This is a genomic window from uncultured Roseobacter sp., from assembly GCF_947495275.1.
GTDB lineage: Bacteria > Pseudomonadota > Alphaproteobacteria > Rhodobacterales > Rhodobacteraceae > Roseobacter.
The window spans coordinates 1-110,073 of record NZ_CANLYL010000016.1 but is presented as its reverse complement, the minus strand read 5'-3'; the positions used below and the strand labels follow the sequence as shown (position 1 = coordinate 110,073).

At 58.1% G+C, this 110,073-nt stretch carries 107 protein-coding genes; 42 read left to right on the top strand and 65 right to left on the bottom strand.

Annotation, left to right across the window (positions count from 1 at the left end; genetic code table 11):
* Window positions 1-95: 95 nt before the first annotated feature.
* The 4 genes from Q0802_RS21795 to Q0802_RS21780 all read right to left on the bottom strand — a co-directional run bounded on the left by Q0802_RS21795 (window position 96) and on the right by Q0802_RS21780 (window position 3,358).
* Window positions 96-1,115 (bottom strand): LacI family DNA-binding transcriptional regulator, encoded by a 1,020-nt coding sequence (locus Q0802_RS21795; protein WP_298921990.1) that lies wholly within the window; start codon window positions 1,113-1,115, stop codon window positions 96-98.
* 97 nt (window positions 1,116-1,212) lie between these two features.
* Window positions 1,213-2,100 carry an NAD(P)-dependent oxidoreductase gene (locus tag Q0802_RS21790; RefSeq protein WP_298921989.1) on the bottom strand — a complete coding sequence of 296 codons (888 nt, stop codon included), beginning with the start codon at window positions 2,098-2,100 and terminating at the stop codon, window positions 1,213-1,215.
* Entirely contained in the window at window positions 2,097-2,603 is a 507-nt protein-coding gene (locus Q0802_RS21785; RefSeq protein WP_298921988.1) for a gluconokinase, read from the bottom strand. The genes Q0802_RS21790 and Q0802_RS21785 overlap by 4 nt, the downstream gene beginning before the upstream one ends.
* Window positions 2,600-3,358 (bottom strand): SDR family oxidoreductase, encoded by a 759-nt coding sequence (locus tag Q0802_RS21780; protein ID WP_298921987.1) that lies wholly within the window; start codon window positions 3,356-3,358, stop codon window positions 2,600-2,602. Before Q0802_RS21780 ends, Q0802_RS21785 begins: the two co-directional genes overlap by 4 nt.
* A 139-nt stretch (window positions 3,359-3,497) precedes the next feature.
* Between Q0802_RS21780 and Q0802_RS21775 the strand changes: the two genes are divergently transcribed.
* Window positions 3,498-4,529, top strand: a complete 1,032-nt coding sequence (locus Q0802_RS21775) for an L-idonate 5-dehydrogenase (RefSeq protein WP_298921986.1) — start codon at window positions 3,498-3,500, stop codon at window positions 4,527-4,529.
* Between the two features lie 9 nt (window positions 4,530-4,538).
* Here Q0802_RS21775 and Q0802_RS21770 read toward each other — a convergent pair whose 3' ends face one another.
* Window positions 4,539-4,961, bottom strand: coding sequence for a heme-binding protein (locus Q0802_RS21770; RefSeq protein ID WP_298921985.1), 423 nt, complete (start codon window positions 4,959-4,961; stop codon window positions 4,539-4,541).
* A 73-nt stretch (window positions 4,962-5,034) separates the two neighbouring features.
* On the opposite strand from Q0802_RS21770, the gene Q0802_RS21765 reads away from it, so the two are divergent.
* The 9 genes from Q0802_RS21765 (at window position 5,035) to Q0802_RS21725 (ending at window position 15,194) form a co-directional block, all read left to right on the top strand.
* On the top strand, window positions 5,035-5,931 hold the full coding sequence (locus tag Q0802_RS21765) for an SMP-30/gluconolactonase/LRE family protein (RefSeq protein ID WP_298921984.1): 897 nt from the start codon (window positions 5,035-5,037) through the stop codon (window positions 5,929-5,931).
* Window positions 5,928-7,325, top strand: a complete 1,398-nt coding sequence (gene gndA / locus Q0802_RS21760; RefSeq protein WP_298921983.1) for an NADP-dependent phosphogluconate dehydrogenase — start codon at window positions 5,928-5,930, stop codon at window positions 7,323-7,325. The genes Q0802_RS21765 and gndA overlap by 4 nt, the downstream gene beginning before the upstream one ends.
* Window positions 7,326-7,511: 186 nt before the next feature.
* Window positions 7,512-9,020: a sugar ABC transporter ATP-binding protein gene (locus Q0802_RS21755; protein WP_298921982.1), complete on the top strand. Its 1,509-nt coding sequence runs from the start codon at window positions 7,512-7,514 to the stop codon at window positions 9,018-9,020.
* Between the two features lie 13 nt (window positions 9,021-9,033).
* Window positions 9,034-10,056 (top strand): ABC transporter permease, encoded by a 1,023-nt coding sequence (locus tag Q0802_RS21750; RefSeq protein WP_298921981.1) that lies wholly within the window; start codon window positions 9,034-9,036, stop codon window positions 10,054-10,056.
* Between the two features lie 29 nt (window positions 10,057-10,085).
* Window positions 10,086-11,174 carry a substrate-binding domain-containing protein gene (locus Q0802_RS21745; RefSeq protein ID WP_298921980.1) on the top strand — a complete coding sequence of 363 codons (1,089 nt, stop codon included), beginning with the start codon at window positions 10,086-10,088 and terminating at the stop codon, window positions 11,172-11,174.
* A gap of 121 nt (window positions 11,175-11,295) precedes the next feature.
* Window positions 11,296-11,931, top strand: coding sequence for a paraquat-inducible protein A (locus tag Q0802_RS21740; protein WP_298921979.1), 636 nt, complete (start codon window positions 11,296-11,298; stop codon window positions 11,929-11,931).
* Window positions 11,898-12,548, top strand: a complete 651-nt coding sequence (locus Q0802_RS21735) for a paraquat-inducible protein A (RefSeq protein WP_298921978.1) — start codon at window positions 11,898-11,900, stop codon at window positions 12,546-12,548. Before Q0802_RS21740 ends, Q0802_RS21735 begins: the two co-directional genes overlap by 34 nt.
* Window positions 12,541-14,625: an MlaD family protein gene (locus Q0802_RS21730; protein WP_298921974.1), complete on the top strand. Its 2,085-nt coding sequence runs from the start codon at window positions 12,541-12,543 to the stop codon at window positions 14,623-14,625. The genes Q0802_RS21735 and Q0802_RS21730 overlap by 8 nt, the downstream gene beginning before the upstream one ends.
* A 2-nt stretch (window positions 14,626-14,627) precedes the next feature.
* Window positions 14,628-15,194, top strand: coding sequence for an ABC-type transport auxiliary lipoprotein family protein (locus Q0802_RS21725; RefSeq protein ID WP_298921973.1), 567 nt, complete (start codon window positions 14,628-14,630; stop codon window positions 15,192-15,194).
* Here the strand turns inward: Q0802_RS21725 and Q0802_RS21720 are convergent.
* Window positions 15,191-16,324, bottom strand: coding sequence for a pyridoxal phosphate-dependent aminotransferase (locus tag Q0802_RS21720; RefSeq protein WP_298921972.1), 1,134 nt, complete (start codon window positions 16,322-16,324; stop codon window positions 15,191-15,193). The two genes, Q0802_RS21725 and Q0802_RS21720, sit on opposite strands and share 4 nt — an antisense overlap.
* A gap of 51 nt (window positions 16,325-16,375) precedes the next feature.
* On the opposite strand from Q0802_RS21720, the gene Q0802_RS21715 reads away from it, so the two are divergent.
* Window positions 16,376-17,128: an MBL fold metallo-hydrolase gene (locus Q0802_RS21715; protein WP_298921971.1), complete on the top strand. Its 753-nt coding sequence runs from the start codon at window positions 16,376-16,378 to the stop codon at window positions 17,126-17,128.
* Here Q0802_RS21715 and Q0802_RS21710 read toward each other — a convergent pair.
* The 14 genes from Q0802_RS21710 to Q0802_RS21645 all read right to left on the bottom strand — a co-directional run bounded on the left by Q0802_RS21710 (window position 17,125) and on the right by Q0802_RS21645 (window position 34,434).
* Entirely contained in the window at window positions 17,125-17,850 is a 726-nt protein-coding gene (locus Q0802_RS21710; protein WP_298921970.1) for an SDR family oxidoreductase, read from the bottom strand. The two genes, Q0802_RS21715 and Q0802_RS21710, sit on opposite strands and share 4 nt — an antisense overlap.
* Window positions 17,851-17,890: 40 nt before the next feature.
* Complete coding sequence (locus Q0802_RS21705) at window positions 17,891-19,144, bottom strand: flavin-dependent oxidoreductase (RefSeq protein WP_298921969.1); 1,254 nt, start codon at window positions 19,142-19,144, stop codon at window positions 17,891-17,893.
* Entirely contained in the window at window positions 19,141-20,259 is a 1,119-nt protein-coding gene (locus tag Q0802_RS21700) for a CaiB/BaiF CoA-transferase family protein (RefSeq protein WP_298921967.1), read from the bottom strand. The genes Q0802_RS21705 and Q0802_RS21700 overlap by 4 nt, the downstream gene beginning before the upstream one ends.
* Window positions 20,256-21,218, bottom strand: a complete 963-nt coding sequence (locus Q0802_RS21695) for an oligopeptide/dipeptide ABC transporter ATP-binding protein (protein WP_298921966.1) — start codon at window positions 21,216-21,218, stop codon at window positions 20,256-20,258. Before Q0802_RS21695 ends, Q0802_RS21700 begins: the two co-directional genes overlap by 4 nt.
* A complete protein-coding gene (locus tag Q0802_RS21690) occupies window positions 21,218-22,198 on the bottom strand; it encodes an ABC transporter ATP-binding protein (protein WP_298921964.1) in 981 nt (326 codons plus the stop codon). The genes Q0802_RS21695 and Q0802_RS21690 overlap by 1 nt, the downstream gene beginning before the upstream one ends.
* A gap of 3 nt (window positions 22,199-22,201) precedes the next feature.
* Window positions 22,202-22,657, bottom strand: coding sequence for a DUF2059 domain-containing protein (locus Q0802_RS21685; protein ID WP_298921963.1), 456 nt, complete (start codon window positions 22,655-22,657; stop codon window positions 22,202-22,204).
* An 11-nt stretch (window positions 22,658-22,668) separates the two neighbouring features.
* Complete coding sequence (locus Q0802_RS21680; protein WP_298921962.1) at window positions 22,669-23,619, bottom strand: ABC transporter permease; 951 nt, start codon at window positions 23,617-23,619, stop codon at window positions 22,669-22,671.
* Complete coding sequence (locus tag Q0802_RS21675; RefSeq protein WP_298921961.1) at window positions 23,619-24,599, bottom strand: ABC transporter permease; 981 nt, start codon at window positions 24,597-24,599, stop codon at window positions 23,619-23,621. The genes Q0802_RS21680 and Q0802_RS21675 overlap by 1 nt, the downstream gene beginning before the upstream one ends.
* Window positions 24,600-24,695: 96 nt before the next feature.
* The gene (locus Q0802_RS21670; RefSeq protein ID WP_298921960.1) at window positions 24,696-26,261 is read right to left on the bottom strand and encodes an ABC transporter substrate-binding protein; all 1,566 of its coding nucleotides are present in this window, start codon (window positions 26,259-26,261) and stop codon (window positions 24,696-24,698) included.
* A 114-nt stretch (window positions 26,262-26,375) separates the two neighbouring features.
* On the bottom strand, window positions 26,376-27,956 hold the full coding sequence (locus tag Q0802_RS21665) for an ABC transporter substrate-binding protein (RefSeq protein ID WP_298921959.1): 1,581 nt from the start codon (window positions 27,954-27,956) through the stop codon (window positions 26,376-26,378).
* Between the two features lie 125 nt (window positions 27,957-28,081).
* Window positions 28,082-29,053, bottom strand: coding sequence for a C45 family peptidase (locus Q0802_RS21660; RefSeq protein WP_298921958.1), 972 nt, complete (start codon window positions 29,051-29,053; stop codon window positions 28,082-28,084).
* Window positions 29,054-29,074: 21 nt separating this feature from the next.
* A complete protein-coding gene (locus tag Q0802_RS21655) occupies window positions 29,075-30,526 on the bottom strand; it encodes a biotin carboxylase (protein WP_298921957.1) in 1,452 nt (483 codons plus the stop codon).
* 22 nt (window positions 30,527-30,548) lie between these two features.
* A complete protein-coding gene (locus tag Q0802_RS21650) occupies window positions 30,549-33,299 on the bottom strand; it encodes an aminotransferase class I/II-fold pyridoxal phosphate-dependent enzyme (protein WP_298921955.1) in 2,751 nt (916 codons plus the stop codon).
* A 76-nt stretch (window positions 33,300-33,375) separates the two neighbouring features.
* Window positions 33,376-34,434, bottom strand: coding sequence for a carbon-nitrogen hydrolase family protein (locus Q0802_RS21645; protein ID WP_298921954.1), 1,059 nt, complete (start codon window positions 34,432-34,434; stop codon window positions 33,376-33,378).
* Window positions 34,435-35,045: 611 nt separating this feature from the next.
* Here Q0802_RS21645 and Q0802_RS21640 point away from each other — a divergent pair.
* Window positions 35,046-36,644: an FMN-binding glutamate synthase family protein gene (locus Q0802_RS21640; protein WP_298921996.1), complete on the top strand. Its 1,599-nt coding sequence runs from the start codon at window positions 35,046-35,048 to the stop codon at window positions 36,642-36,644.
* Between the two features lie 53 nt (window positions 36,645-36,697).
* On the opposite strand, the gene gabT is transcribed toward Q0802_RS21640, so the two are convergent.
* Window positions 36,698-38,104 (bottom strand): 4-aminobutyrate--2-oxoglutarate transaminase, encoded by a 1,407-nt coding sequence (gene gabT, locus Q0802_RS21635; protein WP_298921952.1) that lies wholly within the window; start codon window positions 38,102-38,104, stop codon window positions 36,698-36,700.
* Between the two features lie 198 nt (window positions 38,105-38,302).
* On the opposite strand from gabT, the gene Q0802_RS21630 reads away from it, so the two are divergent.
* Entirely contained in the window at window positions 38,303-38,869 is a 567-nt protein-coding gene (locus tag Q0802_RS21630; RefSeq protein ID WP_298921951.1) for a cupin domain-containing protein, read from the top strand.
* Window positions 38,870-39,180: 311 nt separating this feature from the next.
* Here the strand turns inward: Q0802_RS21630 and Q0802_RS21625 are convergent, their stop codons facing one another.
* Genes Q0802_RS21625 through Q0802_RS21615 form a run of 3 tightly spaced genes read right to left on the bottom strand, consistent with a single transcriptional unit; the run spans window position 39,181 to window position 41,623 of the window.
* Window positions 39,181-40,908 carry a histidine kinase dimerization/phosphoacceptor domain -containing protein gene (locus Q0802_RS21625; RefSeq protein WP_298921950.1) on the bottom strand — a complete coding sequence of 576 codons (1,728 nt, stop codon included), beginning with the start codon at window positions 40,906-40,908 and terminating at the stop codon, window positions 39,181-39,183.
* 2 nt (window positions 40,909-40,910) lie between these two features.
* Window positions 40,911-41,468 carry an RNA polymerase sigma factor gene (locus Q0802_RS21620; protein WP_298921949.1) on the bottom strand — a complete coding sequence of 186 codons (558 nt, stop codon included), beginning with the start codon at window positions 41,466-41,468 and terminating at the stop codon, window positions 40,911-40,913.
* Window positions 41,465-41,623, bottom strand: coding sequence for a NepR family anti-sigma factor (locus Q0802_RS21615; protein WP_298921948.1), 159 nt, complete (start codon window positions 41,621-41,623; stop codon window positions 41,465-41,467). Before Q0802_RS21615 ends, Q0802_RS21620 begins: the two co-directional genes overlap by 4 nt.
* Window positions 41,624-41,731: 108 nt before the next feature.
* Here Q0802_RS21615 and Q0802_RS21610 point away from each other — a divergent pair, with 108 nt between their 5' ends.
* Window positions 41,732-42,541: a response regulator gene (locus Q0802_RS21610; RefSeq protein ID WP_298921947.1), complete on the top strand. Its 810-nt coding sequence runs from the start codon at window positions 41,732-41,734 to the stop codon at window positions 42,539-42,541.
* A gap of 45 nt (window positions 42,542-42,586) precedes the next feature.
* Here the strand turns inward: Q0802_RS21610 and Q0802_RS21605 are convergent, their stop codons facing one another.
* From Q0802_RS21605 to Q0802_RS21590, 4 genes are all read right to left on the bottom strand, one after another.
* Window positions 42,587-43,084, bottom strand: a complete 498-nt coding sequence (locus Q0802_RS21605; protein ID WP_298921946.1) for a DNA starvation/stationary phase protection protein — start codon at window positions 43,082-43,084, stop codon at window positions 42,587-42,589.
* Between the two features lie 90 nt (window positions 43,085-43,174).
* The gene (locus Q0802_RS21600; protein ID WP_298921945.1) at window positions 43,175-44,062 is read right to left on the bottom strand and encodes a YihY/virulence factor BrkB family protein; all 888 of its coding nucleotides are present in this window, start codon (window positions 44,060-44,062) and stop codon (window positions 43,175-43,177) included.
* A gap of 18 nt (window positions 44,063-44,080) precedes the next feature.
* Window positions 44,081-44,272, bottom strand: coding sequence for a PLDc N-terminal domain-containing protein (locus Q0802_RS21595; protein ID WP_298921944.1), 192 nt, complete (start codon window positions 44,270-44,272; stop codon window positions 44,081-44,083).
* 65 nt (window positions 44,273-44,337) lie between these two features.
* Complete coding sequence (locus Q0802_RS21590; RefSeq protein WP_298921942.1) at window positions 44,338-45,162, bottom strand: formate/nitrite transporter family protein; 825 nt, start codon at window positions 45,160-45,162, stop codon at window positions 44,338-44,340.
* A gap of 97 nt (window positions 45,163-45,259) precedes the next feature.
* Between Q0802_RS21590 and Q0802_RS21585 the strand changes: the two genes are divergently transcribed.
* The 4 genes from Q0802_RS21585 (at window position 45,260) to Q0802_RS21570 (ending at window position 48,510) form a co-directional block, all read left to right on the top strand.
* Window positions 45,260-46,516 carry an aminotransferase class V-fold PLP-dependent enzyme gene (locus tag Q0802_RS21585; protein ID WP_298921941.1) on the top strand — a complete coding sequence of 419 codons (1,257 nt, stop codon included), beginning with the start codon at window positions 45,260-45,262 and terminating at the stop codon, window positions 46,514-46,516.
* 55 nt (window positions 46,517-46,571) lie between these two features.
* Entirely contained in the window at window positions 46,572-47,852 is a 1,281-nt protein-coding gene (locus Q0802_RS21580; RefSeq protein ID WP_298921940.1) for an acetylornithine deacetylase/succinyl-diaminopimelate desuccinylase family protein, read from the top strand.
* A gap of 96 nt (window positions 47,853-47,948) precedes the next feature.
* Complete coding sequence (locus Q0802_RS21575; RefSeq protein ID WP_298921939.1) at window positions 47,949-48,122, top strand: hypothetical protein; 174 nt, start codon at window positions 47,949-47,951, stop codon at window positions 48,120-48,122.
* 28 nt (window positions 48,123-48,150) lie between these two features.
* Window positions 48,151-48,510, top strand: a complete 360-nt coding sequence (locus Q0802_RS21570) for a Fic family protein (protein ID WP_298921938.1) — start codon at window positions 48,151-48,153, stop codon at window positions 48,508-48,510.
* Here the strand turns inward: Q0802_RS21570 and panC are convergent.
* Window positions 48,507-49,361, bottom strand: a complete 855-nt coding sequence (gene panC, locus Q0802_RS21565; protein ID WP_298921937.1) for a pantoate--beta-alanine ligase — start codon at window positions 49,359-49,361, stop codon at window positions 48,507-48,509. The genes Q0802_RS21570 and panC overlap by 4 nt on opposite strands.
* Window positions 49,358-50,197 carry a 3-methyl-2-oxobutanoate hydroxymethyltransferase gene (gene panB / locus Q0802_RS21560; protein WP_298921936.1) on the bottom strand — a complete coding sequence of 280 codons (840 nt, stop codon included), beginning with the start codon at window positions 50,195-50,197 and terminating at the stop codon, window positions 49,358-49,360. The genes panC and panB overlap by 4 nt, the downstream gene beginning before the upstream one ends.
* Window positions 50,198-50,362: 165 nt before the next feature.
* Between panB and Q0802_RS21555 the strand changes: the two genes are divergently transcribed.
* Both Q0802_RS21555 and Q0802_RS21550 read left to right on the top strand, forming a co-directional pair.
* Entirely contained in the window at window positions 50,363-51,838 is a 1,476-nt protein-coding gene (locus Q0802_RS21555) for an ABC transporter substrate-binding protein (protein ID WP_298921935.1), read from the top strand.
* Between the two features lie 313 nt (window positions 51,839-52,151).
* The gene (locus Q0802_RS21550; RefSeq protein ID WP_298921934.1) at window positions 52,152-52,361 is read left to right on the top strand and encodes a hypothetical protein; all 210 of its coding nucleotides are present in this window, start codon (window positions 52,152-52,154) and stop codon (window positions 52,359-52,361) included.
* Between the two features lie 148 nt (window positions 52,362-52,509).
* Here Q0802_RS21550 and Q0802_RS21545 read toward each other — a convergent pair whose 3' ends face one another.
* Window positions 52,510-53,634 (bottom strand): acetoin utilization protein AcuC, encoded by a 1,125-nt coding sequence (locus Q0802_RS21545; RefSeq protein WP_298921933.1) that lies wholly within the window; start codon window positions 53,632-53,634, stop codon window positions 52,510-52,512.
* Between the two features lie 77 nt (window positions 53,635-53,711).
* Here Q0802_RS21545 and Q0802_RS21540 point away from each other — a divergent pair, with 77 nt between their 5' ends.
* From Q0802_RS21540 to Q0802_RS21510, 7 genes are read left to right on the top strand one after another with little or no spacing between them, the layout of a single operon-like run.
* Complete coding sequence (locus Q0802_RS21540) at window positions 53,712-54,659, top strand: ABC transporter permease (protein WP_298921932.1); 948 nt, start codon at window positions 53,712-53,714, stop codon at window positions 54,657-54,659.
* On the top strand, window positions 54,656-55,471 hold the full coding sequence (locus Q0802_RS21535; RefSeq protein WP_298921931.1) for an ABC transporter permease: 816 nt from the start codon (window positions 54,656-54,658) through the stop codon (window positions 55,469-55,471). Before Q0802_RS21540 ends, Q0802_RS21535 begins: the two co-directional genes overlap by 4 nt.
* Complete coding sequence (locus Q0802_RS21530) at window positions 55,468-57,081, top strand: ABC transporter ATP-binding protein (protein ID WP_298921930.1); 1,614 nt, start codon at window positions 55,468-55,470, stop codon at window positions 57,079-57,081. Before Q0802_RS21535 ends, Q0802_RS21530 begins: the two co-directional genes overlap by 4 nt.
* Window positions 57,074-57,571, top strand: a complete 498-nt coding sequence (locus tag Q0802_RS21525) for a GNAT family N-acetyltransferase (RefSeq protein ID WP_298921929.1) — start codon at window positions 57,074-57,076, stop codon at window positions 57,569-57,571. Before Q0802_RS21530 ends, Q0802_RS21525 begins: the two co-directional genes overlap by 8 nt.
* Window positions 57,572-57,581: 10 nt before the next feature.
* On the top strand, window positions 57,582-58,328 hold the full coding sequence (locus Q0802_RS21520) for an SDR family oxidoreductase (RefSeq protein WP_298921928.1): 747 nt from the start codon (window positions 57,582-57,584) through the stop codon (window positions 58,326-58,328).
* Entirely contained in the window at window positions 58,325-58,675 is a 351-nt protein-coding gene (locus Q0802_RS21515; protein WP_298921927.1) for a cupin domain-containing protein, read from the top strand. Before Q0802_RS21520 ends, Q0802_RS21515 begins: the two co-directional genes overlap by 4 nt.
* Window positions 58,676-58,731: 56 nt before the next feature.
* Window positions 58,732-59,721: a P1 family peptidase gene (locus Q0802_RS21510; protein ID WP_298921995.1), complete on the top strand. Its 990-nt coding sequence runs from the start codon at window positions 58,732-58,734 to the stop codon at window positions 59,719-59,721.
* A gap of 2 nt (window positions 59,722-59,723) precedes the next feature.
* Here Q0802_RS21510 and dxs read toward each other — a convergent pair whose 3' ends face one another.
* The 14 genes from dxs to Q0802_RS21440 form a co-directional block, all read right to left on the bottom strand.
* A complete protein-coding gene (gene dxs / locus Q0802_RS21505) occupies window positions 59,724-61,670 on the bottom strand; it encodes a 1-deoxy-D-xylulose-5-phosphate synthase (protein ID WP_298921926.1) in 1,947 nt (648 codons plus the stop codon).
* Between the two features lie 224 nt (window positions 61,671-61,894).
* A complete protein-coding gene (pufC, locus tag Q0802_RS21500; protein WP_298921925.1) occupies window positions 61,895-63,010 on the bottom strand; it encodes a photosynthetic reaction center cytochrome PufC in 1,116 nt (371 codons plus the stop codon).
* Window positions 63,011-63,012: 2 nt separating this feature from the next.
* On the bottom strand, window positions 63,013-64,008 hold the full coding sequence (gene pufM, locus Q0802_RS21495; RefSeq protein ID WP_298921924.1) for a photosynthetic reaction center subunit M: 996 nt from the start codon (window positions 64,006-64,008) through the stop codon (window positions 63,013-63,015).
* A gap of 2 nt (window positions 64,009-64,010) precedes the next feature.
* Window positions 64,011-64,859: a photosynthetic reaction center subunit L gene (gene pufL, locus Q0802_RS21490; RefSeq protein ID WP_298921923.1), complete on the bottom strand. Its 849-nt coding sequence runs from the start codon at window positions 64,857-64,859 to the stop codon at window positions 64,011-64,013.
* Window positions 64,860-65,018: 159 nt separating this feature from the next.
* The gene (gene pufA, locus Q0802_RS21485) at window positions 65,019-65,177 is read right to left on the bottom strand and encodes a light-harvesting antenna LH1, alpha subunit (protein WP_013984575.1); all 159 of its coding nucleotides are present in this window, start codon (window positions 65,175-65,177) and stop codon (window positions 65,019-65,021) included.
* A gap of 12 nt (window positions 65,178-65,189) precedes the next feature.
* A complete protein-coding gene (gene pufB / locus Q0802_RS21480) occupies window positions 65,190-65,342 on the bottom strand; it encodes a light-harvesting antenna LH1, beta subunit (protein ID WP_195822146.1) in 153 nt (50 codons plus the stop codon).
* Window positions 65,343-65,526: 184 nt separating this feature from the next.
* Window positions 65,527-65,772: a cytochrome PufQ gene (pufQ, locus tag Q0802_RS21475; RefSeq protein WP_366523348.1), complete on the bottom strand. Its 246-nt coding sequence runs from the start codon at window positions 65,770-65,772 to the stop codon at window positions 65,527-65,529.
* The gene (gene bchZ / locus Q0802_RS21470) at window positions 65,769-67,244 is read right to left on the bottom strand and encodes a chlorophyllide a reductase subunit Z (protein WP_298921921.1); all 1,476 of its coding nucleotides are present in this window, start codon (window positions 67,242-67,244) and stop codon (window positions 65,769-65,771) included. The genes pufQ and bchZ overlap by 4 nt, the downstream gene beginning before the upstream one ends.
* 46 nt (window positions 67,245-67,290) lie before the next feature.
* Complete coding sequence (gene bchY / locus Q0802_RS21465) at window positions 67,291-68,871, bottom strand: chlorophyllide a reductase subunit Y (RefSeq protein WP_298921920.1); 1,581 nt, start codon at window positions 68,869-68,871, stop codon at window positions 67,291-67,293.
* Entirely contained in the window at window positions 68,868-69,044 is a 177-nt protein-coding gene (locus Q0802_RS21460) for a hypothetical protein (protein WP_298921919.1), read from the bottom strand. Before Q0802_RS21460 ends, bchY begins: the two co-directional genes overlap by 4 nt.
* A gap of 134 nt (window positions 69,045-69,178) precedes the next feature.
* Window positions 69,179-70,213 carry a chlorophyllide a reductase iron protein subunit X gene (locus tag Q0802_RS21455; protein WP_298921918.1) on the bottom strand — a complete coding sequence of 345 codons (1,035 nt, stop codon included), beginning with the start codon at window positions 70,211-70,213 and terminating at the stop codon, window positions 69,179-69,181.
* Window positions 70,210-71,151, bottom strand: a complete 942-nt coding sequence (gene bchC / locus Q0802_RS21450) for a chlorophyll synthesis pathway protein BchC (protein ID WP_298921917.1) — start codon at window positions 71,149-71,151, stop codon at window positions 70,210-70,212. Before bchC ends, Q0802_RS21455 begins: the two co-directional genes overlap by 4 nt.
* Window positions 71,152-71,280: 129 nt before the next feature.
* Window positions 71,281-72,405 (bottom strand): methyltransferase, encoded by a 1,125-nt coding sequence (locus tag Q0802_RS21445; RefSeq protein WP_298921916.1) that lies wholly within the window; start codon window positions 72,403-72,405, stop codon window positions 71,281-71,283.
* Entirely contained in the window at window positions 72,398-73,282 is an 885-nt protein-coding gene (locus Q0802_RS21440; protein WP_298921993.1) for a polyprenyl synthetase family protein, read from the bottom strand. The genes Q0802_RS21445 and Q0802_RS21440 overlap by 8 nt, the downstream gene beginning before the upstream one ends.
* 93 nt (window positions 73,283-73,375) lie before the next feature.
* Between Q0802_RS21440 and crtD the strand changes: the two genes are divergently transcribed.
* Both crtD and crtC read left to right on the top strand, forming a co-directional pair.
* Complete coding sequence (gene crtD, locus Q0802_RS21435; RefSeq protein ID WP_298921915.1) at window positions 73,376-74,926, top strand: 1-hydroxycarotenoid 3,4-desaturase CrtD; 1,551 nt, start codon at window positions 73,376-73,378, stop codon at window positions 74,924-74,926.
* Window positions 74,923-75,795 (top strand): carotenoid 1,2-hydratase, encoded by an 873-nt coding sequence (crtC, locus tag Q0802_RS21430; RefSeq protein WP_298921992.1) that lies wholly within the window; start codon window positions 74,923-74,925, stop codon window positions 75,793-75,795. The genes crtD and crtC overlap by 4 nt, the downstream gene beginning before the upstream one ends.
* A gap of 3 nt (window positions 75,796-75,798) precedes the next feature.
* Here crtC and Q0802_RS21425 read toward each other — a convergent pair whose 3' ends face one another.
* From Q0802_RS21425 to Q0802_RS21415, 3 genes are read right to left on the bottom strand one after another with little or no spacing between them, the layout of a single operon-like run.
* The gene (locus Q0802_RS21425; protein ID WP_298921914.1) at window positions 75,799-76,281 is read right to left on the bottom strand and encodes a TspO/MBR family protein; all 483 of its coding nucleotides are present in this window, start codon (window positions 76,279-76,281) and stop codon (window positions 75,799-75,801) included.
* A 4-nt stretch (window positions 76,282-76,285) separates the two neighbouring features.
* Window positions 76,286-77,323, bottom strand: coding sequence for a 15-cis-phytoene synthase (crtB, locus tag Q0802_RS21420; RefSeq protein ID WP_298921913.1), 1,038 nt, complete (start codon window positions 77,321-77,323; stop codon window positions 76,286-76,288).
* Entirely contained in the window at window positions 77,320-78,864 is a 1,545-nt protein-coding gene (locus Q0802_RS21415; RefSeq protein ID WP_298921912.1) for a phytoene desaturase, read from the bottom strand. The genes crtB and Q0802_RS21415 overlap by 4 nt, the downstream gene beginning before the upstream one ends.
* 107 nt (window positions 78,865-78,971) lie before the next feature.
* Between Q0802_RS21415 and crtA the strand changes: the two genes are divergently transcribed.
* Genes crtA through bchO form a run of 4 tightly spaced genes read left to right on the top strand, consistent with a single transcriptional unit; the run spans window position 78,972 to window position 83,204 of the window.
* On the top strand, window positions 78,972-79,688 hold the full coding sequence (gene crtA / locus Q0802_RS21410) for a spheroidene monooxygenase (RefSeq protein ID WP_298921911.1): 717 nt from the start codon (window positions 78,972-78,974) through the stop codon (window positions 79,686-79,688).
* On the top strand, window positions 79,685-80,689 hold the full coding sequence (gene bchI / locus Q0802_RS21405) for a magnesium chelatase ATPase subunit I (RefSeq protein WP_298921910.1): 1,005 nt from the start codon (window positions 79,685-79,687) through the stop codon (window positions 80,687-80,689). Before crtA ends, bchI begins: the two co-directional genes overlap by 4 nt.
* On the top strand, window positions 80,686-82,335 hold the full coding sequence (locus Q0802_RS21400; RefSeq protein WP_298921909.1) for a magnesium chelatase subunit D: 1,650 nt from the start codon (window positions 80,686-80,688) through the stop codon (window positions 82,333-82,335). Before bchI ends, Q0802_RS21400 begins: the two co-directional genes overlap by 4 nt.
* Before the next feature lie 5 nt (window positions 82,336-82,340).
* The gene (gene bchO / locus Q0802_RS21395) at window positions 82,341-83,204 is read left to right on the top strand and encodes an alpha/beta fold hydrolase BchO (RefSeq protein WP_298921908.1); all 864 of its coding nucleotides are present in this window, start codon (window positions 82,341-82,343) and stop codon (window positions 83,202-83,204) included.
* Here bchO and Q0802_RS21390 read toward each other — a convergent pair.
* Together Q0802_RS21390 and Q0802_RS21385 are read right to left on the bottom strand one after the other, a co-directional pair.
* Window positions 83,201-84,259: a ParB N-terminal domain-containing protein gene (locus Q0802_RS21390; protein WP_298921907.1), complete on the bottom strand. Its 1,059-nt coding sequence runs from the start codon at window positions 84,257-84,259 to the stop codon at window positions 83,201-83,203. The genes bchO and Q0802_RS21390 overlap by 4 nt on opposite strands.
* Entirely contained in the window at window positions 84,256-85,560 is a 1,305-nt protein-coding gene (locus Q0802_RS21385; protein WP_298921906.1) for an AAA family ATPase, read from the bottom strand. Before Q0802_RS21385 ends, Q0802_RS21390 begins: the two co-directional genes overlap by 4 nt.
* Before the next feature lie 42 nt (window positions 85,561-85,602).
* Between Q0802_RS21385 and Q0802_RS21380 the strand changes: the two genes are divergently transcribed.
* From Q0802_RS21380 to Q0802_RS21370, 3 genes are all read left to right on the top strand, one after another.
* Window positions 85,603-86,004, top strand: coding sequence for a hypothetical protein (locus Q0802_RS21380; RefSeq protein WP_298921905.1), 402 nt, complete (start codon window positions 85,603-85,605; stop codon window positions 86,002-86,004).
* 69 nt (window positions 86,005-86,073) lie between these two features.
* On the top strand, window positions 86,074-86,754 hold the full coding sequence (locus Q0802_RS21375; RefSeq protein WP_298921904.1) for a DnaA N-terminal domain-containing protein: 681 nt from the start codon (window positions 86,074-86,076) through the stop codon (window positions 86,752-86,754).
* A gap of 158 nt (window positions 86,755-86,912) precedes the next feature.
* On the top strand, window positions 86,913-87,161 hold the full coding sequence (locus Q0802_RS21370) for a hypothetical protein (RefSeq protein ID WP_298921903.1): 249 nt from the start codon (window positions 86,913-86,915) through the stop codon (window positions 87,159-87,161).
* An 82-nt stretch (window positions 87,162-87,243) separates the two neighbouring features.
* Here Q0802_RS21370 and Q0802_RS21365 read toward each other — a convergent pair whose 3' ends face one another.
* From Q0802_RS21365 to bchF, 15 genes are all read right to left on the bottom strand, one after another.
* A complete protein-coding gene (locus Q0802_RS21365) occupies window positions 87,244-87,669 on the bottom strand; it encodes a c-type cytochrome (protein WP_298921902.1) in 426 nt (141 codons plus the stop codon).
* A 73-nt stretch (window positions 87,670-87,742) separates the two neighbouring features.
* The gene (gene hemA / locus Q0802_RS21360; protein ID WP_298921901.1) at window positions 87,743-88,957 is read right to left on the bottom strand and encodes a 5-aminolevulinate synthase; all 1,215 of its coding nucleotides are present in this window, start codon (window positions 88,955-88,957) and stop codon (window positions 87,743-87,745) included.
* Entirely contained in the window at window positions 88,947-89,765 is an 819-nt protein-coding gene (gene puhE / locus Q0802_RS21355; RefSeq protein WP_298921900.1) for a putative photosynthetic complex assembly protein PuhE, read from the bottom strand. The genes hemA and puhE overlap by 11 nt, the downstream gene beginning before the upstream one ends.
* Window positions 89,765-90,880, bottom strand: a complete 1,116-nt coding sequence (acsF, locus tag Q0802_RS21350) for a magnesium-protoporphyrin IX monomethyl ester (oxidative) cyclase (protein WP_298921899.1) — start codon at window positions 90,878-90,880, stop codon at window positions 89,765-89,767. The genes puhE and acsF overlap by 1 nt, the downstream gene beginning before the upstream one ends.
* Entirely contained in the window at window positions 90,877-91,173 is a 297-nt protein-coding gene (locus tag Q0802_RS21345; RefSeq protein ID WP_298921898.1) for a hypothetical protein, read from the bottom strand. The genes acsF and Q0802_RS21345 overlap by 4 nt, the downstream gene beginning before the upstream one ends.
* A gap of 19 nt (window positions 91,174-91,192) precedes the next feature.
* Window positions 91,193-91,660, bottom strand: coding sequence for a photosynthetic complex assembly protein PuhC (gene puhC / locus Q0802_RS21340; protein ID WP_298921897.1), 468 nt, complete (start codon window positions 91,658-91,660; stop codon window positions 91,193-91,195).
* A 4-nt stretch (window positions 91,661-91,664) separates the two neighbouring features.
* A complete protein-coding gene (puhB, locus tag Q0802_RS21335) occupies window positions 91,665-92,300 on the bottom strand; it encodes a photosynthetic complex putative assembly protein PuhB (RefSeq protein ID WP_298921896.1) in 636 nt (211 codons plus the stop codon).
* A 71-nt stretch (window positions 92,301-92,371) separates the two neighbouring features.
* Window positions 92,372-93,139, bottom strand: a complete 768-nt coding sequence (gene puhA, locus Q0802_RS21330) for a photosynthetic reaction center subunit H (protein WP_298921895.1) — start codon at window positions 93,137-93,139, stop codon at window positions 92,372-92,374.
* Window positions 93,140-93,161: 22 nt separating this feature from the next.
* Complete coding sequence (locus tag Q0802_RS21325) at window positions 93,162-94,556, bottom strand: MFS transporter (protein ID WP_298921991.1); 1,395 nt, start codon at window positions 94,554-94,556, stop codon at window positions 93,162-93,164.
* A gap of 32 nt (window positions 94,557-94,588) precedes the next feature.
* Window positions 94,589-95,332: a magnesium protoporphyrin IX methyltransferase gene (gene bchM, locus Q0802_RS21320; protein ID WP_298921894.1), complete on the bottom strand. Its 744-nt coding sequence runs from the start codon at window positions 95,330-95,332 to the stop codon at window positions 94,589-94,591.
* The gene (gene bchL / locus Q0802_RS21315) at window positions 95,332-96,231 is read right to left on the bottom strand and encodes a ferredoxin:protochlorophyllide reductase (ATP-dependent) iron-sulfur ATP-binding protein (protein ID WP_298921893.1); all 900 of its coding nucleotides are present in this window, start codon (window positions 96,229-96,231) and stop codon (window positions 95,332-95,334) included. Before bchL ends, bchM begins: the two co-directional genes overlap by 1 nt.
* A 55-nt stretch (window positions 96,232-96,286) precedes the next feature.
* Window positions 96,287-99,859: a magnesium chelatase subunit H gene (locus Q0802_RS21310; RefSeq protein ID WP_298921892.1), complete on the bottom strand. Its 3,573-nt coding sequence runs from the start codon at window positions 99,857-99,859 to the stop codon at window positions 96,287-96,289.
* Window positions 99,849-101,372, bottom strand: coding sequence for a ferredoxin:protochlorophyllide reductase (ATP-dependent) subunit B (gene bchB / locus Q0802_RS21305; protein WP_298921891.1), 1,524 nt, complete (start codon window positions 101,370-101,372; stop codon window positions 99,849-99,851). Before bchB ends, Q0802_RS21310 begins: the two co-directional genes overlap by 11 nt.
* Window positions 101,369-102,655 (bottom strand): ferredoxin:protochlorophyllide reductase (ATP-dependent) subunit N, encoded by a 1,287-nt coding sequence (locus Q0802_RS21300; protein WP_298921890.1) that lies wholly within the window; start codon window positions 102,653-102,655, stop codon window positions 101,369-101,371. Before Q0802_RS21300 ends, bchB begins: the two co-directional genes overlap by 4 nt.
* Window positions 102,652-103,185 (bottom strand): 2-vinyl bacteriochlorophyllide hydratase, encoded by a 534-nt coding sequence (gene bchF, locus Q0802_RS21295; RefSeq protein WP_298921889.1) that lies wholly within the window; start codon window positions 103,183-103,185, stop codon window positions 102,652-102,654. The genes Q0802_RS21300 and bchF overlap by 4 nt, the downstream gene beginning before the upstream one ends.
* Before the next feature lie 277 nt (window positions 103,186-103,462).
* Here bchF and Q0802_RS21290 point away from each other — a divergent pair, with 277 nt between their 5' ends.
* From Q0802_RS21290 to idi, 6 genes are read left to right on the top strand one after another with little or no spacing between them, the layout of a single operon-like run.
* Window positions 103,463-104,245, top strand: coding sequence for a cobalamin-dependent protein (locus Q0802_RS21290; RefSeq protein WP_298921888.1), 783 nt, complete (start codon window positions 103,463-103,465; stop codon window positions 104,243-104,245).
* The gene (gene ppsR, locus Q0802_RS21285; RefSeq protein WP_298921887.1) at window positions 104,242-105,660 is read left to right on the top strand and encodes a transcriptional regulator PpsR; all 1,419 of its coding nucleotides are present in this window, start codon (window positions 104,242-104,244) and stop codon (window positions 105,658-105,660) included. The genes Q0802_RS21290 and ppsR overlap by 4 nt, the downstream gene beginning before the upstream one ends.
* A gap of 49 nt (window positions 105,661-105,709) precedes the next feature.
* On the top strand, window positions 105,710-106,618 hold the full coding sequence (chlG, locus tag Q0802_RS21280) for a chlorophyll synthase ChlG (protein ID WP_298921886.1): 909 nt from the start codon (window positions 105,710-105,712) through the stop codon (window positions 106,616-106,618).
* Entirely contained in the window at window positions 106,615-107,901 is a 1,287-nt protein-coding gene (locus tag Q0802_RS21275; protein WP_298921885.1) for a BCD family MFS transporter, read from the top strand. Before chlG ends, Q0802_RS21275 begins: the two co-directional genes overlap by 4 nt.
* Window positions 107,902-107,904: 3 nt before the next feature.
* On the top strand, window positions 107,905-109,083 hold the full coding sequence (locus Q0802_RS21270; protein WP_298921883.1) for a geranylgeranyl diphosphate reductase: 1,179 nt from the start codon (window positions 107,905-107,907) through the stop codon (window positions 109,081-109,083).
* Window positions 109,080-109,619 (top strand): isopentenyl-diphosphate Delta-isomerase, encoded by a 540-nt coding sequence (gene idi / locus Q0802_RS21265; protein WP_298921882.1) that lies wholly within the window; start codon window positions 109,080-109,082, stop codon window positions 109,617-109,619. The genes Q0802_RS21270 and idi overlap by 4 nt, the downstream gene beginning before the upstream one ends.
* Window positions 109,620-110,073 lie beyond the last annotated feature (454 nt).

Genomic DNA, 110,073 nt, shown 5'->3' with positions numbered 1-110,073 from the left:
TGTGGGCGAGAGTGACATTCCTGAATTGCAGATGGGTGACATTTTAGCTTTGCGGCTACACCAACTAATTCGTATAAGACATGTTATGTTAATTATTAGCGCATCGTAGACGCTCCAGGGCGGAGGACTGGAGAGATTTCGACCCGCTTCGAGCCTTCATGTCTTTCCGCCGAATTCAACAGGAAGGAAATCAGTTTCGCTGTTTGTGATCCGATGTCCATCGGACGCGGGTCTACCGTGGTTATCGTCGGATGCGAAATAGAGGAGAGCTCATACCCGCCAAACCCAGCGACCGCCATGTCCTGGGGAATGACCAGACCGCGTCGCATGCATTCGGTTGTTGCGCCAAATGCTGCGGGATCAGAGACGCAGATGACGGCTTCGGTATCCGGGTATTGCTCGAGCAGTTCGGTCATCGCATCCGCACCCTGGCGCATGGAGATCGGTGGTTTACCCCCGGCGATAAACCGAGCCTGACCCGATAGACCATGTCTTGCCATTCCGGTTACAAAACCCCGGCGGCGATCCGCACCACGCGTATCCCAGACTGTATCACCACCGACAAAGGCAATTCGTTGATACCCCTGTTCAACCAGATGATCGACCATCATCTCCATTGTTGAAGCATTGGAAAAGCCGACGACATGATCAATCGGGTCGGTTGGCAAATCCCACATTTCGACCACTGGAATGCCTGCCTGCTTCAACAAGCGCCTGGTTCGCTCCGTGTGCCGTCCGCCGGTCACAACGATGGCTTCGGGGCGCCTGCGTAGTAATTGCTCAATCAGTTCCTCTTCCTTTTCGATACTGTAGTCAGAATAGCCGAGCAGGATTTGCAGGCCCGACGCATTGAGATGAGCGGAAAGCGACCCCACGGTATCGGAGAAGTTTCCGTTATCAATCGTCGGGATGGTAACAGCGATGAAACCGGACTTTTGCGATCTCAAATTTGCGGCGGTGCTGTCAAAAACATACCCCATCTTTTCGGCAATTTCGCGCACCTTTTCACGAGTTTGCTGACTGACGGAACGATCACTTTTGAACGCTCGGCTCACGGTCATGACGGAAACACCTGCGGCACGGGCGACATCTTTCATCGTGGGCGGTCTGTCCATCAATTTCTCCTATCGCCGAAGGGGTCGGCCTGTCTCAGGTTTCAGAGCTTTCGCGCCTCGACTGCTTTGTGACCGTCCAGTCGTGCTCCGGTATCAATCATGAAAACGGCTCCTGTTGCGGACCCTTGAAAAACTCCATCAGCGCGGCCTGATCTTCGCCGCCCAACCCGGCGGCTGTCAGCATCCTGTGAACCTCCAGACAAAGCGCGGTCAGCGGCATGGAGGTATTTGTGCGCCGCGCCAAATCCTGCGCGCCATTGAGATCCTTGACCATGTTGTCGATGCGCCCGGTGCGACGGTAGTCCTTGGTTGCAAACCGGGGCATGTATTCCTGAAGGATCGCACTGTCCGCACGTCCCCCTTGCAAGGCGACGGGCACTTTTTCGGCTGTTACGCCTGCGTCCAAAGCCAGTTGCGTGGCCTCTGCCACAGCCATGAAACCGAGACCGCACAGCACCTGATTGATAAGTTTCGTCGTCTGACCAGCACCAACCGGCCCCATATGCGTGTAATTGCTGGCCACATGTTTCAGCACGTTGCGCGCGTCTTCGAAATCTGCCGCGCTGCCGCCAGCCATTAAAGTGAGCTCTCCGCTAAGGGCTTTGGGTGCGCCACCTGACAGAGGGCTGTCGACCCATCGCAAGCCAGCCTCCGCCGCCCGGTCGGCCAATGTTTTTGTGGCATCGGGATCAATCGACGACATGTCGATGATCAATGTGCCTTCGCGCGCGCCTTCCGCGATTCCATCAGGGCCAAACACTGCGATTTCCACAATTTTCGGACTATTAAGACTTGTGATCACGTAGTCCGATGCTTTGGCTGCAGCCGCGGCGGAAGGTGCCGCATTTGCGCCTCTGGCGACCAGTTCGGCCACTTTTGCTTGATCAAGATCGAACACGGTTAGCTGGTTGCCGGTCTCGGCCAGACGGGCCCCTATCGCACCGCCCATGGCCCCTGCACCGATTAACGCGACCTTGACACTCATACATGAATTCCTTCGATTTTTTGGGTCAGATCGGAAACGATGTCGGTGATACTTTGGTCAATATCTACCGTAACGCTCAGCTCGTCCGCCTGGGGTGGTTCAAGTGCTGAAAACTGGCTGTCGAGCAGAGATAGCGGCATGAAATGGTCTTTTCTGGCCCGCATGCGTTCCGCGATGACATCGCGCGTCCCGGAAAGATGCAGAAACACGATTTTGCCGCCTGCGCCGTCTCTGAGCCAGTCGCGGTACTTTCGACGCAAAGCCGAGCAGCCGATGACCAGCCCGTCCTGTGATTTTCTGAATTGAGCCGCGACCTCGGCCAACCAAGGGCGCCGGTCTGCGTCGTTCAAGGGTTCCCCCCGCGCCATCTTTTTAACATTGGCCTCAGGGTGCAGATCGTCGCCGTCAATAAAGCCAGCGCCAATCGCTTCGGCAAAGGCCATTCCGATGGATGTTTTTCCACAGCCTGAAACGCCCATCACAATGTAGCGCGGAAAGCTCACAACGAGGCCGTGATGCCGCCATCCACAAAGACGGTGGTGCCGTTCACGAATGAAGATGCATTTGATGCTAGGAAAATGCAGGTCCCCACAAGCTCATCAACATTGCCCCATCGCCCCGCGGGTGTTCGTTTTTCGAGCCAGGCGGAGAACTCTGGATCTGCCACCAATGCTGCGTTCAGAGGTGTATCGAAATATCCGGGGGCCAGACCATTGCATTGCAGACCGTGTTTGGCCCAATCCGTGGCCATCCCCTTGGTCAGGTTGGCGACCGCGCCCTTGGTCATCGTATAGGGGGCAATCCCGGGACGGGCGAGTGCTGTCTGGACAGAGGCGATATTGATGATCTTGCCTTGCCCGCGACCGATCATGTGCCGCGCGCAGGCTTGCCCGACGTGGAAAACGCTGGCGATATTGGTCTGCATCAGACGTTCAAACGCATCTGCCGGAAAATCTTCGAGGGGCGTGCGGTGCTGCATGCCGGCGTTATTGACCAGAATGTCGATTGCGCCCTTGTTTGCTTCAAAGCCATCCACAGCGGCGCGGACTGCGTCGTGATCTGTCGCGTCGAAAGGTAGTACATCGACATGGCCATCGAATTGAGCTGCCGCCGCATCCAGTTTCGCGGTATCACGCCCATTAAGGACTATATCAGCCCCGGCGGCCTGCAAACCTTTGGCCAGCGCAAATCCGATGCCTTGCGAAGAGCCGGTTATCAGCGCGCGGCGACCGGTCAGATCAAATAGGCTCAGGCTCATGGGGCTCTCTTTCTTCTCGACAATAGGGTTAACACCAGTTTATGTTATCGTTAACAAAACTTGTCAAGAGATCACTCAATATGCTGCGAATTCTTACCACCTTTCGGTTGGTCGGTCTTTTTTCCAGAAGGAACACAACATGAAATCTATCGTCATCCACGGCCAACGGGATTTGCGAATCGAGGAAACATCCGTTGCGGCACCGGGTATCGGAGAAGTTCAGATCGCGATTGCGACCGGCGGCATTTGTGGTTCCGACCTGCATTACTATAATCATGGCGGCATTGGTGCGATCCGCGTCAAAGAACCGATGATCCTCGGGCACGAGGTGTCAGGGCATGTCATTGCACTGGGTCCCGAAGTCGACGGCCTCAGCCTTGGTCAATTGGTCGCGGTGTCGCCGTCGCGCCCATGTCTTGCCTGCAGCTATTGCCATGAGGGCGCTCTTAATCATTGCCTGAACATGCGGTTTTATGGCTCGGCGATGCCGTTCCCGCATATTCAGGGGGCTTTCCGGCAAATGCTGGTTGCAGACCAAAAGCAATGTGCTCCCGCTGAGGGTCTGACCGCGGGAGAAGCGGCCATGGCAGAACCTCTTGCAGTGTGTTTACACGGCGCGCGTCAGGCCGGTGAGCTTTTGGGCAAGCGTGTTCTGGTCACCGGCTGCGGGCCTATCGGTCTGCTCTGTATCCTGGTGGCACGCCGTGCGGGTGCGGCTGAAATCGTGGCGACGGATTTGACCGATTTCACATTGAACATGGCTCGTCAAAATGGTGCGGACCGGGCGATCAACTCAATGGAGGACCCCGAGGCGTTGAAAGCCTATGAAGCTGACAAGGGTACCTTCGACGTTCTGTTTGAATGTACCGGGGCGGCACCGGCGCTTGCAGGGGGTATTGCCGCGTTACGCCCCCGCGGGACAATCGTACAATTGGGGATGGGGGGCGACATGACTCTGCCCGTGCAGGCCATCACCGCAAAAGAACTTAAGCTTTGCGGGTCTTTCCGTTTTCACGCGGAATTCTTTACCGGGGTTGAGCTGATGAAAAAGGGATTGATCGACGTTAAACCTCTGATCACACAAACCCTGCCCCTTGCGGAGGCGGTCAAAGCCTTTGATCTGGCGAGTGACCGGACGCAGGCCATGAAAGCGCAAATTTCCTTTGCCTGAAATTAACGCTCACGCATCCGCGCCAATCGCAGCAAGCGCCGCGCGCCCGACGTCAATATCCTGCGGCCCGGTGCCGGAGCCGACCCCGATGCCCCCCAACAAGACACCGTTGTGCCGAATGGGCAATCCGCCAGGCAAGCCCGTCACTTCGCCGCCCGTTGCAAGCCCGATGCCTGCGCGTACAGCTTCGGGAACACTGTCGCTGGGCGCACCAATAGATGCCGCGGTGCGCGCTTTGCTGAAAGCGCTTTTCCTGCTGAGATATTTTGCGCCGGTCATGCGGATTTCCCCCAGAAGTTCGCCGCTGGCATCCACAATGACAATCACTTGTGGCTGTCCCATTGCTTCGGCGCGCGCAATTCCGGCAGAGAGCATCGCCATGACACCGGCGTGGGTCAAAACTTCAGTGGAGTTGAAATACGGGTTCGACATGGAACGGACCTTTCGATTTGACGCCTTTGGGTGTTATCGTTAACTCAAGGGAAAGAAAAGTGGGAGGAACCCCATGTCATTTTTCGAAATTCACGATCCCGTCTTTGGGCAATATGTGCTGGGCAACGCGCCTGTAAAGCAGATTGCCACGGGATTTGACTGGGTTGAGGGGCCGGTCTGGTTTGGCGACGCAGGGTGCCTGTTGTTCTCGGACATCCCAAATAACCGCATAATGCGGTGGACGCCGGAAAGTGGCGTGACGACCTATCGCAGCCCTTCCAACTACGCCAACGGGCATACCCGCGACCGTCAGGGCAGACTGGTCTCCTGCGAGCACGGGACACGCCGTGTCACCCGCACCGAGCATGACGGGAAGGTCACGGTCATTGCCGATAAATTCGATGGCAAGCCTTTGAATTCGCCCAATGATGTGATCGTAAAATCCGACGACAGCATCTGGTTTTCCGATCCACACTACGGGATCATGACCAACTATGAAGGTTACACAAGCCCGCAGGAAAACCCCTGCGTTGTCTACCGCGCCGACCCGGACGCAGGCACGCTTGACGTTGTGATCGAGGACATGAACTGCCCCAATGGGTTGGCATTTTCTCCCGACGAAAACTTGCTTTATGTGGCTGACACGGGCCGCATGTTTTCCGATGATGCGCAGCATATCCGGGTTTATGACGTCGTGGGTGACAGAGTTCAGAACGGGCGTCACTTCCACAAGATTGACCCCGGTATTGCGGATGGCTTTCGTGTGGACACCGATGGCAACCTTTGGTCTTCGGCGGCGGATGGGGTGCATTGCATTGCACCGGACGGTCGCCTGCTGGGCAAGATTCTGGTGCCGGAACTGGTGTCCAACATCTGCTTCGGTGGGCGCGCAAAACACGAACTTTACATCACGGCGACGACCAGCGTCTACCGTGTGACACTGAACAGAGCGGGAGTGCAATTTCCATGACAAGTGAAATCGGGCTGGTTGGCCTTGGGACGATGGGCGCGGCCCTCGCCATGAATATTGCGGAAAAGGGTTTCGACATCGCAGTCTGGAACCGTACGACGCAAGTCACGCATGATTTTCACGCAGCATCCGGAGAACTCGCTTCGAAAATCACACCCACCGACAGCTTGGAGGACCTTGTTACGGCCATCAGGTCACCGCGCGCGATCATTTTGATGGTCCCCGCCGGGCAGGCGGTGGACGACCAGATTGCGGCACTGCGCCCGCTGCTAGGCCCTGATGACCTGATCATAGATGCAGGCAATGCCAATTTCCACGACACCAACCGTCGCGCACGCGAAGCAACCGGTCCACTCCTGGGAATTGGCGTGTCCGGGGGCGAAGAAGGCGCGCGTCATGGTCCGTCAATCATGGGCGGCGGCAAACGGGAATTTTGGGATCGCGTGTCACATGTGCTCGAAGCGATCAGCGCCAAATACGAAGGTACTCCTTGCGCCACATGGATGGGTGAAGAAGGTGCGGGTCATTTTGTGAAGGCTGTGCATAATGGCATCGAATACGCGGACATGCAGATGATCGCGGAGGTTTATGGCATTCTGCGTGATGGCATGGGCTATGATGCCGGGGCTGTAGGCGCTGTCTTTGATCGCTGGAACGAAGGGCCACTGCGGTCCTATCTGGTGGAGATTTCCGGAAAAGTAGCCGGGACAACGGATGCCGCCACGAACGCGCCATTGCTGGACGTCATTGTTGATGCTGCGGGTCAAAAAGGCACGGGTCGATGGACGGTCATCGAAGCGCAACACCTCGCCGCCCCGATTCCTGCCATCGAAGCAGCTGTGGTCGCGCGCAATCTTTCGTCGCGTCGGGATGCTCGCGCAGAGGGTGAAGTGCTTTTTGGCGCGGCACCCAGACCGATGGCAGAGGGAACACTGAATATTGACGCGATGGAACAGGCGATGATCTGTGGCAAGATCCTGTGCTACGCGCAGGGTTTCGCGATGATTTCCGCTGCGTCTGACGCTTTTGGCTGGGCCCTGCCCCTGCCCGAGATTGCCCGTGTCTGGCGCGAGGGCTGCATCATCCGGTCAGACATGCTCAACGATATGGCCTCGGCCCTCACCGATGACTCTGGGCGAAACCTGATGTTTGCGCCATTTTTCTCCGAAAAGCTGAAAACCAGCCACGACGCGTTGCGGCAAGTGGTCGCCCAGGCGGCCCTGCACGGTATCCCCGCCCCTGCCCTGGGATCGGGCCTGACATATTTCGACGCCATGCGTACCCATCGCGGCACAGCAAATATGATTCAGGGCCAGCGCGATTTCTTTGGGCTACATGGATTTGCACGGCTGGACGATGGCAGTACGGGCCAACATGGTCCCTGGGCGCATTAAAGCTCCGAACCCGGCGCTTCAATTCAAGACAGAACAACCAACCCGCAGGTCCTAATTTCGATCTGCGGGCTTTCTCTTCACAATAAATGTTATCGATAACTTTTCTTGTTGACTCCCTGGGGATCTGGTCCGATGATCCGATATGTTACCGATAACGATCCTTGTTGGTAGCGAGGGAGGACCACCATGTCCGAAGGGACATCTTCGAAAAAAAACGACCTGCGATTTGAAAATATCGTGAAAACCTTTGGGGGCACGCATGCGCTGCGGGGCGTCTCGCTGGATGTGGGCCGCGGTGAAATTGTCGCACTTTTGGGCGAAAACGGGGCCGGAAAATCAACGCTCATCAAAGTGCTGGGCGGGATCCACACGCCTGACAGCGGAAGCGTCAGCATCGAAGGCGTGCCTTACAAACACGTCGCAGGCGCGGTGAATGAACGACAAGCCGTTGCGTTTATCCACCAGGATCTGGGGCTTATCGAGTGGATGAGCGTCGCTGAAAATATCGCGCTGGCCGTTGGATACATGCGGCGCGGTGGCCGGATTGACTGGGTTGCTACGGAGAGCATTGCGCGCGATGCGCTTGCGCTGGTGGATGCGGATTTCGCGCCGACAACGCGTGTCTCTGATCTTTCCCGCACCGAGAAATCACTGGTGGCTATTGCGCGGGCATTGGCGGTGGAATGCGATTTTCTGGTGCTGGATGAACCTACGGCGTCCCTGCCTGCCGACGAGGTAGAACGGTTGTTTGCCGCTCTCAGGCCGCTGCGGGACAAAGGTGTGGGGATGATCTACGTTTCGCACCGGCTGGATGAGATTTTCAAAATCGCGGACAGGGTGGCCGTGCTGCGCGATGGCGAAATGGTCGGGATGCGCACTATCGCTGAGACAGATCCCGAAGACTTGGTGGACCTGATCGTGGGCGGCAAGACACGCGATATCGCGCGTCCGGACGCCCAGACCGGGGACGCAGTACTTGATGTGAAAGACCTGCGGACAGAAACCGCAGGCCCTGCCAGTTTCACCGTTCAGAAGGGTGAAATGCTCGGGCTTGTCGGATTGCGCGGTGCCGGGCATGAAGACATTGGACGCGCGCTCTTTGGTCTCCTGCCACATCAGGGATCGGTCACACTTTTGGGCCAAATGCCCGATCTGACCTCCCCGATTGGGGCGGTATCTTCGGGCATCGGGTTTGTGGCGCGTGACCGGGTTGTGGAATCCATCGCGCCCGCGCTGACAATCCGCGAAAACGCCTATCTCAATCCGCTGACGCATGGCCGCAAACTCTTTTCCTTCATGGGATCGCGACCCGAAGACGTCCGCGCCCGCGCGCTTGGTGGCCGCGTTGGCTTGTCCCCCAATGATCCGACATTGGCGATTGAGGCGCTGTCCGGCGGTAACCAGCAAAAAATCGTTGTGGGTCGGTGGCTCGACACAGGGCGCAGCTTTCTGATTGCCGAAGACCCCACAGCCGGGGTGGACGTGGGTGCCAAGGCGGAAATCTATCAACTGCTTTACGATGCGATGGCCGCTGGCATGGGCGTGCTTGTCGTTTCAACCGATTTCGAGGAAATCGCCAATATTTGTCATCGCGCTCTGGTTTTCAGCCGGGGTGTGCCTGTGACCGAAGTGTCCGGCGACCAACTTACAACACAATCGCTCATTCAGGCCGCATCGGCCGGTGAAGCGGCCTGAGGGAGGCAAACACGTGAACTCCATCGAATCCGATGCTCTTGAGCCAACCAAAGACCAGCTGGCCGGTATGACTTTCGGGCAAAAACTCATACGTCTGGCCCCGGTTTACGGGCTGGTGATCCTGATGTTCGGGCTGATCATCCTGTTTTCGGTGCTGCTACCGAACACGTTCCCCACGGTGCTCAATCTGCGTTCCATTGTCTCCGATAAATCGATCATAGCCTTGCTGTCACTGGCGGCGATGATCCCGATGGTCGCGGGCCGCATTGACCTGACGGTCGGCTATGGGATTGTCCTTTGGCACATCCTCGCGATCTCCTTGCAGACACTCTATGGGTTTCCCTGGCCGATGGCGGTGATCACGGTGATTGGTCTTGGTGCATTGACGGGTCTGGCAAACGGATTTCTGGTGGAAATCGCAAAGATCGACGCCTTCATCGCCACTCTGGGCACCGGCACCGTGCTCTATGCGCTGGCGCTCTGGCACACTGGCGGACGACAGGTTGTGGGCGTGCTGCCGGAAGGGTTCTACGCGCTAAACGGCACCTTTGTGCTTGGCCTGCCGATCACCGGATTCTACGTTCTGGCGATCACCATCGTTTTATGGCTCATCCTGGAATACACACCCATTGGCCGGTTTCTCTATGCCATCGGTGCGAACCAGAAAGCCGCAGCTTTGAATGGCATTCCCACCCGTAAATATGTCGTTGGCGCGTTCATTGCATCAGGAACGCTGACCGCGTTGACCGGCGTATTGCTGGCATCAAAACTGCGCATCGGTCAGGCCTCTGTCGGGCTGGAATTCCTGTTGCCTGCTCTTGTCGGTGCCTTTCTGGGATCCACCACGATCAAACCGGGGCGGGTCAATGTCTGGGGTACAATCGTGGGTGTCGTCATTCTTGCGGTCGGCATCTCGGGCATTCAGCAATTTGGCGGATCGTTCTGGGTCGAGCCGATGTTCAATGGCCTGACCCTGCTGATCGCCATTGGCATCGCGGGATATGCACAGCGAAAAAAGGGCTCCGGCCCGAAGTGATCAACAAAAACTGAGAAAGGGAGGACACTATGCTCAGAAGAACTCTAACAGCCTCAATCCTGGCGCTGGCTGTCGCCGGTCCGTCATATGCGGACGCCGTTTCAGAAGCCATGGCGGCAGTGAAACTGCACGCAGGTCAGAAAACCGCCTGGGACGGTCCCACATCGGGCCCAACCGGAGCAGAAGCTGGCACCATCGTTGTGCTGGCCGGTGATCTGAAAAATGGCGGTATTCTTGGCGTCACAAATGGCGTCGAAGAAGCTGCCGCTGCCATTGGGTGGGACGTACGCGTTCTGGATGGCGCGGGCTCCATTCAGGGCCGCACAGCCGCGTTCGGTCAGGCGCTGGCGCTGCAACCGGCGGGTATTATCATCAACGGCTTTGACGCAGTGGAACAGCAGGCCGCACTGGAACAAGCGCAAAATGCAAATGTTCCAATGGTCGCCTGGCACTCCGGTCCGGTGATCGGATGCAACCCGGGCAACGGCATCTTTGCCAACGTCTCGACGGATGCCATGCAGGTATCTGAAGCCGCTGCCCAATGGGCCTTTGCCGATGCGGGTGGTGAGCCGGGTGTCGTGATCTTTACCGACAGCACCTACCAGATCGCGATCGCCAAGGCGGACCGCATCAAGGAAACCATCGAGAAACTGGGAGGTACGGTTCTGGAATATGTCGACACGCCCATCGCGGACACCTCAAGCCGCATGCCGACGCTGACAACGGCCCTATTGCAGCGTCACGGAGACAAGTGGACACATAGCCTTGCGATCAATGACATCTATTTTGATTTCATGGGACCAAGCCTTGCCTCTGCCGGTTTGGGGGGCAACCAGAAACCGCTTGCCGTGGCCGCTGGAGATGGCTCGGAAAGCGCGTACCAACGTATTCGTTCCAACCAGTATCAGGCTGTGACCGTGGCCGAGCCGCTCAATCTGCAAGGTTGGCAACTGGTGGATGAGCTGAACCGGGCCATTCAGCGCGAAGAATGCTCTGGCTATACCTCGCCGTTGCATGTGGTCACGCAGGAAAATGTTGCCTTTGACGGTGGTGAGAACAACATCTTCGATCCCGGTAACGGCTACCGTGATGAGTACAGGAAAATCTGGGGCAAATAACGCGTTTCAGTAAATGATTGCCTCCGTCCGCTGAAACGGGCGGTCGGTGGCAATACCTCGATTGCAATCCCGCGCACATGACCCATGTTCGTTTGCCCTGAAAGCGTTTAAAACGAAACGCATGTCAGCAAGCGCCGCGAATCCCCGTGAAGATTTGATCGTCTGCCCGAAGTGCGACGCGGCTTACGCGCTTGTGCGCCCGGCCCCGGGGGAACGCGCTGTCTGCCATCGGTGCCATACCGTTCTGATAACACCACGCCGAAAAGCAGGCGTGCAGATCATTGCCCTCTCCTTTGCCATTCTCGTTCTGATCACGGCGGCGGCGATTTTTCCGTTCCTGTCTGTCTCGGTTGGCGGCGCCCGGAACACCGTGTCTGTGCTTGATGCGGCGCTTGCATTCAGCGATGGTCCCCTGATCGTTTTGTCGCTGACAACCGCGGCGTTGATCATTTTCATCCCTTTGACACGTGTGCTGCTCTCTCTTTACGTTCTGATCCCGATTGTTCTCGACAAACCTCCGGCCCGGCATGCCGCTCAGGCCTTTCGTCTGGCAGAAGCTTTGCGTCCCTGGTCCATGGCAGAAATATTTGCAATCGGATGCGCCGTCGCATTGGTGAAAATCAGTGATTTGGCCGAAGTTGGGTTTGGTCCTGCATTCTGGTTGTTTGCAGGTCTTGTTGTTCTTGTCGTCGTGCAGGATAATTTTTTGTGCAGGTGGTCCGTATGGAACGCGCTCGGCAAGCCGGCGAAATCCTGAATGCCCGTGATCTTGGTGTGGTGGCTTGTACGCGCTGCGCTCAGGTCTGGCCGATAGGGACCCGGGCGTGCAATCGGTGCGGTCACCGCGTCTACCACCGGGACGTCAAAAGCCTGCAACGTGTCTGGGCGCTGTGGCTGGTGGGTTTGATGTGTTATATACCGGCCAACCTCTATCCGATGCTCCGAACCCGCACCTTGTTGACCGTTCAGGAAAGTACAATTGTTGGAGGTGCCATTGAGTTGATCGAATATGGCAGTGTGGGCGTCGCGCTCATTATCTTGATTGCGAGTGTTGCGATCCCTCTGGCAAAATTCATGGCAATCGCCTTTTTGGCCATTTCCGTCACCCGCCCTTCCACCGTGTCAAAAAATCAAAGGCAGCTGCTCTACGAGGTGGTCGAATATATCGGTCGTTGGTCCATGATCGACATCTTTGTGGTTGCGATCCTGTCGTCACTGGTGCAACTCAATGTCCTGGTGGCGATAAGTCCCGGTCCTGCCAGCTTATTTTTTGCCTTGTCAGTGATTTTCACTATGCTCTCTGCACAGGCTTTCGACAGTCGGATGATTTGGGATGCGCAGCGGTGGCGCAAAGGAAAGAAAGACCATGAATAACGCCCCCGATCCGGTTCCGATCGACCCTGCGCGCGAGACGCTGTTTGGGCGCGCTTCAATCGTCTGGGCGATCCCGTTTCTCGCGCTGATCGTCGCCCTTACTGTCGCATGGCAGTCATACAATGATCGCGGTCCCCTGATTTCGATCGAGTTTGAGAACGGTGCCGGGATTGCCGCAGGCAGCACCGAGGTCCGGTTTAGGGATGTCACGGTTGGTATCGTCGAAGGTGTCACTTTCTCCGAAGGGTTGGAGGGCGTTGTCGCGCATATTCGTCTGGAAAAGGAAGTGGCGCGATATGTGGATGCGGGAGCTTCTTTCTGGGTTGTCCGCCCGCAGCTGTCTGTCCAGGGCGTTTCGGGCCTCGATACTGTTTTGAGTGGCGTTTTCATCGAAGGTTCATGGGATAGCGAGATCGGGCCAATCCGCACGGCATTCAAAGGATTGGAGATACCGCCCCTGTTCCGTCCGGGCAAAGAGGGCCTGCAGATCGCGTTGCGCACAACCCCGGGGGGGTCGTTGACAGATAACAGTCCGATCCTCTTCAGAGGTATTGAAATCGGGCGTGTGGGCTCGGCGCGTATCTCTCGCGAAGGGAATTTTGCGATTGCGGAGGCCATTATTTATGAACCGCATGGCCGTCTGGTCACCGGCAATACACGGTTTTGGGATACCTCCGGTTTCAGCGTCTCCATTGGTCCTTCAGGTGCTGAGGTGGATTTTTCATCTCTGGCTACACTGATCGGTGGCGGGCTCACCTTCGATACATTCGTATCCGGCGGCGAGCCGGTGACCGATGGCACCGTCTTTGAAGTCTTCGCCGATGAGGTCACAGCGAGAAATAGCGTCTTCAACCGGTCCGAGGCCGAGCTGCTCGAACTGCGCGTTATCTTCGACGAAAATATTTCTGGCCTCGCACTTGGCGCACCCGTTGAATTCAGCGGTCTGCGCATCGGGTCGGTTGAAGCTCTGTCGGGGATCGTGGATCGTGAGCGGTTTGGTGATGCGCGTGTCCGACTAAACGTGATCATCGGTATTCAGCCAGCCCGATTGGGTCTTTCGGGGGATTTGGGGCCAGAGGCGGTTGTTTCTTTCCTCAACGCAAGGGTGCAGGAAGGTCTGCGAGCGCGTCTCGCAACTGCAAGCCTGCTGACAGGTGGATTGAAAGTTGAGCTGGTGGAGATCGAAGATGCACCGATTGCTGCTGCCATCACCGAAGAGGAAGGCATGCCAACCCTTCCTTCTACAGACAGCGAAATCTCCGATGCGACCGCTACGGTAGAGGGGGTTTTCACCCGTATCAACAGCCTGCCGTTCGAAGAACTGCTCAACAGCGCCATTGGATTCATGCAAGGAGCCGAGGCGTTTGTCTCCAGCAAGGAGCTGCGGGAGACGCCTCAGGAAATCCGCGCATTGCTGGGCGACATACGCGCAATTGTGTCTTCGCAGGAAGTCAAAGACATCCCGGTTTCTCTGAATGCCGCTATCCAACGCGCCGAAACCTTGCTGTCGCAAATTGAAGAAGGCCAGGCTGTCTCCCGGGTTGTAGAAGCAATTGCTGCCGCCACCGAAGCCGCGAATTCAGTCAGCGCATCGGTGGCCGGGGTGCCTGAACTCATAGAAGGTTTGAGCGGGGTTGCAGCCAAGGCTGAGGCTCTGCCGCTCGACGAATTGACCTTGCAATTGACGGAGTTGTTGGCCTCCGCTGATGCAATCCTCGGGACCCCAGCCGCGCAGGAGCTTCCGGAATCGCTTGGTGCCGCGCTGGATGAGTTGAATGCGACGCTGACCGAATTGCGCGAAGGCGGTGCCGTGCGCAATGTGAATGCAACCTTGAATTCTGCGCGTGAAGCAGCAGATGCCGTGGCTCTTTCCAGCCGCGATCTGCCGCAACTGGTCGAACAGATCACCGATGTATTCGATCAGGCCAGCCGGACAATTGCGGGATACAATCAGGGCGATGTCATCAGTCGCGATGCACAGGCAGCTTTGCGCGACATTTCAAAGGCTGCGAACGCACTGACAGCCCTGGCACGGCTTTTGGAACGTAATCCAACCGCGCTCATCAGAGGACGTTGACTATGGGATTTTTCAAACCTCTCTTCCCGGTTTTCGCCTTGTGCTGCCTGACGGCCTGCGCATCGGCGCCAGACAGATATGTCATTCCTGCAACCCAAGCGACGGAACGCCAGAGAATTGCCTTTCGCTCTGTCGAGATCAGAGAAATCTCCTTGCCTGCCTATGCCGCCTCTGATGAGATTTCCAGCCTCGGCACAGACGGCAAACTCACCAACGAACGTGGGGTCTTGTGGGCCGACACTCCGGAGCGCGCAGTTGCCTTAGAGCTTGCCCGCCATTTGTCAGGGCTAAGTGGTGCAAGGGTTGCTTCCGCCCCCTGGCCTTTGGACACGTTGCCGGATGCTCGGCTGGAGCTGCGGTTCGAAAGTCTGGTGGCCGGTACGGATGGACAGTTCCGCGCGGTTGGACAGTATTTCGTCGCAGTTGCGGAGGGGGGGCGTGAACGCTCCGGCTTGTTTGATCTGTCGCAAACCTTTGATCCCGCAGGCGGGCCGCAAGCGATTGCTACTGCGCGTGGGCAGATCATTCTTGATCTGGCGCGCTATATCGCGGTGAATGGGTTGCGCTAGAGCCCGTTGCGCCAATCCGCCAATGCCTGGCCAACCCGGCCCAGCCCTTCATCCAGTTTGACGTCTGGTCCACCGCCAACGCCAAGACGGATGTGATTTGGTTGCCCATAGGCGCTGCCGGGCAACACAAAGGTTCTGTAAGGCGCTTCCAGCAGGCGACGCGCGAACCGGTCACTGTCCAAACCCTGCGGCAAGCGACCAAGCCCTATCAACCCGGCTTGCGGCGGCACCCAGGTCAGATCGGGTTGCGTTGCTAACCAGTCATTCATCCGTGCAAGATTTCGCATACCTGCCGTGCGCGCGGCCTGTATCGCGGGTAGGAGCCGGTCCGGTCGCAAGGCTAATTCCGCGATGACCTCGCCCATGATGTTCATGATTTCCGAGGAGTTTTCGCGCAAGATAACCGCATCCATGACCAGATCAGGGTCCGAACAGATCAGCCAGCCCGTGCGTAATCCCTGCAATCCAAGCGCTTTTGAGACCGAGCCTGTGGTAATGCCTTTGGAGTATAACCCGGCGATGGAGGGAGCCCTGGGCCCTTGCCATTCCAGACCGGCATAAACCTCGTCTACCAAAAGCCACGCGCCGACTTTGTCCGCGATCCTTGTAATCTCTTCCAACTCAGATTTACCCAGAACCTGCCCGGTCGGGTTGTTCGGATTGCTTAGAAAGATCAGGCGTGTGTGCGGCGTGACCGCAGTCTTGACTGCGTCCAGCGATAGTTTCCAGCTATCTTCTTCTCGACGTTCGACCGTCACGATATCCGCGCCGATGGCCCGCGCCAGAACTTCAGCCTGCGGCCAACCGGGGGTTTCAACGACAATCTCGTCGCCGGGCTGCACAAGCTGCATGATCGACAGATAGTTGGCCTCTGCCGCGCCTGCTGTAATCAGCACATCCTCGATCCCGCAGATACCGGTCAACCCGGCCTGAGCCAGAACATGGGTGCGCAATTCGGGCAAGCCACGAAAGTCGAGATTGTTCCAGTCCAGCGGTAAATCCGGGTCAAGATCATCCAGAAAGGCGCCAAGTCTTGGCGATTCCGACAATGAAAACCCGACAATTGCCTCGGGTGCCGTTGAAGTTGTTTCAAGAAGATACTGGAAAAGCGTGTGTATCTTGACTTTCATGAGCTGCGTCTCGTCTAGTTCTCTTCCAACAAGAGAGGTCGGACGGTTCTTATGCAACCCCTTCTGAAAGGTCGCCCGCTGCGCATGGCCGCTCTGGACTACGGTCTGTTCCAGGTGCACGCCAACAACCGCATTATCGGGATTTGCGGATTTCTGATCCAGACAGACCAAGAAGAGAACGTGCTGATCGACACCGGGTTTCCCGAAAAATATGCACAAGATGCACAGCTTGCCACGGAGGAGGACGATCTGGGCAGCTTCGGACGTGTTCTGTCGATCACGTATCAGAATATGGCACCTGCTCAGTTGGCGCTGCTTGGCTTATCTTCTTCTGATATTGATCTGATGATTCAAAGCCATACGCATATTGATCACGTGGGCTTCATGGACGGATTTCCCGGTGTTCCAATCCTCATTGCTGCCGCGGAACGTGCTTTGCCGCGACCGCTCTACTGGTCGGGGAAACAGCTTATGGAATGGCCTGACAGAGAGTATCTGCGGGTTACCGAAGACGTGGACATTGGGCCAGGGTTTACCGTTTTTCTGGTACCGGGCCATGCGCCGGGCCAATTGGCTTTCATGGTGTGTTTGCCAGAGACTGGGCCAACCCTCCTGACCTCGGATGCGATCAGTCGCGCGGCCGAAATCGATGAGAAATTTGCAGGGTCCTGGAATGAAGATCTGGCGATCAAGCATGGCGCGCGGTTGATGCAGATTGCGACGGATCAAAAAGCCAAAGTGATTTTTGGGCATAGTCCGGAGCAATGGCCCACGCTCAGAAAAGCACCGGAATGGTATAGCTAGCGCACATCCCGGCCCTGGTTGAGGATGATCACATTGCCGCTGCAAACATCCCCGGCAGGTGAAATCAGGAAACCAACCCATGCGGCCACTTCTGCGGGTTGCATTGCCCTGCCATGCGGCATCTGTGAAATCGCAGTGTCGAGAACTTCCCGGCTCACAACGTTGAACAATGGCGTTTCCGTCATCGCCGGCGCAATAGAGTTCACCGCGATTTTTTCCTTTGCAAAACGCCGTGCGAGATCTTTGGTCAAGGTGTCCATGGCGGCCTTTGACGCCCGGTAATGCGGCGGGTCGAACACATCGAAATTATAGGCCCCGTTGGAAGAGATATTGACGATTTTCCGGATCCCGCTGCGCCCCAGCATCAGCTTCACCGCAGCCTGACAACAGTGGAAAGCGCTGGAAAAGTTGAGCGCCATCTGCTGATCGAATTCGTCAGCCGGAATCTCTGGAAACTCTGACATCAGGCAAGTTCCTGCGTTGTTGACCAGCGCATCAATGCCGCCGTGGGCCTTGCCGATGCTTGAAAATGCCTGCGCGATGGCTGCGGGATCAGTGAGATCGACCTCGACGCCTTCAAATCCGGCCTGCGACAATTTGGTCAGCCCGCCGGTATCGATATCAAACCCGATGACGTGAAAACCGTCTAGCAGCAATCGAGAAACGATAGCCTGCCCCATGCCGCCTGCGGCTCCTGTTACAACTGCAATTTTTTCAATCATAATTTCTCGATACCAAGCAAATTCCCGTAGGTCCGAACCATTACACGGGCCCGATGATCGCAGGTTGGGCGTTCAACGCATCTTTGTCCAATCCTGCGAGAGATTTGTATTTTGCCGCATGCGCCGCAAGCTCCCTACGCGGGACGACACGGTGGATATCGTCGAAGCGACCGGCGCAGCGGTCTTCTACCATTTGCAGGATCGCATCGGGGCCGCTGCCTCTGTTGGCAAGCGTGACTTGCGTCGTTCTTGGCCGAACAGTGTTCTCATAAGCGACAAACGCACCCTGAACGTCACGATGATCTCTCAGGCAAGCGCCCATTGTGCGCGCATCGACAATCGCCTGGCTCGCGCCATTTGAGCCAACAGGGTATGTCGGGTGCGCCGCATCACCCATCAGCGTCACGCATCCTTGTGTCCATTGCGCGACCGGATCGCGGTCCACCATCGGGTATTCATAGATTACATCCGCGCCTTTGATCAGGGTCGGCACGTCGAGCCAGTCGAACTTCCATGTCTCGAAAGACGGCAAGAAATCCTCCAAATCTGCCGCCCGGTTCCAGTCTTCCCTGCGCCATCCCAGCGTCGGATCAACGCGCCGCTCTGCGATCCAGTTCAGCGTCGCTGAGCCTGTGCGCGGGTCAGGCGCCGAAATCGGGTACACCACCATGCGCTGGGTGTCGTGACCCGCCAGGATCATATCTGCACCTGACAGGAACGGGGCAGCTTGTGTCGTGCCGCGCCAGAGGATTGCACCGCCCCAGACAGGCACGCCCTCATTGGGGTACATTTGCGCCCGCAGGGCGGAATGTATGCCATCTGCGGCGACAACAGCATCGCCAGTGATTTCAGAGCGCCCCTTGGGCGTTTCGACAAGAAGTGCAGCGCCGCTGGTGGTCTGGGCAAATTCGGTGGCGCGATGCCCGGTTAAAATGCTGTCTTCTCCCGCCCGCGTAACCAGTGTTTCATAGAGCAGCATTTGCAGCAAACCCCGGTGCACGGAAATCTGTGGCCAATTGTAGCCGGCGGCCGTACCGCGCGGTTCCGTCCAGATTTCATGACCCGTTCTGGTGTAGAATCCGAGGCTCTGGGTTGCGACACCAAGCGCGTTTAACGGGTTCTCCAACCCCAGATCGAACAATTCGCGCACGGCATTGGGTTGCAGATTAATCCCGACACCTAATGGTCTTAGCTGCCGCACCGCTTCAAAGATGCGAAAAGGGATGCCAATCTGATGCAGCGTCAATCCAAGTGTCAGCCCTGCGATACCAGCACCGGCGATCAGGATGGTCATGTAATGTCTCCCGCCTGCCGCATCCGTGAAATGCATTCGTTGGAATATCCCATCTCCCTGAGCAGATCATCTGTATCGGCACCAATGGCTTTTGGCGGCGCGGGTTTTTGGGGACAGGTGCGGCTGAAGCGGGGGGCGGGACTGGCCTGAGTCGTTTCCCGGTCGGCGAAGAATACATCGCGCTGCGCATTTTGCGGATGAACGGGCGCTTCGTCAAAATCCAGAATCGGAGTGACGCAGGCATCGGACTCTTCAAAAACGGCTGCCCATTCATCGCGGGTCTTGGTGATGAACACCTTCGCGAAGTCCTCGCTGGTTTTCTGCCATTGCGTTTTGTCGTTTTGGGCGGAAAGATCATGGATCGGCAATCCGGCCTTGTCGACAAGTTCCGCATAGAATTGCGGTTCCAGCGCACCGACAGATATGAATTTTCCGTCCGCGCATTCGTAGCACCTGTAAAAGGGTGCAGCGCCATCCAGCCAGTTTGCACCCCGTTCTATGGTCCATGATCCCTTGGCCAGCATACCGTGGATCAACCCCATCATGGCTGGCACGCCATCGGCCATGGCAGCATCAACGATCTGTCCTTTTCCGGAAATGCCTTTTTCAATAAGTGCCGATAGAATTCCGAGCAGAAGGAACATGGTCCCTCCCCCAAAATCCGCGATCAGGTTCAGCGGCACGGTTGGGGGTTCGCGCTCCGGTCCGATGGCATGCAGCGCACCCGTCATTGCCAGATAATTGATATCGTGCCCGGCCTTTTGCGACCAGGGGCCGACCTGTCCCCACCCGGTCATGCGGGCATAGATCAGTGTTTCGGGACACGCATCCGGACCAAGTTGCAAGCGCTCCATGACGCCGGGGCGAAACCCTTCGATCAAGACGTCTGATTGCGCGATCAACTTTCTGGCAACGCTTCTCCCGGCTTCAGATTTCAGATTGAGGGCGATACTGCGTTTGCCGCGCCGATTGATGTCCGTTGGATCGGCCGGGGCTGACTTTCGATCAATCGCGACAACGATTGCGCCAAGATCCGCCAACAATTGACCTGCCAACGGTGCAGGGCCAAGCCCTGTGAACTCTACCACTTTCAGTGACGTAAGCGGCCCGGTCATTCGGCCAGATGGCAGGCCACTCGTGCGCCGCGCAGCAGGCGCATTTCCGGCCGTTTCTGAGAGCAGATCGACGTGGCGATGGCGCAACGCGGGTGAAAAGCGCACCCCGTCGGCGGGTTGATCGGGTCGGGAATTTCGCCCGTTGGCGGCGGTACTTCGCGGCCAAAGTTGTCAAGCTGTGGGGCGGCCGCAAGCAGCATTTGCGTGTAGGGGTGTTTCGGATCTTCGAAAAGTGCCTCCGGGTCGGCTTCTTCCACAAGGCGGCCAAGATAGAGCACGCCGATCCGGTCAGCCATATGCTGAACCACGGTCAAGTCGTGGCTGATGAAGAGATAGGTCAGACCAAAGGTGTCTTTCAGATCGCTCATCAGGTTCAGGACCTGCGCTTGCACCGACACATCCAAAGCCGATGTGGGCTCGTCACAAACGATCAGTTTTGGCTCTGATGCGAGTGCGCGCGCGATGCAGATGCGCTGTCTTTGTCCGCCGGAAAACTCATGCGGGAATTTGCCTGCGTCCCGCGCGGAAAGGCCCACCTGTTCCAGCAAGCGTTCTGCCAATCCTGTTGTTTCGCCCCCCCGGGCGGCAACCGGTTCCGCGATGATGTCACGCACGCGCCAGCGCGGGTTCAGCGAGGCAAAGGGATCCTGAAAGATCATTTGAATGTCGCGCCGAACCGCGTCTACTTTTGCGGCGTCGGTTTCCCGCGCCAGATCAACGCCGCGGATTTCGACCGACCCATCTGACGGAGGCAAAAGCCCGACAAGCATTTTACCAATCGTGGATTTGCCTGACCCGCTCTCACCGACAAGCGCATAGACACTGCGTTCGGCAATGTCGAAACTGACGTCGGACACTGCGGTCAGAAAGGCTTTTTGCCGACGTTCAACCACACGGTTCAGCCAGGGTTTGGACACATCGAAAATGCGGGTCAGGCCGCGTATATCTACCAGCGCCATTAGGCCACGGCCTCCCGCGTCATCGGGTACCAGCAGGCGACGCGCCCTGCCCCATCTTCGATGCGGGGCCCCGGCGTCTTGCGACATTGGTCCTGCGCTTGGGGGCATCGGGGGTGAAAAGCGCAGCCAGTCGGCAAGGCATCGAGGCGTGGCATGGCACCGGGGATTTGATGCAGCCGATCCTTGCCGCGCGAGGCCAGAGGCGTCGATCCCATCAGCCCGTCCGTATAAGGGTGGTGCGGGGCCGTCAGCACATCGCGCACGGGGCCAAGCTCGGCAAGCTGACCGGCATACATCACTGCGACCCGATCAGCGGCTTCGGCGATCACCCCCATATCGTGTGTGATCAGCATGACGGCAGTGCCACGTTCACGGCAGAGTTTCTTGAGTAGGGAGATGATCTGCGCTTGCACCGACACATCCAGCGCTGTGGTCGGTTCATCCGCGATGATCAGCGATGGTTCCGCGCAAAGGGCCAAGGCAATTACGACCCGCTGACGCATGCCACCGGAAAACTCGTGAGGGTAGCTGCCAACCCGCTCCGCAGCTCCCGGAATGCCCACTTCTTCCAGCGCTGCGACCGCCCGCTTCTCCGCCTCACTACGAGAAATATCGAGATGGGCGAGCATGGTTTCGGTCAACTGATCGCCTATCCTGAGCAAGGGGTTGAGAGAGGTCAGCGGGTCCTGAAAAACCATGCCGATCTCTTTGCCGCGCATGCGCCGCATCTGCTCGCCGGAAAGGTTGTCAACGCGTGTCTCGCCCACACGGATTTCTCCTTCGGAAATATGTGCAGGGGGGTTGAGCAGGCCGATCACGGCATTTCCGGCCATGGATTTCCCCGCCCCGGATTCGCCCACAACGCCCAGTATTTCACCTTTTGCGATATCGTAGCTTACGCCGTCTACCGGGCGCAGAATGCCGTGGCGTGTCGGAATTTCGACAGTCAGGTTGCGGATGGAGAGAACCGGTGAAGACATGGACTATTTGCTAAACTCTTCTTGAATACGTCGTGCGAGGTTTGCCTGCATTTGCTGGAAGGCCGGTCCAATGCTCTGCATGGTCTGCGTCATGAACGGTGTCATTTTCCGCATTGCGGATGCCCCGTGTTCGGACGCATAAAAATCCGCCAGCGCGTTGATCTCATCCAGCGTAAAGTTTTCTGCCATTCCGGAGATCATAGCGCTCTCCATTGTTGGTCGAATGGTTGCAAGCTCTTCCGATACGATGCGTGCGACTGTCGTTTGTTGCTCCGGCGTCAATTGATCGCCAAGCAATCCCATTGACGCCATAACGCCTTCGGGTGACAGCATGTCATCCATCAAGCCCTGCTGGCCTTTGCTGTCGACATATGCCTTCGCCGCTTCGAGCCGCTCTGTATCCTGTGCAAAGGCACCGGTCGATAGGGCGAGCACGGCCAAAATTGGGAGAAATCGCATGAAGGATACCTTTATCTGAGACGTGGATTCAACGCATCGCGTAACCAGTCGCCCAGCAGGTTCACGCTTAGCGCCAGCGTCAGAAGGGTTACAGCGGGGAAGAGCAGAATCCACCACTCACCGGAGAACAGGAACCCCTGCCCGATGCGGATCAGCGTGCCCAGGGACGGCTGCGTGGGGGGTGCGCCAACGCCGAGGAAACTCAGCGTAGCCTCGGCAATGATTGCCAATGCCAGCGAGATCGTGGCGATCACCAGAACGGGCGACAGCACATTGGGCAGAATGTGCCGCAGCATGATCGCCCCTGAACCACGCCCGATCAATCGCGCAGCCTGCACATATTCCTTGTTCTTTTCCACCAATGTGGCACCACGCACGACGCGGGCGAACTGGACCCAGTCACTCAGGCCGATGGCGATAATCAGCACCCAAATGGCCATTTGATCGCGGTACTCAACGGGTGTGATTCCCTTGGCAACGCCAAAAATCAACATGGCCACCAGAATGGCGGGAAAGGTCAATTGTACATCTGCGACACGCATGATGATCGTCTCAACCCAACCACCGACGTAGCCCGCGATCAACCCCAGCGTGATGCCGAGAACCATCGCGAAAAGCACCGCTGCCGCCCCGACAAAGAGCGAGATACGCATGCCATAAAGAATGGTGGAGAAGACATCGCGTCCCTGATCGTCCGTCCCGAGCCAGAAGGTCTCGCCTGTGAAGGCATTGGGTTCCATGGGTTTGGAAAACCCGTTCATCAGGTTGAGCGAGGCAGGATCAAAGGGATTAAACGGTGCTATTAGAGGTGCAAAGAGGGCGCAAAAAACCATGATCAGCACAACCACTGCCGAAACGATCGCCACGGGCGATTTCTTGAACTGGTAGACGAAATCGCTGTCCAGAGCGACACGCAGGCGTGAGCGTTCCTTGGCAGGTGTATTCAGTGCAGAGTCAGCCATCAGTGCGCCGCCGTTCTATCCACGCGCAGACGTGGGTCAATTGCGAAGTATAAAAGGTCAACGATCAGGTTGATCCCGACAAACATGACCGAAATCAGCATCAGATAGGCCGCCATCACCGGGATATCTACGAACTGGATTGCGTTGATGAACAGCAAGCCAACACCCGGCCACTGAAAGACCGTTTCAGTGATGATCGCAAAAGCGATGATCGAGCCCAGCTGCAACCCGGTCACGGTAATCACCGGGACCAGTGTATTTTTCAGCGCATGCCGGAAATTCACGGCGCGGTCCCGCAGGCCCCGCGCGCGCGCGAACCGTATGTAATCCTGTCTGAGCACTTCCAGCATCTCGGAGCGCACCAACCGCATGATCAGGGTCATCTGGTAAAGGCCAAGCGTGATAGACGGCAGGATCAGCGCCTTAAGACCAGATTCTGTGAGGAACCCGGTTGACCAGCCTCCAATCTTGACCGTATCGCCGCGCCCAAAGCTTGGCAGCCACCCCAGCTCCACGGAAAACAGGTAGATCAATAAGATACCGATCAGAAAGGTGGGCAGAGACACACCGATGAGTGACACTGACATGATTGCATTGGCCGCGAACCCGTCTCGCCTGATCGCGGTGAAAACGCCCAGAGCGATCCCGATGCTGATTGCCAGAAAACCAGAAACAGCGGCCAGTTCCAGCGTGGCGGGCGCGCGTTCCATCAGGATATCGGAAACCGGGCGCCCCTGACGATAGCTGACACCAAAATTACCCTGTGCGGCACCTTGCAGGAATTTGAAGTACTGCACTGGAAAGGGTTGGTCGAGACCCAGCTGGGTCCGTAGCCGCTCGATATCGGCTTGCGTGCGTTCCTGGCCAAGCATGTTGTCGACAGGATCACCAACAAACCGGAACATGGAAAAGGCCACAAGACCCACAACCAGCAAGACGATGGCCGATTGAAAGACGCGCTGTATCACATAGGCAAGCATCTTTGTCCTCTCGGGTGCCACCAAGGTGTCGCAGGGGTGCGACAATTGATCAAGGGTGTTTGTGTTCTCGCCATCAGATGAACGCCGGGATCAAAGTCAATTGACCGTCACCCACCGCAGAATGAAGAAGTTGTCCGAGCGCTGAGTCAAGTCAATATTCGCACCAGCCCCCCAAACCAGTGGTTCCACGTAAAGCGGCACATAAGCCACTTCCTGTTGCAATATCTTGGTACTTTCATCAAGCATGGCCTGGCGTTTTGCGTCGTCGATCTCGGATTGTATCAGGGGCAAAAGCTCATCAACCCGATCGTTAGAGAAGCCTCCGAAATTCCATGATCCCAGCTTCTTTTCTTCGTTGGGGGTGCTTGCCAGGAACCGGATGGGGTGTTCCGCATCGAACGTGCCCGGGGACCAGCCTAGCAGATACATGTCATAATTGTCCGCACGTAGCTCAGGCCAGTAATTCTGGACCGGCATTGCGTCAAGCGTGGCCTTGATCCCCACCTGGGCAAGCATCCCGGTGACGGCCTGACAGACAGCTTCGTCGTTCAGGTATCGGTCATTTGGACACTTGAGGCCGAAAGAAAATCCATCCGCATAACCGGCCTCAGCCAGTAGCGCGCGGGCTTTGTCAGGGTCATAGGCGGGACGGTCCGCGAGCGGGGCACTATAGCCACGCATGGCCGGGCTGACCAATTGGCTGACCTCTTCGGCATTCCCCCGCATGATCGTTTGCAGGATTGCGGGCACATTGACCGCATGGGCAACCGCCTGCCGTACCCGCACGTCGGAAAACGGGTTTTTATCGGAAGTTTCCGCCGAATACTTCAACGCCTCGGCCTCATGCGGAAACCCCAGCATGATCACCCGTGCTTCGATCCCCTGCACCACTTTAACCTCCGGGTTTGACGCAAGCCGCGCGGTATCCTGAATGGGGACCGGGTTGATAAAATCGACATCACCCGACAACAGGGCGGCAACCGCCGTCGCCGGGTTCTGAATGGGCGTGAACTCGGCCCGCGTGATATTATGCTCCGTTTCGTCCCACCAACCGTCGAAGGGTTCAAGAACAGTGCGCAGTCCCGGCTCGCGAACAGCGACCCTGAAAGCCCCGGTGCCATTAGCATTGAGTGTTGCGTAGTTGCCGTTGTCTTTGTCGGGACGTTCGGCATCATTGGCCTTTGCCCATCCGGCGTCGAGCATCATCCAATTCGAGATACTGTCGGGAAAGATCGGATTTGGCGCGGTGGTCATGATATCGACCGTGTAGTCGTCAACGATCTTCACCTCTGAGACCGAAGCAAACCAGCTACGGGTATCTGAGGACTCGTCCGATGCGCGTTCATATGAGAACAGCACATCTTCTGCATCAAAACTGCTACCGTCGTGAAATGTCACGCCCTGGCGCAGAGTGAAACGCCAGCCCTCCCCTGCGCCAATCGGTTCCCAGCTGGTGGCCAGCGCTGGCTCGATGCGCATATCCTTGCCGCGCCGCAAAAGCCCCTCGTATACGTTGTTGAGAAATCCCAGAACAGGCGCGGAGTTAACCGCGTGCGGATCCATTGTCTGTGGATCGGTCGTTCCCGCCCAGGTGAATTCTTCGGCAACCCCGGCGGTGGCGGTAGCGATAAAAACAGCGGCAAATCCGGCAGAACGCAGCATGGCAAGGTCCTTTGCGAGAAGGTGAATGGGATGAGGCGCAGGCGCAGACCCGCTTGGCCTGCGCCCAGTTGGTTCAGGGTGTCTGCCGGGCCCGCAATATGGGGCCCAACATTATTAGTTGAACTTGAAGTACTTGAACTTCGGGGAATCTTCGGCTTCGACAACCGTATCGACGCCCGATTTCATACCCCAGTTCAGCACTTGGTGGTGGATCGGAATGTAGAGTTTCTCGTCCTGTACCACCTGCCAGATGGCGGCAATATCCGCATCCCGCGCTTCCAGATCGGTGTTCGACGCGAGGCTCTGGATTTTTGCGTTCAGATCATCGTTGGTGAAGCGCGTACCGTTCCAGGACCCGTATTTGTCATCACGACCGTGAACGAGGAAGTTGAAGATGTATTCAGAGTCGTACGTAGGAACGCCCCATCCCAGCATATAGAAATCGGTTTCCAGATTGTTGATCAGCGGGAAGTGTTGTGCCTTTGGTTTCGCATCCAGGTTCACGGTGATCCCGATTTGCGCCAACATGCCAACAGCCGCCTGACAGATGGCTTCGTCGTTGATGTAGCGGTCATTCGGGCAATCAAGCTGGATTGAGAACCCATCGCCGTAACCCGCATCGCCCATCAAAGTCTTGGCCTTGTCGAGGTCCGTGGTGGAAGATGCGTCCATTGCCTCATCCCATCCGTTCACGAAAGGAGGGGCAATCATGCCTGCGGGTGCCGACTGGCCGCGCATCACCACCTGCTTGATCGCATCGCGGTTGATGGCAAGGTTCATCGCTTCACGCACGCGCACGTCCGCCAGCGGATTGGCACCCTCGACACTGTCATTTTTCAGGTCAGCGTCACCCGAGTTCATCCCGAAGAAGATAACGCGGTTCTGGGGTGCTGTGCGCACATCCAGGCCGTCGGTACTTGCCACACGGTCAAGGTCCTGCACGGGCACATCCTGAATGAAATCCACCTCGCCGGACAACAGCGCTGCCACGCGGGTCGCAGCATTCTGGATCGGTGTGTAGATGATTTCGGAAACTTCCAGCGGGAATTCCCCGATGCCCCAGTAGTTTTCATTGGCTGCCAGCACGGTCTTTACGTCGGGCTCGCGGCTGATCAATTTGTAAGGCCCTGTTCCATTTGCGTTTTTGGCCGCGAATGTGTCTTCGCCGCCCTCATAGTCCTGAACCTTGACGGCGTTGTTTGCCTCTGCCCAATCCTGGTCCATGATGAACATGTTGGTCAGGTTGTTTGGCATGATCGGGTTCGGGCCGTTTGTCACAATCTCGATAGTGTAGGCATCCGGGGCCCGCACTTCGGCGACTGAGGCCAGTAATTCCTTGTAATCCGAATCCTCGGTCATCGCGCGCTCAAGGCTGAACTTGACGTCCGAGCTGTCAAAGGCCGATCCGTCGTGGAACGTCACGCCTTCGCGTAATGAAAATGTCCAGACATTCGGGTCTTCTTCGGACGGTGCCCATTCGGTCGCTAGGGCGGGCACAATCGCGCCGGAATGATCCCGCATGACAAGCGGTTCCATGATCTGGTGCGCCAAAGCAGACGTCGGGCCTTCGTTCTGAGCATGCGGATCAAGCGTCAGGCTGTCCCCTGCCCGCGCCCACCGCAGCGTTTCCGCGCTGGCAAGACAGGTGGTTGACAGCAATACCGCGGCCGACAGCAATGTTGTGGTCTTTTTCATGGTAGTCTCCCCTATTATTTTTCTGGCGACAATCTTTGGGACGCAGCACGGTTTGGCAAGCCCCTTCTGCATCTTTAACGAGAACAAAATTGATTTTATTGGATAAAATACTGACCTGCTCGAAATCAGGCGGCACCGGGTAGTAAAATCTGGCGGTGACCCTCTTCGAAAGCTTTCATGGTCAGAGGCCAGACAGTCCCTGGCCAGCGCAATTCCATTTGGCGGCGTTTCGGGCGATAGACGGCTGTGTAGAGCGTGCCAAACCCGGCTGTGAAAGCCGTGGAATAGAGCGGCGGTTTCAGAAAGGCCCCGATGAACTTTTCTTCGGGGTCGCGGTGCAACCTCAACCGGTGTAACAAGAAACGCTCCCGTTCGACGGTTGCAGTGAACCGCGCATGGCTGACCCATTCCACGTTTTCCTGATGGTTGGTTGCAACGGCCGCATGTGTTATGAGCGTCGGTCTGTCAGGAGCCATCATGGCGGTCAGATAGTTACGTTTTTTGTCCAGGACTGTGACGTTGTAGCTCATATGCGTAGGCACACGGGCCAGCACGTCGCCAGCCTCATCGGCGGTCTGACAGGTTTGCAAAACATAACGCAGGATCAACGGGACGCCGAAACCATCGCCAACGATGCGCCGCCCCCCAAAGGTCAGTGAGATTGAAAGGCCGGCGTCATTTACGCCGTCCACCATGCCCCAAAGCCCATCCGACGTGCCCATGACCTCACGCCCACCCCATTTTGTGTGCAAGACCAGACTGTCAAATGCGTTGGGGTTGTAGTCGTAATTGCGTACCATGACCGGCTCCTTGCCGGTCCAGATTGCCTGGCTGCACCCGGCCAGATAGGGCGGCGGGCAGTAAAACGATAAAAACCGCGCGGCCAGATCACCACCGCCTGCCAACTCGCAAAGCTCATCGTAAAGCGGAACGATTTCGGGCATATGCTGCTGAAGGGCTGTGCGAGATTCCCCATAGGTCGGGCGCGCATTCTCGCCTTCCTTCAGCCACCAGCGCTTGTAGTCCGGCCAGTACTCGGCAAAAAGCCCGGACCATTTTGGCCCGGGGCTCTCTTCACTTACGGCGCGCCATAACATCGGGTGCGCAGTCCTTTCTGGCTAGAGGATCTTGAAGGCCGGATCCGACAATGCCGTCGCGGTTGGCAATGGCTTGGCCGTGACCGTTTGTTTGATCCCGTGAATCCACTTTTTCGCGCGTTCATTCAACCGGAAATTCTTGGTCATCGACCGCCCGCGCGTCACCAGAATCCCGATATCCGCCCCTTCATAGCGGTAGTCACCCGGTTGCAGGATGCGCAGGAAGAAGGCTTCGTTCTCAGATTCAACGGCACGACGGTGATAATCGAAACGATCATAGACGACGCGACCGTCTTCAAGCATCTTGTAAATGCCAGTCTCGGGGCTGCCCGTACAGATATCCACGCTGTCCTCGGTATGTTTGATCACCATTTGTGACCATGAGTCGATATTGGCACTGTCCGCCCAACGGGCATTCAACTCGTCCACATCCAGATTGAATTTCTTCTTTGAAAACTCCAGCAGGTGGAACAGAAACAGCGGTGCATCCGCATGGGCAAAGGCTGCGTGATTGGTCATCGAGGACGCGCCCGTAATGCGCGGGTTCAACTCCCCCAACCAGAGATCACCGGTTTTCTTGTCGATCAGGAAATCAAGTTCAAAATACCCGCGATAACCTTCCTTGCGCAGTTGTTCGCCAAATTTGAAGGTCAGATCGCGCGCCTTCTGGCGAACCTTCGGCGGGAAAGCTGTCGACAGGATTTCATTGCCACACCAGCCGCCCCGATATGGTGTCAACTCCTTGAAGCCCACCAGTTCGGTCATCAGGGGGCCAACAATGGTGCCTTCCTTGGTGGCACAGGCCTCGATCGCTGATCCGCGGCAATCAATGCGCTTCATAATCTTGATCTCGCCCTCGCCGACGATCTCATGCTCGTGGCGTCGGAAATCAGCTTCGGATTTGATGAAGAAGGTCGTATGTCCGCTGTCGCCAAAGGCCGATTGCAGCACGAGATCATGCCCGATTTTGGCCTTCTCGCAGGTCTTTTTCAGGTCCTCGTAATCTTTCACCTCGGCCAGCACATTCGGCACGGATGGCACACCCGCCTTGTTGCCGATGCGGACCGTTTCAATCTTGTTGTCCATCGACGTGCGCAGCTTGGCTTTCGGGAACCAGACATCCGCGCCCAGTTCTTTTGACAGCCGTTCAGTCTCAGCATCGAACATTAAGAAAACAAATTTCGGCTTGCCGCCGCGCCGCTTGATGAAATCAATCACCTCTTTGTGCTGCAAAAGGTAGTTATTGATGTCCTCGATGGATTGGAACTCCGCATGCGGCTGCTCAGACGGGCAGAACACGTTTGGATGCTTGCCGCCGTAGCAGTCAATGTAGCAGATGTATTTGAAATTCTTCACCCATTCATCTAACCCCAACAAATTGAAGTTCGTGGCCGAGATGAAATAGACCGGGTCCTCGTTGCGGTGGAAATAGCGGCGGATCTCCGAGATGTTCTTCAGAACCGTAGCTGCCATGTCTTATGTCCTCTCTGTTTGATTATTCAGCCGCGGGGGCGAGTTTTGTGCCGGATTTGGCATCGACGAGCGCTTGCAGCGCTTCTTGGGTAAAGACTCTCAGGCCCAGATCGGGCCGGTAGCCGTGAATTTCACTGACATCCAGCGCCAACATGAAAGCCAGGATTTCCTTGCTGACCACCTGACCGGGCACCAGGATCGGGAAACCTGGCGGATAGGGAATAATGAAGCTGGCCGAAACCACTTCTTCACCGGCCTCCAGCGCCTCACCCAGCGATCCATTGATGTCGTGGTAGTCGCATTTCTCTTCATCATAGGCGAGAAAGAAGGCGGAGCGGATATCGCCCTCGCCCGTCACTTCACATTGCCGGAAAGCATCATGAAATCGGCTGAAATCCGGCAGCGGCGGCAGGTCTTCCATCAGACCCTTGACCCGACGATCAAATGACAGGCGTTCCATCCGGCTGGCGTCATCCAGACGTTCATCAATGGATTTGGCAATCTCGACCAACACCTCGATCAGATAGGCCACGGAGGAGCGCGTCGTGCCGATATTGGTCATGAACAAAACAGTGTTGCGCGATGTCTTGTTGATCTGGATGCCGTATTTATCCATCAGGATATCGGTCTTGAAGGTGTCGCCGTCCCAGCCAGTACCGCCAACCGCCAGCGTCACCCGCGTGGCGTCGAGCACAAAATCATCCTGCTCCCAGCAATCCCACATGTCGGTCCAACCCTGTTCCGCATCATAATAGCTGGTCACACCCGATTGCCTGTGATGGTCGGGGATCATGTCGCCTGCGGTCAGCACCTTGAAGTACTTTTTTAGCAACGGGTGCGTCATGACCGCTCGGCGCATGGACATCGCCGCCTCGATCTGACGTTGCACGAACTCGTAGCCTTCCAGTTCCACCTGCCGACGCCCGACATCAAGACTTGCGATGATCTGGTAATTGGGTGAGGTCGAAGTGTGGGTCATATAGGCTTCGTGGAAGGCCTGTTCGACCTCCCCCTTGAAGTCCTGATCATTGACGTGGATCATCGACCCCTGTCGCAGCGAAGTGAGCGTTTTATGCGTGGACTGCGTGCCATAAGCCCGCACCCGCGCATTCGGTGGTGGGATCAGCCGCGTGTCCAACAGCTTTTCATCGTCGCAATCCTTCAGCATGGACTGCTGCGCCTCGTACATGCGCTGATGCGTGTCTGTACGGAATTTCTCGCGTAGATTATTGGCGGCTGCCATGGCGGTGCGCTGGCGGTAGGTCGGGTTGAACCGCGCAAAGGCGAACCACGCCTCATCCCAAAGAAATACAAGATCCGGCTTGATCGCCAGACACTCCTCCATCACCCGCTCGACGTTATAAACCAGACCGTCAAAGGTGCAGTTAGTGAGCAGCAACATCCGCACGCGGTCGAGCTTGCCTTCGGCTTTGAGCTTCAAGAGTTGGTGCTTGATTTCGCGCAGCGGCACCGCCCCATACATCGAATATTCATTGAGCGGGTAACTATCGAGGTAACAGACCTGTGCGCCGGCCAACACCATGCCGTAGTGGTGCGATTTGTGGCAATCCCGGTCGACCAGAACGATATCTCCAGGCCGAACAAGGGCTTGCACGACGATCTTATTGCAGGTTGAGGTGCCGTTTGTCGCAAAGAATGTCTGTTTTGAGCCAAAGGCACGAGAGGCCAGTTCCTGCGCCTCCTTGATCGGTCCGTGTGGTTCCAGCAGACTGTCGAGGCCCCCGGACGTCGCAGAAGTTTCCGCCAGAAAGATATTGGGGCCATAGAAAGCACCCATATCCTGTATCCAATGGCTGCGCGAAATCGATTTGCCGCGGCTGATGGGCATGGCGTGGAAAACACCGGTGGGTTGCTTGGAATACTCCACAAGAGCGGTGAAAAACGGCGTCTTGTTACGCGCCTGCACACCCCGCAGAATGTTCAGGTGCAACTCCATAAAGTCTTCCTGATTGTAGAAAACCCGTCGGCAGATACCCAGATCAAGCCCCGCTATCTCTTCCACGGACCGTTCTGTTACAAGGTATGCATCAAGTTCAGGACGTACCTTGGCAACAAGTCGGCACAGCTCCGGCCCATAATTTTCGGGCAGCATATTGTCGATCTCTTCCTGACCACCGGCCCGGTTGAGGTAACGGGCAATGATGTTTTGATCCATCTTGGATTTCAGAACCAATCCCGGACGCACCACAATCGCTTGAATATTGTGGTTGAATAGCACCGCAACCAAAGCATCTTCGAGACTGGGAACAACCAGCGCCTCATAGACAAAGTTGTCCTCAGGGCGTCGCATCCTGGACACGTTATTACGCAGCCAGCGTTCCTGGTGCTCATTGACGTTATCTACGATCAGAACTTCGAAGTAGGGTTTTGCCAGCGCGCGCGCTTCGGGCGGCAACATGGCCTCATCGTCATGCTCCTCCTGATCGACACTGTCGCGTTCCAAGGGAATGTGCCGACGCCGGTAGGCTCCTGTCGTCAGGGCCCGTGTGACCCTTCCGACCGCAAAGGCCAGATCGTCCAGCGAGCTATGCTCGAATTGACGTCGCATGTGATCAAAGGCGGACATGCCGGGAAACGCCCAATAGGGCTCGATCACCGCAAGCGATTTGAATAGTTCTTCGGTCCGTTTTCGGAGGGCGGCCAATTGTTTCGGCTTTGGATCCCGCGTCAGGGCACTTGTTGCTTCCCGCAAAGCGCTCCACCGATCAGAGCGCAGTTGTATAGCCGAAGAATAGTCATTCATCGCATGCATTAGTTGTTCTCCCTTGTACGAGAAAACCACTCAGATGCCTGCGAACGGATATCCCCGCTCGTTGGGAGCCGGTGATCTACCCGCTGGACTGTTTTTCGCTCCCCTGCGTTTCACTTTTCAGGGGTTGTTTCTCTGTTTCGGTCGTTGGTGCCGAATGGACGTTTATCGCCGGTTGCGCTGTGGCAGAGCCCGTGAGCGTATCAAAAGCCAGGCCCTTGAATGCGGGCGCTTCCTGAATTTTTCCTGCTGGCACATCCACGTGAAGTCCGGCGCGCGTCCCTTGGTGAGGTATTTCCAGTGGACCCAACGTCTTGAGGTAATCGTCGGTTCCACTGTTTCGATCATAAACCGAAAAATCGACGGATCGGTCGCGGAAACTTTTCAGAACCTGTCCAAGACCTTTCATGCCGGTTTCGCGCTGGCGCCGAACTGTCGATAAATCGACTTCGATGGGGAACATATCCTCTTGCCCGGCAGACTGATGCAGCACATGCGCAGACGGGTCCACCACCAGCGACTTGCCGACACCACCAGCGCCCAGCCCATTGACGTCAAATACATAACACTGGAATTGCGCAGCCGTGGAACGCGCAATCGCCAGTTCAGCATCGCGGTCGGTTGTGCCCGTCAGAACCGGGTGCAGCAGCACCTCGACACCCTGCGCTGTCAATTGGCGCGTGGTTTCCGGAAACCAGATGTCATAGCAGATTGAAAGCCCGAAACGGCCCACTTCCGGCACGTCAAACACACAGAATTCCGTCCCTGCGGCAATCCCTGATTCGTAAGGCCGGAACGGAAACATCTTGGCATAACGGCGGATGATCTCGCCTTCCGGGTTGATCACGACGGATGTATTGAAAACCAGCCCGGTCTCGGGATCACGCAGGAACATCGATCCGGGGATCAGCCAGACACGATGCTTGCGCGCAGCTTCGCAAAAGGTGTCGAGCGCTTCGTTTTCAGGCGCCTGCGCAAACCGGTCCAGCGGGCCGTAAGGTGCCAGTTCGGAAAACAATACCATCTGCGTCCAGGGAAAACGCGCCATCAGCACATCCAACCGCTGGATCATCCCTTCCACGTTGGATTGCAACGCATTCACATACATCTGCACACCGGCAATGGCGAATGGGGTCATAACAAAACACTCCGTCGCGACGAAGTGGGCCAACGTGGCCCGAATTGAGCTTCGCGCCGAACTGCCTTACGCCCTTCGAACACCGGTTGGAACTGCCGAATTGGCTCCGCAGGAAAAACTTTTGTGATGACGCAACGTTTGTTCAGAAAATGGGCGAAATCAGCCATCAAGGGTAAGCAAAATTTCGTCAATCTTGAACAGAATATTAAACGTCGCCATTTTGCCTCCCCGTTCTGACCAGCCATAGGTTGCGATTCCTTTTGAAACAGCAGCCGATGCAAACCAAGCAACAAAAGCTTCGGAATGACGCGAGCCCAATTCAATTCGATGCTGCTCCACACGTGACCGGCACGCCCTATTTCACTCAAAACTTCAACAGCAGAACGCCGCTTTTCGAAGCGTACGAGGCTTTTGGATGTTGTTCAAGCACTATGCACCCTTGTTCAGGAGCGCGATCAGAGACTGCAATGCTTGCGTCCTTGGGAACAATGCAACATCATCCCCGAGCGTTTAAAATATTGCGATACATTCCAGGCTCTTTGGCAGTCTTGCCTGGAATGATTTCCAATCGCCAGACAGGTAGGAATTATCAGATGCCAGACTTCAGTTCCATGACACGGTACGCGACATTTGCAGGTGTCATCCTTTGCAGCTTCATATGTCTGATCGCTGCTCTGATCTGGACGTGGTGGCTGCTCATCCCCTTTGCGTTTTTCACCTATCTGTCGCTGCTGGGCGTTCATGATGTCCGTCAACCAAGCCATTCGATCCTGCGTAACTACCCTGTTCTGGGCCACATGCGGTTTCTCTTCGAAGGCATTCGCCCCGAAATTCGCCAATACCTCATTGAATCCGATCAGGACGAAGAACCCTTTTCCCGCGATGCGCGCAGCCTTGTCTACCAGCGCGCAAAGGGTCAGGAGGACAAGCGCCCCTTTGGGACGCGGATGCGTGTTTATGATGCGGGTTACGCCTGGGTGACGCATTCGGTCACGCCAAAGCATATCGAGAATACGGACTTCAGAGTGAAAATCGGCGGTGACGCCTGCAAGCAACCCTATGATGCCTCGCTCTACAATATCTCCGCGATGAGCTTTGGATCATTATCTGCCAACGCGATCGAAGCATTGAACACAGGCGCAAAGATCGGCGGTTTTGCCCATGACACTGGCGAAGGATCAGTCAGCCGATACCATAAGGCGGGGGGCGGCGATCTTATCTATCAGGTGGCGTCAGGGTATTTTGGGTGCCGCGCCGACGATGGAACCTTTGATGCGGATAAATTCAAGGTGACGGCATCGCTCGACCAGATCAAGATGATCGAGTTGAAGCTTTCTCAAGGCGCGAAACCGGGTCATGGCGGCATGTTACCCGCCTCCAAGATCAGCCCTGAGATTGCAGAAGCACGCGGCGTCCCGATGGGCAAGGACTGCGTGTCACCTGCGGCGCATTCTGCCTTTTCGACCCCTTTGGAGATGATGCAGTTTCTGGGCGAGCTACGCGATCTTTCAGGTGGCAAGCCCGTTGGCTTCAAGCTTTGCATTGGTCACCGGCGCGAATTCATGTGCATTGTCAAGGCGATGCTGGAAACGAAGATCATCCCTGACTTCATCGTCGTCGATGGCACAGAAGGCGGAACAGGCGCGGCACCGGTGGAGTTTTCAAATCACATTGGCATGCCAATGGTGGAGGGTCTGACATTCGTGCACAACACCCTGCGAGGGGCAGGTATCCGCGATCAGGTAAAGATAGGAGCGGCAGGCAAGGTTGTCTCCTCTTTCGACATCGCCCGTGCTTTGGCACTTGGGGCGGACTGGTGCAATTCTGCGCGTGGGTTCATGTTTGCGGTCGGCTGCATTCAGGCGCAGGCTTGCCACACCAACCACTGCCCGGTCGGCGTGGCCACACAAGACCCCCTGCGCGCGCGCGCTCTGGACGTTGGCTCCAAAAGCAAGCGCGTCGCCCGGTTTCATGAAAATACATTGAAAGCCCTTGGCGAGATCACCGGGGCAGCGGGCCTGTCGCATCCGGGTGATTTTCTGCCGCAGCACCTGATGGTACGCTTGGGAGATAAGGAAATGGCGGAGGGCAGCGAAGCCTATCCCTATCTGCCCGAAGGGTTCTTGTTGTCGGATGAAGGTGACATCGGCGCGGATTATCGCAAACGCTGGGCCCGTGCGGATGCAGCCAGTTTTGCACCGCCGACCTGATAACAAAAAAGGGCGCTCGATAAGCGCCCTTCTTGCAACGGTATCAAGGTAAATCAGGCTGAAAGCTCAGCCACAGCATCCGCCAAAGATGCCTCGAAAATCGCAAGCCCCTCTTCGATGATCTCATCGGAAGCGGTCAGCGGCACCATGATCCGCAGAGCGTTCCCGTGCATGCCGCACCCCAGGAGGATCAATCCGCGTTTGAGCGCATGCGCACAAATTGATTTGACCAGCGCGGCATCAGGCGTTGCCGTGTCGAAATCAGTCACGAATTCCACGGCCAGCATGGCGCCCAGACCACGGATGTCCCACATCCGGAACGGGGCCACCCGCGCACCAATTTCAGCAAACCGCGTGTGGAAATGGGCGCCCAACTCCAAAGACCGGGCCAGAAGGCCTTCGCTTTCGATCGCCTCAATGGCTGCCAGCGCAGCCGCACAGGCCACCGGATTACCACCATATGTTCCGCCAAGACCACCGGGTGCCAGCGCATCCATCACTTCGGCGCGTCCAATCACACCAGCAATCGGGTAGCCGCCAGCCATAGATTTCGCCACAGTGATCAGATCAGGCACAACGCCGGAGTGTTCGACAGCAAACCAGGTGCCAGTACGGCCAAACCCGGCTTGAATTTCGTCCGAAATCAGCAAAATGCCGTGCTGATCACAAATATCACGCAGCGCCCGCATCATCTCGAATGGCACAGGCGTATAGCCGCCCTCGCCCAGTACCGGCTCAATGATGATCGCGGCAATGCGGTCCGGCTGTGCGTCAGTGAGGAACAAGTTTTGCAATCCGGTCAAAGCGTCTTCGATCGTGATACCATCGCGGACACTAGGGAACGGCGCGCGGAAGATGTCGGAGGGGAATGGGCCCACATCTTTTTTATAAGGGCTGATCTTACCGGTCATGCCCAGTGTCAGCAATGTGCGTCCGTGATAGCTTCCTGTGAATGCAATCACACCGGGGCGGCCGGTTGCTGCCCGCGCGATCTTGACCGCGTTTTCAACTGCTTCGGCACCGGTTGTGACCAGCAGTGATTTCTTGGCGAAATCGCCCGGGGCAAGAGCGTTCAGCTTCTCTGCCAATGCTACGTAGCCCTCATAAGGAACCACCTGGAACGACGTATGGGTGAATTTATCTTCCTGCGCCTTCGCGGCGGCAACCACTGCCGGATGCCGATGGCCGGTATTCAGCACCGCGATGCCACCAGCGAAATCAATGTAGCGTTTACCCTCGACATCCCAGAGTTCAGCATTTTCGGCCTGCTCTGCAAAAACCGGCGCCGCAGAAGCAACACCGCGTGGCACTGCCGTTTCGCGGCGCGCCAAAAGGGCTGCGTTTGTTTTTTCCTCTGGCGTTGTCGATACCACGGCAATCTTCGGTGTTTTGGTTGCGCGCGGCTTGCGGGCTTTCTTTACAGCGGGTTTGGGTGTCTTCGATTTAGCAGATGTAGCCATTTACGGATTCCTTCGATGGCGGGACAGAGTGTTTAAAATCTCGATACTCCGTTTAATTTAATTGTCAATCGGGATTCTGCACCGCAAAAAATGACCCCGTGTCGGGCAAAAAAGAAAAAGATTGAGACTTCCGGCAAGCTGCTGTCTAAAAACCCAAGTAAAACCAATACGTCACACGCTCGACGAGGATATCGCCCTTTGGACATCGGACACCGGCTTCGCGCAATCCGTAAAAAACGCGGACTTTCCCAGCGGGAACTTGCCACACGTGCGGGCTTGACCAATGGCACCATCTCGCTGATCGAACAGAACAAGACAAGCCCCTCTGTCGCCTCTTTGAAGAGCCTTCTGGATGCCATCCAGATTTCCATGGCGGAGTTTTTTGCAACCATCGAGGAAACGACGCAAAGCAAGTATTTTTATGCTGCTGGTGAGTTCACGGAGATCGCACCGCCAGAGTTGGAAGGACCCGAGGCACAGCTATTGTCTCTGCGGCAGCTGGGCAATGCACAGGATCATTCACTCCAGGTATTGCACGAGCGATACGCGCCGGGCGCGGATACAGGGCCTGAATTGTTAAGCCACGACGCGGAAGAAGCTGGCGTCATAATCCAAGGTCAGATTGAGATCACGGTGGATGATGAGGTCAGCCTTCTGGGGCCGGGAGATGGTTACCTTTTCAACAGCAGGCTCCCGCATCGGTTCCGGAATCTGGGCAATGAGGACTGTGTGATCATCAGCGCCTGCACACCACCCAGTTTCTGAAACTGATAACCCCGACCGCACGTGGCAGCCGGGGTTCTTAGGTGTTTGGCTTCCATCCGCCGAGGATGGCGGCTGCCTGGTCAATCCAAACGGCCAACAATGGTCAAAGCAATCACGAGTCTACTTTATTCACCGTCATCACCACGCTCGTTTTTGCCTTCGTTTGTCATAACAAAAACAATCAGCGCAACCACAGTCAGAATGGAAAGCCCGTACAAGAACAAGTCTGTCGACATGTCGGGGTTCCTTTCTTCAGTGTTCGTGGGGCCAACGCGGCTCCAGCATGCATAGTTCCATAAAACCTTTGCAAATTAGTAATCTTGAATAGGTTTAATCCTGTGCGGGACCGGGAAGGTCACGGTCAAGGCATGAACATTGTCTTTTGCTGTCACATCCACCTGCGCATTGAGCTGTCGCGCAAAGGCGTTGATCAGTTGGCTGCCAAGGCCCGTTCCTTCGGCAGCACTAGATGCGTTGCCGACACTATTGATGATCGTGAAATCCGCTGTCTCGGGGTCGGTCTGTGCCAAGGATATCTTCAGGAAGGCCGGGTTTTTAGCATCGGGAACACCAATGTATTTCATCGCGTTGGTAACGGTTTCCGAAACCAATAGCGTCAACGGAGCGGCGTCATCGGTATCCAATTTCACGGCCTCGTAGGACTGCTCAATTTCAACGGAAGAGCCTGCGGGAAGGCCGACCACCAATAATTGCCCGACGATTTCTTCGACAAGGGCCCCTGCATCCACGCGTTCCAGGCCGTCACTTTGGTAGAGGTTCTTGTGAACCGTCGCCAGCGACAGAATACGTTCCTGTAATCTTTTCAGCACAAATCGGGCGTCTTCGGATTTGGCGCGACGTATCTGCATGTTCATAATCGAAGAGATCAGTTGCAGGTTATTTTTGACGCGGTGATGCACTTCCTTGAGCAGGATGTTCTTTTCGCGCAAGGAATCCTCCAGGGAAGCTTCGTCGCGTATGATTGAATCGGCCATACCTATGAAAGCCCGTTGGATTTCAACGAATTCTCGCGGCACGCCCTGCCCCATCGTCGAGCGCGGCAGGGAACGATTAAAAGCGAAAATACGCATCTGGCGTCCAAGTTTGCGAATGTAGCGGATCGCAAGCCGGTTGATGGCCCAGAATGCCACGACAAGGCTCGCAAGCCACATCAGGATGGGAAGGAAAATGCTGAGCGTCCCGGACTGGTGCACGCTTGCAATGATTTCCTCACGTTGCCAGATGCTCATGGCGTAGGTCACCCCCGGCACAATGGACACCACCGCATAGACGCGTTCTTCGCCTTCAGTGTTTACATCTTCAAATACAACAGCTTTGTTCCCGATGAGCGTTTTCAGACTTCGGTTGAGCGGCAGATCGGCCTCGGTCACAAGACGTGGTCTTTCGGAGGCGACAACTTCACCCCCGGCCCCGAAAATCACCAGATCGGCGGGGCGTAGTTCTATGGGTTGTTCGGGAAGATCCCGCAGCGCGGACAGGGGGACGGATAAGGCCATGAAACCCGCAAATATGTCCCCCTCGAAAAAGGGATGCGTCATAACCAGAACCGGTTGCTGGCTTACCGGTCCAGTTGTGCTCAGCGTGACAGCCCGTTCCGGTGCATCAATCGCCTTGTCGAAATCCGGATAGGCGCTGAAATCATAAATGCCACCGTCAGACGAACAGGTCATCATGCCATCAGCCGGCAGATACCCCACAAGTGAATAGCGATCAGACGCATTCTTGTAGTTTCTCAGAAAAGACACACAGGCTTCAGTGTCATCGCCAAACAGACGAATGATAGAGCTGAGCGCTTCTGCGGCACCAAAACCCTCCTGAATAATGGTCCGTTCCGCGCCGGAGGCCTGTTCCGTCAACCCGATCAGGGACAGCTCTGTCGAGATTTCGGCCTGGCGTGCGATCTCTCGCGTCTGGACGACGGCGATCAACCCAAACGGTAGCAGTGCAAGTGACAGAAAAATCAGAATGCGGAAAGCGAGACCCCGAAAGACATCGCCATCCAGAAAACCGCCGGTCATGATTAGAAAGATGCCGCCTTGGACGCCGTCAGCACAGACATAGTCGCATCATCTGTCATCTCCAGCGCCTCATCGTCAGCCAGATGCATCAGCTCGGCAAGACGCAGGCGCGCCCGATTGGTACGACTTTTGATCGTCCCCACGGCCACACCGCACATGTCTGCCGCTTCCTCATAAGAAAACCCTGAGGCACCTACCAGCAAAAGAGCCTCGCGCTGTTCGTCACTTAACTGCGCAAATGCATCGCGGAAGTCGGTCATTTGCAAGCGCCCGTCATGAGCCGGTTTTTCCGCCAACGCCTCCGTATGCGTGCCGTCTACGTCCGCGACTTCCCGTTTTGCCTTGCGTCTCGAAGAATAATAGGTGTTGCGCAGGATCGTGAACAACCAGGCCCGCATGTTTGTCCCGGCTTGGAACTTGTCGATGTTGGTCCAGGCCTTGACCAAAGTGTCCTGCACCATGTCGTCGGCCGTTGCGCCATTCCGCGTGAGACTGATGGCAAAGGCGCGCATGGCAGGCAGATGCTCGACCAGCGCATCGCGAGGATCAGGTTCGCTCATTTCAGGCTGCCCTTGGGTTGGTCCTGTTGCTTGAGCGCGTTCAGCAAATCCTTGAACCGGTCCGGAACACCCTCATCGAGCGCTTCCTCGTAGACCCGCTTTAAATTTTCGTCGATCACGCTTTCGCGTTTCCGGTTCGCGTTTGATTGAGACATACTGCTGTTAATTCCCCGAGAAGGTTAAAAAATATCCCACCTGCATCGGAACCAAACCCCTCACTGCGGGTTTGGTTCCGAGAAAAGTCAAAAAAAGGAAGATTTCTTATGTCGGATGCGACTGCAAACCCGGACATCAGCGTAGAGTTGGGAAATATCCTGCCCTACCTGCGCCGTTTCGCGCGGGCGATGACGGGCAGCCAGAGCAGCGGTGACCGTTTTGCCGCGGCAGCTTTGGAAACGATTCTGACAGATCGTTCAGTGCTGGATGGTGTTTCTGTAAAAACCGGTGTCTTCCGTGTGCTTTTCAGCATCTGGTCCAGTGCTGGTGCCCCCATTGATGAGGGCGAAAGCGGCCTGAAAGCCCGCGCCCAGAAGCATCTTGCGAAACTGACTGCCAACAGCCGCGAAGCGTTGCTTTTGCACAGCATCGAAGGATTCACCTTTGGTGAGATTGCCAGCATCATCGGCATTGATCAGTCCGAAGCCGAAGAACTGGTTCAGATTGCGCGTCGCGAGATGGCGGATGCCGTATCAGGGTCGGTCATGATCATCGAAGATGAAGCGATCATCGCCATGGACATCGAAAGCATCGTGTCCGAGATGGGCCACAGAGTTACCGGCGTGGCGCGTACAAGAGACGAAGCCGTGGCCCTGGGCGCCGCTGACGCACCCGACCTTATCCTTGCCGACATCCAACTGGCAGATAACTCGTCGGGCATTGACGCGGTAAACGACCTCATGGCGAACCTCGGGGAGCGACCCGTGATCTTCATCACTGCCTTCCCGGAGCGTCTGTTGACAGGCGACAAACACGAACCGGCTTTTTTGATCTCCAAACCCTACACGGAAGATCAGGTTATTTCTGCGGTCAGCCAGGCGATGTTCTTTTCATCGACCGAAACGTTGAAAGCCTGACCAAAAAAACGCCCCGCCAATTAGCGGGGCGTTTCACCATAAACGTCAGGTTTTGGCGATGGACCGCAGCATCCACGCAGCTTTTTCATGGAACGCCGCGCGCTCTGTCGCCATATCTTCGGTGACCGGGTCACCGTGCTCGCCCGCGATCTTGATCAAAGCATGCAACCTGTGCGCTACGCGCTCATGATCAGCGGCAAGCGCCTCACATGCGTCACCCGCCGAGGCCGGGGCTTCGTCATCCTGAATGACCGAATTCGCAACAATTGACGATAAAGTCGACGGCGCCAGCTGGCCCAACGCGCGAATGCGTTCAGCAATATCATCTGCCGCGTCAAAAAGGTTCTGGTACTGGGTCTCGGTCAGATTGTGGACCGAGTAAAACAACGGTCCTTCCACGTTCCAGTGCGTCGCATGGGTTTTGAAAATGAGGCGATAGGTGTCCGCCAAAGCGTTTTCCAGACCCTTGGCCATCGCTTCGGCGTCCTTGACACCGGTGCTGATATCCGTGGTTTCAGGAACTACGTTCAAAGCGCTCGTCATGCTGTTTCTCCTTTTATTTTCGTCAAAGGAGAAACAGGCGCGGAGGTAGATTGTTCCGGTCTTATGCGGGGGCGTGACCGTCTGTCGCGGCTATTGCGCGGCCTCGCCGGATCCGACCTGTGCCAAATATGGATCGCTCCGCGGCGTTTCATCTTTCGCGCGCTGCTTTTCAACTTCAGCATTCAGGGCTGCGCCAAGCAGGACCAGAAAACTGCTGATCCATAACCAAATCAACATGGCGATAACGGCACCGATTGAGCCGTAGACTTCGTTGTAATTTCCAAAATGCGATACATAAAAGGAAAACGCGATCGACAAGATGGCCCAGGACGTGCCCGCCATGACGGCCCCTGGCGTCAGCCAGCCAATGCGTATGCCGCTGCGATTGGGTCCAAAGCGGTAGAGCAAGCCAATACCTGCGAAAATCACCGCGATGGCGACGCTCCACCTGAGAAATTCAATGATGATGCTCGTTATGTTGCCCAACGGTATAAATGAAAGCGCGACCGGGGCCACAACCACGGTCATCAGCGAAACGACCCCCACCCCCAAGAGAGAGATGGTCAGGAGCAGCGCGCGCAGGTAGTGCCGCAGCGTGGCGCGGCCCCGCGTATCATAAACGAGATTGAGACCGTGCATCATCGCGCCGACACCTGCTCGTGCGGACCATAAGGCCACGCCCAGTGAAACGGCCCCGGCCCAGCCCAGGGTGTCGGAACTGGTGCTAACAAGCCCAACAATCTGCGTGTTCAGGATGTTATAAACGGCGTCCGGCATCAGACCGCGAATCTCTTCCAGCTGCACGATCACAACGGCCGGATCAGCGATCAGGCTCAGCACTGCGATCAGCGCGGCGAGGGCGGGAAAAACCGACAACATGGAATAAAACGCAACCCCGGCCGCAATAAGGCCGAGGTTGTTGCGCGTGATCTGGGCGAAGGTCGCAGAGATCACATGGCGGGTTGCTGAAAGGTTCATAGACCTTTCGGTATCACATCAGACGGCCATTTTCGAGGACCGCGGACCGATCAGGAACCAGATCACAAAGCCAATGATGGGCAGGACCAGAACCAGCAGAATCCACAGCACTTTCTTGCCGTTTGCAACGCCAGAGCCGATGATCGAAACAATCGCCCAGATGTTCAGGGCCAGCACGATCAATCCCCCGATACCAGCATATTCAAACATGAATTCCTCCTTTAGAGTTTCATCTGACTAACGCGCTGACCTGCCGTTGGGTTCCGCAGTTAACGTTATTCTTCGGGAAGCTCGTCGCGCACCTGCCCCCAGGCCATAAGCGCAAAAATCACAGTGCCTCCGATGATGTTGCCTGCCAGAACCGGTATGAAGAACCCGCCAATAGCTCCGGAAGCCGACAACTCCCCCATCCAGACCAGAACGGCCATCTCGACCGAACCCGCAACGATATGAGTGAAATCGCCCGCCGCGATCAGCCATGTGAATATCAGAACGATAAAGAACTTAGCACTATCGGCCTGTGGCAACATCCAGACAATGAGGGCAACGATCACGCCCGCAGGAATTGCCCTCCAGAACGCCGCGTTTGCACCCATGCCCGTGGCATGATGCGACAAGTCAACGACAGCCTTCATAACCTCTGGGGCAATCGCGGGCGTGAAGACAAACAGAGCGGCAACCGCGAAGGCCCCGACCACATTTGCGCTCATGACAATGGTCCAAAGGCGCAACATACAGCCCAGTGAGTACCAGGTTCGCGCCACCATTACCGGCAGGACCGTCGTGATCGTATTCTCGGTAAAAAGCTGCATCCGGCCCATGATGACTGCGAGAAAGCCCAAAGAGTAGCCCAGGTTTTCAATCAGGTAGCTGCTTTTGGAAGGTGGAAGGTAGGTGCGGAAAATAGCTTCGCCCAGGACAGACAGGCTGATCATCACGCCAGCCGCAATGCCCGACCAGATCAGCGACCGCTTGGGACGCGCCATTTCTTCCTCGCCCTCACGGCGAATGACTTCGTAGATCAGTTTGGGTGCAAGTGCCGTGGCTTCCTGAACCGAGGCTTCTTCTTGTCTCTCGTCCCGGGCAGTGGTTTTATTCATATGTCCTCCCTCAAAGCGCCGGAAACGCCGACGCCGCTTGACACTCAACACGGTTACGACTGAATGAGTTCCAAATTGATTATGTGATGGAGCCCTTATGGCGGCCTTTTCTCCTGCTTTAATGTCCGAAATTCGCGGCAGGTTCGCGCATGTGGAAAGCTGCCCCTTTCAGGGCCCGCGCATCTTTTTCGAAAACGCCGGTGGCGCGCTGACATTGAATTCCGTTGTGGAAACGTCAGCCTTGTTTGCGGCCCTTCCCGACAATCAGGGGCGTGACAACCCCGCAGCCCACGCGCTGGTGGATCGCATCAATCTCGCCAAAAGGGATATGGCCACGTTTTTCAATGCTGATGGTGGTCAGTATTTTGTGGGTGAAAGCGGTACGGAACTGTCCTTCCGGTTGATCCGCACCGCAGTCATGGGGTCCAAACCGGGTGGCGCGGTCATCGGCTCAACGGTTGAGCATCCCGCGTCCCGGTCCGCGGCAACCCATTGGGCCGGAATGGCGGGAAAAGACTACATCTCGGTGCCACATGACAAGGCGACGGGATCGGTGTCACCGGAAGCTTATGCCGCGCGCATGACTGCCGATGTGCGGGTGGCAACCATTCTGCACACATCGCCCGTGACCGGCATCGCCAATGATGTGGCCGGTATTTCAGCGGCCATCCGGCAGGTGGCCCCGGAGGCGATACTCTTTGTCGACGGGATACAGCACGCGAGCCACGGTGCTATCGACATTCGCAGCTACGACATCGACGGATATGTTGTCTCCCCGTACAAGATGTTTTCACGTCACGGCTATGGCGTGGCCTGGGTCTCGGAGCGGATGACAGCGCTGCCGCTGGAGCAACTGACCGATGGCCCCCGGCAAAACTGGGAGATGGGCACGCGCGACACAGGATCATACGCTACATTCTGCGATGTTGTTTCCTATCTTGACTGGCTGGGGGACCAGCACAGCGACAGCGATGACCCCCGCACCCGGTTGGAGGCCGCAGGTGCCGCAATTCACGCCCATGAACAGGCTTTAACGGGCGCAATGCTGACCGGCGTCGGCAATCTGCCGGGTCTGACGGAACTGCCGGGCGTCACCATTCTGGGAGGGGCGGATAATCCGGCGCGCGAAGGGCTGGTATGCTTTGCGCTGCAAGATGTGCCTGCCGGAGATATCGTTGCCCGCCTGAATGCGCAGGGTATCCGGACACATATTCGCAAGGCCGACCACTATTCCGGCAATATCCTGACGCCATTGGGGCTGGAGGCCGCCGTGCGTGTTTCCATGTGTCACTATAACAGCGTCGAGGAGGTCAGCACCTTTCTGGCAGCCATGAAGGAAATCGCCGCCGCCTGACATTCTTTTCAGCACGGTGCTTGCCATTCCGCGCAACTGCTTGGACACTGCGGCCATGACATCTGCCCTGAAAAAATCCATTGCGGCAAAACGCGATGATCTTGTGGCGCTGACACGGGATCTCATTCGCATCCCCACGCTCAACCCCCCTGGCGAAAACTACCGCGACATATGCGAATTTCTGGACCGCCGCCTGTCTGCCTGCGGGTTTGAAACGCAGTTGATCCGGGCCACAGGCACACCGGGTGACAGTGACAAATATCCGCGCTGGAACATCGTGGCGCGTCGTGACGGCCGCAAACCCGGTGATTGCGTCCATTTCAACAGCCATACCGATGTGGTCGAAGTCGGGCGCGGCTGGACAATGGACCCCTTTGGCGGCACCGAAAAGGACGGCAAAATCTACGGGCGCGGAGCCTGCGACATGAAAGGCGGGCTCGCGGCCTCTATCATCGCCGTTGAAGCCTTTATCGAAACGCACCCAACCTATTGCGGGGCCATCGAAATCTCGGGCACGGCAGATGAGGAATCCGGTGGCTACGGCGGTGTTGCCTATCTCGCCGAGCAGGGTTTTTTCGATCCCGAACGCGTGCAGCACGTGATTATTCCAGAACCTCTGAACAAGGACCGGATATGCCTTGGTCATCGTGGCGGCTGGTGGGCGGAGATCGAAACCAGGGGCGAAATCGCGCATGGCTGCATGCCGTTTCTGGGCGACTGCGCGGTGCGCCACATGGGAGCTGTTCTATCGGAATTCGAAGACAAGCTCTTTCCGGCCATGGCTGCGCGCCACACCGACATGCCCGTGGTGCCCGAGGGCGCCCGTCAATCTACGATGAACATCAATTCCATTCACGGCGGGCAGCCGGAGCAGGCCGATGATTTTACCGGCCTGCCTGCACATTGTGTGCCCGACAGTTGCCGCATCGTGATTGACCGGCGCTTTCTGGTGGAAGAACCGCTGGATCAGGTGCGCGACGAAGTCAAAGCGCTGCTCGAAGGGTTGAAAGCCAGCCGCGCCGACTTTGACTATGAGCTCACAGAGCTGAACAGCGTTCTGCCCTCCATGACAGATCGTGACGCACCGGTGGTGCAGACAGTGGCCAAAGCCATCGAAGATGTGATGGGCAAACCCCCCGAATACGTGGCCTCCCCCGGCACTTATGACCAGAAACACATCGACCGGATTGGCAAGCTGAAAAACTGTATCGCCTACGGGCCGGGCATTTTGGAACTGGCGCATAAACCGGATGAATACGTCGGCATTGACGATATGATCGACAGCGCGCAGGTGATGGGCCACACGCTGGAGATTCTGCTGCTGCCCCAATGCTAACCATCAGGCAGCGGATCAACTGGTTACATCCGGTTTACGATCCCTTGATATGTTGCCCGAGGATGTGCATCTTCGGATGAATAAGGACACCGGAAAATGGCCAAGACAAACAGCGCCACAGTCGCACGTGCCGCCCGTACCGGCAAATTCACCGTTCGCAAGGATGGTGGAGATACATCCGTGCACGCTTCCGGCAAGAAAACACCCAAAGTCGTGCGTTCCTCGATCAGCAAGAACAGGGACGCCCTAAAGCGATTGGCCAATCGGTAAGCGGCACTACCGGGTCAATCTGGGTGATGTGCTGGAAGCCCATGAACAATCGCTCGAAGCCTTCGGCGGACTGCCAGGCATTTGCAATCTCGACAGCATTCTGGGTGCTATCGGCAGACCCTACCACGGTTATCACCGCGCCATTCACAAGAAGGCTGCGGCCCTGCTGCACGGCCTGGCGACTTCTCACGGTTTCAACGATGCAAACAAGCGTAGCGCATGGTTGACCACTGAGGTACTTTGCCTCAACAGCGGTTATGATCTGGCGGTGAGACCCGGTGACCGGATTGACGACATCGTGGTTGATGTCGTGACCGGCGCCATGACACAGGAGGCGCTTGAGAGATGGTTCCGTGCGCGCCTGTCCAAATTGGATGAATACTCTTAGCGCGCCGCCGGAATGTCGATATTGTCGATCAGCCGGACACCCGCCAGCCATGCTGCCGCGAAAAGCCGCGCAGGCGCGCTTGGTCGCGCAAGCAGGGCCAGCGTATCGCAGGCGCGCAGCTCAAAGTAGTCAATATCCGTGAACCCCGCGGCGGCAAGACGTGTCAGGGCTTTGGCCTGCAGCGGCGCGAAATCCGCCCCGCTGCCGAGTTGCCCGGCCACATCCTCCATGATCTCAATGAGGCGCGACGCGTTCACCCGGGCCCTGTCGGACAGCAGCAAGTTGCGTGACGACATGGCCAATCCGTCCTCTTCGCGGATGGTCGGGCAGCCCACGACCTCGACGCCCAGATCAAGATCGCGCGCCAGACGCCGCACGACCATGAGTTGCTGAAAATCCTTTTCGCCAAAAAACGCCTTGTCAGCGGATGTTTGGGTAAAAAGCTTGGTGACAACGGTCGCAACCCCGTCGAAATGCCCGCGCCTGTGTGCGCCACAAAGCACATCTGTCATGCCCCCGACGGATACATTTGTCGCAAACCCTTCAGGGTAGATTTGCGTCACATCCGGCACGTAGATTGCATCAACCTCAAAACGCGCCAATTTGCGCGCATCCTCTTCTTCGGTGCGCGGGTAATTGTCGAGATCCGTTGACTGGTTGAACTGCTTGGGATTGACGAAGATCGTCACAATCACCCGGTCACAGGCGGCTTTGGCGGCGGCAACGAGACTCAGGTGACCATCATGCAGCGCGCCCATGGTCGGCACCACGCCAATGGTTTCTTCCGCTCGGTGCCACGCCTTGGTGCATGCGCGCAAGTCGGTCAGATGCCGGATGATCGGTGCGGTCATGTCCCGGCCTTCGGTTTGGGGGCTTCATCGGCAAAAACATGTTCCGGGCCGGGAAAACGGCGGGCGCGCACCTCTCTCGCATAGGCGGCAATGGCCGCCTCCCCTTCTTCCCCCAGATGCGCGTAGCGTTTCACGAATTTGGCTTTGAAAGCCGTGAATAGACCCAACATGTCATCCACCACCAGGATCTGCCCATCACACCCCGCAGAGGCCCCGATGCCGATTGTGGGGATGTTGATCTGTGCCGTGATCCGGTCGGCCAGACCTTCTGGCACCTTCTCCAGCACGACCGCAAATGCACCCGCTTCTGCCACGGCCTTTGCATCCTGCATCAGCGTGTCAGCGTGTGGCCCGCGCCCCTGAACGGTATAGCCCCCTAGCGTGTTGATGGATTGCGGGGTCAGCCCGATATGCGCCATCACCGGAATGCCGCGTTTGACCAGAAAGTCGATTGTCGGGGCCATATGCTGCCCGCCTTCGAGCTTGACAGCACCCGCGCCGGTCTCGCGCATCAATCGCGCTGCACTGTCAAAGGCCTGCTCAGGGCTCTGTTCATAGCTGCCAAAAGGCATGTCGATGACCATCATCGCGCGACTCAAACCGCGTGACACAGCCTGCCCATGCAGGATCATCATCTCCATCGTGACCTCCAGCGTGGAGGGCAAGCCGTGCAGCACCATGCCAACGCTGTCGCCGACCAGAACGAAATCGCAATGCGCATCCATCAGCTGTGCCATCGGTGTCGTATAGGCGGTTAGGCTGACGAGGGGCGTGCCGCCCTTGCGGGCCCTGATGTCGGTGGGCATCGGCGCTTTTTTCTGCGCTGTGGCACTCATGATCCGCAATCCTCCGATCAGCTTTCGCTGCCAGATAACAATGTGCTCCCCGAAAATCTACGGCAAACCGCCCGCCTGCCACTTGATTGCTGCCGGGTTTGTTGTGACACTTCACCACAAATCAGGGCGCGGCACCCGTGCCCCGCCCCTACACGGAGGACAGTCATGTCAACGTTGAAAACCGCCCTTTTTGCCACCGCTTTCGCAACTTTTGGGATCACGGCATCCGCCCAGACGGACATTACCGTCGCATTGCAGCTGGAACCACCGCACCTCGATCCGACCTCTGCCGCCGCCGGAGCCATCGACTCGGTGCTTTATACCAATGTCTTTGAGGGTCTGACACGGTTCATGGCAGATGGCTCCATTGTGCCGGGTCTGGCGAAAAGCTGGGAGATTTCTGACGATGGCCTGACCTACACCTTCACATTGCAGGAAGGTGTCACCTTCCATGATGGCACGACAATGGACGCGGAGGATGTCAAGTTCTCTCTCGACCGCATTCTTGCCGAAGACAGTGCCAACGCCCAGAAAGCGCTGTATTCGGCCATCGCCAAAGTTGACGTCATCGACGCGCTGACCGTCAAAATCACGTTGAGCGAACAGAACGGCAATATGCTTTTCAATCTTGCCTGGGGTGATGCGGTGATCGTGGCCCCAGAAAGCATCGAAAACATCAAGCAGATGCCCATCGGCACCGGCGCGTTCAAGTTTGTCGAGTGGGTACAAAGCGACAGGATCGAACTGGTGAGAAACCCTGACTACTGGGGCACACCCGCCAGTCTGGAGGCGGCAACCTTCAAGTTCATCTCTGATCCCACTGCCGCTTTTGCCGCCGTGATGGCTGAGGATGTGGATTACTTCTACGCCTTTCCGGCACCGGAGAACCTGCCGCAATTCGAAGCGGATCCGAGATTTCAGGTGCTGGTGGGGTCGACAGAAGGCGAAACCATTCTGAGCACCAACAACAAATTGCCGCCCTTCGACAATCTTCTGGTCCGGCAGGCCGTTGCGCATGCCATTGACCGCCAGGCCATTATCGACGGCGCCATGTTCGGCTATGGCACACCCATCGGGACGCATTTCGCGCCTCATAATCCCGCTTACAAGGATTTGACAGGTCAGTCTGCTTTTGATCCCGAAAAGTCCAAAGCCCTGTTGGCCGAGGCCGGGCTGGCAGACGGGTTCGAGACGACGCTGTACCTGCCTCCCCCCTCTTATGCTCGCCGGGGCGGCGAGATCATCGCCGCGCAATTGGCTGAAGTGGGAATCACTGCCAAGATCAACAATGTCGAATGGGCTCAGTGGCTCGAATCAGTTTTTCGCGGCAAGGATTTTGGCCTGACCATTGTCAGCCACACCGAACCGATGGACATCGGCATCTACGCCAACCCCGACTACTACTTCCAATACGACAATCCTGATTTTCAGGCGCTTATTACCAAATTGAACAGCACGACCGACCCGGATGTGCGCGGCCAACTAATGGGTGAAGCGCAACAAATCATCGCCGACGACTACGTGAACGGTTACCTGTTCCAACTCGCGCAACTCTCTGTTGCCAAAGCGGAATTGCAGGGTTTGTGGGCAAATGCCCCGACACAGGCAACTGATCTCACGGCGGTGACCTGGGGCAATTGACCTCTATCACTGTACGCAATTTTGCGCCTACCAGCTCGGTGAGGCGTCTTAGCGCTGTCTCAAATTGACGCAACTTGTCCGGATTCAGATCAATACAAATGCAGAATTGCCTGTGTAGGCTGGGGCAGTGATGAGACACGCGCTGTCTGTAAAGTGTCCAAAGCCAATCTTTTCGGAAATTCCTTGCTTAATTCTTGAGCAGTTACTTGCAAAATTTCTACTTAAGCGTGTATACTTGTTTGTGCCAACCTTGGAATAGGCAAAGCTGCAATCACTACTGTCACTCGATTTTCTGCTCAAAAAGGAGACTGCATTGACCCCTCTCGAACAGCGCGCCTCTCTACTGGAACAACAGATCGAAAAAGCTTCACAAAAGGAAAGACTGGAACTCGTACCTCAAATTGATCGTGTCATCGCAACTTTAAGCGCCCGCGGGGAAGTTGTCCCGCAGCGGCTCATTCGGCTGAATAACGTGCTGAAGGAAGAAGTTATCGAAGACATGTTCGACAATATGCCGGTGTAATTCCCCCGAACGCACCGGTACGGGACAGGCCCAAAAAAACCTGACATTTCGAGCAGGAAATGTGCCTCCCACCGAAGGGAAAACCGAAACGGAACCGACGTTGTACCCACGTCACACCGTGCTCGGTTTTCCCTTCACTTTATTTGGACTACACTTCTCTTCCCATTGATCGTTGTATCAGAACCCGCACGCGGTCCTTGATCGTATCCCGCACAGGGCCGTCACGCGGCACATCGCGCAGCGTCGTGAACCAATGCTCAGGCGGGTTCTTACCAAGGCGATTTCCTTCAAACTTCAGACCGCGCAGGACGTCTTCTGCCACCACCGGAAGGCGATCGGGAATCTCAAAATCGTTCAGGGCGGCCCAAACCCCCGTCCAGAGCCGCCCAACAGACCACGGATTATATCCACCACCCCCCAGAACCAGCAATCGCGGGGCGACACCCATCAAGGCCCGGACAACGGCCCAATGCGCATTGTTGGAAAGGCTCAGATGCGCCAGCGGGTCTTCCTCCACGCCATCGGCACCACAGAGCAGGACAATGGCATCGGGTCGAAAGGCTGTCGTTTGCGGCACAATCAACGCGTCCCTGATGAACCCCATTTCACTGTCATTGAAACCCCGCGGCACCGGCAGATTCAGCGCTGAACCATCTGCCGTGTCTTCAAGCACGCCGGTTTTGGGCCAAAGGCGTTCTTCATGTACCGAAATCATCAGACAATCGGGATCACCCGCAAACCCGACAGCAACCCCGTCGCAGTGATGCGCATCAATATCCACATAGACAATGCGCCGGACACCGTTGCGGCGCAGGCTGAGCATGGCCAGCACCGGATCGTTCAGATAGCAAAACCCGTTGGCGCGGTCAGGCATGCCGTGATGTGTGCCGCCGGGTGGGTTATAGATGATACCCCCCTCCCGCAGCAATTCGCCCGCCAATAGCGAACCACCCGCAGCGGTGGCCGGACGGCGATATATTTCCGGAAAAACCGGGTTGGTGATGGACCCCAGATCGTGGCGCGCGGTGTCTTCGGCCGTGGCGAATTGATCGGCTTCGACACGTTGCAATGCATCAATGTAGTCCGGTGTATGCCACGCGGTAAGGGCTTTGGGTTTCGCGCGTGGGGCAGTGATGAATTGCTCTGGCGGCAGCCAGCCCAACGCCCGGGACAAATCCATCACAGTGCTGACACGCGGCACGCGCAGCGGGTGCCAGCGCCCATAGCTGGAATGACGGAATATTTCAGCACCGATGAAACGTGGTTGACCCATGAGAGCAGACCTAAACCATTGGCCGCAATCAACAACCCCTCTGGACCCAGGGCAAGCCACCGCCTAACGTCTCCACAATGCTGCGCTATGTGCTCAAACGACTGATCTCGCTGGTCCTCAGCCTCGCTGTTGCATCCTGCATCATTTTTGTCGTGATAGAAGTGGCCCCCGGCGATCCGGCCTCGTTCATGCTGGGCATCAACGCGCAGCCCGAAACCCTCGACGCCCTGCGCAACGAACTTGGCCTCGATGTGTCAAAGACACAGCGCTATCTGAACTGGGTCGGAGGCATGCTGACGGGCGATTTCGGCACCTCTTACACCTACCGTACACCGGTTTCCGACATGGTGGCCGACCGCATCGGGGTGTCGATCCCGCTGGCGCTTTATGCGCTGACCCTCTCCATCGTGATCGCCTTTCCCGCCGGGCTCTACGCTGCTGCACGGCGCGGCAAAGCGGGCGATCTTGGCGTCACCGGAGCCACGCAACTGGGTGTGGCCGTACCGAATTTCTGGTTCGCCATGATGCTGGTGCTGGTCTTTGCAATCCATTTGCGCTGGTTTTCCGCAGGCGGCTTTCCCGGCTGGGACAAAGGGTTTTGGGGCGCGCTGAAATCGCTCACATTGCCGGCGATTGCCCTGGCTCTGCCGCAGGCCGCCATCCTGACACGGGTGATGCGATCCGCCCTGCTGGATGTGCTGGGCGAGGATTTCATGCGCACCGCTCGCGCCAAGGGGTTGTCCCAACGACAAACGCTCTGGCGGCATGGTCTGCGCAATGCTCTGATCCCGGTGCTCACGATCATCGGGTTGCAATTTTCCTTTCTCTTCGCCGGGACCATCATCATTGAACAGGTGTTTTACCTGCCCGGCCTCGGACGGCTGATTTTTCAATCCATCTCGGCCCGCGACCTGATTGTGGTGGAATCCGTGGTCATGCTGGTCGTCTTCGGCGTCATTGTGATCAATTTCCTGGTGGATCTGGCCTATGCCGCCGTTGACCCGCGCTTGAGGTCACGCTCATGAGACGGACCCTTGTTCTGGGAGCAATCCTGTCCGCCTTCTTTATCCTGCTGGCCCTTTTGTCACTGGTCTGGACGCCCTTTGACCACACCAGCCTTAACATCCCCGATAAACTGCAAACACCCGGCGGCACCCATATTCTGGGGACAGATCATCTGGGCCGCGATATCCTCAGCATGATCATGGTGGGCGCGCGTACCTCGATCGCCGTGGCCGCTGTAGCGCTCGCCATCGGCTTGTGCTTCGGGGTTCCTTTGGGGCTGATCGCCGCCATGCGCAAAGGCGGCTGGCTGGACGAGTTCATCATGCGCGGAAACGACATCATCTTCGCCTTCCCGCTGCTGGTCATGGCTATTCTGATCACGGCTGTATTCGGCCCGTCGGCGATCAATGCGATTGTTGCTTTTGGCATTTTCAACATTCCCGTCTTTGCCCGTGTCACACGAGGCGGCGCTCTGCCACTTTGGGAACGCGAATTCATCATGGCGGCACAGGTCGCCGGGAAATCCCGTGTCCATATCTCCATCGAACATATTCTGCCCAATGTGCTGAATCTCCTGATCGTTCAGGGCACCGTTCAGTTTGCCCTTGGCATTCAGGTGGAGGCCGCCTTGTCCTTTGTCGGGCTTGGCGTGCAACCGCCGACGCCCTCGCTGGGCCGGATGCTGGCGGATGCCCAGACGATGGTTGGTTTTGCGCCGCATCTGGCGATCTTCCCCGGCCTCGCCATCATCGGCATTGTGCTGGGCCTGAACCTGCTGGGTGACGGTCTGCGCGATGCGCTTGATCCACGGTTGCAAAGGCAGCGTACATGAGCCTTTTGCAGATCAAAAACCTGTCGCTGCGCATTCAAGACACGCCCATCCTGCGCGATGTCAGCCTTGATGTCGCAGAAGGAGAGATCGTCGCCATCACCGGGGAAAGTGGTTCCGGAAAATCCATGACGGCACTGGCCGCCCTGCAATTGCTGCCAAACGGTGCCGAAGCGACGGGAGAGATCGCATTGGATGGTAAGGATCTGATGTCGCTCACCGAAAGCGAGCTGTGCCACTTGCGGGGAAATGACATCGGCATGATCTTTCAGGAGCCGATGACGGCCCTGAACCCTGTGCACAAAATTGGCCGACAGGTGACAGAAACCATCCGCATTCACACGGCCCTCTCCGCCGCGGACGCCCGCAAACAGGCCGAAGACATCCTGACAAGGGTCGGTCTGCCGCCGGAGCGTTTCCCGCTCAGTCGCTATCCGCATGAATTGTCCGGCGGGCAACGGCAGCGTGTTATGATCGCCATCGCCATTGCCCTGCGGCCAAAACTGCTGATCGCTGATGAACCGACAACAGCCCTGGACGTGACGACACAGGCGCAGATCCTCGATCTGCTCAAATCGCTCGTGGCTGATTTTGGCATGGGGCTCATCATGATCACCCACGATCTTGCGGTTGTTGCCGATATGGCGGACCGCATTGCCGTCATGCGGCACGGCGAAATCGTTGAAACGGCGCCGACCGCGGATCTGTTGCGAGATATGCGCCACACCTATACGCGCATGCTCTTTGAAGCCTCTTCGCATAAGGTCGATCTGCCAGAACCGCCCGAACCACGCCCCTTATTGAGCGTCAAAAATCTTTCTTGCAGTTACCGTTTACCGCGCCGCACCCTGTTGAAACCACCCGGTACATTCGACGCCGTGAAGGACGTGAGCTTTGATCTGATGCGCGGTGAAAGGCTGGGGCTGGTGGGTGAAAGCGGGTGCGGCAAGTCCACGCTGACACGCGCGATCCTTGGTCTGGAAACCCCGCAATCAGGCACGATAATGCTCGATGGTGCCGCCGTCAGCCCCGAAGGACGACCCGATTTCGAGGTTCGCAGGCGTATGCAAGTAGTGTTTCAGGACCCCTTCGGCAGCTTCAATCCCAGGCACCGCGTCGCCCGTCTGATCACGGAACCATTCCATTTGCTCACAAAACCGCCGGCCGGCGCTGACAGGCAAAAAGCCATAGATGCGGCCCTGACAGACGTCGGGTTGAAACCTCAGGATGCAGGGCGCTATATCCATGAGTTTTCCGGCGGGCAAAGACAACGGATCGCAATTGCCCGCGCGCTGATCATCCGACCTGACCTGATCCTTTTTGACGAGGCGGTCTCGGCACTGGATGTGTCTGTCAGGGCGCAGATACTTGACCTTCTGGCCGATCTCTGCCGGGCCTACGAGTTGACCTATCTCTTTGTATCTCACGACCTCAGTGTGGTACGTTCGGTCACCGACAGGGTCATGGTCATGAAAGCAGGAGAGATCGTAGAGCAAGGCCAGACAGAAGCGGTCTTTACCGATCCTCAACACGCGTATACGAAAAAACTGTTGGCAGCCGTGCCACAGCTTCCCCAGATCAACAGGCAGGAGCAAACAGCCACCCATGTCTGACATCAAGCTGTTGCCGATAAACCAGCGAGATCACAGCGAAGATGCTTTGGACCTTGCTCAGCGGGCCGCGGATTACGTGATCCTTGAGGTGGGCCACGCCCCCAATGCCGCATTCATTGATGATTTTTTCGAGGCCGTCCCGCCCGGCTTGATCAAATCCGACCTGATGAATTTCGGGGTCATGCAGCAAACGGCCATGACCGGCATCGTCTGCATTGCCAAAGGCTATGAATTGCCAACAGACTGGTGGATCGGGTTGTTATTGTTGGACCCTGCATATCGTGGCAGCGGCATCGGGCACAATGTGGTACAGTTGATCAAGACAAGGGCGCGCAAGGCGGGCATGAGCATGCTCAAACTTGCCGTGTTGGAATCCAATCCTCGTGCGTTGCATTTCTGGGCGCGCGAAGGCTTTGTCCCCCACCGATATGCCCCGGCAACGCCAGACAGCGACGGGCACAACAGATGGGTTCTGAAGCACCAGATCTAGGGAGGTTAACATGCGACTGACGGGAAAAACGGCGATTGTGACAGGCGGTGCCTCAGGTTTTGGCGCAGGCATCGTTCGCAAGTTTACCTCCGAGGGTGCCCGGGTCATGATTGCGGACCTTAACAGGGAAGGCGCACAAAGCCTCGTTGAGCAAATGGGCGATCACGCCATTGCCTGCCATGTCGACGTGGCAAATGGTGATTCAGTCGGCGCAATGGTCGCACAGGCGATGAAAGAATGGGGCCACATTGATATTCTGATCAACAATGCGGGCATCACACATCTGCCCGCCGCCATGGAAGAGGTCACCGAAGAGGATTTTGACCAGGTTCTGGCCGTAAACGTGAAATCCGTGTATCTCACCGCCCGCGCTATTGTCCCGCACATGAAAGAACGTGCAACCGGCACCATATTGAACATCGCATCAACAGCTGGTGTTTCGCCGCGCCCCCGACTGAACTGGTACAACGCCTCCAAGGGCTGGATGATCACGGCGACCAAGGCAATGGCGGTTGAACTCGCACCCCATGGCGTGCGGGTCAATGCACTCAACCCAGTCGCGGGCGAAACACCCCTGCTCAAATCATTCATGGGTGAGGATACGCCCGAAATGCGTGCCAAGTTTCTGGCCACCATTCCGCTGGGCCGGTTTTCGACACCGCAGGACATGGGCAATGCCGCTTGCTTTTTATGTTCGGAGGAGGCTTCCATGATCACCGGTATCGCGATGGAAGTCGATGGAGGGCGCTGCATATGAAACCGATAAATCTGGCTGAGAAACTCGCGCAGTTTACCAGCCACTGGGACCCCCATGTGGTGGCGGACTACAATGACAATGAAGTCATGGTGGTACGGTTTCAGGGCGAGTTTCCGTATCATCTGCATGAGGACACGGATGACTTCTTCCTTGTGCTCGAAGGTGAGATGATCATGGACCTGCAAGACGCTTCGCATCCGGTAAAAGCAGGGGAGCTTTTTGTTGTCCCGAAAGGTGTGACCCATCGCCCCCGCGCACGAGCCGAGTGCAAAGTCCTTCTGATCGAGCCCAAGGGCGAGCCAAACACCGGTGATCCCGAAACAGCGGCCCCAAAGCCCCGGATCTAGCGGATGGGGGATATACGCATCATGCCATGGGAAGCCTTCTGCGAAGACGCCGGATGATGGAACCGGGCCGCCGTAATCTGATCACCGATGTTACTGGCCTGCGTGTCGGAAACGCGCAGGATGCCGCGCTGAAATCAGGCTGCACGGTTGTCACGGCGGACGCGCCTTTCGTGGCCTCTGTCCATGTGATGGGCGGCGCACCGGGCACGCGGGAAACGGATTTGCTGGCACCGGACAAAACCGTGACAGAAGTAGACGCGCTGGTGCTCTCGGGTGGGTCCGCGTTCGGGCTGGATGCCTGTTCCGGCGTAGTTGACGGGCTCAGGGCCAACGGGCGCGGTTTTCCGGTGGGCCCGGTCAGAGTTCCGATTGTGCCGGGGGCCATTCTCTTTGATCTGCTGAATGGCGGTCAGAAAGATTGGACACAGAACCCATATGCAGCACTGGGCCGCGCGGCCTTTGATGCGGCACGCGCTGAATTTGACCTTGGCACCGCTGGCGCAGGCACCGGTGCGCTGACCGGAATGCTCAAAGGTGGATTGGGTTCAGCCTCTCTGCGACTGGACGACGGCAGCATGGTCGGCGCTTTGGTCGCCGCCAACCCGCTGGGCTCGGCAACCACACCGGGGGATCGCCATTTCTATGCGGCACCTTATGAAATTGGCACCGAATTCGGGGGGTTCGGGCCAGACAGCCGTTCCGGTCTGGGTCTTGACCTGCCCAGCCGCAAACGCGATTTGGTCTCTCAGGGTGGCAATACGACAATCGCCATAGTTGCAACAGATGCGCGACTGAGCAAATCCCAATGCCACCGCGTGGCCGTCGCCGCCCATGACGGCATAGCCCGCGCAATTGTTCCGGCGCACACTCCGGGGGATGGGGATCTGGTCTTTGCCCTGTCCACAGGCGCGAAACCGGCGGGCGATGCGGGTCTGATCGGGCATGCGGCATCACTGTGCCTGTCGCGCGCCATCGCCCGTGCCGTCTTTCATGCAACGCCCGCGCCGGGTGATTTGCTGCCCTGCTGGCGCGATCAGAATGCCTGACGTCAGTCGCGGGTATGCCGGGCGAGGCCGAGATCAATCACCTTGCGATCATGTTGAAGCGCATCCATCACCGTTTGCACGATCCCTTCGGCGTCAACACCGGCATCCCTGTACATCTCAGCCGGTGCTGCCTGATCAATAAATCTGTCCGGCAGGCACAACGTGCGCAGGCGGCATCCGTGATCAAGCAACCCATGGGCCGCCATTTCCTGCAGCACCATCGCACCGAAACCGCCTTTGGCCCCCTGTTCAACCGTGATCAGCGCGCTATGTGACTGAGATAGAGTGGTGATCAACGCCATATCAAGCGGCTTGGCAAAGCGGGCATCAGCGATTGAAACGCTGATGCCTTCTGCTTCAAGGATTGTGCGGGCCGCGTCGCATTCTCCAAGATGCGTGCCAAGCGACAAGAGCGCCACGTCTCCCTGTCCTCCTTCGATCATACGGCCTTTGCCGATTTCAAGCACCTCGCCTTTTTCAGGCAGTGCGACACCGGTGCCATTGCCGCGTGGATAGCGAAAGGCGATGGGTCCGCTGTCATGTGCGGCAGCGGTTTCGACCATATGCACAAGTTCGGCCTCATCCGCTGCGGCCATGACGACCATACCCGGCAGCGCCCCAAGATACCCGATGTCAAAAGCGCCCGCATGTGTTGCGCCGTCTGCACCCACGAGCCCCGCCCGGTCGATGGCAAACCGGACCGGCAGGCCTTGCAGCGCCACATCATGCACCACCTGATCGTATCCGCGTTGCAGGAAGGTGGAATAGATCGCACAAAACGGCCTCAGCCCGCTCGCAGCCATGCCAGCGGCAAAGGTCACGCCGTGCTGTTCGGCAATGCCTACGTCAAAAACCCGTGCCGGGAACCGCTTGGCCATGCGGTCCACACCGGTGCCGCTTGGCATGGCGGCTGTCACGGCGACGATTCTGGGGTCACGCGCGGCGGCCTCTGTCAGCGCATCACCGAATACGCCGGTGTAGGACGGCGCATTTGCCTTGGCCTTGGATTGCACGCCGGTATCCACGTCGAATTTCGACACACCATGGTATTTGTCGGCTGATCCTTCAGCCGGCGCGTACCCTTTGCCTTTGACGGTACAGCAGTGGATCAGGACCGGGCCAGTTGCGCGCGCACGGGCACTGCGCAGTACGCTCAGCAACTGGTTCATGTCATGCCCGTCGATGGGACCGATGTAATCAAACCCAAGCTCTTCAAAAAAGGTGCCACGGCTTTCCAGCCCGGTGACCATTTCGCGCGCGCGCCGCGCGCCTTCGCGGACCGGTTTGGGGGCCAGTTGCTCCATCCCTTCGGCCACGGCGACCAATCCGCCAAAGGGGCCTTTGCGTGTCAGATCGGAGAGCGAAGAGAGGTAGGAGGACATCGCGCCAACGGGTGGGGCAATCGACATCTCGTTGTCATTTAGGATCACGAACATGCGCCGCCCTTCCGAGCCTGCATTGTTCAATGCCTCATAGGCCATACCCGCACTGATCGAGCCATCGCCGATCACGGCCACCGCGTCACCCGTCGGCTGACCCATATCGCGCCCGATGGTGAACCCGAGGGCTGCGGAAATGGAGGTACTGGAATGCGCCGCCCCAAAGGGGTCGTATTCGGATTCAGCGCGTTTGGTGAAGCCCGAAAGCCCCCCACCCTGCCGCAGCGTCGGCATGCGATCACGTCTGCCCGTCAGGATTTTATGCGGGTAGCACTGATGCCCCACATCCCAGACCAGCTTGTCACGTGGCGTGTCGAACACCGCGTGAATGGCAACGGACAATTCAACGACGCCCAGAGAAGATCCCAGATGCCCGCCGGTGTGGCTGACGGCATCGATCACTTCGGCGCGCAGTTCAGTGGCGACATCCGCCAATTCGCGATCCGTCATCTGGCGCAGGTCCGCCGGACCTGCCACGCGGTCGAGGGTTGGTGTGTTTATCTTGGTCATTGCGCACATCTCCTGTCTTGAGGGACACGGGGCTCTTGCCAAAGCCCGGTTTCCGCCCCTCGGGAAAGTTGACGTCGCATCCGGGGGTGAGCCCGGTTGCGACGTCAGGTTCCTGTAGCCAACAGGAAGGGAACAGGGGTGCCTAGGACCCCTTAGCCCGGATCAAGGAAGCCGATGATCCGTGCGCGGCTGAGTCAGGGGCGATCTGAACACCGCCCCTGACCTCATTCGTAGACCGGGGTCTCAGTCGTCGCGAGCTCAGGCCAGTCTGCTATTACGTTCATCCCCTGCATGGGTTGCTGGTAGCCCTTGTGGCAGGTCTTGCAGGCCGCTTTCGGGGCATCCGCATAGATCGGGCCAAGGCGCTCTTCAGGATAGGTTTCCGCCAGCGGCACGAGGTAATCATTATTCAATTCCTGCACCATCAGAATGCCAAGGCTTGCCGTGCTCCACTGCGGTGTCACCTGGCTGCCGTCGTAAAATGCGCGGGAGTTGTGACAGAAAACACAATTCACCCCGAGGCTGTTGGCGAAGTAATTCATCAGCGAATAGGTGCGTTCAGCATCCTGAATGGAGGCATAATCCTCGCCCCCCGGCACACCAGTCTCGCGGCTTTCCAGCGAATGCACGGCGATGGTCTCACCATCGAGCAGGTATTTCTCTAGTGCATCCGAGGGCAATGAGGTTGACTGACTGAGCGAGGTTGCCCGGTTCTGATTGGCCGTCCAGCCTTCCGCCGAAGCATTCACCGGCGAAATCTTGAACCAGATTTCCGATGGCACGTTCTCGCCGCGATGGCAGGTGTAGCAATTCACGCCAACCTGCTTTTCGGCGTTCACGTGACCGTCCCAGTTTTCATTGATGTTCTGAGTCATCTCGATCATGCGACGGGCGACGACCTTGGTATAAAGCGTATCCTCACCATAGGTTTCCAGATCGCCATCTCCGTGACAGTAGGCACAGCCCTCTTCCGGCGAGACCCATTGCGTCATAGCCGCCATCACACGGTTGAAATTGTCATCCGTCAATGCGCCCAACACCTGGACATTTTCATAGATGTCCCCTGCCAACTCTTCGCCACCTTCGGGAACATAGGGTTCTTCGGTGTAGTAATCCTCGATTGTCGGGTCAGGCAGGGTGCGCACAACGTTGAACTCCGGCACAGACATGCCTGTACCCCTTGGCCCCGTTTGCAAGGAAGCCGTTTGCGCCGGATTACCCCAGGCCACAACCATGGCCGCGGCGAAGATAGCACCTCCTGCCACGCCGACCAGAATGGCCGGTCCGAAGATATTCGTCGGGTTGTCCTTGTTCCATTTGTCAAACCACTTGGGCAGCATGATCAGTTCTCCTTCCCGATAAAGGCCTCATAGGAGCCGTAATCCGCGTAGCCGTAGGACCCGTCATAGATCGGTGCGAAGTTGTGTTCCTGCGCCCAGATGAACCAGTTGTCGACCACCGTGCCGGTGAGCAGGATGCCGATACCGCCGGTGATGGGGGTCAGCACGGCAAACCACCACGCCCAGCGGTGGATGCCTTCCATGGTGGCGTTGAAACCCATGGTCCAGCGCCAGAAGAGGGCCGCGCGTTCAGTTGCGGTACCACGGTCGTAAATCTGCTCCAGCTCACGGTCGCCGCCGTAACGTGTGACCGCCAGAATGGTGCCGCCGTGCATACAAAACAGCAGCACGGAGCCATAAAGGAACACGATGCTCAGACAGTGGAAGGGGTTGTAATAGAGGTTGCCGTAGCGGATCGAAAACGCCGTGGTCCAGTCAAGGTGCGGGAAAATGCCGTAAGGCACCGCCTCCGACCACGATCCCATCAGGATCGGACGAAAGAGACCCAGCACAAGGAACAACCAGACAGCGGCGGCAAACCCCCAGAAGATATGCTTGCCCATCTTGTGCTGTTCGGCCAGCAAATAGGCCCGCAAGAGCCATGTCATCACCGAGATCAGTAAAAAGAAACTGGCGATGATATACCATCCGCCGTCATTCAGCGGCGGCATCGTCAGCCCGTATTCCGGGGAGGGGGGTTCAAGCGCCAGCCAGAAAAGCTGCCGGATGAACTGCGGGATTGACCAGCCGACCTGCGCCAGCATGTTGAAGCCCACGATAAAGAACCACGCAAGCCCCGTGCCAAAGGCGACCATGCTGGTCCAGCCCCAGTAATAGGGGCCGATCTGGCCGTTGCCAAAAAGGCCCGCGAGCGTGTTGAAAAACGGTTTGCCGACCCGCTCTTCCATCATGTTGTTGCCGGCGTCATCCATGCCCATTTCGGGCGTGCCCTGAACCTGCACCTGTGTGAAAATATTCTGATATTCAGGATACATCATGATCACATCCCTCCCACGGCGACGGGTTCACCCCAGATCGGCAGGTCGAGCCACCAGTTCCACCACTCGGGCCAGCCTGCTGTCCAGACGGGACCGGAGATGATGATGCAGACGGCGGAGAAGAAGACCGCGTTGATCGCCAGCAGATAACCCAGACGGTGGATGCCCAATGTGCCAATGGAATAACCGATGAAATCGCGAAAGAAGGTGTCTTCGTGATCTGGCGTCTTGGCCTCTTCGCCCTTCTCCGGGTTGGCCGCGGACAGGATCAACCCGCCATGCAGCGCCAGCGCCAGCGTGGTTGTGAAAAAGAGCGTCACCGCCAGCATATGCGCCGGGTTATAGTGGAAATGCAGATAGGCGTAGCCGGTGTTGCTGACCCAATCGAGGTGGCTGAATATCCCATAAGGAAACCCATGCCCCCAAGCGCCCATCAGCAACGGGCGGAAGATCACAAGGGTCATGTAAGCGAGGATTGCGAAGGAGAATCCGGCAGGCACGTGATAGCCCATGCCCAGCTTGCGGCAAATCTCAACTTCGCGCAGCGCCCAGGAGATGAAAGCGCCGGTGGCGCAAATCGTGATGATCTGCCAGAGCCCGCCTTCCATCAACGGTGCCAGCCCCAACCCGTAGCTCAGATCAGGTGGCGCAATATTGATCAGCCAGGGATTGAAAGTCCCCTGCTGGCTAGCGCCCCAGAAAATCAGGATTGTCCCCAACAGGGCGAAAAAGGTCGTCGTAACGCCGAAGAAGCCCACGTAAAACGGACCCACCCAGAAGTCGAACAGATCGCCGCCAATCAGCGTCCCTCCGCGGACGCGATATTTTCTTTCGAAGCTGAGCAACGCCATCTTCACTCTCCGCGTGTGTGCGGCACGCCTAGATCAAGGCGGAGGCCGTCAGATTATTATGTCCCTTGTTCGCTGCGGGCAGAGGCGCACACTCAGGCCGCCCGCAGCAGTATTTTGTTGTCAGTCGATCAAAAGCACGCCTTGCCGAGCGCTCAGGATTTACTGACCACCTGCGGCAGCTGCCGCCTCGAACCAGTTCAGGCCGCTGCTGAGCACCACAAGGTGGATCATTGCAGCCAAAAGGAAGAGGAACACGCCCTGCGCCACGAAAACGCGACGGGGGTCGAAGATGAGCCAGATCTTGTAGAACTTTGCCATATCCATCTCTCCTTAACCGAACCAAGGACGCCAGATGTAGGTCGCCAAATGTGCGACCACAGCCACCGCCGAGAATAGCCAGAGGCCACTCATGTAGACGGAATGCAGTTCCTGCGCCTGTTCGTCTGTGAGACCTGTGAAGGACAGGTCGGTATTATCAGCCATAAGTATTCCTCCGGAACGCTATGCTGACGCCGCGCACCCCGCGGCCGGGTCCTTTGGGGGTTACCCCCCTCGGGGGTCTGCTCACCTTGTTGAGAGGCGGACAGTCTTTGAACTCGACAGGCGCACGTCGGTCGAGCAGTCGGGTCGCGCCGCCGGCCTTGCCAGCCCCGCGGCGCGAGATCGTTCAGGCCGAGAAGATCATCGGGGTAATGATGCGCGCTTGCGTCCAGGCGCGGGCCATCGGACCCTTCTCGGTAAAGCTGCGCGTCCGGATCGCCGACAGCGCCCAGGTCAGGGTCGCCAAAGGCAGGGTCGCCAGAAATATGATGGCAAAATAGACCATGAACTCGGTCTTCACCGCTTTGCGATTTGGACTTTCACCCGAAGTCTCCATCGCCGTTTCAATCATGTCAGATGTCATGTCACTCATGTCTGATCCTCTCTGGGAATATCGGCTAGTGCCGGGTCCAGCGCACGGACGGTATCGACCACCACCCGTTCGTCTCCGGCGGCAAGTGCCGCCGCCTCTGCCGCATCGCGCAATGTCTTCGCGGCTGAAATTCGTGTCAAAACCGGGTGGGTTTCCACAATCCGGTCCAGCATGGCCTGCGCATCCGCATCCCACGGGAAATCGCGACGCAACGGCGTCAGCGTTGCATCCGTGGCATCCATCTCCGTGCCGAGCGGCAGGATATGGAAGAGCGCATCAAAGAGCCCGTTGCAGATTTCCTGCACAAGATAGGTCGCTCCCGCGTACCCCATGAAGGGCGTTCCGGTATGTCGCCGAATGGCAGCACCCGGGAAGCTTGCCGGGATAAACGCAGGGGATGGCCCGTGCCCTCCCTTGAGCTCGGCCAGGTACATTTTCTCGTTGATCGAGCCCATCACAATCAGAGGCCGTTTTTGCCCCATCAGGGCGCGCACTTCCTCGTTGTTGGTTTTCTGCCCGGCTACGCGCGCAACAGCAAAGGCGCAAGGCAGCCCCATGTCATCTTCGAGAAACAACCGGATGCCTCGGGAATAGGTTTCATTGGCCACGATGGCGAAACTCGCCGTGGCAAAGAAATCCTGCGTGACGGAGCGCCAAAGATCCCAGACCGGTTTGATCGTGGAATGCTTCTCTTGGCGGATAAAAGGTTCGGGGTCGAGGCCCACCAGGTTCCCCAGTGCGCGCAGGAACTTGGTAGTACTCTCGACCCCTATCGGGGCTTGTAGATACGGCTTGGCAAGAAGCTCGCTCAACCCGCGCCCGAACTCGCGGTACATGCAGATGTTCACATCCGCATTTACCAAATCTCTCATTTCAGCCACATGCGCGCCCAGGGGCATCACCATGTTGACCTCGCAGCCGATCCCTTCGACCAGCCTGCGGATTTCGGCCAGATCGGATGGCATGTTGAACGTGCCATACATCGGGCCGAGGATATTGACGCGAGGACGCGCACCTTCCTCACGTTTCTTCTCAGGCGGCATCCGACCCTTGGTCATACCGAATTCGGTAAAGATCCACGTCATCGCCCGATCCGCCGCTTCCCACTGATCCTCATCAATGGTGCGCGGCAGGAACCTCTGGATGTTTGTTCCCTGCGGTGTGACGCCGCCGCCGATCATCTCGGCGATTGATCCCGTCACCACCACGGCTGGCAGCGCCGGATCAAGTGTGTCCCAGGCCCGCTTCATGGACTCTTCGGTGCCAGACCCCATTTCGCCCTCGCCCAGACCTGTGACCACAATGGGCAGCTCATGGGGCGGCAGCGCATCGGTGTAATGCAACACAGAGGTGACGGGCAGGTTCTCGCAGCCAACGGGACCGTCAATCACAACCTGCAAACCTTTCACAGCGCAAAAAGCGTAAACTGCCCCCCAGTAGCCGCCTGCGCGATCATGATCGGTGACTAGCATGCGGCACCTCCAACACGTCGAGCGCGGTTATATGGAGTTGCACACCTCATACCATCTGCGCGGCCTTTGCCGCCCTGGCTTGCTTGTCGAGCTTCTTTTGATGCTGGGCGCGGAAATCAGGTCGCAGGTTGGGCGTGCCCTCCCAGACGCCTGCAGTATCTTCGTGGCCAACACCTTCGAAAAAGGCTTTCATCCGGTTCATACGGCCCTTGTTGGCGATCGCCGCGTTGATCACCTCAGCCAATGATCCGGCACCGGCAACACCCATCAGGGGACGTGCCGAAATCAGGTTGGTGAAATAGAGGGCGGGAATGCCCTTTTGCTTGGCTTTCTGCACAACAGGTGTCGTGCCGATGGCCAGATCGGGCTGGATCGCCTCCATCGCGGCGCAATCATCTTCAAGCGATGCGCGGAACTGAACCTTTGTGCCCTTTGCCATCAGCCAATCCGCATCATCCTCCGACCACGGCGACTTGGCGCAGGCCGTACCGACATAAGGAACCTTCGCGCCACTTTCGATCAGCAGACGGGCAACCAGAAGTTCCGAGCCCTCGTAGCCCGACAACGTGATCGTCCCGTCGATCGGTTTGCCGGCAAGCGCACCGGCAATCGCTGGCAGAACAGCGTTTTGGGCAGCCGCGATCTTGTCAGCCGCAACACCATAAGCCGCGCCTATAGCCGCCAACCACGATGCCGTCCCATCGCGACCCACCGGGGCGGAGCCGACAACCGCGCGGCCCGCCGCCTGAAACTGGCGCACGGCATCGGTGTAGAAAGGATGGATCGCGGCCACGACGCCACAATCAAGTGCTGCGTATAATTCGCGCCACTCGCGACAGGGCACAACGGGCCCTGCGGCCAGCCCCATGGGGCTGAGCATCTGCCCGATCATCATTGGGTCGGCCGGGAACATCTCGCCCAGCATCGCCACGGTCGGGCGGTCATGTTTGCCGCCCTTGGGACGCGCAACAGGCCCAGCCTCGATCTCTTTGCGGGCGTATTCCAGCATCGCGCCTGCCAACACGTCCTTGGCCTCGGCGTGGGTGGGCACGCCAAAGCCGGGCACGTCGATGCCCACAATACGCACGCCATTGATTTCATCCGGCAACAACCGCAGCGGAACCCCGCTCGCCGTAGGGACACATAAGTTGGTCACCACAATTGCGTCATACCGATCCGGGTCCGCCAGCTCATGCACGCTCTCGCGGATGTCTTCAAAGAGCTTACCTGTCACAAGCGTTTCGGAATTGAACGGCACATAGCCGACCGACCGGCGCGCGCCGTAAAAATGCGACACAAAGGTCAGGCCATAGACGCAACAGGCTGAACCCGACAGCACCGTCGCGACACGCTTCATCCGCAATCCCACGCGCAAAGACCCGAAGGCCGGGCACATCGATTGGGGTTTGTCGTGTGGGCCTATCGGGTAATCCGCTCTGAATTTATCGAGTATCTCTGACTTTCCGGCCAGCCGCGCCGCCTCCGCCATATCGCCGCCGGAGTGACACCCCTGTTCCGGCGCCGCCGTTTCGTGCGCGCCCGTGGGGGCCCGTTGGATATCCCCGTTGGGATGACCTTTGATCACTTGCACGCTGTCCGCGTCGTCATATGTGATCTCGTTTTTCACTCGGGCTTTACCCGTTGATCGGGGCTTTGATCGCTCGTCAATTCATCGGCCAACTCTCGCGACTGTTCTATCGCTTCCTGACTGGACTCTGATCGCGCGTCCGACTGCGCACACATCCGCGCCCCACGGTCCACCGCGAGTTGACTGTGTGTGAAATGATCAAGCTTTTTCATTCAGTCTACCTGGCGTCTGGTCATCTGACCTGCTTGGCAGAAAACCGATATCCTGCAAAAGCTGCATGATCTGGTCGGCGAGCATGTCCTTCCGGCCAGTGTCGGGCTGTTGCTCGGACGAACGGATTTGGGGTTCATGCATCATCATATACGACCTCCAGCGATGGTTTCGGCTCTGCGTTCTTGCCGCGCATATCCACGTCGGTCGCAGGCTCAAGTACAATGTCACCTCCGGTTTCGGAGGCATCGAAAAGGCCCAGCAAACCGTCCTGATCCAACGGTGAAGGACGCACGGGCGGGGCCACGGCAACATTCTCTCCAAGCTGCGCAAAAAGATCGCCCCATTGCGATTGCGTCGTTCCAACGATCTGGTAGTTGGCGGATTTCTTGCGCAGGTCATCATCCTGGGGGATCGCCGCGAGGACGGGGATATCGACGGCCTCGGCAAAGGCCGCTGCTTCGCCGGTGCCGTCATCTTTGTTGATCACCAGCCCAGCGACGCCGACATTGCCACCGAGCTTGCGGAAGTACTCCACCGCCGAGCAGACGTTGTTCGCCACATAGAGCGACTGCAAATCATTCGAGGCGACCAGAATGACCTTCTGCGCCATGTCGCGCGCAATCGGCAGGCCAAAGCCGCCGCAAACCACATCGCCCAGGAAGTCGAGCAGCACATAGTCAAAATCCCAGTCGTGGAAGCCGAGCTTTTCGAGCAGTTCGAAGCCGTGGATGATCCCACGCCCGCCACAGCCGCGACCCACTTCGGGGCCGCCAAGTTCCATGGCGAAGACACCACCACGTTTGAAACAGACATCCCCGATCTTCACCTCTTCACCCGCGAGCTTTTTGCGTGTGGAGGTCTCGATGATCGTGGGGCACGCCTTGCCACCGAACAGCAGTGAGGTCGTATCCGATTTCGGATCACACCCGATCAGCAGCACGCGTTTGCCCTGCTCCGCCATCATGTGGCTGAGGTTTGCCAAGGTGAAGGATTTGCCGATGCCACCCTTGCCGTAGATCGCGATGATCTGCGTCTTGGACGTCGGCGCAGTTTGCGGCACCTCCAAGGTTGGCTCTGCCGCAGCTTCGTCGCGCAACCGCTTGTCGAACTCTTTCAGGTTTGGCACGTCACCTTTGGTCTGGCGCTTTTCGTCGATACCGTCTTTCACGCCACGTTCCTCCAGTTCAAAATCATTTTCAGGCACGCCGGGTCGGAGAAGGCGCGCTCATAGGCAGCTGGTGCATCCGTGGCGTCGGCCGTATGCGTAATCAGCCCATCAAGGCTGAGCGTTCCGCTTTCCACCAACGCGCGTGTCGCCGCCAGATCATCATGGGTCCATTCGGCGGCCACCCGAAAACGCGCCTCTTTCATGAAAGCCGGCGGAAAGGCAAAGCTCAGAGGCTCCTTGTAGAACCCGGCCAGAACGATCTCGCCACCCTTGCCCAGACACCCCATCAGCGTGTTCAGCACATCCGCGCTGCCCGATGCATCATAGACCGACATATATGCGGCATGATCGTCTTCATCCGGAGCACAGACCTGATATCCTCTGGCCCCCGTGCGCCGTGACGGATCAATTTCCCAGACAACGGGTGCCGGCGCGCCCGCAGCAATCGTCAACCGGGCAAGCAACCGACCAAGGACGCCGTGACCAATGATCAGGTCCGGCATGGATTTGTTCAGACCAGCCATAGCGTGGCGCGCTGTCGCGGCTAGCGCCAGCAGCGCACCTTGTGCGCCCAGACCGGAATCGATTCGCGTCACCCGATCTGCCGCCGTCACGACACGCGAAGACGCGCCCCCAAAAAGACCGAAGGCACCATCATAGCAGTTGGCCCCCGGTACAAAGACATGATCTCCGGCCCGGTATCCTGTCGATAACGGTGCTTCCACGACTTGGCCCACAGCTTCGTAACCGGGAACGAGAGGATACCCCATGCCCGGGAACGGCGGCATCTCTCCTGTCCAGAAGAGTTTTTCAGTACCAGTCGAAATTCCGGAGTGAAGAATTTCAACCACCAGATCCTCGGCACCCGGCGACTTTAACGTCAGGCTATCCACTTCAAGATCGCGCGGACCTTTCAGAAGAACGGCAGTGGTTTCCAAGTGTCTCTCCTCATCTGCACCGATCGATTTGATCTTCGTCAAAGACTCATCGTGCAGATTGCTGTCATTCTGTCAGTTTAAGCTGACATATTTTTGTGTCAACTAAAACGGACACTTTGCTCAAATGATTCACCGAGGCTTGCTGGCGGTGAGCACACGTGTGACGAAATTGCGGGCTGGTTTCGGGCTATTGATCGCTTCGAATCCCGCCTCCGCACAAAGCGCCGCAATCTCATCGGCAGATCGCGTACGACCGGTTTTCATCGCCATCGTGTAGAATGCAAAATAGACATCGCCCGCCATGTCGGGCGTGCTGCCGCCGCCCATGGGCTCAGACACCAGCAAGCGCCCCCCCGCAGGCAAAGCTTCAAAAACTGCCCCGAGAAGATCAGCGACCGTCTCATCCGCATGATCGTAGAGAACCCGTATCAGCGAAATCATATCTGCGCCATGCGGCAAAGGACTGTCCCTGAACGAACCCGCGTGGATCTGGGCCCGAGCCTGCAGGCCTTCGGTCTCAAAACGCGCGGCAGCCGATTGCGTGACCTCGGGCAGGTCGAAGAGCGTCAACCTCAGATGAGGTTCCGCGCGACCAACAGCGGCCAGAAAGGCCCCTGTCCCGCCCCCAACATCCATGAGATGCCGCACATCAGCAAAGGACACCGCGCGCAATGTGTCTTCGGCAACCAGTTGCTGGCTCTGCGACATCAAATCGGAATATGTCTCGGCAACCTCAGGATCAATGTCCCCCTTGGCCCCAAAGACATAGGGCCAGAATTCTGAAAGCGCGGTGTGGCCGGGATCTCGCAGCAACGCTACCGGATCCGCCATATCTGCATAAAAGGCATGATGATGGCGGATCATCGCCTCCAGCCCCGGCACGCCCATCAGAGCCGCCCCCTTGCGCGCCAGGCCGAACCGCCCTGCCCTGTCACGCTTGAGCAGCTTCAATGCCGCGGCAGCCTGTAGCAAAACCTGCATTTTTTCCGGTGGCACCTGTGCCGCAAGGCCAAGGGCTTGCGCGGTTTGCGGACCAGCTCGCAGCCGATGCAAGATATCCAGTTCCACCAGAGCCATCAGCACCTGACTTTGGACAAACCCTTGAACAACATTGAAAAGAACGGCGCCATCCCGGCGCGCCTGGCCTCGTGTCAGTGGGAATTTGCTGGCCCAGCTCTGGAATCCGGGCCGCGCGATGAACCGATTGAGCCAACTCCCCCGCCAGCGCGGTGGATTCCCAGCCGTGTCAGACATTGCTGCGCGCAGCAGTCACATTCGGCGCAACCGGCGTCAACCGCTCTGCATAGGTCCGGACCATTTCGGCCAGATGGGCCTCCCCCGGACACGAAGGGATCGATGCGATCGCACCGCCCAAAATATCCTTGAGCCGGGAAATCGCCCCCTGCACACCCAGCAACGATACCGCATTCGGGCGGCCATGCAGATCATCCTGTCCCACCGGTTTACCCAGCGTTTCAGCATCATAAAGCGCATCCCGCAGATCATCCGCGACCTGAAAAGCCTCGCCAATACGCGCGCCAAGCTCAAACCATGGCTCCGCTTCCTGACCCGAAGCAACCGCCCCCATCTGCGTGGCTGCAATGAACAGAGCGCCGGTTTTGGCCTGATGATATGCTGAGAGGTCAATCTCGACCTCGCTTTCCCAGCCCTGCCCCGCACATATACCGCCCGGCATGCCAGTGCGTTGCGCCAGGGTCATGATCATCTGGGCCACACGATCAGGCGCATGAACAGATTGCCGCGCCAGGGTTTCAAAGGCCAGCACGATGAGGCTGTCACCCGTCAGCACCGCAAGAGGTTCGGAATAGGCTTTGTGCACAGAAGGTTTTCCGCGGCGCACATCAGCATCGTCAAAACAGGGCAGGTCATCATGCACAAGGCTCGCACAGTGGATCATTTCCAGAGCCGAGGCCGCCGCATCCGACAATTCCGGACGATCATCCCCACAGGCCATCGCAACGGACATCAATATTGTTGGCCGGATACGTGCCCCGCCAGGGGCGGTTGCATAATCAAGCGCAGATGCCAGTCGGGCAGGTACTGACCCGCGCCCCTGCCCCACCGCAATGGCCGAAGAAAGCGCCGCTTCGATTCTGGTGGTCATGCCCATGCGGAACCCTTTCATTGGCAATGTGTCATTAAATTAGGACACAATAGTGTAAATCATACTGGACACATTACCTTCACGAGTCAACAATCGCCTATGGATGTTGAAACCCCTTCGCGTCTGAGCAAGCGACCTGCCGCCATTGTCATTGGCGGGGGCATTGCCGGGTTGGCGACCGCCTTGCGGCTCTCGGCCGGGGGCATGTCGGTGACGCTCCTTGAACGCCACAACCACATGGGCGGAAAGATCAGAACTGTGCCGAGCGCGGCCGGTCCGGTTGATGCGGGCCCGACCGTGCTGACCCTGCGCCACGTTTTCGACGACCTTTTTGCCTGCGCGGGGGAACGTCTCGAAGATCACGTGACCCTCATGCGGCAAGATATTCTGGCGCGACACTTCTGGTCGGATGGCAGCCAGCTGGACCTGCACGCGGACCCCGAGACGACCGCCTCGGCCATAGCCGAATTTGCCGGACATAAATCGGCAGAGGAGTTTCGTCAGTTCAATTGGCGTGCCCGGCAACTCTTCGACGCTTTCGACATCCCAATGATGCAGGCAGCCAAACCAAAAGTCCCACGACTCGCTCTTGAAGTGCTGCGACACCCACGGCTATTGCGCGCAATGGCGCCGCTTTCGACGCTTTCCCAAATGTTGGACAATCAGTTCAGCGACCCGCGTCTGTCCCAACTCTTCGGGCGCTACGCCACCTATGTGGGCGGCGCACCGCACCTCAGCCCGGCGATCCTGTCGTTGATCTGGCAGGCCGAAGCGGCAGGCATCTGGGTTATCCAGGGCGGCATGCAACGTCTGGCGACAGCTCTGACTGCGCTCGCCATCAACCGCGGCGTCATCATGCGGACCAACACACATGTCGATAAGATTACGCTGGACAACGGTGCAGTCAGTGGGATTGAAATCAATGGCTCAGAACATCTTCGCGCCAAATTCATTGTCTACGCAGGCGATCCGCGCGCGCTGGCGAAAGGCAAATTGGGCTCTGATTTATGCGGTATCGCACCCCAGACCCTGACCATACCGAGGTCTTTTTCCGCACGTGTGCACAGCTTTGCCGCCTGCCAAACGAGACCCGATCTATCACACCACAACGTTTTTTTCGCAGATACGCCACAGTCTGAATTTGACGACCTCATGGCCGGGCGCATACCATCTGATCCAACGCTTTATCTTTGTGCCGAGGACCGCGGGCATGGCACGCCTGTTCCCCCGCTGGAACGATTCGAGATCATCTCGAACGCGCCAGCCACCGAAACCCTTACTCCCCCCATGGATCTCGACACATGGCATCATCAGATCATGCAGCGACTAGCGGATTTTCAGGTGACCTTGTCGCCGAAACCGTCGATGACGACGATCACAACGCCCCAGCATTTCGCTCAGATGTTTCCCGAAACGATGGGCGCGCTCTACGGGCAGAGCCCGCACGGGCTGACGGCATCGCTGAGGCGCCCGACCGCACGCACGAAGATTCCGGGCCTCTGGCTCGCGGGCGGCGGCACCCATCCCGGAGCGGGCCTGCCGATGGCGACCCTCTCCGCGCGGCACGCGGCAGAGGCGATCTTAAGCGCCCAAACTTCGACATCCCTGTCGGACCCGACGGCTATGCGTGGTGGTATGTCGACGGCCTGAGCGATTGCGGCACGCGGGCGATTTCGGTGATTGGTTTCATCGGGTCGGTTTTTTCGCCATGGTACAAGTGGTCCGGACGCAAGAACCCGCAAAACCACGTGTGCATCAACGTCGCGACCTACGGGCCCGGTGGTCGCTTTACCATGACAGATCGCGGTGCTTCGGCCCTGCGCCAGACCGGTGCCCGCTTTGAGGTCGGTCCCTCCATGATGCGATGGGCCGACAATCAGTTGATCATCGACATAAATGAGATCTCGGGGCCGCCCCTGATCAATCGCATAGAGGGGCAAATTCGTCTGATACCTTCGGCGATCACTGGTGTTGAATTGCCGTTGACAGAAGATGGTGCCCATATCTGGCGCCCCTTTGCCCCCACGGCGCGCATCGACGTTGACATCGACCGCCCGGGCTGGCGCTGGCAAGGTGATGGGTATTTTGACGCCAATTTCGGTAACCGGGCGCTGGAAGAAGATTTCAGCTACTGGACTTGGGGACGATACCCCACGGCAATGGGGACGACGTGCTTTTACGACGCGACCAGATGCGACGGAACAACCCTGGCCGCAGGGTATCGTTTCAACCACGATGGCACGGCGGAAACGCTCGCCCTGCCCCCGGTAGCACCTTTGCGCCGGAGCCTTTGGGCCATCAAGCGCGGAACACGCGGCGATCCCGGCTGCCAACCGCGGCAAGTGCTCAACATGCTGGACGCTCCGTTTTATTCTCGCTCTGCCGTTGAGACACAATTGGATGGCGAACGCACAACGGGCGTACATGAAGCGCTTGATCTGCGTCGGTTCAGAAGCCCGCTGCTCAAACCGATGTTGGCGGTGCGTGTGCCCCGCCGAGCCAGATGGCATTTTGACTAAGGATCAGCCCGCCGCACCCGGCGGCTCTCGCGCCATCTCCGGGTTCAGCTTCCAGACACCGGCATTCAGGGCAGACGCGATACTCACCCAGATCAGATAGGGCACAAACAACAACCCGGCCACGGCATCCAGCTGCCACATCGCCAGAAGGCAACTCAGCACAGCGAACCAGAGGAGTCCCACGACACCCATACCCAAGCGTATGTTCTTGAGGCCAAAGAATACCGGGGTCCAGAGCCCGTTCAAGGCAATCTGCAGCGACCAGAATGCCAGAGCGACGCCACTGCCCTCCAGAAGAGCCACCCGCGCGCCCGCGACGGACATGCAAACGTAAAGCGTGATCCAGGTAACAGGGAAGACCCAGTCAGGCGGCGTGAACCAGGGTTTGTTGAGCCCGCGATACCACGCACCGGGTGGGAACAACCCGCCGGTAGCACCTGCCCCGAGACAAGCAGCAAAAAAAATGCAGAAAAGAAGCCAGAACATGGCGTCACGTTACCCCAGCGGATCGTCCCGTCAACTGTGCACGTTGTTCAAGGCGGCGTTGTTCCAGCGTTGCCAGTACCGAAATCAGGGCGTCACTGCGCGAGGACGCCGGTCGCCCAAGCGCTGCGGCATCCACCAGAAACTGAACTTCCTCCAAGGGACGCGCGTAAAGAACGGAGGACCGCGGCATCATCAGGCTTGCGCCGCTGAGCAGCAGCGATTGCCCGAGCCACCCGATCTTCTGCGCCTTGTTGGTGCGTGCGCGCGCGGATATGGAATCGTAGCCCATTGCTGTGAGCTGGCCACCGATACCCGCATAGATAAACCGCGCCGCGTAAATTCCCGGACGGCACCCCCTTGGTAAGGCACCCACACCAGCCTCGGAGCGCATGTACAGGCGGTTGGCCTCCATCACGAGACGTTTGATCATTCTGCGCATGGCTTTCGTGGGCTTGGGGTCTTGCAGGAAGGTTTCAGGATCAATGCCCGCCTCTTCGAGCCAATCCAGCGGCAGGTAAATGCGGCGCTCAAGAGCGTCTTCTCCCACATCGCGGGCAATATTGGTCAACTGCATGGCGACACCCAGATCGCAGGCCCGCGCCAGCGCATGCGCATCCCGTACCCCCATCAGCACGCACATCATCGCCCCCACGGCGGAGGCCACACGGGCAGAATAATCCTTGACCCCGGACAAGGTGCTGTAACGTCGCTCTGCCGCATCCCATGCCAGACCTTCGAGCAAGGCATCGGGCAAGGCCCGCGGCATCTCGAAATCCTCGACAATGGCGGCGAATGCGCGGTCGGGGGCTGCATCTTTCGGGCGGCCCGCATAGACCGCATCCAGCCGGTCGCGCAGCCGCAGAACCGCCTCGACCTTTTCGGCCTTCAGATCGACCTCATCATCGGCCAGACGGCAAAAGGCATAGAGCGCCAATGCCGGATCCCGCACCCTGGCGGGCAGCAGTCTGGAGGCTGCGTGGAAGGACAGGGATCCATGGCGAATGGCCTCCCGGCAATGTTCCAGATCATGTGGCGCAATCATTCGACAACCTCCGCATCGGGGATCAATGTGCTCAGGACTTCAGCCGTGGAAATGACACCAGGCACACCTGCGCCGGGATGCGTACCCGCCCCCACGAGGTAAAGCCCGTCGACCTCTTCCGAGATATTATGCGGGCGGAACCACGCGCTTTGCAGAATGCGCGGCTCGATGGAAAATCCAGCACCGAGCGGGCTGAGGTATCGGTCGCGGAATGTCTCGGGTGTGAAAACCACTTCGGTGCTGATCTTGCCGCCCAGACCGGGCAATAGCTGCTCTTCGAGCATTGCCAGCATCTTGGCCTTGTAACGTGGTTCCTCGTCCGCCCAGTCGACACCGTTGTCATGCCCCAGATGCGGCACCGGGCTCAGCACATAGAAAGTGTCATCACCCTCCGGCGCAACGGAGGGGTCGGTGACAGAGGGGCGATGCACATAAAGGCTCATGTCATCGCAGAGTTTTCCCTTGATGAAGATATCACGCAAAAGCCCGGTGTAGCGCGGCCCGTTCAGAATTGTGTGGTGACCCACATCGGGCCACTGACGCGCTGTGCCGTTGGTGCCGAAATACCAGACAAACAGGCTCATGGAATACCGCGTGCGCGCCAGTTTCTTCGGCGTCCAGCGGCGTTTTTTGTGATTGCGCAAAAGCGTGTTGTAGGTATGACCGGAATCAGCGTTGGACACGACGATATCTGCCCCCATTTCGATGCCGGAGCCCAGACGCACGCCTGTGACCGCGCCGTCACGTACGACGATCTCATCCACCTGTGTTTCCATCAGCAGTGATCCGCCCTGATCCTCGATCACATTACCCATGGCGCGCGCCATACCGGCCAATCCGCCCATGGCGTAATGCACCCCGAATTCCTTTTCGAGATAGGCGACGAGAATATACATCGAGGTCACATGCAAAGGGTCTCCGCCAATGAAAAGCGGATGAAAACTCAGCGCCATGCGCAGTTTTTCGTTTTTGACCCTGCTTGCGGCATGCGCGTAGACCGATCTGTCGGCTCTGAGCCGGGCGAAGGTGGGCAGCACCTTGATCAATTCCCAAAGTCGATGCATGGAACGGCGCCCGAGGTCTTCGAACCCGAACCAGTACCGCTTGGCGCTGTCGCTGAGGAACCTGTCGAAACCCGCCAGATCGCCGGGCGATAACTTCGCGACTTCGGCACGCAGTTTCTCGGTGTCCTGCTGGGCCACAAATCTGGTGCCGTCGGGCCATCTGATTTCGTAGAACGGATCAAGTGCTTTGAGGGTCACGTCATCGTCGAAATTGCGCCCACAAGCGCTCCAAAGCGCGCGGTAGAGCTGTGGCACCGTCACGATTGTCGGGCCAAGGTCAAAGCGGTGACCCTCCTGCCAGAGCGCTGATCCACGTCCACCGGGGACATCGAGCTTGTCAATCACCGTGACCCGGTAGCCTTTGGCCCCCAAGCGCATGGCCGCCGCCAATCCTCCGAGCCCGGCACCAATCACGATCGCCCGGTTACGCCGCCCGCTGCGGGGGTCTACAGAGTCGATGGAATCCACACGTGTCATCACACCAACACCGTAAATGTGTCTAGTTAAGTTTACAATTGCCTTCTTCCCATCGGCGCATTTGCGTGTCAGACTAAATTGACAACTGGGGAGTTTCACAGCGCGCAATGACCGGCACGCCCATTGTATCACTGAGCTTTTTCCGCTTTGCCCGCCCGGCGGCGCGCCTCTGGGCATTTGCGATGATGGGGCTCGCACGGACGGCATTGCCAAAGGTACCTGGAATCGATTTCTGGAAGCTTTGCGGTTCCGGCACCGGTGAAGGTTTCACACCGATCCCCAACACCTCCGTTTACGCGATCCTCGCCAGTTGGCCGGATGAACAGACCGCACGCACACAAACCGCCCAAGCCGAGATTTTCAATCGGTACCGGCGCAAAGCCAACGAAGACTGGACAGTATATCTGGAAACCGCCTCTGCCCGGGGGCAATGGTCAGGCGTGGCACCTTTCCAGAGCACGCACCGGGCATCCGGCGGGCCCCTGGCCGCCTTGACACGCGCGACGATCAAACCGTCCGTTGCCCTGAAATTCTGGCGACGTGTGCCGGACATCAGCCGCATGATCGGGTCTGATCAAAACGTCGCTTTCAAGATCGGCATCGGTGAAGTTCCCCTGCTGCACCAGATCACGTTCTCAATCTGGCCGGATGCTGCGGCCATGGCGGAATTTGCCCGCAGCAACGGACCCCATGCAGCCGCCATTCGCGCCGTGCGCGAGGGCAACTGGTTTTCCGAAGAACTTTACGCGCGTTTCGCCATACTTGGTGACGCGGGTACATGGGATGGAAAAAGCCCGCTCGACGCACTGGAATACGCTCTATGAAGACCCCCTTCCCTTTCTCCGCAATTGTCGGACAGACGGCCATGAAACAGGCGATGATCCTGACGGCAGTGGACCCGGGCATCGGCGGCGTTCTGGTTTTTGGTGACAGAGGCACGGGCAAATCGACGGCAGTGCGGGCACTGGCCGCCCTGCTACCGCCCATTCGCGTGGTGGAAACCTGCCCGGTCAATTCACCCAGATCCGCTGACTGCCCCGACTGGGCGGAACTGGGTTCCAAAAAACTGGTCACACGCCCCACGCCCGTCATTGATTTGCCGCTGGGGGCCACCGAAGACAGGGTGGTGGGCGCGCTGGACATCGAACGCGCGCTAACGCGCGGCGAAAAGGCGTTTGAACCCGGCCTTCTGGCGCGCGCGAACCGTGGGTATCTCTACATCGACGAGGTCAATCTGCTGGAAGATCACATCGTCGATCTGTTGCTCGATGTCGCTCAATCGGGCGAGAACGTGGTTGAACGGGAGGGCCTGTCCATCCGTCATCCGGCGCGCTTTGTGCTTGTTGGGTCCGGCAACCCCGAGGAAGGCGAACTGCGCCCGCAACTCCTTGATCGTTTCGGTCTGTCGGTCGAGGTCCGATCCCCCGATGAGATCGGCGAAAGGGTTGAGGTTATTCGGCGCCGGGATGCTTTTGAATCCGATCACGCCGCGTTCATGGAGACATACAGCGCCGAAGACGCAAAAATCCGCGATACAATTCTCAAGGCGCGCAAACGACTGCCTAGACTCGTAACGCCCGACGGCATTCTGGAAGATTGTGCCGCGATTTGCATCGCACTGGGCTCTGACGGGCTGCGCGGCGAACTGACCCTGTTGCGGACGGCCCGCGCATTGGCCGCCTATCAAGGAAAACGCAAACTCAACCGGGACCACCTGCGCGAAATCGCGCCCTCGGCCTTATCGCACCGGCTGCGCCGCGACCCCCTTGATGAAGCAGGGTCGGGCACGCGCATTGGGCGCGTCGTGGAGGAGGTGCTGGGGTGACCCCTCAAACCGAAAGCTGGAACCTCGCGGCGCTCGGATTGGGCTTGTTGTCCTTCGCACCTGGCTACCTTGGAGGGGCCATTATTCGAATGCGCGCAAGCCCCCAACGAGACGAGGTGCTGCGTGCTCTGGAACCCCTAAACGCCCATCGAATACATCCCAACATCTCTGACGAGCATTTGTTTGGGGGTTTGGATCTTGCAGCAACGCTAAAATCCGATCATATTGTTGATTTTAAAGGATTATTTGACGATCACTTCATTGCAATCCTGTCCATGGCGGAAAGATGCAGCACCGAACTGGCGGCCAAACTAGGGCATCAACTGGACCTTGACGTGGGTCATTGCATCCTCGCCCTTGATGAGGGCGCAGAGGAGGAGGAGGCCACCCCCCCTGCCCTTTCAGAACGCTTGCCATTCCATATCTCTCCAATTGGAAAGATGCCCGTCGGATGGCGACCTGTCCCCGCGGGGACGGCTCTTGTTGATCCGCAATCCGTCCGTTGTTCCATTGATGATCTGAACACGGTGACGGCTTTGGCCTCGCAGTTCGGGATCGACAGCATGCGAGCGCCCCTTCTTGCGCTTCGCGTCGCGCGGGCACATGCGGCCTTCAGCGGGCATAAAAAACTGGATCAGCGCGATATCGAAGTTGCCGTCAGCCTCGTTTACCCGCAACGCGCCACTCAAATTCCCAGCGACGTGGAACCAGACACAACGCCTGCTCTCGAGCCCGAAACCGGCGCGGAACCGAACGCTGATACGCCCCGCGACATACCCGAAGGCGACATGCTGGTTGACGCTGTCAGGGCACTATTACCGCCACATGTCCTTGCGGGCCTTGTCCCCACGGGGACAGCACGAAGATCGACAGGTCAGGGCGCAGGTCAAAAACGCAAGGGAAACAGACGAGGGCGCCCCCTGCCCTCGCGCCCCGGACGTCTTGACGGACGCAATCGCATCGACCTCGTAGCCACGCTCAGAGCCGCCGCACCCTGGCAACCAATCCGCCGGAAACAGAATGCACTGTCCTCGAAGTTGCTGATCCGACCGTCCGACATACGCCTGAAACGTTATCAAGAGCAATCCGACCGTCTCCTCATCTTTGCGGTCGACGCGTCGGGCTCCGCGGCTGTTTCACGACTGAACGAAGCAAAAGGAGCCATCGAATTGCTCCTTGCCCAAGCTTACGCGGATCGCGATCATGTAGCCCTGATTTCGTTTCGGGGTCTGGATGCTGAAATCCTGTTGCCGCCCACGCGATCTCTTGTGCAGACCAAGCGCCGCCTTGCCAACCTTCCAGGTGGCGGCGGCACGCCACTGGCCACTGGCCTGCAACAAGCGTTACTCCTCGCGCTGCAAAGTCGCGGCAAGGGTTTGACACCCACTGTGATCGCATTGACCGACGGGCGCGCCAACATCGCGCTAGATGGTAGCGCTGATCGCGCCCGTGCCTCTGCCGATGCCGGAAAAGTCGCCCAATTGATCCGATCCCATGGCATCAGCAGCCTCGTGATCGACATGTCCGCGCGCCCGCAATCGGGGCTGGAAGCGTTGGCACTCGAATGTGACGGTTCGTACCTTGCCTTGCCCCGCGCTGACGCACAGACCCTCACAGGAGCTGTAAGCGTCGCTCTGGGCGTCTGAACGCCATGCGCTGGCCACCTCCCCCAGAATGGCCCCATGCCGAATTGTCCCGCCGCGTAATGTCGCCGCCACATAGGTGGCACATACAACAGAGGGGGAAAGGGCCGCTTGTGCTTCTGTTACATGGTGCGGGCGGCAGCACACATAGTTTCCGGTCTCTCATTCCCCATTTGGCAAAGCGCTTCGAGGTCATCGCAATCGACTTGCCCGGACAGGGTTTCACCAGGCTCGGCGCGCGGCACAGATGCGGGCTGGATGCCATGTCGGCCGACATCGAATCTCTGTGTGTGCATGAAGGCTGGTCGCCTGATGCCATCATCGGTCACTCCGCCGGAGGCGCCATCGCCCTCAATCTGTCAAAGACCCTGATGTCCCCGCGGGGACATCCGCCACGCATCGTCGGGATCAACCCAGCCCTGGATACATTTGACGGCATCGCCGGACTGATGTTCCCCGCGATGGCCAAGCTTCTGGCAGCTATTCCATTCACGGCTACAGCATTCTCGGTCGCTGCTGCGCGCACCCGGCGAATTGAGACACTAATTGGCAGTACAGGCTCTAAACTGGACGAGCAGGGTATTGATTTCTATAGACGGCTTGTAGCGGATCGAGATCACGTCGACGCCACGTTGCTCATGATGGCGCAATGGTCGCTTGATCATCTGATCGGTAGTCTACCCACCATGCTTGCCGAGACGCTTTTCATCACCGGAGATCAGGACGGCACAGTCCCGCCGGCGGTCGCCCGCAGGGCCGCCGGTCGAATACCGAATGCCAGGTTGGTGGAGCTGGCTGGCAAAGGTCATTTGGTACATGAAGAGGTACCGGACATCGTTGCGGCTCACATTCTGCGCTTCCTGTCAGATTAGCCCTTCAACCGATCCAGAAAAGCCCGTGCCGCGGCTTCGAGCTTGCGTGGTTCAATCGCCCCGAAATCATGATCCAGAACAACCTCGAATTTACCGGCAGACGCGGTGCATTTTGCCACCCCTTCAGGCCGGTTCAACTTGATGGTTGTCTTTGCAGAGGCTCTGGAACTGCCTGGCTTGGTTGTTTTGGGCTTTTTCTGGCCACCGGTTACAGCACTGCGTAAGAGCGAAAGCTCAAGGGCGGCATCCCGGTTGGGTTGGCTCTCTAAAACGGCCCTGACCTGACCGGCGAAACGGGGGTTCTCCTCCAGCAATTTGACAAGACTTAGACCGGTAGCGCGCGGGATCGCTTCAGGAAACTTCAGGTTATCGCCCAATACCGTCAACAGATGCGCAAAATGACGAATATAACTGCGCTTCTGACGGCCAGCCGAGGCATAAAGCGCCTCGATCGCCGCAGCGACCGACTGTCCACTTCGAGCCCCATAAGACATCGCAAGCTGGGCCATCTCGGCAAAGGAGATATCGCGCCGCACCAGATTTTCATCGACCATGCGACGGTATAGATGATCAAGCTGCGCGCCCTTTGCCTGAAGCGTTGCCGGAATGCTTTTGAACCGGGCATCGCCAGTCTGTTTGGCCAACTCTCGATAGGCGCTCAATCGCCGGAACCCCTGTATCAACTCATACCCGCCAGAAACTTCCTCGACATGGATCGGATTGGACAGACCAACGGCCAGAATGGAAGCCTTCAACTCCTCCAGATCGGCATCCCGATCTGCCGACCGGTCACGCACCAATTTGGTCATCTGGATCTCGTCAAGCGGCACCAATCCGACGATCTGGCCATTCTTTTTCAGAGCGACATATTCATGGGCAAGCCGGTCGTTCTCAGCCCTGATTTCGGCTTCCGTCGTTTGACGCACACCCAAAGCTTCTGCATTTTCCGAAATGGCTGCCGCCATAGGACCGCGGCGGGCAGGGGGTTCGTCCACTGTCCCCGCAGGAACAGTGGCCTCATCAAAGTCGATATCAAAGACGCGTCGCTTGCTCATGCCTCATCCTCCAGCTGGTCCCAGGCCGCGCAGAGATGGGTGCGGAATTCTCCATAGGCCTGATCAAAACTCGCCCTTGCCCGGCGCCAGGTTTCGCGCGTCATGTCGCGGTAATCGATCTCGTATATGGACGATAAAAACCGCCCGGACTGCTCAACCGCACGGGTCATTTCGATGGGGTGTTCCGTCACCCTATCGCCAAACACCTTCACAAAGGCCTGTTGCATCGCCCGATGCAGATCGTTGTTCGGCTCGAACCGTGTCAGCAGGAAACGCAGGTCCAGAAACACCTTGGGCAGGTTCATTGTCCCCGCGGGGACAAGCCCGTTAAAACGGCTGAGGTCTTCCAACGCTTCCGCCAGCTGCCCAATGAAAGAGGTCGTGGAATCGTATTCCCAATAGCCAGGCCCGGAGGGGATGTAGAGCATATCAGCTGCAAAGACCGCGTTCATGGACTGATAGCCGATCGCAGGCGGGCAATCGAAGAGGATCAGGTCGTAGGCATCATTGGGCAATTGATCCAGAAAACGCGACACAGCAGCAAAGAAGGACCATTCGGGATTAAGATGACGATACTGAGCGGAGGCAAATTCGACAAAGGCCGCATTCGCACAGGAGGGCACGATGTCGATGGTCGGCCAGTTCGTCGGCTTGATGAAATCGGCCGCACGCAGATCGGCGAGCCCCATGTCAGCGATACTGCTGGGCAGGCGGCGCTGGGGCAGGGCGGTTCCACTCTCAGCACCTTGGGACGCCCTGTTCATCCGCTCGGTTTCAGCGGCCAGATCACGCGCCATGATACCCCAGACGGTATATTCCTCCGCCACATCGGAAAGCCCCATGGAGTGGCTGAGCGTTGCCTGCGGATCAAAGTCGACACATAGCACCCGGTAGCCATCAAGCGCTGCCGCATGGGCAAAGTGAAGCGCCACGGTAGACTTTCCCGCACCCCCTTTGAAATTGGCGATCGCGGCCCGCATCGCCCGCTTGCCTGCCGGTCGATACGGCATCAACGACCGGCGGTTCACCTTCAACCGACGACGCATCTCGTTGATCTCCTCCAGCGAATACCAGTGCTGGCGCCCGTCTGCCTCAACCGTTCCCTGGGGCAGGGTAGGGTCCGCCGCAAGCCGCCCGCGCATCGTCGATTGATTTACCTTGAAGATCAGTTCGGCCACTTCCCAGCTGGAAAAACGCCGCAGGGTCTTTTCATTCTGCGGGCTATAGGTTTGCTGGCGGATAAACCCCTGCATTTTGAGAGATTGCGCCTGAAGCTTAGCAAGATCGGAATGCGTGAACATATGTGCCTGTCATTTAGGATGTCCCCGCAGGGACGCTAATTCTTGTTTTTTTCAGATTTACGCGGATTTGGCAAAAAATGCAAAAGAGAATATGGTGAACGCGCGATTAACTGCCGCGAGCGGTTTGACCAGGCTTCACAAGCGGAAGCAAAAGAAAAGCCCGATTCGCCGATCCATCAAAAGGCGGGACTACAGATTGGAAGTTTTTCGAAATATTGGGGGACAGTTTCTGCGCACCACATCCTATTGGGTGACAAAACAACGCTATTGGGGGACATACAAGTCGTCCCCCAATACCTTTATACCGATATTTCTTTTCGATATATGATCTTTGCCGCCGATCAGATTCACTCAACGCTTGACAGAATCGGAACTTCGGACGCAAATCAGGGAACAGGATGGATTAGCGGCGGGTTTTGCGGGCTAACCATCACAAGAGGCTGATTGATCAGCCCGTATTTGAGGCAGGCGCAGCTTTTGAAAGCGCGCATCTTACAGAATGAAGGCAGGGCCATGTATTCCACGAAACCAGTGGGTCGCGGAGCTTCTGCGCGTAAATATGATTTGCTGACAGCACTTGGCGCATTTGCGCTGGCGTTGGGCAAACATGATCAACGCAGGGCACTTCGGCTGATTACTTTGATTACCGCGCGTTACAACTGGGCCCGCGACGAGCTTGCTGTGGGACAACGCGAAATTGCACGTCTGTGGTCGGTGGATGAACGTACGGTAAAACGTGAAATGGCTCTTTTTCGGGCCAAGGGCTGGCTTGTGGTCAAACGTCAGGGCGCGCGCGGGCGAGTGACCCAATATGGGTTGGGTATTGATCAGCTGTTGAGCGATACGGAAGCTGCCTGGGAGTACGTGGGCAGCGATTTCGAGTTGCGTATGGGTAGGGAGGTTCTGCCAGAAAAAGTTGTGCCTTTGCCTGTCCGCGGCAAGGTTGCAGTGCCCGATGTGTCAAGTGGCACGGAGTGGGCTCTCTCCAAAGCTCTGTTGCACGCAGAGGACATGGGCAGCTACTCCAGTTGGATCGCGTCTCTGGAGCGTGCCGAGAGGGCAGGGGGGCGCTTGACCCTCCGAGCACCGTCGAGATTTCATGCGGCATATGTTCAGACACATCTGGAAGGTCGCCTGCTGAAAGCCTGTCAGGAGATTGATGCCGATGTTGCCGAAATCCGCATCGTCGTCTGATCGATGGCATCAAACGTGGCGGAAGAGAAATCAGTTTGAAACAATCGAAACTTTGAACTGCCCGGCGCGACATCCGATTGAAACGCCAGCCCTACAATTTCGAGCTCAACGTCAGGTGCTTGCCTGAGGTTTTGTTTGAAATAGGAAAGGCTTGAACGATGACTGATAATTTTGATGGAAAGCTCATTTTTGCACGTGGCGCTGAGGATTTGGCTGGTGCGGAACGCACCACGCGCATGCAAATCCCGAAATCTCGGACCATTCCGGGGCGCATGGTCTCAACCGCTGCATTTCTGGGGTTGGTGTTCGTTGTTGGCGCATGTTCGATGCCGCAGGTAAGCCGGAATGCCGGAGCTGCGGATCACCCGATGAACGATTTTAGCGTGCCGCTGTTGATCAGTTACTAGACGGCGCGACCGTTGACGGGAGGCTACAAAAAACGCCGCCGCCCGGGCGAGGGGCGGCGGCCTTGGTCAGATTGCTGATGTATCAGCTTTGCGGGCCGACCGAAGCAAGGTAGGCGGCAACATCTTCGCCTCCCTTCTTGAGTTTGAAGGACATCCGCGACTTTGCCTTTGGATCATCCAGCGTGGTTTTGAGGAATTCGCGTGGGTCAGCGACATATTCCGCAAGGTTCGCTTCGTCCCAGACCAGCCCGGCTTCACCCGCCGCCACGATATCTTTGCCGTATTTGAAATCCGCAGTGCCGGCGGTCCGTCCGATCACCCCATAGAGGTTCGGGCCGGTTTTCCCGCCTTTGACAACAACCGTGCCATCATCTGCAACGATCATGTGGCAGGATTTACACTTGTTGAATGTTTTTTCGCCAGCTTCGGCATCTCCGGTGGAATGTCCGTCCGCAAATGCAGGGGCGGCGAAGCTGAGTGCAAGGATGGCTGCAAAGGTACGTGTCATCGTTATCTCCTAAGTTGCTTGAGACACAACGTAGGAGATAACAGCGAGAGTCAACAGTCACATTGCCGCGATATCAGGCAACTGCGTGGGAAATTGCGCATTGTTTCCAAAGGTCTTTGAGCGCGTTCACAAGATGTTCGATATCTTCGGTGCTATGCAGCGGGGAAGGGGTGAAACGCAGACGCTCCGTGCCTTTGGGTACTGTCGGATAGTTGATGGGTTGGACATAGATTCCGTACTGCTGCATCAGATAATCCGCGATCATCCGGCATTTGACCGGATCCTTAATCATCACAGGGATGATGTGGCTGGGGTTCTTCAGATGTGGGATACCTTCCATGTCCAGCCGCTTGCGCAGGTATGCGACGCGTTCGCGTTGCATTTTGCGTTCCGTGCTGGAAATTTTGAGATGCTGAATTGACGTTTGCGCAGCTGCGGCCACGGCAGGGGGCAGAGCGGTCGTAAAGATGAATCCGGAGGCGAACGAGCGGATAAAGTCGCAAAGGGCCTCAGAGCCCGTAATATAGCCGCCTACGACACCGTAAGCCTTACCCAATGTGCCTTCGATCAGGGTGATGCGGTCTGCCAGCCCCTCACGTTCTGAAATGCCGCCACCGCGCGGGCCGTAGAGCCCCACCGCGTGCACCTCGTCCAGATATGTCATGGCGTTGTGCTTTTCGGCCACCTCGACGATCTCTTTCATCGGGCAAATATCGCCGTCCATCGAATAGACGCTCTCAAAAGCCACGATCTTAGGGGCATTGGCGGGCAGGGCGGAGAGTTTGCGGTCCAGATCTTCGGGGTCATTGTGTCGCCACAGTACCTTGTTGGCACGAGAATGGCGGATGCCTTCGATCATCGAGGCGTGGTTCAGCTCATCGCTGAGGATCACACAGTCAGGGATGCGCGCGCCCAGTGTGCTCAGCGCGGCCCAGTTGGAGACATAACCCGAAGTAAAGAGCAGCGCCTGCTCCTTGCCGTGCAGGTCGGCCAGTTCCGCCTCCAGCAGCTTGTGATTGTGATTGGTCCCGGAGATATTGCGCGTGCCACCCGCACCCGCGCCACAATTGTCGATCGCATCCTTCATGGACTGGATCACCGCCGGGTGCTGGCCCATGCCCAGATAATCGTTCGAACACCACACGGTCACCTGATCAGGGCTATCATCGTCATGGCACCTGGCGGTAGGAAAGGCCCCTGCCTTACGCTCCAGTTCCGCAAATATCCGGTAGTTTCCGTCGTCCTTCAGCGCGTCGAGCTGTGCCTGGAACAGTGCATCAAAGTCCATGATGTCCCCCTTGGTGGTGTGTCGATTCTTGGGTGGGTTTGGGCGTCGGAAGCATCCAGCGCCAGAGTTTTTCGTCCGGGATGGGCAGAACCATCATCCAGTGTTCCAGCAGGGCCAGAACGGTGATGGCGGTCAGCAGGGAAAACCCTGCCGCCGTGCCGGGTGTTTGCGTGGCGTAGAGCCGTTCCAGCCAGCAGGCGGCGGCAAAGGTCAGTGCGGTGATCGATACCGGAAAGAGCCAGTTCAACTGGCGGTGCCGGAAATGGCTGGGCAAATGCGCCAGTGTCGAGGGCAGAAAATCAATGTTGATCTTGGGAACCCCCAGAAACAGGTTCAGCTTGGCGGAAATGCGGGCAAAGAAGAGCACCGCGAAGGTCCATGTGGCGAAATTATTGCTGGCAGCCAGGTTCCAGTCGATCAAAAACATGGCGATCAGCGTCGCGACCAGCAGCATCTCGTGATAGGCCAGCGTGCCCCAGGCGCGAATGAACCGCTCCCATTCCGGTACGTTTTCCGGCAAGGGGTTTCGGTTCGGCCCGGTGATGACGCCCGACAGAAACGCAAGCTCGACCCAGCCCCAGATCGCCAGCGCCGACAAGAACCCGACATAGGCCCCGAAGGCGGAGGTGTCGTGCAACGTTGCCCAGAAAGCCCAGACCCCTGCGCCCAGAAAGGGCAGGCCCAGAAGGACCGCGCGTTTGCGGGCGCGGGGTCCATCCCGGTCGGAGGATTTCACCACCCACAGGATCGCCCCGGTGGAAAACCACCAGACAAAAAGGGCGAAAAGGGCGGGGGTCCAGAAGCTCATTAGTAGGCGGGCTCCAGTCTGGTGGAAGCAGGCACCTGATGCTTCTTGGCCGGGATCGTGATCAGCGAGACAAAGGCGCTGACGGCCCGGACCTGTGCTCCGATCTTGGCAAAGAAACGGCCCTCTTCGGCCGCCTTGGCCAGATCGGCATTGGCCTTTTGCATTTTCTCCAACCCGCTTTGCCAACGCGGATGGTCAATATCGAGCGTGATCGGGAAGATCTGTTCGCTGAGCTTGGAGGTCTTGGTGAAGACCTCATGGGCATACCAGTCGGGATCAACCCCAAGCGCGTCGTGGAAGGCCGGGCGCTGGTGGTCGCGCACATACATCGTGGAATAAACCGCCGTGAGGAAGAATTTGATCCAGTAGACATTCATGCCCTGGGTCAGTTTCGGGTCGGTTTTCATCAGCAGGGCAAAGGCCTCTCCGTGGCTGAATTCATCATTGCACCACTCCTGAAACCACTTGAAAATCGGGTGAAAGCGGTGCTCGGGGTGTTTCTCCAGATGCCGGAAGATGGTGATGTAACGCGCATAGCCGATCTTCTCGGAAAGATAGGTGGCGTAATAGATGAACTTTGGCCTGAAGTAGGTATATTTCTTCTTCTGCGTCAAAAACCCGAGGTTCACCGCCACGCCCGCTTCGCGCAGGGCATCATTGATGAACCCGGCGTGCCGCGCCTCATCCCGTGCCATCAACTGGAAAAGCTGGGTGATGTCCTTGTTGTTGCCGCGGCGTTTCATTTCCTTGTACAACACGCAGCCCGAAAACTCGGCGGTGCAGGAAGAGATCAGGAAATCGATGAATTCCTTCTTCAGGCCGGGCTCCATTCCGTCCCAATCCACATGGTCCCAGTCTTCGTTTTTCTTGAAGTGGCCCTTGTTGGGGTCAGAGACCATCTGGGCTATCAGCTTGTCCCAATCTTCGCGCACCGGGGAGACGTCAATCGCGTCCATCTCATCGAAATCGGTGGTATAGAAGCGCGGCGTCAGCAGCGTGTTCTGCATGGCGACTTCGGTGGCGGATGTGCTGTCGAGAACGGATTGCGCCTCCTGAACCTTCAGGCTCTCTTCGGCGTCGGTGATCTCGGAGGTGTGTTTGATCGGGGCGTTCATAGCGTGACCTCCTCTGAGAAGGAAAATTCACACAGCTCCATGACCTCGAAATCGCCCGTCAGGCGGGTCCAGAGCTGTTCGAGCTTGCTGGCGCGGATGATCGTGGCCTCGCGGTCTTCGGAGACAATCTCACCAAAGGGGGCCATGATCTCCTCGCCATGCACTTTCACTTCGTCGCCCGGATAGATCACAGCGCCGTTGTTGAACCGCACATGCGCGTGCAGGCTCTCGAACTTGTGGCTGATTTCAACGGTGCAGGGCGCACGCTCAAATTCTTTCGTCAGTAGTCCCATGAGTGGCTTCCTCCTTGGGTCAGGGTTGGTCCAGCAGCCTGGCGAAGGTGCGGGTGTTGGATGCGCCGAAACCCATAAGCTCGGCTGACCATCCGGTGGCGGGGTCGAAAAGCGACAGGCGGTTGCCTGCGCGCAATTGCAGTAAAACGGGGACGGTGGGAGCGATCCCGACCTTGGCGCGTTCGCGGGCGATCACCCGCTCGACACCGGCAACAAATCCGCCCTTGTCGGCGGCAAAATCAGCGATGACGACACCGTGCACATCCAGCACCCGCGCGGCACCGGAGGCATCACCTGTCAGCACGATGGCCCGTTCGGCGATGATGTCGGCCACCGGGGGCGTGCTTTCCAGCGGCCGCCCGGTGAAGGTGGCGTAGCTGACAATGAGCAGCACGCAGGCCACCAGCCCAAACATCACCCGAACGAGGATACGGGGCACCAGATCGTCCGGCTTGGCATGGATGCGGGGCTGTGTTTGTGTTGTCACGATCTCACTCCGCCGCCACGGCGTTTTGCGGAGCCACCCGGACGATTTGCGGCATGGAAATGCGCGCTTCGGCAGCCTCTGCCAGAAGGGCCGCGACCTTTTCGGCCTCCGGAATGCAGCGCAGGGCGGGTTGTGTTTGCTTGATATGCCAGGGGCGCACATGCGGCCAGCAGACAAGGTAACTCAGCCGGGTGTCCCCCATGGTTTCCAGCGCGATGGTGCCGGTGCCGCGTTTGCGCAGATCCAGCATGGCGTTGCTGACCTGTGTGTAAGGCAGGTTGAGCGTGATGGTCAGTGCCGCCCCGATGCGCATGACCACGCGCGCATCCGTGACGGTATACATCGTCGCGCGCGCCTGAACGTAGGCCACCAGCATCAGCAATCCGCAGACCAGCAGACCCAGCAGAACGAAGGGCACAGCCGATCCGATGGCCTGACCCATCGGCAGCAGATCCACCACAGAGACGAAACGCCAGACCGCGAGCAGGATGAAATACCCCGCGACCCATTTGAGACTGAGCGCTTCGATGCTGAGCGCCCACCAATCGGGGCGTCCCTGCCAGAGGATTTCCTCTCCCTTGGGAGGCTCCGCAGGCAGCCCCTCAACAGGCTCGATTTCGAAGTCATCGTGATGAGACATGGCGAGTATCTCCTTGGGCGTTTCAGTATCGGGTCCGGGGCGACGGACCGCCCCGAATGGGTTTCACAGGATCAAAGCTTCGGTTCCGCGCGGTTTCCGGCGAACAATTTGCCGCCACCGTAGTATCCGGAGATTTTATCCTCTTCGAGCAGCGTCACCTGACGCGGGCTGGCGATTGCGGGGATTGTCGCGAAATGCTTGCCATAAAGCGCATGAACGTTCACGCGGTCCGATTTGATCTTGGCAAAGGTGATGGGCATCAGGCGCGTGCCGGAGCCCCATTTGCTGTCCAGTTCAACTTCAAGATAGCGCACAAGCTGTTCAGGCTCATCCAGCCACATATCGGTGATCTTGCCCACAATCTCGCCGTCGCCAGCCATGACGGGCAACCCGCGCGGGTCTCGCCCTGCGGCCACATGGAAACCTTCGGCACCGGACATCGGCACGATCTTGGGATGCCCATGACCGTCCAGTTCGGGTGCGTCGCGGCGCGGGGCCCAACTGGCCGGGCCAACGCCGTCCAGCATCGGATCGCCCGTAGGTTCCAGCGGATAACCGTTGCCCGGACCGACCCGCTTCAACGCGATATCGTCCCGCTCGGGCGTCTGACCGCTTGGCACGGTCACTTCACCACGCCCATGGGGCAGTTTGAACGTCTTGTCTTCGGGCAGCGGCCACATGCTGGGATTGGAGGACTTGTTGCCTTCATCGTCTTCCAGCGGATAGCCTTCGCGCATGTTCTCACGCTGGATGTAGATGATCAGGATCGCAAAGAAGGCGTAGAAGAGCCACAGCGACAGGCTCGCCAGATCAAATTCGCCAAAGAATGTTCCAGTCATGTTGTTTCCTCCTGAAACGGGGTCATGTGGGGAAATCGGCTAGGCCCAATGGCTGCCTGCCGCGTTCCGTCGGTGTGAGGGAGCCACTTTGGCGCACGAGCGGTCCCAGGATTACGAGCGTGGCGAACAAGAGGCCAATCTCAGTGTGGTAAACGAAGGAATATCCGGTTGCTGGGCTGTTGAGGGCCTCGCCCATATGGCCAGAGGTGGCCGCATGGTCGATCCAGTCCCGCAGGCCGCCACCCAGAGCGATGGAAAGACCCGCCGCCGTGGCCTGTGCTGCGCCCCAGGCCCCCAGCGCAAGCCCGCGCCCGGCGGTTCCTTTTGCGGGCATGCTCATCGCGGCCGTGAGCGTCGCCACGGCGAATAGGCCGCCGCCAAAGCCGATCAGGCCGGCACCGGCAAAAAACAGGACATTTGAATTCATCGGGGCCGCGAAAATCACCACGGAAAACGCCCAGATGCCGGCAACAATGCCGCCACCTGCGAGGCGGTAGGCGTTCGATCCTTTGGAAAGCTGTCGCCCGGCGAGGGCAAAACCGATCAGCGCGCCAGCCGCCCAAAGTGCGGTCAGCAGCGTTGTTGCCGAGACCGAAAGCCCCAGAATCTCACCGCCGTAAGGTTCCAGCAGCACGTCCTGCATGTTGAAGGCCATGGTGCCGACAAAGACACAGACCAGCAAACGACCCGCCTGACCCCCTGCCATGAAATCCTGCCAGGCATCTGCGAAGGCAGGGCGCGGGGTGTCGCGTTCGGCGCGGCTCATGGGACGTACATGTTCTTGTTTCCAAAGGGCAATTAACGTCAGGGCAACGCCCACGACGGCTGCCCCCTGCACCACACGGATCAGTTTCAGCGGGGTGAAGTCGGTCAGCAACGCGCCCATGATCAACGCCGAGATGCCCATGCCGACCAGAAACATGACATAGAGCAGGGCCACAACGCGCGGGCGGGTTTCTTCGGTGGCTCTGTCAGAGGCCAGTGCCAGCCCGGCGGTCTGGGTCATGTGCAGGCCCAACCCCGTCATCAGGAACGCAAGACCCGCCAGCACTTCACCGGCAAAGGGAATGTCGTGCACCACATCGCCGCCCAGCACCAGCAGCGCGAAGGGCATAATGGCCAGCCCGCCGAATTGCCACAGCGACCCAAACCAGAGGTACGGAATGCGCTTCCAGCCAATCGCGGATTTATAGGTGTCGGACCGGAAGCCAAGCAGGGCACGGAAGGGGGCGATCAGCACCGGCAGTGCGATCATCAAGGCCACGATCATCGCAGGAACGCTCAATTCCACGATCATCACCCGGTTCAGCGTGCCCAGCAGCAGCACCGAGGCCATGCCGACAGAGACCTGAAAGAGCGAGAGCCGCAGCAATTGCCCCATGGGCAAATCGGCACTTGCCGCATCCGCAAAGGGCATGGCTTTGAGTGACAGGCTTTTGAGGCGGGAACTCACCTGCGCACCTCCATCGCGTGGCTGATGTAGAAGCCCGAGGACACGCGCTCGACGGGGCGGATCTCCCCGACGACGCCATTGGCACGGGCGGCTTTCGCCAGAGGCCCTGGCGCATGCGGGATCATCACGGGGCTGCGGTCTGAACGCGGGAATAGCTTGCCCGCATACCACATGGCCATCAGGAGCCGCGTGCGCGGGGCCACCGTGAATACGATCACGTTGCCGGTGCGCGCTTCCAGTCCGGCCAGCGCCTGCGCGATATCATTGGCGTCATAATAGATCAGGCTGTCCATGGCGATGACGTGATCAAAACGGCCAAGCGCAGGGCTCAGCATGTCGCCGGAGTTGAAAGTCACCTGATCGCGCAGTTCCGATGGTAGGCGCTTTTCGGCAATGTCGACAAGGGCTGGTGAGATGTCGATGGCCAGCACCTCGGCACCGCGTTTTGCCAGTTCAACGGTCATCTGCCCGGCGCCGCAACCCGCATCCAGCACCCGGTGACCGGACAGATCAGCAGGCAAGCGGCTCAGCATCAAGGCGCGCATCCGGTCACGCCCGCGCCGCACGGTTTCGCGGATTTTGGACACCGGCGCGTCCGAGGTCAGACGCTCCCATGTTCTGGTGGCGGTCTTGTCGAAATAGGTCTCCACCCGGTCCCGCGTCGCATCATATCCGGGCCGCGCCTTTTGGGCGGGCTCGGACAAGGGTGCCTGTGGCGGGAAGGAGGCGACGTCGCGCATCAATCAAATCCCAACAGCTCGAAAATTTCGCGGTCCGGCAGCGGGGCAGGGGCCAGCGGTTCTGTCCCGTTCCAAAGGGTTTCGGCCAATCGGACATATTCGCGGCGCACCTGCACGACGTCTTCCTCATCCGGCATCTCGAACAGTGTCTTTTTCTTCAGCCGGGACCGCCGGATGGCGTCCAGATCAGGCATATGCGCAATTCGGTTGAAGCCCACGGTCTTGCAGTAACGATCCACCTCGTCGGTTTCGCGCGACCGGTTGGCCACGCAGCCCGCCAGCCGCACCTTGTAGTTGGCCGATTTCGCCTGCACCGCCGCGATAATGCGGTTCATTGCGTAAATGCTGTCGAAATCATTGGCGGTGACGATCAGCGCGCGGTCGGCGTGTTGCAAGGGGGCCGCAAAACCGCCGCAAACCACATCCCCCAGAACGTCAAAAATCACCACATCCGTGTCATCCAGCAGGTGGTGCTGTTTCAGCAGTTTCACGGTCTGGCCGACCACGTAGCCGCCGCAGCCCGTCCCCGCCGGCGGGCCGCCCGCTTCGACACATTTCACCCCGTTGAACCCGTCAAAGACGAAATCCTCGGCGCGCAGTTCTTCGGGGTGGAAATCAACCTCCTTGAGGATGTCTATCACCGTCGGCACCAGCGTCCCCGTCAGGGTAAAGGTGCTGTCATGTTTCGGGTCACATCCGATTTGCAGCACCCGCTTGCCCAGCATCGAAAAGGCCGCTGAGAGGTTGCTGGAGGTTGTCGATTTGCCAATGCCGCCCTTGCCATAGACGGAGAATACCTTGGCCCCTTCGATCCGGGCGGATGCGTCCTGATGCACCTGCACGGAGCCTTCACCATCCTGCCCGCGCAAAACCGGCGGTGTTCTGTCAAGTGGGCTCATATCAGTTTCCTTTCAAAGGGGCGCGCTCCCCTTGGGGTAAATGTGGGGGATGCGGTCATTGGGCCGCGATCCCTTCGAGTTGGTCCTCAAGTGCGTCTGCCGCGTCTTGCAGCGCGGAGAGTGTCTCTGCATCGGGAGACCAGTAATTGCGGTCATGGGCTTCCAGCAGGCGATTGGCCATGCGGCTGGAAGCTGTCGGGTTGAGATCGGCGAGGCGTTGGCGCATCTCTTCATCAAGCACGAAGGTTTCGGAAATGCGCTGGTAGACCCAGGGATCAACCTGACCGGTGGTGGCCGACCACCCCAGCGTATTGGTCACCGTCGCTTCGATCTGGCGCACGCCCTCTGGCCCATGTTTCAACAGACCTTCAAAGAACTTCGGATTGAGACTGCGGGCACGTGTTTCCAGCGCCACCTGATCCCGGAGTGTGCGGACCTTGCCGCTGCCGCGGGTCTGATCACCGATGTAGACCGCCGCGTCGGAACCTCTGGCGCGTTTGACGGCCCGGGCGATGCCGCCCAGCGTGTCGAAATAGTGATCCACCGTGGTGACACCCAATTCGACCGATTCAAGATTTTGATAGGCCACGTCGACCTCGGCCAGGGTGGCTTGCAGCAGCGCGGTATTGGCGGCGGCCTTGCCATCGGTGCCGTAGGCAAAGCTCTTGCGTGCTTCATAGGCATCAGCCAGCTCGTCTTCGTCGCCAAAGGCGGAACTGTCGACCAGCCCATTGACGTTGGACCCGTAAGCCCCTTCGGCGTTGGAAAAGACCCGCAAGGCGGCCTCTTCAATCTCACAGCCCGTCTTTTCCGCATAGGCCAGCGCATGCGCCCGAATGAAATTCTGGGCAAGCGGTTCATCGGCCCTGGCGCATCTCAGCGCGGCCTCGGCCAGCATGCGGGTTTGCAGCGGCAAGAGGTCCCGGAAGATACCCGAAAGCGTCATGATCACATCAATGCGCGGGCGCCCAAGCTCTGCGAGCGGGATCAGATCAGCGCCTGAAATCCGGCCGAAACTGTCAAATCGGGGCGTGCAGCCCATCAGCGCCAGCGCCTGTGCAATCGGGCCGCCATCGGATTTGATGTTGTCGCTGCCCCAAAGCACCAGCGCCACCGTGCGCGGCAGTGTCTTATGCGTCTCAAGCAGCAGTTGCGCCTGTTTTGCACCGTCCTGACAGGCAAAGGCAGTGGGCATGCGGAAGGGATCAAAGGCATGGATATTGCGGCCTGTTGGCAGGATTTCGGGCGAGCGGATGAGGTCGCCCCCGGCCACGGGCGGCGTGAAATGCCCGGCAAGGGCCGCCATCAAGGCATCAAGTTCGGTTTCTTTCTGCAAGAGATCATTGATCCGCGCGCGGGTCACGTCGTCCACCTCCGGCAGGATCGCTAGGTATTCCGCCCGCGCGGCGTCCGTCAGGGGTTGGCCGACAACATGCAGCCCATCCGGGATCAGCGCATCTTCGGTTTCAAGCAGTTTGATCCAGAGCGCCTCGGCAGCAATACCCTCCATATCGACGGCGGCGGCCTGTTCGGCGATCAGGTTTTCCAACTCCTCACGCTCTGACGCATCGGGGGCGGTGCCGCGCCAGCGGGTCAGGCTGTCCTTGAGTTCTGCCAGCCCCTTGTAAAGCCCGGCGGTGGCCAGCGGCGGCGTCAGATGGCTGATGGTCACCGCATTGCTACGGCGTTTGGCCAATGTAGCCTCGGACGGGTTATTGGCCGCATAAAGATAGACGTTGGGCATGTCGCCAATCAGCCGGTCGGGCCAATCCGCGCCCGAGGGTCCGGCTTGTTTGCCGGGCATGAACTCCAGCGCGCCATGCATGCCGAAGTGCAGCAGAACATCCGCCTGCAAGGTATTCTTGAGCCACAGGTAGAACGCCGTGAACGCATGGGTCGGGGCAAATCCACGCTCAAACAGCAGGCGCATGGGGTCGCCTTCATAGCCGAAACCCGGTTGCAGACCAACAAAGACCTTGCCGAAGTGCTGGCCCAGAACAAAGACACCACGCCCGTCTGATTGCACGCGCCCCGGGGCCGGACCCCATTGCGCCTCGATCTCTTTGAGCCAGGGCGTTTGGCGGACGATGTCATCAGCACTTACGTGAGCTGCGACATTGGCCTCCTGCCCATATTGTCGAGCTGTTCCTTCCAGTACGGCAGTGCGCAGGGCCTTAACTGACCCGGGCACTTCCACATCGTAGCCTTCGGTTTTCATGCGGTTCAACGTATTGAAAAGGCTTTCAAAAACGCTCAGGTAAGCGGCGGTCCCCGCAGCACCGGCATTGGGCGGAAAACCAAAAAGGACAATCCCGACTGTCCTGTTGAAAGTTTCAGATTGCCGTAGCTTCACTTGTTTTTCTGCGCGCGCAACAAGCGCCGCCACCCGTTCGGGACAGGGTGCCATCGCTTTGACCTGATCACTGGCCACACATTGATGCGCACATCCGCTGCATCCATTTTGCCCGTGTCGGCCGGCAAAAACCGTGGGCGTGGTGGCACCGTCCAGTTCCGGCAGCGCGATCAGCATCGTGGTCTCGATGGGCCCCAACCCCTGCGCCGAGGCTGACCATTGATCGAGGGTCTGAAACTCCAGCGGATGGGCCGCGATATAAGGCACATCAAGGCCGTTCAGCACATCAATGGCCGACGCATTGTCGTTATAGGCAGGACCACCGACCAGCGAAAAACCGGTCAGGGAGACCAGCGCGTCGATTTTCGCATCCGCGCCATCGCGAAAATAGGCATCAATGGCGGGCCGTGCGTCCAGACCACCGGCAAACCCGGCCAAGACACGGATACCGCGCGCTTCAAAAGCCCGGATGACCGCATCGTAATGCGCCGTGTCGGACGACAGCACATAAGAGCGCATCATCAGCAAGCCGACCGTCATTGTCGCGTTCTGAGGCGAGGGCGCTTGCGCGGCATCGGTGGTGATACGTCCCGGCAGATCCGGGTGATAAAGCCCCGCGTCGGGGTATTCGACCGGGGCGGCGGCGTCCGGTGCCAGATCCCAGCCGGGGTGTTTGGCATAGCGATTGATGAGAAAGCGCACCATCGCTTCGACATTGTCGTCAGAGCCGCCGAGCCAGTATTGCATGGTCAGGAACCATGCGCGCAAATCCTGGCTCTTGCCCGGGATAAACTTGAGAATTTTTGGCAAACGCCGCAGCAGTGCCATTTTCTGTGCACCGGATGAGCTGGAGGGTTTGGAGGACCCGCGCAAGCGCTTCATCAGCTTCATGGTGCCGGATTGCGGGGCCATCATGTCCAGCGACCCCATGCGCGTCAGCTTCACAATCGCCGCATCGGCAATCACGCCGATCATCGCATCACAATGGTCCCTGCGGGCCTCCAGCGCGGGCAGAATGCGCGAAATATGTTCTTCCAGAAACAGCAGGTTGGAGATGATGATATCGCCGTTCTGCACGGCCTCTTCCGCCGCCTCGAAAGCACCGGGGCTTTCGCCCCATTCGGCAGCCGCATGGATCGACAGCGACAGGCCCGGATAGTCCTGGCTCAACCGGTCCATTGCGCGCATCGCCGGGCCAGCCGCATGGCTGTCGAGCGTCAGGATCACGACGCGATATCCGGGCAACTGCCCGTTTATGCCACGATCATCGCGCATAGTGGGCCTTGGCCTCGTAAAGGGTTTCAACGCTGATTTCCGCAACACCGCGTTCACTGGCGAAGGTTTCGGTATTGCGCCGGGCCTTGCCACGCACAAAAAACGGTATCTTCTTCAATTCCCGTTCCGCGTCATCGAGCCAGATGACATTGCTGGCGGGCGCGGGCATCTGGGTGTCAGCCCCTGCCACGTCCGGCTTGGGCGCGTGACCACCATGATGCGACGGGCCCGCTGCATCGTGAAACTCGAAATCGTCGCGGAACATGTGCAGCAGGTGTTCCTCCAGCCCCATGACCAGCGGATGCACCCAGGTGTCAAAAATGACATTGGCCCCTTCGATCCCCATCTGCGGCGAATAGCGCGCCGGAAAATCCTGCACATGGACGGGCGCGGAAATGACGGCGCAGGGGATGCCAAGGCGCTTGCCGATATGGCGCTCCATCTGGGTGCCAAGGATCATTTCCGGCTGGAGGGTTTCGATCACGCGCTCGACTTCCAGATAGTCGTCGGTGATCAATGCCTCGACGCCGTAATCCCTGGCGAGGGCGCGGATCGGGCGTGCCATCTCGCGGTTGTAGCAGCCAATGCCCACCACCTCGAAACCCATCTCGTCACGCGCAATGCGCGCCGCTGCGGCCACATGGGTGCCATCGCCAAACAGAAAGACCCGCTTGCCGGTCAGATAGGTGCTGTCAACGGATTTCGAATACCACGGCAGGCGCAGCCGCGTGTCGTCCAGATAGGGTTTCAACCCGGTAATCTCCGCCACTTCCCTGACGAAATCGCGGGTGGCGCCGACGCCGATGGGGACGGTTTTGGTGTAGGGCTGATCCAGTTCGCGCGCCATCCAGCGGGCCGCGGTCTCCGCCGTTTCGGGATACATCAGCACGTTGAAATGTGCCGCACCCAGACGCTTGACGTCCGAGGGCGACGCGGTCATCGGGGCCACCACATTCACGCTGATACTCATATCCGACAGCAAAGAGGTGATTTCCGTGATGTCATCGCGGTGCCGGAACCCCAAAGCGGTCGGCCCGATCAGATTGCAGGTGATCTGCGCCGTTTTTTGCATTGGTTCGGCCAGCGCACGCACGATCTGGAAGAACGTCTCATCCGCGCCAAAGTTCTCTTTGCGCTGATAGCTCGGCAGTTCCAGCGGAATAACGGGCACGGGAATGTCCATGGTTTCGGACATGCCGCCCGGATCATCCTGGATGAGTTCCGCCGTGCAGGACGCGCCGACGATCAGCGCCTCGGGCTCAAACCGCGCATAGGCATCCTGCAGCGACGTTTTGAAAAGGTTCGCCGTGTCAGACCCCAGATCGCGCGCCTGAAATGTCGTGTAGGTCACGGGTGGACGGTGGTCGCGCCGTTCAATCATGGTGAAGAGAAGATCGGCGTAGGTATCGCCCTGTGGCGCGTGCAGCACGTAGTGCAGCCCCGTCATGCCGGTTGCGACACGCATGGCGCCTACATGCGGTGGGCCTTCATATGTCCAGACGGTCAGCTTCACGCGCTTGCCTCCAGTTTCAGGAGGTCAGACCGGCGCACGGGACGGGAAAAGAGACCCGCCAGATCGCCGGCCTGTTCGTAAAAATGCACCGGCGTGAAAACCAGTTCGATGGCCCATTTTGTGGCCAGACCTTCGGCTTCCAGCGGGTTGGCCAACCCAAGGCCGCAGACCGTCAGGTCGGGCCGTGCCGCGCGGCACCGGTCAAGTTGCAGATCAACGTCCTGGCCTTCTGACAGCGTTGGCCCTTGCGCCAACATATCGAGATCCGGCCCCACGATGCCTTTGTGAATAAAGGGCGCGCCCACCTCGACGGCCTCCATGCCACATTCGCGGGTCAGAAAACGCGCGAGCGGGATCTCAAGCTGGCTGTCGGGGAAAAAGAAGATGGATTTACCCTGCAAGGCGTCTGCCGCTTGCGAAATCGCTTTGCGGGCCCGGGCGCGGGGGGCTTCGGTCACGCGATCAAATGTCTCCTGACTGACGCCGAATTCCTGCGCGATCACACGCAGCCATGCGGTGGTGCCTTCTTCGCCAAAGGGAAAGGCAGCCGCCAGATGACGCGCGCCACGCCGTTCCAGAGCGGCATGCGTGTCGCCGAGAAAAGGTTGCGTCAATGCGAAAACGGTGTTCTCACCAACGGCCAGATCCGTGTCCGACCGCGGGGCTGGCAGGACCTTGACCGGGCCGATGCCCATGTCCGTCAGCAGCGACACGGCCTGCTCTTCCACCACATCCGGCAATGCGCCGACCAGCAGCAACTGGCGCGCATCGGTTTGCGGCAAAACCGGCACCATTGAGGCAAGGCAAGCGTCTTCGCCTTGCGTAAAAGTCGTCTCAATGCCCGATCCGGAGAAATTCAGCACACGAACAGAAGGCGCGTATTTTTCCGTCATGCGTTCCGCCGCGCGGGACAGATCAAGCTTGATCACCTCGGACGGGCAGGACCCGACCAGAAACAGTTGCTTGATGTCCTTGCGCCGGGCCAGCAACTGGTCGACGACCTTGTCAAGCTCCGCATGTGCATCCGCGAGACCGGCAAGGTCGGTTTCTTCGAGAATCGCCGTGCCGAAGCGTGGTTCGGCAAAAATCATCACACCAGCGGCGGATTGCAGCAGATGCGCGCAGGTCCGGCTGCCGATCACGAGGAAAAAAGCATCCTGCATCTTGCGGTGCAGCCAGATGATACCGGTCAACCCGCAAAATACTTCACGTTGGCCGCGTTGCTTTAGAATCGGTTCGTCGCGGCAACCACCGGAAGTTACAAGGCGCGGGAGTTCGGTCATGCGGGCACCTCGCTTGCCGAATTTGGCGTCATGTTTGCCTGCTTGCGCGCCGCTCGCAACTTAAGGATGAACTGGGCCGCGTTGATCACATAGGCGGCATAGGCCGCCAATGCCAACGCCATCAGTGAGGCGGGTTCCAACGCGCCGGAAACAAGCGCCCAGACATAGGCTGAGTGAAGGGCAATCACGGCAAAGGAAAAGACGTCTTCCCAGAAGAATGCCGGCGCGAAAAGGTATTGGCCGAAAACGACTTTTTCCCAAATCGCACCGGTGATCATGATCGTGTACAACAGGAAGGTTTTGATCAGGATTGACAGGGTTGCAACTTCATAGCCCAGGCCGCTCATAAGATAGCGTATGACCAGTGCCAGGGAGATCAGAAATACGGCAAATTGAAGGGGGGCCAGAATGCCCTGAATCAGGGTCCAAATGGTTTGGTCGCGACGGGCGCGTTCTTCAGCCGTGTAAAGACCTGCCGGGGCCGATTTTCGAGCCTCTTGGCTGCACATCGTGCGGATGCCCTCTCCCATTTTCTGCCTTTAACGGTAGCGGCTATGTTGGAAAAGTGTCAACTATAACTTACATAGGTGACTAACTGGATTGACACCTGGGGGAGTGCGAAACTCCGAGGATAACGCTTGGTTGCTTCGATAATAAGTGAAAATCGGGGTTTATTGATGAAGTTGCGGCTGCTGAAATTGGGAAACATGTCAATTTGATTTGACATTGTGGCCGTCAACGTCGAGATTTTAGGGGAAGTTTTGCACGGTGTGCCGTGAGGGCTTCAGAAATTGCACGGGTGGAACCATGTCGCAATCTGATCACATAACCGCACGTGGCTTTCAACATAACCGGTCCAGTTTTGTGGATGGGTATGTTTCGTCAGCCAGTTCAATGATGTCCGTCACGCAGGCGGCTAATCGGGACGAGGGTTGTCAGGACGCACTGGATCATCTTGTGCGTGCCCTCCTTGCGAAACGCATCTTCGAGCCATTTGTCATTCTGGATGAGCTCAGGGAGCGTGATCTGTCCCTTGATACGATTGTCGATCTGTTTATCCCGCGCGCAGCCTGCGCGTTGGGTCAGGAATGGAAGGACGACGAGATTTCCTTCGCGGACGTTACCATCGGGGCGATGAGACTTCAGGCCTTGCTGGACGAAACGATGGCGCAAGTCGACCTCGATGCGGCCCTGATTGATGACCGGCCGCAGTCGCTGGTCGTATTGCCGAAGGGCCAGCAACACTTCCTGGGCGTCAATGTGATAGCGGCCCAGCTGCGCCGGTTGGGCTGTGGGGTGAGCCTGTCGTTTGATGAATCCATGGGATATCTCAACGCACGGTTGAAGGATGAGCATCCTCAACTGATTTTGATCTCCTGCGCGCGGCGCGAGACCCTTGAAACTGTCTGCGAGACCGTGCAAACCATTCGGGCAACCTTGTCAGATAGCCCGGTGATCGCCCTTGGAGGCGGGGTTCTCGACGAAGCAGAGAATTTGAAGGATCGGACGGGCGTGGATATTGTAACCAGAAGCGTGAAAGATGCCTTGGCGTTTTATGCGCATCATGATCAAGCGCTGACGGGTTTATGACCAAGGGTGCAAATACCTTCTGGAGCAGCGGCGCTGTTCCCCTGATCGAACCTGAGTTTTTAAGCAGTATCATCGGCGCGGCATCAGACATTGCCTTGGTCATTTCGGCAGAAGGCAAGATCCTCAGCGTGGTATTGAACACCCACAGTGAGTCCTTTGGCAATCTGAAGCATTGGGAAAGCCGCCCGTTGGTTGAATTTCTCACCCGGGAGACAGCACCGAAGTTTGAGGCCGCCCATGCTGCTTATCTTTCCGGTGAAGTTCCGAACAAACCGCTGGAGTTGAATCACTACGACAATGCGGTTTGGCAATACCCGGTTCGCTACACTTTCCACCGCTTTGGGCAGGAGAATGCCGCTCTGCTGTTGGGGCGGGATTTGCGTCCTATCGCAGAAACGCAACAACAGCTTGTGCAAGCCCAGATTGCTTTGGAACAGGGCTATGAGACGCGCCGTGAGTTCGATGCGCGGTTCCGGGTTTTGCTGGCGAACGCGGATCAGGCGATCGCTTTTGTCTCCGTGCAGACCGGGCGCATCGAAGACGCGAATGAGGCGGCGGCGGCGTTGCTGGGTTTGAAGGTCGGCGCGCTCAAGGGCGGGTCTTTTGCACATTATTTCTCTGATCGCGCAACGGGTGAGCTGATTGAAAGCCTGATGAACGCCACATTGTCTGAGGAGGGGGGCAGCGTTCAGCTGCGTTCTTCCCAGTCGGGGCAGTCGATCATCGTGCGGCCAGTGGTGTTTCGCGCCGGAGGCCAGCGCATCCTGTTGTGTCGGCTTGCCAGCGAGGGCGATGCGACCGCACCGGATGCGGCTGCTTCGCAGGCTTTGGCATTGTTCCGTGCCGGTAGCGACGCCATGGCCTTTCTGTCGGGCGAGGGTGTGATCACTTCCGTCAACGAGAGTTTTCTCGATATGGTCGGAGCGGCGCATCTGACGGATGTGGTGGGACGCAGTTTCTCGGACTTTCTGGGGCGCGGACGCATCGATCTGGATGTTCTGACAGATCGCAGCCATCGCGGTGGGCAAATGCGGATTTACGCCACCAAGCTGATCAACGACCTGGGTGCCAGGCTCTCTGTCGAGATTTCGGCAACGCCCCTCGATGCGTCGGGCGATGCCATCGTTGGCTGCGTCGTCAGGGATGTCAGCCGTGGCGAAGCCGCGCGGGGATCCGCAACAATTCCCGCTCAGACGCCCGCACAGCCGGCGCGGAGTGTCATGGATCTTGTCGGATCGACTTCGCTCAAGGAGATTGTGGCCGAAACCACCGATGTGGTCGAAAAAATGTGCATCGAAACAGCGGTTGAACTCACTGGTAACAACCGCGTGGCCGCCGCGGAGATGCTGGGCCTGTCACGCCAAAGCCTCTACGTGAAGCTGCGCAAATACGGATTGCTCAGCAAGAACGGGTAAACCTGCCTGACCTCTTGCGCCGACTCAAAGTGTCAGTCATAGTTTACACATGTCTGTCACTCAGGTCATACAGTCGCGCCGTTTTCCTGAACCAGCAGCCGCGCTGCGACTTATCAAACCCATTACATGGTTTCCGCCAATGTGGGCGTATCTGTGCGGTGTGATCTCATCCGGTGCCTCGCCATCGGGACAGTGGTTGCTTGTTGTGTTGGGCGTCATTCTGGCGGGTCCCATCGTTTGCGGCATGAGCCAGGCGGCCAATGACTGGTGCGACCGGCATGTGGATGCCATCAACGAACCCGATCGGCCCATTCCGTCAGGACGCATTCCCGGTCGTTGGGGCCTTTGGATTGCGTTGCTCATGTCTGCACTATCACTTGTGGTGGGTTGGCAATTAGGGCCATGGGGTTTTGGCGCCACGATCCTCGGGGTCCTCGCGGCCTGGGCCTATTCCGCCGAACCCATTCGCCTGAAACGGTCTGGCATCTATGGTCCCGGCCTTGTGGGGTTGAGCTATGAAACCCTCCCTTGGTTCACCGGTGCGGCGGTACTGGCCGCGGGTGCACCTTCGGGCGAAGTGATCTTAGTCGCCGTTCTCTATGGCATCGGGGCACATGGGATCATGACCCTGAACGACTTCAAGGCGTTGGAAGGAGATCGTCAGACCGGCGTTCAATCGCTGCCTGTCACCCTGGGGCCGGAACGCGCCGCCAGGGTCGCCTGCGCCGTGATGAGTGTGCCACAGGTAGCCGTGATTATCCTTTTGTTCCTGTGGGACAAACCATTCCATGCGTTAGGCGTTCTGGCCGTTTTGTGCGCACAGTTCTGGGCCATGACGATCATGTTCAAGGACCCGAAAGCCAAGGCGCCCTGGTACAATGGAACGGGCGTGTTGCTTTATGTCAGTGGCATGATGATCGCGGCCTTTGCCCTGCGCGGATTGGGGGGGCTGTCATGACGTTGAGCTGGCTTTCCATTGTGCGTCTGGGTCTGGTGCAGATGTGCCTCGGTGCCATCGTGGTGCTGACGACCTCTACGCTGAACCGGCTGATGGTCGTTGAACTGGCCTTGCCCGCGGTGCTGCCGGGTTTGCTGGTGGCATTGCACTACGGCATCCAGATCACACGCCCGAACTGGGGGTTTTTATCGGATACCGGCGGCAACCGGACACGCTGGATCATCGGTGGTATGATTGCCCTTGCGCTGGGGGCCATGCTGGCCGCCTATGGCGTTGTCCTGCTGGAGACCAGCTTTGCGATTGGTATGATCCTTTCGGTGCTGGCCTACGCGTTGATCGGACTGGGGGTAGGGGCCTCAGGCACCTCTCTGCTTGCGCTTCTGGCAACGGCCACCGCCCCGCATCGCCGTGCCGCCGCGGCCACCATCAGTTGGCTGATGATGATCGCGGGCATTGCGATTACGGCCGGTGTGGTAGGCGCACAGCTTGACCCTTATTCCTCTGCGTTGCTTTTGAAAATCGTCGCCTTCGTGACCGGTGGCGCAGTAGTATTGACCTGCCTTGCCATCTGGCGCGTCGAAGCGCAGGTGGATGCAGCCCCGGAACCAACCCAGATGCCCTTTCGCGCAGGACTTGCTGAAGTCTGGTCGGAGCGCCATGCGCGCAACTTCACCCTCTTCGTGTTTTTGTCGATGACCGCATATTTCATGCAGGAACTCATTCTGGAGCCCTACGCGGGCCTTGTTTTCCAGTTCACACCGGGCCAGTCGACCTCTCTTTCCGGCGCTCAAAATGGCGGCGTCTTTCTGGGCATGGTACTGGTCGGCCTGATGGCCACCGGCTTCAAGATCGGAAGCCTCAGGGCCTGGGTTATTGGCGGCTGTCTGGGCTCCGCCCTTATGCTGGTGACAATCGCCCTGCTGGGAAATGCCGGCGCGGGCGCGCCGCTGCTGCCCGCCGTGGTTGGTCTGGGGTTTTTCAACGGTGTTTTCGCGGTGGCGGCCATCGGGTCAATGATGGCACTGGCCGGTCAGGGACGCGTGGCACGCGAAGGCACGCGCATGGGGTTGTGGGGCGCCGCGCAGGCCCTGGCCGCCGGGTTCGGCGGATTGGTCGGTGCGGCAATGGTGGATATCCTGCGCGCAACGCAAACCAGCGATGCCGCCGCATTCGGCAGTGTTTTCATTTTTGAGGCGGGGCTCTTTCTGGCCGCTGCCTATATGGCGCAGCGGGTAATGGAACGGCCCGTCCTGCCACATGAAGCTTTGGTTCCGGGAGAATGAACCATGTATGATGTCGTTGTCGTTGGTGGCGGTCCTTCCGGGGCGACGGCCGCGCTTGATCTGGTGAACTCCGGTCACAAAGTTGCACTCCTGGACCGGGAGGGGCGGATCAAACCCTGCGGGGGGGCCATTCCGCCCCGGCTCATGCAGGACTTCGACATCCGCGACGAACAGCTTGTTGCCAAGGTCAATACCGCCCGCATGATTTCACCCACCGGGCGTCACGTGGACATTCCCATCGAAAACGGTTTTGTGGGCATGGTCGATCGCAAGGATTTCGACCCCTTCCTGCGCAACAGGGCCGCGGAGGCCGGGGCGGATTTGCTGACCGGCACGTTCCTGCGCATCGAGAGAGACGGCCAGGGGCCTGCGGTGCTCTACCGCGAAAAAGCCACTGGTGCGGAAAAGCGCCTGCCCACAAAACTGGTGATCGGTGCAGATGGCGCGCGTTCAAAAGTAGGTCGTGCCGAGGTGCCGGGGGGCGACAAGATCCCCTACGTGCTGGCCTATCACGAGATCATCAAGGCACCCGCCAAATCAGCGGTCTATGACCCCGTGCGCTGCGACGTGATCTACGATGGAGAGATTTCGCCCGATTTCTACGGCTGGATTTTCCCCCACGGGGACAGCGCCAGCGTGGGCATGGGGACAGAGGTCTCCTCGGTCGATCTCAAGCAGGCAACGGCGGCCCTGCGCAATGCGGCGGGTTTGAGCGACTGCGACACATTGCGCCGCGAAGGCGCACCGATACCGCTCAAACCACTGGACCGCTGGGACAATGGCAAGGACGTGCTACTGGCGGGCGACGCTGCGGGCGTTGTGGCACCATCTTCGGGTGAAGGGATCTATTACGCCATGGTCGGCGGCCGCGTCGCGGCAACCGCCTGTGCGGCAGCACTGGCTTCCGGACGGGTCAAGGATTTACGGCTGGCGCGCGCCTTGTTCATGAAAGAGCACAAGATGGTCTTCAAAGTCCTGGGTTCCATGCAGAACGCCTATTATCGCAATGATGACCGACGCGAACGTTTCGTGTCACTGTGCCACGATGTTGATGTCCAGCGCCTGACGTTTGAAGCCTACATGAACAAGAAACTGGTGCGCGCCCGTCCGATGGCGCATCTGAAAATCGGCATCAAGAACCTTGCACATCTGACCGGACTTGTGGCACCGACCCGTATATGACGATCATGATCCCGGCCTGGGTAGACGGCACGCTGACACCTGTGGAAAAACTTGAAGCGCATCAAAAAGGGTTGCGGCACAAGGCGGTGTCGGTGTTTGTGCTGGATGGTGACGCGGTGTTAATGCAACAGCGCGCGTTGAGCAAATACCACACACCTGGCTTGTGGACGAATACCTGTTGTACGCATCCGGCTTGGGATGAAGCACCACTGGATTGTGCCATTCGCAGGCTGAACGAAGAGATCGGCGTGACCGGTCTGAGCCCGCAGCACCGGCATCATCTGGAATACCGTGCGGATGTTGGGGGCGGCCTGACCGAGCATGAAGTCGTCGACGTATATGTTGCCGAAACCTCCGCTGATCTCTCGATTACCGAAAATCCCGATGAGGTTATGGCCGTGGAATGGATGCGCTTCGGTGAGTTGCAAAAGAGAGTGGCCGAGGAACCAAAGCGCTTCACCCCATGGCTCAAAATTTACCTACGCGACCATGGCGCGACCATTTTTGGTGATCTGGCGGCAGCTACGGTCTCTTGATGAGACCGTGCGGGTCGACGAGTCGCTGGTTGCCACGTGTTCGCGAAAAGGCCGCACTTTTCCTGAATAGGGCGGTTCGAGTAAAAAAGAAACGCATTGCCATGGGCCTGATGGCGTACTCCAGCCCAGCTCAGGGCGACAAATACATATCGCGAATCCTAACCGATCCGTGTGTCCTGCAGCTGACTGCGGCGACGCCCTTCAATACCGACCTAAACAGTCGCGTCTATTGATTTGCAAGCTGCTCTATCAAATCCCTCTGGTAGCAACTGCAGACACGTTGCACTGGTCGGCCTGGGCTTGTGAATCTAATCAGAAGCGCAATTTCTGATATGTCGTTTTATGCCACACAGTTCTGGGTTTTCGTCAATCTGCTTTTGAGCAGCCCCACTTGAGTGGTCCAAATTGAAAGTTAGTGCATGATTGGCCTTTGGTCCATCAAGACGATGGCTTC

Coding starts and splice junctions, on each gene's coding strand:
- Q0802_RS21795 (WP_298921990.1), bottom strand. CDS start 1,115: ATGGACAGACCGCCCACGATGAAAGATGTCGCCCGTGCCGCAGGTGTT.
- Q0802_RS21790 (WP_298921989.1), bottom strand. CDS start 2,100: ATGAGTGTCAAGGTCGCGTTAATCGGTGCAGGGGCCATGGGCGGTGCG.
- Q0802_RS21780 (WP_298921987.1), bottom strand. CDS start 3,358: ATGAGCCTGAGCCTATTTGATCTGACCGGTCGCCGCGCGCTGATAACC.
- Q0802_RS21775 (WP_298921986.1), top strand. CDS start 3,498: ATGAAATCTATCGTCATCCACGGCCAACGGGATTTGCGAATCGAGGAA.
- Q0802_RS21770 (WP_298921985.1), bottom strand. CDS start 4,961: ATGTCGAACCCGTATTTCAACTCCACTGAAGTTTTGACCCACGCCGGT.
- Q0802_RS21765 (WP_298921984.1), top strand. CDS start 5,035: ATGTCATTTTTCGAAATTCACGATCCCGTCTTTGGGCAATATGTGCTG.
- gndA (WP_298921983.1), top strand. CDS start 5,928: ATGACAAGTGAAATCGGGCTGGTTGGCCTTGGGACGATGGGCGCGGCC.
- Q0802_RS21755 (WP_298921982.1), top strand. CDS start 7,512: ATGTCCGAAGGGACATCTTCGAAAAAAAACGACCTGCGATTTGAAAAT.
- Q0802_RS21745 (WP_298921980.1), top strand. CDS start 10,086: ATGCTCAGAAGAACTCTAACAGCCTCAATCCTGGCGCTGGCTGTCGCC.
- Q0802_RS21740 (WP_298921979.1), top strand. CDS start 11,296: ATGTCAGCAAGCGCCGCGAATCCCCGTGAAGATTTGATCGTCTGCCCG.
- Q0802_RS21735 (WP_298921978.1), top strand. CDS start 11,898: ATGGAACGCGCTCGGCAAGCCGGCGAAATCCTGAATGCCCGTGATCTT.
- Q0802_RS21730 (WP_298921974.1), top strand. CDS start 12,541: ATGAATAACGCCCCCGATCCGGTTCCGATCGACCCTGCGCGCGAGACG.
- Q0802_RS21725 (WP_298921973.1), top strand. CDS start 14,628: ATGGGATTTTTCAAACCTCTCTTCCCGGTTTTCGCCTTGTGCTGCCTG.
- Q0802_RS21720 (WP_298921972.1), bottom strand. CDS start 16,324: ATGAAAGTCAAGATACACACGCTTTTCCAGTATCTTCTTGAAACAACT.
- Q0802_RS21715 (WP_298921971.1), top strand. CDS start 16,376: ATGCAACCCCTTCTGAAAGGTCGCCCGCTGCGCATGGCCGCTCTGGAC.
- Q0802_RS21710 (WP_298921970.1), bottom strand. CDS start 17,850: ATGATTGAAAAAATTGCAGTTGTAACAGGAGCCGCAGGCGGCATGGGG.
- Q0802_RS21705 (WP_298921969.1), bottom strand. CDS start 19,144: ATGACCATCCTGATCGCCGGTGCTGGTATCGCAGGGCTGACACTTGGA.
- Q0802_RS21700 (WP_298921967.1), bottom strand. CDS start 20,259: ATGACCGGGCCGCTTACGTCACTGAAAGTGGTAGAGTTCACAGGGCTT.
- Q0802_RS21695 (WP_298921966.1), bottom strand. CDS start 21,218: ATGGCGCTGGTAGATATACGCGGCCTGACCCGCATTTTCGATGTGTCC.
- Q0802_RS21690 (WP_298921964.1), bottom strand. CDS start 22,198: ATGTCTTCACCGGTTCTCTCCATCCGCAACCTGACTGTCGAAATTCCG.
- Q0802_RS21685 (WP_298921963.1), bottom strand. CDS start 22,657: ATGCGATTTCTCCCAATTTTGGCCGTGCTCGCCCTATCGACCGGTGCC.
- Q0802_RS21680 (WP_298921962.1), bottom strand. CDS start 23,619: ATGGCTGACTCTGCACTGAATACACCTGCCAAGGAACGCTCACGCCTG.
- Q0802_RS21675 (WP_298921961.1), bottom strand. CDS start 24,599: ATGCTTGCCTATGTGATACAGCGCGTCTTTCAATCGGCCATCGTCTTG.
- Q0802_RS21670 (WP_298921960.1), bottom strand. CDS start 26,261: ATGCTGCGTTCTGCCGGATTTGCCGCTGTTTTTATCGCTACCGCCACC.
- Q0802_RS21665 (WP_298921959.1), bottom strand. CDS start 27,956: ATGAAAAAGACCACAACATTGCTGTCGGCCGCGGTATTGCTGTCAACC.
- Q0802_RS21660 (WP_298921958.1), bottom strand. CDS start 29,053: ATGTTATGGCGCGCCGTAAGTGAAGAGAGCCCCGGGCCAAAATGGTCC.
- Q0802_RS21655 (WP_298921957.1), bottom strand. CDS start 30,526: ATGGCAGCTACGGTTCTGAAGAACATCTCGGAGATCCGCCGCTATTTC.
- Q0802_RS21650 (WP_298921955.1), bottom strand. CDS start 33,299: ATGCATGCGATGAATGACTATTCTTCGGCTATACAACTGCGCTCTGAT.
- Q0802_RS21645 (WP_298921954.1), bottom strand. CDS start 34,434: ATGACCCCATTCGCCATTGCCGGTGTGCAGATGTATGTGAATGCGTTG.
- Q0802_RS21640 (WP_298921996.1), top strand. CDS start 35,046: ATGACACGGTACGCGACATTTGCAGGTGTCATCCTTTGCAGCTTCATA.
- gabT (WP_298921952.1), bottom strand. CDS start 38,104: ATGGCTACATCTGCTAAATCGAAGACACCCAAACCCGCTGTAAAGAAA.
- Q0802_RS21625 (WP_298921950.1), bottom strand. CDS start 40,908: ATGACCGGCGGTTTTCTGGATGGCGATGTCTTTCGGGGTCTCGCTTTC.
- Q0802_RS21620 (WP_298921949.1), bottom strand. CDS start 41,468: ATGAGCGAACCTGATCCTCGCGATGCGCTGGTCGAGCATCTGCCTGCC.
- Q0802_RS21615 (WP_298921948.1), bottom strand. CDS start 41,623: ATGTCTCAATCAAACGCGAACCGGAAACGCGAAAGCGTGATCGACGAA.
- Q0802_RS21610 (WP_298921947.1), top strand. CDS start 41,732: ATGTCGGATGCGACTGCAAACCCGGACATCAGCGTAGAGTTGGGAAAT.
- Q0802_RS21605 (WP_298921946.1), bottom strand. CDS start 43,084: ATGACGAGCGCTTTGAACGTAGTTCCTGAAACCACGGATATCAGCACC.
- Q0802_RS21600 (WP_298921945.1), bottom strand. CDS start 44,062: ATGAACCTTTCAGCAACCCGCCATGTGATCTCTGCGACCTTCGCCCAG.
- Q0802_RS21595 (WP_298921944.1), bottom strand. CDS start 44,272: ATGTTTGAATATGCTGGTATCGGGGGATTGATCGTGCTGGCCCTGAAC.
- Q0802_RS21590 (WP_298921942.1), bottom strand. CDS start 45,162: ATGAATAAAACCACTGCCCGGGACGAGAGACAAGAAGAAGCCTCGGTT.
- Q0802_RS21585 (WP_298921941.1), top strand. CDS start 45,260: ATGGCGGCCTTTTCTCCTGCTTTAATGTCCGAAATTCGCGGCAGGTTC.
- Q0802_RS21580 (WP_298921940.1), top strand. CDS start 46,572: ATGACATCTGCCCTGAAAAAATCCATTGCGGCAAAACGCGATGATCTT.
- Q0802_RS21575 (WP_298921939.1), top strand. CDS start 47,949: ATGGCCAAGACAAACAGCGCCACAGTCGCACGTGCCGCCCGTACCGGC.
- panC (WP_298921937.1), bottom strand. CDS start 49,361: ATGACCGCACCGATCATCCGGCATCTGACCGACTTGCGCGCATGCACC.
- panB (WP_298921936.1), bottom strand. CDS start 50,197: ATGAGTGCCACAGCGCAGAAAAAAGCGCCGATGCCCACCGACATCAGG.
- Q0802_RS21555 (WP_298921935.1), top strand. CDS start 50,363: ATGTCAACGTTGAAAACCGCCCTTTTTGCCACCGCTTTCGCAACTTTT.
- Q0802_RS21545 (WP_298921933.1), bottom strand. CDS start 53,634: ATGGGTCAACCACGTTTCATCGGTGCTGAAATATTCCGTCATTCCAGC.
- Q0802_RS21540 (WP_298921932.1), top strand. CDS start 53,712: ATGCTGCGCTATGTGCTCAAACGACTGATCTCGCTGGTCCTCAGCCTC.
- Q0802_RS21535 (WP_298921931.1), top strand. CDS start 54,656: ATGAGACGGACCCTTGTTCTGGGAGCAATCCTGTCCGCCTTCTTTATC.
- Q0802_RS21530 (WP_298921930.1), top strand. CDS start 55,468: ATGAGCCTTTTGCAGATCAAAAACCTGTCGCTGCGCATTCAAGACACG.
- Q0802_RS21525 (WP_298921929.1), top strand. CDS start 57,074: ATGTCTGACATCAAGCTGTTGCCGATAAACCAGCGAGATCACAGCGAA.
- Q0802_RS21520 (WP_298921928.1), top strand. CDS start 57,582: ATGCGACTGACGGGAAAAACGGCGATTGTGACAGGCGGTGCCTCAGGT.
- Q0802_RS21515 (WP_298921927.1), top strand. CDS start 58,325: ATGAAACCGATAAATCTGGCTGAGAAACTCGCGCAGTTTACCAGCCAC.
- Q0802_RS21510 (WP_298921995.1), top strand. CDS start 58,732: ATGGAACCGGGCCGCCGTAATCTGATCACCGATGTTACTGGCCTGCGT.
- dxs (WP_298921926.1), bottom strand. CDS start 61,670: ATGACCAAGATAAACACACCAACCCTCGACCGCGTGGCAGGTCCGGCG.
- pufC (WP_298921925.1), bottom strand. CDS start 63,010: ATGCTGCCCAAGTGGTTTGACAAATGGAACAAGGACAACCCGACGAAT.
- pufM (WP_298921924.1), bottom strand. CDS start 64,008: ATGATGTATCCTGAATATCAGAATATTTTCACACAGGTGCAGGTTCAG.
- pufL (WP_298921923.1), bottom strand. CDS start 64,859: ATGGCGTTGCTCAGCTTCGAAAGAAAATATCGCGTCCGCGGAGGGACG.
- pufA (WP_013984575.1), bottom strand. CDS start 65,177: ATGGCAAAGTTCTACAAGATCTGGCTCATCTTCGACCCCCGTCGCGTT.
- pufB (WP_195822146.1), bottom strand. CDS start 65,342: ATGGCTGATAATACCGACCTGTCCTTCACAGGTCTCACAGACGAACAG.
- pufQ (WP_366523348.1), bottom strand. CDS start 65,772: ATGAGTGACATGACATCTGACATGATTGAAACGGCGATGGAGACTTCG.
- bchZ (WP_298921921.1), bottom strand. CDS start 67,244: ATGCTAGTCACCGATCATGATCGCGCAGGCGGCTACTGGGGGGCAGTT.
- Q0802_RS21460 (WP_298921919.1), bottom strand. CDS start 69,044: ATGAAAAAGCTTGATCATTTCACACACAGTCAACTCGCGGTGGACCGT.
- Q0802_RS21445 (WP_298921916.1), bottom strand. CDS start 72,405: ATGTCTGACACGGCTGGGAATCCACCGCGCTGGCGGGGGAGTTGGCTC.
- Q0802_RS21440 (WP_298921993.1), bottom strand. CDS start 73,282: ATGGGCATGACCACCAGAATCGAAGCGGCGCTTTCTTCGGCCATTGCG.
- crtD (WP_298921915.1), top strand. CDS start 73,376: ATGGATGTTGAAACCCCTTCGCGTCTGAGCAAGCGACCTGCCGCCATT.
- Q0802_RS21425 (WP_298921914.1), bottom strand. CDS start 76,281: ATGTTCTGGCTTCTTTTCTGCATTTTTTTTGCTGCTTGTCTCGGGGCA.
- crtB (WP_298921913.1), bottom strand. CDS start 77,323: ATGATTGCGCCACATGATCTGGAACATTGCCGGGAGGCCATTCGCCAT.
- Q0802_RS21415 (WP_298921912.1), bottom strand. CDS start 78,864: ATGACACGTGTGGATTCCATCGACTCTGTAGACCCCCGCAGCGGGCGG.
- crtA (WP_298921911.1), top strand. CDS start 78,972: ATGACCGGCACGCCCATTGTATCACTGAGCTTTTTCCGCTTTGCCCGC.
- bchI (WP_298921910.1), top strand. CDS start 79,685: ATGAAGACCCCCTTCCCTTTCTCCGCAATTGTCGGACAGACGGCCATG.
- bchO (WP_298921908.1), top strand. CDS start 82,341: ATGCGCTGGCCACCTCCCCCAGAATGGCCCCATGCCGAATTGTCCCGC.
- Q0802_RS21390 (WP_298921907.1), bottom strand. CDS start 84,259: ATGAGCAAGCGACGCGTCTTTGATATCGACTTTGATGAGGCCACTGTT.
- Q0802_RS21385 (WP_298921906.1), bottom strand. CDS start 85,560: ATGTTCACGCATTCCGATCTTGCTAAGCTTCAGGCGCAATCTCTCAAA.
- Q0802_RS21375 (WP_298921904.1), top strand. CDS start 86,074: ATGTATTCCACGAAACCAGTGGGTCGCGGAGCTTCTGCGCGTAAATAT.
- Q0802_RS21370 (WP_298921903.1), top strand. CDS start 86,913: ATGACTGATAATTTTGATGGAAAGCTCATTTTTGCACGTGGCGCTGAG.
- Q0802_RS21365 (WP_298921902.1), bottom strand. CDS start 87,669: ATGACACGTACCTTTGCAGCCATCCTTGCACTCAGCTTCGCCGCCCCT.
- hemA (WP_298921901.1), bottom strand. CDS start 88,957: ATGGACTTTGATGCACTGTTCCAGGCACAGCTCGACGCGCTGAAGGAC.
- puhE (WP_298921900.1), bottom strand. CDS start 89,765: ATGAGCTTCTGGACCCCCGCCCTTTTCGCCCTTTTTGTCTGGTGGTTT.
- acsF (WP_298921899.1), bottom strand. CDS start 90,880: ATGAACGCCCCGATCAAACACACCTCCGAGATCACCGACGCCGAAGAG.
- Q0802_RS21345 (WP_298921898.1), bottom strand. CDS start 91,173: ATGGGACTACTGACGAAAGAATTTGAGCGTGCGCCCTGCACCGTTGAA.
- puhB (WP_298921896.1), bottom strand. CDS start 92,300: ATGTCTCATCACGATGACTTCGAAATCGAGCCTGTTGAGGGGCTGCCT.
- puhA (WP_298921895.1), bottom strand. CDS start 93,139: ATGACTGGAACATTCTTTGGCGAATTTGATCTGGCGAGCCTGTCGCTG.
- Q0802_RS21325 (WP_298921991.1), bottom strand. CDS start 94,556: ATGCCCTTTGCGGATGCGGCAAGTGCCGATTTGCCCATGGGGCAATTG.
- bchM (WP_298921894.1), bottom strand. CDS start 95,332: ATGCGCGACGTCGCCTCCTTCCCGCCACAGGCACCCTTGTCCGAGCCC.
- bchL (WP_298921893.1), bottom strand. CDS start 96,231: ATGAGCCCACTTGACAGAACACCGCCGGTTTTGCGCGGGCAGGATGGT.
- Q0802_RS21310 (WP_298921892.1), bottom strand. CDS start 99,859: ATGCGCGATGATCGTGGCATAAACGGGCAGTTGCCCGGATATCGCGTC.
- Q0802_RS21300 (WP_298921890.1), bottom strand. CDS start 102,655: ATGACCGAACTCCCGCGCCTTGTAACTTCCGGTGGTTGCCGCGACGAA.
- bchF (WP_298921889.1), bottom strand. CDS start 103,185: ATGGGAGAGGGCATCCGCACGATGTGCAGCCAAGAGGCTCGAAAATCG.
- Q0802_RS21290 (WP_298921888.1), top strand. CDS start 103,463: ATGTCGCAATCTGATCACATAACCGCACGTGGCTTTCAACATAACCGG.
- ppsR (WP_298921887.1), top strand. CDS start 104,242: ATGACCAAGGGTGCAAATACCTTCTGGAGCAGCGGCGCTGTTCCCCTG.
- chlG (WP_298921886.1), top strand. CDS start 105,710: ATGTCTGTCACTCAGGTCATACAGTCGCGCCGTTTTCCTGAACCAGCA.
- Q0802_RS21275 (WP_298921885.1), top strand. CDS start 106,615: ATGACGTTGAGCTGGCTTTCCATTGTGCGTCTGGGTCTGGTGCAGATG.
- Q0802_RS21270 (WP_298921883.1), top strand. CDS start 107,905: ATGTATGATGTCGTTGTCGTTGGTGGCGGTCCTTCCGGGGCGACGGCC.
- idi (WP_298921882.1), top strand. CDS start 109,080: ATGACGATCATGATCCCGGCCTGGGTAGACGGCACGCTGACACCTGTG.